Below are 113,296 nucleotides of genomic sequence, written 5' to 3'. Positions count from 1 at the left end.
ACCGTGCCATGAAAGCCGTATTTGCGGGGCGTTTTGGTGATCTGGTCCATCGGCAGATCATAGGGCGGATGAGGGATATCGCATCCCGCCACAGGATCCCACCCAAGCCAACGCTTGCCAAAATCGGCAAAGGCCGACGGTTCGGGGTGGTAGTAGATCGCGTAGCGTTTGAAACCCTGCATTCAGCCTCTCTGACGGTCGTGGTCTGTCATCTACAGATAACAGACCGCGCCGCCATGGGTAGTCTCTGTTTCCCGAAATCGAACGATTGTGAGTCAGGCGGGGGTATTGAGATCCTGTAACAGCCTGCCGTGCTTGCGAGTTTCACGGATCACGTCACCGAATGTGTGCATTCCCTGCGCCTCGAGCATGGGGATCATGGCGCACAAAACTTCGGCAGTGGCGCGGGCGTCCCCCAAAGCTGTGTGGCGCAGCTTTTCAGGAATGGTGATCCCGAGACGGTCGCAGATCGCATCCAGCGTGTGCTTGGCCGAGGCGCCGAACAGCACCGCCGAGACCAGCACCGTGTCCAGAATGGGGTGGTCGAAATTCACGCCCACCTGTTTGCTCTGACGGTGCAGAAAGGCCATGTCGAAGGGCGCGTTGTGGGCCACAATCACCGACCCCTTGCAGAAGGAATGGAACTTGCGCGTCACCACGTCGAAATCGGGGGCCCCGCGCACCATGTTGTCGCTGATCCCGTGAACCTTGGTGCTGGCGGGGGGGATCGGACGCTTGGGATCGACCAGAGTGTCGATCATCTCGCTCTCGACAATGCGGCCCCGCAGGACGCGCATCGCCCCCAGCTGCACCACATCGTCCTTGTGCGGCAGAAGGCCCGTGGTTTCCGTGTCAAAGACCACATAGCTCAGATCCGACAGGGCCATATCCGCGTGGGCATGGTCCACAGGGCGGTTCATCAGCGCGAAATCATAGGTCAGCGGGCGGCTGGCATTGGGCGAGATCAGCGCCTTGGCACTGTCGATCGCGATCATATAGCCGCTGCCATTCCCCAAGGGGCGCAGCTTGGCCTCGTATTCCTGCTGGCGGTGGGCGTCGGGCAGGGTGCACTGAACCTCTTGGCCGGTTTTCACCAGCTTGCAATGGGCGTTCAGCAGGGCCTTTTCATCCAGAAACTCGGTGATCGAGGCCCCCATGCGGGGCGGCGCGATCTGGTTCAGAACCTCGGCGGCCTGCCCATCATAGAGGACGATCTGGTGCGACGGGTTCACAAGGATCATCGCCACGGGAATTTCAGTGAGCAGTGCGGTCAGGTGATCCCGCTCGGCTGCCAGACGGGCCGTGGCATCGGCCACCGCTTCGGCCTTGGAGAAGGTCGAGTTGGTCAGCTCGTGGCTGATCGCTTGGGCGGCGGGGGCCAGATCGCCAAGGTATTTGGCGTCATCGCCGGTCAGCTCGACCTTGGCACCGGAATGGGCGCGGGTGCGCAGATGGGCGGACAGACGCAGGATCGGCTTGGCGACGTTCTCATCGAACAGCAGCCACATGGCGGCGGACGAGCCCAGAATGCCGAACCCCGCGAAAATCCCCGAGGTGATATAGCCATCCGGCGCGGCATAGGATTGCCGCCACCCCAGATAGAGCGCAACCGAAACAACGCCGACCAAAAAGGCAGCAAAGCCCGCGAACATCAGAAATATCCGAAGGCGCAGTCCAAGATGGGTAAACATCACTTGCCCTCCCGTCCCTGACAGGCGGCGGTGATCATCTGGCTGTCACCACCCGCATCAGGAAAATCCTCGGTTGTGACGGTATCATAGTTTTCACCCGGAATCATCGGCAGTGTGCGGCCCGTCGGGCAGTCGAACAGAACCTGCAAATGCTCGGTATTGGCCCAGCGGCCAAAGAGATAGAGGTCCCCCGTCACCCGGCCCGCCCCCGAGGGGTGATCGGTCAGCGTGTTGGTGTCCAGCGCGACAAAGCCTTCGGTCATCGGGTAGACATAGGTCCACGGACGGTAAAAGGCGCTGGTTTCCATGGTGTTCACCACCACAACGCCGGGCTTCAGGTTCGCCTGACTTTGGGCGAACCACGTGTATTCGTTGCTGATGGCGGTCACCAGCATGGCCACAGCGGCAGCGGCGGGCGTCAGCCATTTCGGCGTGCGGCCACGGGTGATCTTGTTCAGAATAACGGCCAGACCTGCGCCACCGAAACCGGCGGCGATTACGGCTACAAATCCCCACAACATGCGCTTTTCCTCCCCAGAAAGCGTGAATTCCTTAGCTCAGCGCACCTTTCCCGTGGCCAAGCGCAGCCTGCATCCCTTTGACGACCACAAAGGCGTCGCGCAGGTGGCTGCGTTCCAGATCCGACAGGCTGCTTGGCGACATGAAATTGTCCGGCGCCTCACCCGCCTTGACCAAACGTGCCTGATGCTGGAGCCGCGTTTCCGCGATCAGATCATAAGCATCCAGCAAATCCTTGCCGCCCGAAGCGGAAATCAGGCCCGCGCCTGCGGCCGCCTCGAGCCGTGCGCGGGTGTTAAAGGCTGTTAGCTGCCCTTGCAATGCATAGACCCGTCCAAGATCGGCGATCGGCACAACCCCGTTGTGCTTCAGGTCGATCTGGTTCTTGTGCTCGCCCGAGCGGATGGTAGCAAAGCCCCGAAGCAGGCCCAAAGGCGGCGTGTGTTTCAGCGAGTTGCTGATCATATGCGCCACGAAGATGCTGTTGGACGCGGCCTTGCGCAGGGTGTCGGCCTGAAGGTCCTTGAACATCGAGGTGTCGCCGCCGATGGGGCGCAGGTCGAACATCACGCTGGCCAGCATTTGCGCTTCGGGGCTGGGTTTGTTCATCCAGTTGTCGAAGTAGCCGCGCCAGACCGAGAGCGGCTGGCACCAACGCTCGGCGGTGGCCATCATATCGCCGGGGCAATAGACGTAGCCGCAGGTGTTCAGCCCATCGCAGACAAAGCGCGCCAGACGGCGGAAATAGTCCATCTGGTCGTGGGTCACCCCGTCAGCGATTATCAGGCAGTTGTCCTGATCCGACACGCCGGTTTGTTCCTGACGCCCTTGGCTGCCGCAGGCGGCCCACAAATAGGGGACGGGCGGGGTGCCAAGCTTTTCCTCGGCAAGTGCAAGCAGGCGGCGGGTGGCTGTGTCAGCCACGTCGGTGATCAGGCGGGTGACAACCTCGTGCCGGTTGCCAGCGGCGACCAGTTGAACCAGCAGCTTGGGAATGCGGGCGGTGACCACGGCCATCGCCTCGGCGTCGGGGGCATGGGCGATCTCGGCCACTAGCTCGGCCGAGCTAACCGCCTGAAAGCGGGTCAGGTCGGTCTGGGTGACGATCCCCACCAGCACACCGTTCTGGGTGATTGGTATGTGGCCAATGCGGCGCTCCATCATCGCGTGCAGCACGTCCGAACCGATAGCCGAAGGCTCCAGCGTAATGGGGTTCTTGGTCATCACATCGACCACGGGGGTCGAGACGGGCATCCCGTCGGCCAACGCTTTGTCGGTCAGATCACGGTTGGTGACGATGCCGACCAGCGCGTCATCTTCGAGGACACAGAGGCAGGACACATGGCGATCGCGCATCTCGCGGGCGGCGTCCTGAACCGTGGTGCCGGGCATGCAGAAGAACGCCGAGTGATGCATGAAGCTTTCGACACGGCTGGTGGCCAGATCGCTGCCACGGGTGGTGGTCGTGCGCGAGCGGTCAAAGAATTTGCGGGCGACCTGATGGTCGTGGACCAGCTCCGCGAACTGCATCTTGGGCAGCATCAGCAGGATGGTCGGCTCGGTCGCGGTGGCAGAGGTCACGGCGACCCCTTCGCGCAAGAGGCCCCGTTCGCCGAACGAATTGCGGGGCCCAAGGATGGACACGGGAATGTCGTTGGCATCAACGACCTCGACCACGCCCGAATAGACGATGTACAGCCCGTCCAGCGGCTGACCATGACGGTAAACGCTGTCACCGGGGTTCAGGTCGATCACTTCGATGGCGGCGGCAAAGGCATTGCGCTCGCCTTCGGTCAGCCCGTCATAGGGGTGAAGCCCCCCGAGATAAGCCGCGATGTCTGCAAAAGGAATCGTCATGGTTGAAATCTGTCTTTAAGTGAAAAGCCCTGCCCAGTTGAAACCGGACAGGGCCAAAGTTCAATCCGTTGCGGGGGCGGCGAACCGCCCCACTGCGGGCCCGACCTTAGTGGTCGATGGCTGCGCTCGAACCACGGGGAACGCGGACGGCCTCGACCAGATCCTTGATTTCCTGCGGGGTGTCTTCGGTTGCGCTCGACACGAAGTAGGCGACGGCGAAGTTGATCAGTGCGCCGATCGAACCGAACGAGGTCGATTTAACCGAAAGCAGCAGAGGATCGCTGTCGCTGAAGCTTGCGGTGTCAGCAATGAAGAACCAGCCCTTGTGCAGGAAGATGTAGACGATGGTCACGATCAGACCTGCCAGCATACCGGCAACCGCGCCCTTGTCGTTGATGCGCTTCGAGAAGATGCCCATCATCAGTGCGGGGAAGATCGATGCAGCGGCCAGACCGAATGCCAGAGCGACGGTTTGTGCAGCAAAGCCCGGAGGGTTCAGACCCAGGTAGGTCGCAACTGCGATAGCAACAGCCATTGCAACACGAGCCGACATCAGTTCGCCCTTTTCCGAGATCGACGGGTTGATCTGCGATTTGATCAGGTCGTGCGATACAGCCGACGAGATTGCCATCAGCAGGCCCGCAGCGGTCGACAGAGCCGCAGCCAGACCACCGGCCGCAACCAGAGCGATAACCCAACCCGGCAGCTGCGCGATTTCGGGGTTCGCCAGAGTGATGATGTCTTTGTTGACGTCAAACTCGTTGGTGTCTTTGCTTGCGGTGTACTGGATCAGGCCATCGCCGTTCTTGTCTTCGAACTTGAGCAGACCGGTCTGTTCCCACTTCTGGACCCACTCGGGGCGCTGGTCATAGGCCAGGGGCGCTTCGGTGGTGCCGTTGGGGTAGATGGTGTTGATCAGGTTCAGACGAGCCATTGCGCCAACCGCAGGAGCGGTCAGGTACAGCAGCGCGATGAACACCAGTGCCCAACCAGCCGACGAACGCGCGTCCTTCACGGTGGGAACGGTGAAGAAGCGAACGATCACGTGGGGCAGGCCCGCGGTACCGATCATCAGCGACACGGTGAACAGGAACATGTTCAGGGTGGTGTCGGACTGCTGGGTATAGCTCGAGAAGCCCAGATCGGCCAGCAGACCGTTCAGGGTGGTCAGCAGGGGCTCGCCGGTCGAGGTTGCGTCTGCGAACAGACCCAGAGCCGGGATCGGGTTGCCGGTCAGCTGCAGCGAGATGAAGATCGCGGGAATGGTGTACGCGATGATCAGAACAACGTACTGCGCCACCTGAGTGTAGGTGATGCCCTTCATGCCGCCGAGAACGGCGTAGAAGAATACGATGGCTGCGCCGATGTAGAGGCCGGTCGCGTTGTCCACTTCGAGGAAGCGCGAGAACGCAACGCCCACACCGGTCATCTGGCCGATAACATAGGTGATCGACGCAATGATAAGGCAGGCAACAGCAACCGAACGGGCGGTCTGGCTGTAGAAGCGGTCACCGATGAATTCGGGAACGGTGAACTTGCCGAACTTGCGCAGGTAGGGCGCCAGCAGCATCGCCAGCAGAACGTAGCCGCCGGTCCAGCCCATCAGGTAGGCCGAGGTGTCGTAGCCACCGAAAGCGATGATACCCGCCATCGAGATGAACGAAGCAGCCGACATCCAGTCAGCGCCGGTTGCCATGCCGTTGACAACGGGGTGAACGCCGCGGCCAGCCGCGTAGAATTCCGAAGTCGAGCCGGCGCGGGCCCAGATCGCAATACCGATGTAGAGAGCGAAAGTCGCGCCCACTACGATCAGGTTCAGAGTAAATTGATCCATGATATCAGGTCCCTAGAGCTTATTCTTCGTCAACGCCGAATTCGACGTCGAGCTTGTTCATACGCCAGGCGTAGAAGAAAATCAGAACGAGGAAGACCAGAATGCTTCCCTGCTGTGCGAACCAGAAACCAAGGTCGGTTCCGCCGACACCGATGCCAGCCAGCATCGGGCGGAACAGAATCGCCATGCCAAAGGATGCAACGAACCAGACGATCAGGCACCCTTTGATAATACTAATATTCTTCGACCAGTAGGCCGAACTATCCTGTTGGCTTGCCATAGGCAATCCTCCCCTTCTCCACAAAAGCTATGGTCTAGTGATATTCCGGGGCGGTTCCTCCTTCGCCCCGGACACTTAGTTTTTGACCTAGCCGATCGCGCTTTCGACCATTTCGGTCATCTTCGCGGTGATCGCGTCGATGTCGCCCATGGCGTCCACACGGCTAAGCTGCCCCTTACCGTCATAGTAAGCGATAAGGGGGGCGGTCTGAGCGTGGTACGCCTCGAGGCGGGCTCCCACGGTTTCAGCCTTGTCGTCGGCGCGGCGTTTGAATTCCGTGCCTCCGCAGTTGTCACAGACACCTTCGGCAGCGGGCTGCTTGAAGCTGTCATGGTATCCTTCGCCGCACTTGGCGCAGGTGTAACGGCCGGAAATACGCTCGACCATTGCAGCATCGTCCACTTCCATGGCGATGGCTGCGTTGACCGACTGGCCGTTTTCGGCCAGCAGCCCCTCAAGGGCTTCGGCCTGAACAGTGGTGCGCGGGAAGCCGTCAAGGATCGCGCCCTTGGCAACGTCGTCCTCTTTCAGACGGTCGCGCAGAATGTTGATGACGATCTCGTCGCTGACCAGTTCGCCCGCATCCATCACGGCCTTGGCCGCTTTGCCTGCGTCGGTGCCAGCGGCGACGGCTGCGCGCAGCATGTCACCGGTCGACAGTTGGACCAGACCGAACTTCTCTTCGAGACGACGGGCTTGGGTGCCTTTGCCGGCCCCGGGGGGGCCAAGCAGGATCAGTACTGCGGGTGTGGTCATCTGGGTCACTCCGTCCATTGTCGATCAGCCGCGGTTCATGCGGTTTTCGATCAGCTCGTCCACGCAGCCGGGTTCGGCCAGGGTCGAGGTGTCACCCAGCGCGCCAAAGTCGTTCTCGGCGATCTTGCGCAGGATGCGGCGCATGATTTTGCCCGAACGGGTTTTCGGCAGGTTGGGCGCCCACTGGATCAGGTCGGGTTTCGCGATCGGACCGATCTCGGTGCGGACCCATTTCTCCAGCTCGGCACGCAGCTCGTCGCTGGGCTCCACGCCGTTCATCAGGGTGACGTAGGCGTAGATGCCCTGACCCTTGAGCGAGTGGGGGTAGCCAACAACCGCAGCTTCGGCGACCTTGGCGTGTGCCACCAGTGCGCTTTCGACTTCGGCGGTGCCCATGCGGTGACCCGATACGTTGATCACGTCGTCCACGCGGCCGGTGATCCAGTAGTAGCCATCCTCGTCACGGCGGCAGCCGTCACCTGAGAAGTAGTAGCCTTTGTACTGCTGGAAGTAGGTCTCCTGGAAGCGCTCGTGGTCACCCCAAACGGTGCGCATCTGGCCGGGCCAGCTGTCAGCGATACACAGAACGCCTTCGGTTGCACCCTCGAGAACTTCGGCAGTGGTGGGCTCCAGTACGACGGGCTTCACGCCAAAGAACGGAGTGGTCGCCGAGCCGGGCTTCAGCGCAGTTGCGCCGGGCAGCGGGGTCAGCAGGTGACCGCCGGTTTCGGTCTGCCACCAGGTGTCAACGATCGGCGCTTTGCCTTTGCCGACAACGTCGTTGTACCAGTTCCATGCTTCGGGGTTGATGGGCTCGCCCACGGTACCCAGAACCTTGATCGAGGACAGGTCGTACTTTTCGACGAACTCGGTGCCTTTGCCCATCAGCGAGCGGATCGCCGTGGGAGCGGTGTAAAACTGGTTGACCTTGTGCTTTTCGCAAACGGCCCAGAAGCGGCCTGCATCGGGGTAGGTCGGAACGCCTTCGAACATCAGAGTGGTCGCGCCGTTCGCCAGCGGGCCGTAAACGATGTACGAGTGGCCGGTCACCCAACCCACGTCAGCGGTGCACCAGTAGACGTCACCCTCGTGGTAGTCGAACACCAGCTCTTGGGTCATCGAGGCGTAGACCAGATAGCCGCCCGAGCAGTGGACAACGCCCTTGGGCTTGCCGGTCGAACCAGAAGTGTAAAGGATGAACAGCGGATCTTCGGCGTTCATTTCCTCGACGGGGCAATCGGGCGAGGCGTGCTCCATCAGTGCTTTGACGTCGATGTCACGGCCGTCGATCCAGGTGGTCTGGCCACCGGTGTGCTTGACCACCAGGCAGCGGACTTTGTCCGAGCAGTGCAGCAGAGCGGCGTCGGTGTTCGACTTCAGCGGGGTCATACGGCCGCCGCGGGGCGCTTCGTCCGAAGTGATAACCACTTTGGCGCCACAGTCGTTGATGCGGTTTGCCAGTGCGTCCGGCGAGAAACCCGCGAACACGATCGAGTGGATCGCGCCGATACGGGCACAGGCCAGCATCGCGTAGGCAGCTTCGGGGATCATCGGCAGGTAGATGATGACGCGGTCGCCCTTGGTCACACCCTGGCTGCGCAGAACGTTCGCCATCCGGCTGACTTTGTCGTGCAGCTGGTTGTAGGTGATGTGCTGAGCAGGGGTCTCGGGGCTATCGGGCTCGAAGATGATCGCGGTCTGGTCACCACGGGTCGCCAGATGGCGGTCGATGCAGTTGTACGCGACGTTCAGAGTGCCGTCGAAGAACCACTTGATGTTCACTTCACCAAAGTTGAAGTTCACATCCTTGACCTGGGTGTAGGGCTTGATCCAGTCGAGACGCTTGCCCTGTTCGGCCCAGAAGCCCTCGGAGTCGTTGATCGACTGGGCATACATCTCTTGGTATTTGGCGGCATCAATATGCGCGGTTTTGGCGAATTCAGCCGGGACCGGATAGACCGGATCGTTGACCTGAGCGGTTTGCGCTTGAGTGGACATTAGGCTCCTCCCTCTGTCGTGATATGAACGCCCCGAAGCGGGGCAAAATGCTGCCACAGAATATGTCGGCGTCTCTCCCTAAGCGAGACATTACCAGAGTTAGAAAACAATGGAATAAGTGCTTATGGCTTATCAATTATTTTGTTAATAACGTTTACTTGATGGGGCAATTTTGTAAATATCGTGTAGTTAAGTTGTAAAAAGTTAATGGTTACCAGAGGGTTGAGTGAAAATGACTTAGGGCGTTAGCGGGTGCCTTTTGCTACCAATGTCTCGGGTTGCTGCGACCTAACGGCGCAACCATGGGGATGGTAGCGCCGGACATTTCCTTTGCACTTTGATTGGGCACTTGGTTGCCACGCGTTACTGGAGGCGCGTCAAACGCCGTCTGGCACCGGTTCGGCGGGGCAGACTCGGGGGCTCGGCCGCCTGAATCAGGAGGCCGTGGAATTGGGCCAGTGCCTCCGAGTCGTTCACGAAACAATGCAGGCGCGCGATGGCCGCGCGGGCGGCGTGGCGCATATCGCTACGGTCCTCGAGCGTCAGGCACCATTGCAGGAAACCGGCGCGGGCCAGTCGGGCAGGATCGGAATGGGAAACGGGAGCAGCCGACAGGCCGACGACAATCAGGTTCAGGTTCATAGCGCCCTCCGCGCGTGGAACGGGAAAGGGCGGAACGGGGGCACATGTAGCCTGCCGCATCCGCCGGAACACCCCGTCCGGGTTTGCATTTACGATGATGGCAGGTCTCCTGACTCGCGTGTCATTGCCTGTTCGGACCTTCCCGGCGCGGGGCCAGTGGTGTTGCCGAAGGGCTCTTCGCTTACAGTTGCGGGGGCAGTCGCGGAATTTCACCGCGTTCCCTTTTCATGCCGTTCCCAAGATGGGGCGGGCAACCATCGACGCCAGATTGGAACGGGGCATCGGCCCCGTCAACTATGGTTTCGACAGGTGGAGGTGCTTTTGCGACAATAATGGTTTTCTGGGTTGTTGAATGATTTCAGTGGCTAAGGTCGGAACCTTAAACCTGATGGGGCGAAATCAAGCCGGACGCGACAGGTGCAAATAAGTCTCGCGGAACCGCTTCTCCAAATGGTCACCGGCCAGCATCGTGCGGCCAGAGCCGATCGGCGCCACGTTGGTATCGTGGTTTGGGTTATAGAACAGAGGCACGGAAATGCGCTCCTGATCCGAGCCGATCACGCGGTGCAGGGTTGCTTTGATCCGGCCGTTGGTCCAGCTTTCCAGCATCTCGCCGAAGTTAATGATGAACGTGCCGGGCTCTGCCTGCACCGGCAGCCAAGAGCCGTCGCGCAGCTGCACCTCTAGTCCCGCCACACCGTCCGTGGCCAGCAAGGTCACGCAGCCATAGTCCGTGTGCGCGGCGATGCCGAAATCGCGGGGACCGGCGGTGTCAGGCCGCTGGGGATAGTAGTTCCCGCGCAGTAAGGCCATCGGCTTGGTAAACGCCTGATCAAAGCTGTCCTCGGGCAGGCCCACGGCGGCGATAATCCCGCGCAGGGTCTGCATGGCCACTCCGATCGCCCGGTGGGCATACCCGTCCACCACACGCTGGAATTCGGCGGGCTGCGCGGGCCAGAGGTTGGGCGCATAGCAGGTCAGACCCGCCATCGGATCGTTCGCGGGCAGCGCAAAGCCACTGTCGAACACCTGCTTATAGTCGGGGTTGGCGTCGGGATCGACCTGTTCGGAATAGGGGGCACCCCAGCCGCGGTTCGATCCGGTATGCGCCATGTTTACCGGCTCTTTGGCGCTGTCGGGCAGGTGGAAGAAGGCGCGATAGGTGGCGATAACCTCCAGCACTTCGGCGGGCGTCAGATCGCTGTTCACCAAGGTCATGAATCCGATGTCCTGAGCCGCGTGGCGCAAGGCCTCCATGCAGGCGGGATCGCGGGCAATCATGGCGCGGGCGTCGATGCGGGGGATCGTGGTCATGGCGGGCCTCTGGCAATCAGCGTCGGCCACGGTCTAGCCGATCCTGCCCGCCAAGGCCATGCGGCGATTGTCGGGGCAGAACGGAAAACCCCCGCGCTGGTTAGGCGCGGGGGCGTGGGGTTATTTCGTGCTGGCGATCGCCTCGCCAAGGATCCCGATCAGGGTGTCGATGTTTTCCTTTTCGAAGATCAGCGGCGGCGACATGGCGATGGTTTCGCCGGTGTAGCGGACCATTGCACCAGCCTTGAAGCACTTGAGGAAAACCTCGTAAGCCCTTGTTCCGAATTCACCTTCCCGGCTTTCCATCTCAACGCCGCCAATCAGGCCAAGGTTGCGGATGTCCTTGATGTTCGGCAACTCGCGCAGGGAATGAACCTTCTCTTCCCAGTAGGGCTCCAGCTCTGCGGCGCGGGTCAGCAGGCCGCCACGCTCGTAGATGTCCAGGGTCGCCAGACCGGCGGCACAGGCCACGGGGTGACCCGAGTAGGTGTAGCCGTGGAACAGTTCAATCATGCCCTCGGGGCCGGTCATGAAGGCGTCATGGATGAAGCCCTGCGCGAACACGGCGCCCATCGGCAGGGTGCCGTTGGTGATGCCCTTGGCGGTGGTGAACATGTCCGGCACAACGCCGAAACGCTGGGACGCAAAGGGGGTGCCCAGACGGCCGAAGCCGGTGATCACTTCGTCGAAAATCAGCAGGATGCCGTATTTCTTGGTGATCTCGCGCAGACGCTCGAGATAGCCTTTGGGCGGGATCAGAACGCCGGTCGAACCTGCGACGGGCTCGACGATCACGGCGGCGATGGTTTCCGCGCCGTGCAGGGCGACGATCCGCTCCAGATCATCGGCCAGATTTGCGCCATGCTCGGGCTGACCCTTGGAGAACGCGTTCTCGGGCAGGTGGGTATGGGGCAGATGATCCACGCCGGTCAGCATGGTGCCAAAGTTCTTGCGGTTGTTGACGATACCGCCAACGGAAATGCCGCCAAAGCCCACGCCGTGGTAGCCACGCTCGCGGCCGATCAGACGGGTGCGCTGGCCCTCGCCGCGGGCGCGGTGGTAGGCCAGAGCGATCTTCAGCGCGGTATCGACGGACTCGGAACCCGAGCCGGTAAAGAACACATGCTTGAATTCCTCGGGGGCCAGTGCGCGCAGGCGGTCCGCGAATTCAAAGGCAATCGGGTGGCCCATCTGGAAGGCGGGCGCGTAGTCCATCTCCATCAGCTGGTTGTAGGCCGCCTTGGCGATTTCTTCATAGCCGTGGCCCGCGTTGCAGCACCACAGACCGGCGGTGCCGTCCAGAATATCGCGGCCATCGTCGCTGGTGTAGTGAACGCCCTTCGCGCTCACCAGCATACGCGGGTCCTGCTTGAACTGGCGGTTCGCGGTAAAGGGCATCCAGAAAGCATCAAGCGGGATGTTGCGCGCAGTTTGATTCATAGTCATCGTCCTGTTGGTCGTTTTGACCAGACTACTCTTTTGATGTGTTCGCAAAAGACTGTTTTTTGATGCGGCTAACGTATTGATATGGCTATATCGGCGAACGAAACGGTGCGGATCGTGAACATGTCCAACAGCTTTGATGACCCCGAGAACGAAGTTGGCCTGCGGTTGCGGGCCTTGCGCCTGTCGCGCGGATTGTCCCAGCGGGCCTTGGCCAAGGCGGCGGGGGTGACCAACTCGACCATTTCCTTGATCGAGAGCGGGCAGATGAACCCTTCGGTCGGGGCGTTGAAGCGGGTTCTAAAGGGGTTTCCCATTGGGATCGCCGAGTTTTTTGCGTTCGAGGCCACGCCCGATGATCAGGTTTTCTTTGCCGCCGAAGAGCTGAAAGAGATCGGCAAAGGCGGGCTATCCTATCGCCAGGTGGGCGGCGGTGCGCCCGGTCGCAGTCTGCAGATTTTGCACGAAACCTACCGGCCGGGGGCCAGCACGGGCTCTGTCCTGCTCAGCCACGAAGGCGAGGAAGGCGGCATCGTGATCAAGGGTCGGATCGAGATTACCGTGGGTGACCAGCGCAAAATCCTTGGGCCCGGAGATGCCTATTTGTTCGACAGCCGGCGGCCCCATTCGTTCCGCGCGGTCGGTAAGGACGAGTGCGTGGTGATAAGCGCCTGCACCCCGCCAACGTTCTGATTTCAATAAAATCCTTTGTTTATTCAGTGATCTGAGGTGGCGTCTTTCACCACTTGTTAGAGGTTGGCGTCCTAGCGTTCCCCCATAACGCGATTTTTTTACGAATGGGGGAACGCCTTGGAGCCTGATAGCCGATCAACACTCCGTTTGACGCCCGATGAATGGCTGGATGATCCAGAGGCGGCACTGGCTGCCTGCCGAGAGGCCGTAGCCACCGGCACGGTGCGTGTGGAAGCGTCAGAGGCGCGGAACCTGCCTGCTCAGATCATCCAATTGCTGATTTCGGTGCGCCGCACGGTCGAGGCGGCTGGCGGCACATTTCTGCTAAGCGCCCCCTCAGAAGGCATTCAGAACAGCCTCAAGGTTCTGGGCCTCTCCGACTATTTCGCGGAGGTCACAGGATGACGCTGAGTGTTCTGGCTATCGACGACTCCCGCACCATGCGGATGCTAGTGTCCCAGACGTTGAAAGGCGCGGGGTTCGACGTGGTGACTGCCGAAGACGGCGTTCAAGGGGTCGAAACCTTTGCGACCCGCCGGTTCGATGCAGTGATCACAGATATCAACATGCCCAAACTTGACGGCTTTGGTGTGATCGAGGCGATCCGCCAAAGCCCGAAGAACCGGCGTGTTCCCATTCTGGTGCTCACCACCGAAAGCAGCGAGGCCTTCAGGAACCGTGCGCGCGGACTTGGCGCAACGGGTTGGCTAGTGAAACCTTTTGAGGAAGAGGGGCTGGTGAATACCGTCCGCCTCGTCACCGGGCAGGGCTAAGCGCATGAGCATGGATACCCTGAAGGCCACATTCTTTGCCGAATGCGAAGAATTGGTCGAAGCGATGGCCGAGGGCCTGAACCAGATTGCCTCCGATGATTGGGACACGGAGACGGTGAATGCCATCTTCCGCGCGGTCCATTCGATCAAAGGCGCTGCGGGCGCTTTCGGACTGGAAAAACTGGTAGCCTTCGCGCATCGGTTCGAAACCGTTCTGGACCGGATCCGGTCGCATGAGCTGAGCATTGAAACCGAAGTGCTGCGGGTTATCACCCGCTCCAGTGACGTGTTGGCAGAGTTGGTCGAACTGGCGCAATCCGATGCTGAGGGAACGCCCTCCGCCTATGATGCACTCCTGCAGGACCTTTCTAAATTCACTGGTGCAGCAGACGTGGCGGTCGCGGAGGAGCCCTTTTTCGCGCCCTTGGCCTTTGCCCCGATGCCGCTATTACTAGACGAAAACCAAACGATTTGCGTCCGCATTTTCCCTGACGCCGCGTTCTACCGCAATGGACACGAGCCGGAGCGCCTGATTGGCGCTTTGGGCGAACAGATCAGTGTTCGCTGTGATTTTGATGCTGTGCCGCTCCTGGATGGCTTCGATTTGGATCTGGGTTACCTGGATTGGAAAGTCGAGGTTTCCGATACGCCACGCGAGCAAATCGAAGCCGCGCTGACCTATGTTCAGGGCCTGGGACAGATCGGCATTCACGAAGAACCGCCGTTTCTGCTTGATTTGTCCTTGGCTCCGCAGATCGTTGCACCCGAAGTTGAACAATCTGCTCCTGAACCTCGACCTACGTCCTCGTCACCTCGTCAGGCTTCGGCGCAGACCTTGCGGGTAGACCCCGAACGGGTCGACCGGCTGATCAACACCGTTGGGGAACTGATCATCAATCAGGCGGTCATCGCGCAAAAGATCGATGCTAGTGGGCGCGGACCCGATGGCGATGTCTCTGCGGCTCTTGATGACTACCGCTATCTTGCTCGCGAGATTCAAGAAGCTGTAATGTCGATCCGTGCGCAACCTGTGAAATCGCTTTTCCAGCGGCTGGCACGCGTTGTCCGCGAGGCCGGTGAAGCGACAGGAAAACAGGTTCAATTTGAAACTGTCGGCGAGAATACCGAAATCGATAAAACCCTTATCGAACGTTTGGCTGATCCCTTGACACACATGCTACGCAACGCGGTGGACCATGGCCTCGAAAACCCGGACCGGAGGGCGAAAACAAGTAAACCGCAAATAGGCACGGTCCGTCTTATGGCAGCACATCGCTCTGGCCATGTCGTGATCGAAGTTGCGGATGACGGAGCTGGTCTAAACCGAACGAAAATTTTAGAAAAGGCGCGGGATAAAGGCCTCGTCCCAGCAGATGCCAAATTGAGCGACAGTGAGGTTGATAACCTTCTGTTCATGCCAGGATTTTCAACAGCTGATCAAGTGACGAACTTGTCTGGCCGCGGCGTCGGAATGGATGTCGTCAAAACCGCTATCACAGCAATTGGTGGACGAATTTCGATTTCCAGCGAACCAGGCAAAGGATCCATCTTCTCGATATCGCTTCCTCTGACCCTCGCAGTTTTGGATGGAATTGTGGTGTCCGTCGCAGATGAAACAATGGTCGTCCCTATTGCTAGCATCATAGAAACCATACGCCCTGCAGTAGGAGACGTTATCCAGGTTGGGCACGATCAATGGGTTCTAAAGGTACGGGGAGCCTACGTGCCGATTGTTGCGCTTGGGCAGCTCTTAGGGCTATCCAAAGCTTTGGCAATACCCCAGAAAGGCCCATTTATTCTAATTGAGGCCGAAGACGCTTCAGTTTTTGCTTTTTCGGTAAATGAAATCTGGGATCAGCGTCAAATTGTGATCAAAAGCCTTGAGGGCAATTACGGCGCTGTCCCCGGGATCTCAGCTGCAACTATTCTTGGAGACGGAAAAATCGCTTTGATTGTTGATCCAGATGCCCTGATATCGCTAGCCGGGCGCCCGCAGTTGGAAACAGATTTGATAGCTGAAAATGGGTGAGTCGATGGATAAGCATCTCAAGGGTGTGGATATGCCTTCGGAATTTGTTTCTTTAACAGCGGGCGGGCAGGGTTACTGCGTCGATATTCACGCTATCCGTGAAATCCGAAGTTGGACACCGGTCACGACGCTACCTCATTCGGAGCCTTCGGTCCTTGGTGTAATGAATCTTCGCGGCTCTGTAATTCCGATCATAGATTTACGTAGAAAACTTGGACTTGGACAAACCCCAGACGCGCATCGGAACGTGATCGTGATCGCGACTATCCATGCAAGGACTATGGGCCTATTAGTGGAAGCTGTTTCTGAAATCATCTCTGTTCCTAAAAGTGCGATACTTCCTAACCCTACGCAGCGCACTGATGGCGAAGTATCTCACATTGTCGGATTGATTTCCCAGGATGAAAAAATGCTCCGTGTATTAGATATTCAAGCACTGATTTCCAAAGAAACTGAGGTTGCGGCATGACCCTGTTATCGAAAGCCGACTTTTCAAATCGCGACATGTCTGGCGCGTGCTTCCAGAAAATAGTACATCTGGCCAAAATAAACTGGGGGCTTAATCTGGAAGAAGGAAAAAGGCCCCTTATTGCGGCAAGATTAAGAAAAAGGGTTTTAGCTACAGGATCCCGAGATTTCTCAGATTACGTTCAGAGGCTTTCCAATGGAGATATTAATGAGTGCGATCATTTCATTTCCGCTTTGTCAACAAATGTGACACAATTTTTTAGAGAATTTCATCATTTTGAAATGCTTGAGAAAGCTGTATTTCCAAAGTTGAAAGGTTCAAGAAATATCAAAATTTGGTCTGCCGGTTGTTCTACAGGGCAAGAGCCATACTCCATCGCAACTGTTGCTGAAAAAATTTTCGGCCGACGAAACGATATTCAGATCCTTGCAACTGACGCCGATCCTGCTGTTCTTAGATTGGCGCAGAATGGGAGATTTGATATTACTGACGTCGATTTTCTTTCTGTTCAGCACAAGAGAGATTTGTTTGAAGTTTACTCAAAATCAGAGTTTTTTGTTCGAGACACGCTTCGCAATATGATCGATTTTCGAAGACTAAACTTGGTGCAACCTTGGCCCATTAATTGCATGTTTGATGTAATATTTTGCAGAAACGTTGCAATTTATTTTGATAAATCCACACAGGATAAGCTTTGGGCCGGATTTTCGGGTAGGCTGAAACCAGGGGGATATCTGTTTATTGGGCATAGTGAACGGATAAATTTTCCAGAAAATATCAAAATGGAACCCGTAGGAATTACTTCTTATAAAAAATTCTCGTCTGAAAGGTGAGCTATGTCAATAAAGAGTAAGTTGAAGGTGATGGTGGTTGATGACATGTCCGTTAGTCGTGGCCTACTAATGCAATCCCTTGAAGAAATCGGCATTCAGAATGTCGAGTATGAAAAGTCTGGGCAAGACGCATTTTTCAAAGTTTGCAGTAGTCCGGTCCATTTAATTATTAGTGATTACAATATGCCGGGAATGAGCGGGCTCGATTTGCTTGAGAGGATAAGGGCCAATAAAGCAACACATCAAGTAGGATTTATTTTAGTTACTGGCACGCCAACTGCCGAAATAGTTAGTCGTGGGCGGAACTCAGGTCTGAATAACCTAATAAAGAAGCCGTTCACTAGCGCGTCTCTGAAATCTAGCATTGAGGCTTTGGTGGGGCCATTATGACCTGTGTACGTCATAGTGCGATATTTGATCTTATTCAAGTTTCGATTGATAGTCTTCTAGAATCGGAACTTCATCTGAACGATGGGGCGAGAAGAAACTTGTGCGGGCAGAAATACGATTTTGCCATTCAAATATTACAGGATTTGAGTGTAGTTTTTAGAGAAACATCCCAATTGAATTTTCATTTTTGCGATGAGTTTGCGGAAAATCTGAAACTGGAATTGGTTTACTCAAAAATTTCCGATCTTCCGTTGCCAACCAAAGGGTCAACAGTTCAATTGTTTTGAATACTGTTTACCCTATCAAATCAATAGTATGAGGAGCAACCTCGATGTTTCGACGTTTTACTGAGGCCAGGATCTCCCTGCGCCTTCCTGCACTTATTGTTGGAACGCTCATTGTGACTGTAATGGTTGCTAGTGAAACTTACTACCTTCAGTTTCGCAAAGAGGCTGAAGTCGCTTCGGAGCTCAAGTCCGAGATCGTCACCGATCAAGTAGCCATTGGTCTGGAAATTTGGTTGCATGCGCTCGATAATCAGTTGACGACCCTCTCTGAAGACCCAAACACGGTCAATACTTTGAAGCGTTTCTCTGATGCAGTTCAGGCCGGATCCGCAGTCGGTTTGCAGGAAATTAGATCGGTCTATCTAGATCATAACTCATTCCCAGTGGGTAATAGAAATCAACTGATTGATGCTGAAGACGGAAGCCTTTATTCCAGCGTCCATTTGCAGGAGCACCAGTTTTTCGACAACCTGGTCGAGCGAAATAACTACTATGATCTGTTCCTGATTAACCCTGCCGGGGACATTGTGTACACCGTTTTTAAGGAGGCGGACTTTGGGACAAACCTTCTCCATGGCGCATATGCAGGATCTGGACTTGGGGAAGTTTTTCGCAAAGCCATAAAGATGGGTGAGGCTGAAACAGCTTTTGCAGATTTTGCTCCATATGCGCCTAGTAATGGCGCGCCAGCTTCATTTGTTGCACGCCCCTTAATCTCGGAAAGTGGTGAAACCCTTGGCGTTGTAGCAATCCAGATGCCTCTGGAAGGAATGGCCAATGTAATTTCAGGAATCTCCGGTCTTCATTCCGAAGACGAGGTCTATCTCCTTGGTCATGATGGATCGGCTCGGACACCCTCGCGTCAAGTGGGGCGGCTAAAGGTTCTCGAGAGCCCAGAAAACAGCTTTGCCCAAGAGATCGCGATGAAAGATGAACAGGGCTATTTCCCTTACCAACAGGGTCTTTCCAACCGTTCGTCCATGATATCCGTTCGCGATATTCCTGTTTTTGACAAGGATTGGGCTGTCGTTGTCGAACTTGACGCCGAAACCCAGTTCAAATCGCTAGAACGCCTCCGGCACACGATGGTTGCTTTCATTGCTGTAGGGCTGGTGTGCTCACTGGTTCTGGGTTGGTTGATGGCCCGTTCTATCACGCGGCCGCTTGCGACCTTTGCTGAAGCTATGCGTGGTGTTTCCGACGCTCGCTACGAAAACAAAATCCCGAATACCGAGCGCCTCGATGAACTTGGCGTGGTGTCTGGTATCCTCGATGACTTCCGCATACGTCTGAAGCAAACAAGCGATGAGGCACGCCTTCGGGAGATAGCGAACCAGGAACAGGAACGTGTGGTCTCGGAAATTTCCAGTGGCCTTCGGCGCCTGTCCGCGGGGGATCTGACCCATACCTTGCAGGAGCCCTTTAGCCAGGATTACGAACAGCTTCGCCTTGACTATAACGCGACCGTCGACACTCTGAGTGGACTGATCCTGTCGATCTCTGACAACGCGACTGAAATCCATTCGCGTGCAGAAGAAATCAGCGCTTCGTCCGATGATTTGTCCCGTCGTACGGAAAACCAAGCGGCTACCTTGGAGGAGACTGCAGCTGCGCTTGACGAATTGACCTCTAGCGTGAAATCCGCTGCTGAAGGGGCGGCAGAGGTTGAGCGTGTGGTAACAGAGGCGCGCTCCGAAGCCGAGCAAAGTGGAAAAGTTGTAAGCGACGCGGTGCATGCAATGTCGCAAATCAAGAAGTCTTCGGACGAAATTGCCCAGATCATCAATGTCATCGACGACATTGCCTTCCAGACCAACCTTCTGGCCCTGAATGCGGGGGTTGAGGCCGCGAGAGCTGGTGACGCAGGCCGTGGCTTTGCAGTCGTCGCTTCCGAAGTGAGAGCGCTGGCGCAACGTTCCTCGGATGCGGCGAAGCAGATCAAGACACTCATCGGATCAAGCACCGAGCAAGTAGAAACCGGCGTGGGTTTGGTCGGTCGAGCAGGGAGTGCTTTGACCTCCATCGTAGATCGGGTTGGGCAGATCGCCCACTTGGTCAGTGGCATTGCCGTGGGATCCCGAGAGCAATCAGCTGGACTAGGGGAAATCAACGTCGGCGTATCGCAACTGGATCAGGTCACACAGCAAAACGCTGCAATGGTACAGGACGCCACAGCTGCTGCTATTACGCTAAAAAGCGAAGCGGCTGGCCTATCCCAGCTTGTTTCCAGGTTTCAGTTTTCCGGTGCGACTCCGGCTATGGCCACCGCAGCGATCGTTCCAGCCCCTGTGAAAATGAATCCACCGTCGTTCGAGAATGCGCGTTCGTTTACAGGCACTTCCACGTTCGCAGCTGCTTCGAACGGGCCTGCCTGGACCGATTTTTAGGAGCCTTGAATGAGAATTATGATTGCTGACGCCAACCGGAAACGGTTGGCGGACATCGAGACAAAATTCAAGACTGATCCTAGGTTGCGAGTTGCAGGGTGCTTTGAAAATTTAACCGCCTGTTATCACGCGGTCGAGCACCGCCCCCCTGCGATTGTTCTAGTGGCCCCATCTCTTGCCTCCCTTCCGGACTTTGAGGTCATGCAGCAGCTTTTTCGGGCTTTGTCCGTACGATGGATGTTGATCGGTAACGCGACTGAATTGCGTTCAAGCGTGCGTTGGGTTGGCGCGTCTGTCCCGATGCTCGACAGCGACAAGGAATCGAGAGAACTCTCTCAGTTGGTACTTTCGTCGCTTGTGAATACGGGAAATTCGGGTGATTTCCGACATGCTCCACGATCGGAAACTTGGGATCGCTTGTTCTTGATTGGCTCGTCGACCGGAGGCGTGGATGCCTTGATGACACTTCTGTCCAATTTTCCGGCCGACTGCCCACCGACGATGATAGTCCAGCATACCGGAGAAGGATTTTCAGCAGGTCTCGCACGCCTTTTGGATAACAATTGCCAAGCAAGCGTTCGAGAGGCGGGAGACGGTGACTTGCTCGAGCGTGGCACGATCTTTCTGGCACCTTCTGGTCGATCCCATTTGCGCTTAGACATGACCCACGGCCCGAAATGCCGGTTGGTCGAAGGGCCTGCAGTTTCCGGACATCGCCCTTCGGTAGACGTAATGTACAAATCCGCGGTGCCGATTGCAAAGCGATGCACGGCGGTCATTTTGACCGGCATGGGGCGCGATGGGGCGGACGGCCTTCTTTCTCTCAGGCAGGCGGGTGCGCGTACAATCGGACAGGATGAGGCAACTTCGATGGTCTACGGCATGCCCAAAGCTGCGTTCGAGGCTGGTGCCGTGGGGGAGCAGTTGCCCTTGGTGTCAATTTGTCTTGCGATGTTACAACCCACAACCGAACGGGCAATCTGATGTCCCGTACGGTCCCTTGGCCTGATGGCATGGAATGCACCCTCAAAACGATCGTGTCGGGCGAGACGTTTGTAAGCGGGAAAGCCAATCTCGTGATTTCCACTGTACTTGGGTCGTGTGTCTCTGTTTGTCTGTACGATGAGGCTGCTGGCCTTGGAGGGGCAAACCACTATTTCCTGTCTTCATCGCAGGGACAAAGTGCAAGCTACGGCGCAGTCGCCATGGAGCACGTGATAAACGGCTTGATGCGTCTAGGGGCCGACAAAAGCCGCTTAAGGGCAAAGGTTTTCGGTGGAGCCCTCATGAAGGAAGGGCTGGCAGACATCGGGAAAAAGAACGCCAGTTTTGCGCTGGAGTATTTGCAGGCCGAACGCTTGCCAATTGTTGCGATGGATCTCGGGGGTTTTTCAGCTAGAAGGCTGCATTTTCATCCAGTGACTGGAAAAGCACGCGTTGTACGAACGGAGGCGGTGCCGGAAACAACTCAAAAACCTGAACGGACCCTAAACAGAGTCGAGCTATTCAATTGATTTTTCGGTATTTTCAGTGGCTCCGGCGGTAGGGATCGAACCTACGACCAATTGATTAACAGTCAACTGCTCTACCGCTGAGCTACGCCGGAACACTGTGGGGCGACCTATAACTATCGGCTGATAGAGGTGCAAGAGGCAAATTTCGGAAAACACAGAAATCTAAAAATTTTCTCTTAAGTGTATGAAGTCGCGGGGTTAGCTTCAGACTGCGAGGCGGAATGGCGCCGTCCTGCGTCCGAAAGCCGATACCTTTGGTTGAATTGTTTGTCAGCACTTCGGGTCCCAATCTAGCACGCAACGTAGCGCAATCTAGGAGATAGCGATGGGGCGGCTCGACACAGAGGCCATGACTGGCTTGGTTCCCGATTTTCTGGCCGTTATTCACCCGGCGATCTCGCACCCTCCGGTACAGATAGAGGGGTTCATGGGTGGTCTGCTAAAATGCCAATGTGACAAAAGTCCGGTCGTTGTGAACGTGGCGTCTCAGACCAGCCACAACCATCTGTGCGGGTGCAGTCGGTGCTGGAAACCCGATGGGGCGCTTTTCTCTCAGGTGGCTGTCGTGCCTCGGGATGCAGTGCGTGTGACAGAGAATGCCGACAAGCTGGGTCTCGTGGATCCCTCGGCAGTGATCCAGAGATACGCGTGCCGCGATTGCGGGGTCCATCTGGTTGGCCGGATCGAGGCGTCGAGCCATCCGTTCTTCGGCCTCGATTTCATCCATACGGAGCTTTCGTCCGATGTGGGGTGGGAGCCCCCGAAGTTTGCGGCGTTTGTTTCCTCGATTATCGAGGCAGGATTCCCTGCGGCAGAGATGCCAAACATGCGGCGGCATTTGCGTTCTTTGGGGCTTGAGCCCTATGATTGTCTGTCGCCCGAACTGATGGATGCGATTTCGTCGCATCTTGTGCTGCAAAAACAATCACGGCCCAGCCAGCGGGTCGAAGTGGCTGCGGAATAAAACCCGCATTGTGACGATTTCATGCATGTGGTGCGTTTTTTTGGTGAAATCCGGAAATCATCGGGTAACCTTCCGCACAGGGAGGAAATTGTCATGATTCAGGAACCAGCGACTTTGTCGTCTGGACAGGTAGGTTCTGTCCTAATTGTTGACGACCATCCATTGTACAGCGACGCCCTTGAGGCGACCCTGCGCAACGAATATCCCGATTGCGAGGTTGCTGCGGCGCGGTCCCTGCGTGCGGCGCTCAAGTCTCTGGATGATGGGTTCGAACCTGATCTGGTGATGTTCGATCTGAAATTGCCTGACGTGCGGGGGATTTCGGGCTTCCAATCCCTGCGCGAGCGCATGCCGGACCTGCCCATTCTGGTGATCTCTTCGCTAACTTCGACCGAGGTTGTGCATGCCCTGATGGACAAAGGGGCTGCGGGCTTTCTGCCCAAGGATGCCTGTTCCGATGTACTGCGTCAGGTGGTCGGGGCGATTGCTGCCGGTGAACGCTATGTGCCCGCGGCCTATAGAAAATCTGATGATATCGAGCATCGTGAGCAAGCCACCGGCACCAAGCTGGACGATTTGACCCCGCAGCAGCAGAAAATCATGCGCCTGATCTGTTCGGGCAAGGCGAACAAGCAGATCGCCTATGAACTCTGTCTGGCCGAAGCCACGGTCAAGGCGCACATCACCGCGCTCTTGCGCCGCCTCGGGGTGCAGAACCGCACGCAGGCCGCAATGATGATGGAAGGATCGCTGTCGACCGAGGCCGCCGATCCCGACGCTTTGGCCTTCTTGACCCATTAACCATGTTGGATGGCGGCAAATCACCGGGCTACATCAAGGTAGCCGTGTCCCGCGCCGCCACCGCGACCGAGGCCGTGACAGAGGCGGTTTCCCAGATCGAGCGCCGCACGACCTGTTTCGTGATGGCCTTTGTTCCGACCGGAATGGATCTGGAAGTTCTGGCCCACGAGTTGGACCGCCAAATGGGCGGGGTGCCAGTGTTCGGATGCACCACGGCGGGGCAGATCACGCCCAATGGGTACGAGACCGGCGCGCTGATGCTGGTGGCGTTTCCGCGCCGGTATTTCCGCTGCGCCAGCCTGTTTATTCCGACTCTTGATCCGCTGCCCATGCAACGGATTTCCGAGGATATCACCCGCCTGAAATCCCAGTTCCAGCGGACCGCCGGTTGGCGCCGTTTCGGCTTGGTGCTGTGCGATGGCGTGTCGAAACAAGAGGACCTTTTGGCCTCGACCCTGCAGGTGTGCTTGGGGGATATCCCGATTTATGGGGGGTCGGCGGGGGACGGGCTGCAGTTCAAAGCGACCTTTGTTTTGCACGGCGGGAAGTTCCATTCCGGCGCGGCATTGGTTTTGTTGGTCGAGACGGCGCTGGACTTCATGGGCCTTGGGTTTGACCACTTCCGGCCTAGCGAAACGTTGCTGGTGGTCACCGACGCGATCCCCGAAGAGCGCCTTGTTCTGGAGTTGAACGGAGCGCCTGCGGCCACCGAATACGCCCGTAAAATCGGTGTGTCCGTTGCTGATCTGTCACCGGAAGTCTTTGCCGAAAACCCCGTGCTGGTGCGCCAGAACAACAACTACCACGTCCGCGCGATCCACTCGGTCGAGGCCGATCAGGGCCTGTCGTTCATGGGGGCGATAGACGATGGCTTGGTCCTGACCCTCGGGACCGGCACCGAAATCATCGAGGCGCTGGAGGCCGGACTTGGCGTGCGCGGGCAGGGCGGTCAGCGCCCCGACTTTATCCTCGCCTTCGATTGCGTGCTCCGGAAACTGGAGTTCGAACAAAAGGGCATGTGCGATGAGGTGTCCGAAGTGTTCCGCCGCCACAACGTCTTGGGCTTCAACACCTATGGTGAGCAGCATTGCGGTGTCCACGTGAACCAAACCTTTGTTGGAATTGCCTTTTTTGACCACACGCCGGAGGATCTGCATTGATCGATCCCGCCGACACGCCCGAAGAGCAAATCCGGAAACAGGGCAAGATCATCGACGCGCTGATCCGCCGGATGAACCGCCAGCACGAACTGGGAAACTCGGCCTATGCCACGTTCCAGTCGGCGATTTCCCTACAGGCGCAGATGTGGGCGCAGTCCCGCGATCTGGAGCGGACGACAAGCGAACTTGCCACCGTCCGGATCGAGCGGGAGCGGTCGCGCAAGAACCTGACCAGTGCTTTGGCGGCGATGGAGGGGGGCTTTGCCCTGTTCAACCGCGGCCTTCTTGAGGTCAGCAACGAACTGTTCCAGACCCTGCTGCCGGACATTTCCCCGCGCATCATGCCGGGCCTCACGATTGACGAATACATCGAGGCGATGCTCAGCAGTGACGATCTGGTGGGCACCGACGGGCGGCTGTTCGGGGCCTTGGCGCAGGCGCGCCGGTCCGTGGTGGGGACAGCGGTGAATGCCGTGGTGGCGGAACTGACGGGCGACCGGTTCTTTCAGGTGAACCTCCAGCGCACCAGCGAAGACAACATGGTGATCCTGCTGACCGACATCAGCCGGATCGTTCTGCAAAACCGCAGCGAGAAAGAGAACCTGATCGACCGGCAGGCCAACTACCTGCAGGCGGTGTTCCAGAACATGACCTCTGGGGTGTGTACGTTCGACGGCCACGGTCGGGTCAAGATGTACAACCAGCGCTTTCGCCAGCTGTTGGGGCTGCCCTACACGCTGCTGCAAACCGGCGCGGAACTGGATCACCTGTTCCAGCACGTCAAAGCCCACGCGGTGTTCGAGGATGAAGACGGCTTTGACGTGGGCTTCTGGATGGAGCGTTTGCACAAGCAGGGTCGGTTCCGCACGCGCCTTCGCCATGCGAACGGGCGGGTGCTGGACATGCACTCGCACGTTCTGCCGGACGGGGGCTTTGTGGTTGATCTGGGGGACGTGTCCGCCGAAATCCGCACCGCCGAGATGCTGGAAAACCGTGTGGCCGAGCGGACTGCCGAACTGACCGAAGCCAATGCGCGCCTGCGTCAACAGTACGAAGAAAAGGCACGGGTCGAGGAAAAACTGCGAGAGGCCAAGGAGGCCGCCGAGGCTGCCGTGTCCTCCAAAACCCGCTTCTTGGCAGCCGCCAGCCACGACCTGTTGCAGCCGATCAACGCGGCAAAACTGCTGATCTCGACGATCAAGGACGCGACGCAGGATGCCCCCGTCGGCCCGATGGTGGAACGGTTGCAGGCGTCTTTTACTTCGACCGAACAACTGCTTCATGCGCTGCTCGATATTTCGCGACTGGATAGCGCTGATGCCAGTGCGTTGCAGCCTTCGGACGTGTGTCTGGGGACGCTGATCCAAGGGGTCTACGAGGATCAGAAACGTGTGGCCGAACAAAAGGGCGTGCAGCTGGACGTGGTGCCGACCATGGTTTTCGTGCGCTCGGACCCTGTGTATCTGCTGCGGTCGATCCAGAATCTGGTGGTGAACGCGATCCAGTACACCCCGTCGGGCGGGCGGGTCTTGGTCGGGTGCCGGCGGCGCGGCGATGATGTCGTGCTCGAGGTTTGGGATACCGGCATCGGCATCACCCTTGCCGACCAGTCGCGGATTTTCGAGGAATTCACCCGTGCAGGCAACGTGCCGATTGGCTCCGGCGTGGGTCTTGGCCTATCGATTGTCGAGCGCACCTGCCGCCACATGGGGCATTCGGTTTCGGTAAAATCCAAGCCGGGGGTGGGGTCCGTCTTCTCGATCCGGATGGAGATGGTGATCGGCCAACTCCCCAAACCCGAAGAGCGCGTTCCCGCAGGGATCGACGAAACCCAGTCGCTGGACCTGATCGTGCTGGTGGTCGAGGATGACCCCTCGGTCCTGTTCGCCATGGTCAAAAAGCTGGAGCAATGGGGCGCTTCGGTTCTTGGAGCCAGTTCCACCGCCGAGGCGATCGGCTTTGTGCAGGATATGGGGATGCCCCCCGACATCATTCTGGCCGATTATCAGCTCGAGGGGGCCGATACCGGCTTTAACGCCATCGGGTCGATCCGGCAGCTGACAGGGATGCGGGTGCCCGCGATCATGATCACCGCCGACCGCGGCGACCACCTGCTGCGCATGGGCGGCGAGAACGGCTTTCCGGTGCTGACCAAGCCCGTGCGCCTACGCAAACTGCGCCCCCTGATCGAATGGCTCACGCGCGAGGAAATGGTTCCCCTGGACACCATCGGCACAGACCAAAGTCGGCAATGACAGGCCTCATGCGCCGGATAGGCTAACCTGAGGGGAGGACGATTATCATGCGGAAAAAACTGGTTTCTTTGGCTTTGCTCTGCGCCTTGGCGGCGCCGGTTCAGGCGGCCATGATCGACGGAAATGCACTCTACGAGACACTGTTCCGGAGCGGCACTTTGGAAGGGGTGACTACCGGATCGCATCTGGTTTACACGCGCACCGTCACCAATGCGGCCAAGCCCGAGACTGCGACTCGCGACACCGGCACCGTGGTTCTGACACTGGAGCAAGGGGATGCGCTGATGGCGAACCTCGAATTCCGGCAGGAAGAAAAGCACCGCAGTCTGGGGTCCTTTCCGGCCAGTGTCGGCAACCCGATGATCATGTACTTTGCCGAGACCGTCGCGCGGGACATGGCCGAAACGGCGGGGGGCAGCCCGTTTTATATCCGCAACCGGCTCAAGGAATCCCTTGTCAGCGCCGCCGACCTGACCGAAGGCCAAGCGCAACTGGATGGCACTGAGATCGCAGTGAAAACTGTGGTGCTGCATCCCTTTGCCAACGACCCGAACCGTGGCCGCATGAACGGGTTCGAGGATCTGGAACTGATCGTCGCCATGTCCGATGCAGTGCCCGGCTACTACCTGTCCCTGACCGCCGCCACGCCCGAGGGCAGCCCCGCCGGCTACCATTCGGAAACCCGATTCACCGCGGTCGAGGCCGCGCGATGAAGCGCCTGATGCTGGGGTTGGCGGTGATGGCCGCCATGCCCGTTCAGGCGCAAACTGTAGCCGAGCGGTTGAACGATTACCCGACGTCGGCGCGGGCGGACTATGTGTTCGCTTGCATGGCCACCAATGGCCAGAGCCGTCTAGTGCTGGAAAAGTGCTCTTGTTCGATCGACGAGATCGCCTCGATCCTGCCCTATGAGAAATACGTTCAGGCCGAGACGGTGCTGTCCATGCGCCGCACCGGCGGCGAACGCATGGCGATTTTCCAGAGCGCGGCGTCGGCCAAAACTCTGGTTGCCGACCTGCGCCGCGCGCAGGCCGAGGCCGAAGTTATCTGCTTTTGATCAGCTGCCCGTCTTGGGCAGCACATTGCGCCAGATGTTCCCTTCGGTGTCCGTCGCGGTCACCGTCAGGGCAGGCGCGCCATTATCCGAGTAAACGAACCGGAAGGCCGGATTTTCGCTGATGGAAATGCCGCCCTCCATGGTGAACAGAACCTCGTCGCCCTGAGCCACTTCGATCTTGTCCAGAAAATGCGCGGGGATGAACAGTTGGGTCAGCTGGTCCCGCTGCAGGCCCGAATAGTTCGGATGGCGGATCATGATCTGCGCTTCCTGCCGGTTGTGGGTCAACGAGGCAAAGGTCCGCAGTTTCATCTGGCCCATATCCACCTTGGCCATCTCGGGGTCCTTGGTCGCGGGGGCCGAGCATCCGCCAGACGCTTTGACGTAACCGCCGTCCATTGCCAGCCCGTTCGGCGTTTCGGCCAGAACGCGGACGTTGGAATACTGGTTCACCCGCACGCGCAGCTCGAAATCCAAGGGAAGCATTTGGGGGCCAAAGCTGAAGGTGCCTGCCACAGGCGCGGGGTTTTCATCGACCACCACAATGGCCTTGGTCACGGCCATGGCCGGATCGCTCTGGATAATGCGGATCGGGACTGTGGCGGCGTCCTGTGCCCGCGCAGGCGTTTCGGCAACAAACAGGCCCGTGGCCGCAATCGGGGTCACATCGCCAATCACATCGGCCTGCAATTCCCCCCAGGTTGGTCCGTCGCGCATCGGGTTATCCTGAGCAAAAGCGGGCAAACCAAGGGCAATCACGGCAGCGGTGATCAGACAACGTGTGAACATGGGCGGTCCTCCTTGGGGGCGAAGTATGCCAGAGGGCGCGATGTTCGCTCATACCGCCCAAAGTATATGTGGCGCGGGCGCGGGGGCAGGCGGACGCTGTTTGGCAAACAGGAGGTCCCATGTTCGAACTGGTTGCCCTGATGTGCGAGGACAGCGAGCCCTGCCAGCCCCACCTGATCCCGGGGTTCGAGGCGGCGACTCTGGCGGAATGTCAAACGCTTGCGCAAGGGTGGACGGGGGACGGGACGCCCGAATGCCGCCCCCTTGGGCCTGCGCTGGAGGTTCGTGAAATCGCCCCCGGCGTCTGGGTTCACATCGGCGCGATCGAGGAGCCGGACCCCGAAAATGAGGGGGATGTGGCCAACCTTGGGTTCATCGTGGGGGGCGACTCGGTCGCTGTGGTTGATTCGGGGGGCACGCGGACCATCGGGGAACAGATGTGGCGGGCGATCCGGCAAGTGACCCCTTTGCCCATTAGCCACGTGATTCTGACCCATATGCATCCGGACCATGTTTTGGGGGCCACCGTACTGGCCGAATCCGGCGCTGAAATCGTGGGGGCAGAGGGGCTGGCCCGCGCCATTTCCGACCGGGAGGACAGCTATCTGCTGCGGATGGCGCAAGAGATTGGCGACGGTTTTGCCGGAACGACGGCCCCAGTCGTGGCACGGGAATTGGCAGAGCCCACGCAGATCGATCTTGGGGGCAGGGTGCTGGAATTAGCGCCTTGGCCGCTGGCCCATACGGCGAATGATCTGACGGTTGTGGACCGTGAAACGCGGATCCTTTTCGCTGGGGATCTGCTGTTCGACCAGCATTGCCCATCTCTCGACGGCTCTGTCGTGGGTTGGCAAGAGGCCCTGACCAAGTTGCGCGCACTGGATGTGGACCGCGCTGTTACCGGCCACGGGCGCGTGTTGGACTGGCCGCCCGATGATCTGCCGCTAGAGCGTTATTTGCAGGCCCTGGAAACCCAGACCCGCGCGGCGCTGGATGCAGGGCAGCGGCTGGCGGATGCGGCGTTAACCGTGGCGCTGGATGTCTCACAAGAATGGGCGCTGTGCGGCACCTATACGCCGCGCAACGTGACCATCACCTTTACCCAGCTTGAGTGGGATTAACCCGCCGCCTCTTGCAGCAGTTGGGCGATCGCGAACAGGCGCTTTTCCAGCAGCACAGGGGATTCGCACAGATAGCTGACGGTCTGCTGACGCTCTCGGTAGATGCGGTCGTCCCAGTCCAGCTGCTCTTCGAGCTTGTCCACTTGGTCGTAATCGGGCTCGGGCAGGGCCATCAGACGGTCCATTTCCGACCGCGCATCGTCGATCCGCTGGGCCAATTCGATCTGTCCGGTCGAGACGCGCCCGATCCCGCCCATGATGCGGGTCCGGCGGGATTCGACGCTGTGAAACACCTGCGCGAACACCTCTTGCAGAACGTCCCGATCCGCCCCGTGACGGGCGGTGAAATCGGTCACCATGCCTTTGGCGGCATCCATATCCACGCGCTGCAGGGTTAATGCGGCGGCCAGATCATGAACCGGCCCCTTCAGATCGTCGCCAAGGGCAACATTTTCTGTGGGGTTCTGCCACATCAGCCCCATGGACAGACCCGCCACCTTGCGCTGGATGCAGGGCCACGTGGGGTCGGAAAAGTCCGCAGCAAGCGCCTGACTCGTCGCAAAGGACATAGCCACGCCCATGAAAAATCTGGTAAAATTGTTCATGCGGTTTCCTCCCTGTCCGCGAACTATGTGCCAGGGGGAACCGGTCTGTCTATGCAGACCTGACACCAACCATCGTATGCATTGAGCGAGAACGAAACACATCAGCATACTTGGACCCAAGCCGTGTGTACCGCGGAATACAGCTACCAATTGATGGAGTATTTGGATGCGAACCCGTGCCGCAGTCGCCCTAGAGGCAGGCAAACCGCTGGAAATCATGGAAGTCGAACTGGAAGGCCCCAAGAAAGGCGAAGTTCTGGTCGAGATTAAAGCAACCGGCATTTGCCACACCGACGAGTTCACCCGTTCCGGCGCAGACCCCGAAGGTCTGTTCCCCAGCATTCTGGGCCACGAGGGCGCAGGCGTTGTGATCGAAGTCGGCGAAGGCGTCACCACCCTGAAGCCCGGTGATCACGTGATCCCGCTCTACACCCCTGAGTGCCGCGAGTGCCCGTCCTGCCTGTCCGGCAAGACCAACCTGTGCACCGCCATTCGCAACACCCAAGGTCAGGGCCTGATGCCCGACGGCACCACCCGCTTCAAGATGCTGGATGGCACGCCGATCTATCACTACATGGGCTGCTCGACCTTTGCGAACCACACCGTCATGCCCGAGATCGCTCTGGCGAAGGTGCGTGATGACGCCCCCTTCGAGAAGATCTGCTATATCGGCTGCGGCGTGACCACCGGCATCGGTGCCGTGATCAACACCGCCGGCGTCGAGATCGGCTCGACCGCGGCTGTGTTCGGTCTGGGTGGCATCGGTCTGAACGTCATTCAGGGCCTGCGTATGGCTGGCGCTGACATGATCATCGGCGTTGACCTGAACGACGACAAAGAGGAAATGGCCCGCAAGTTCGGCATGACCCACTTTGTGAACCCCTCGAAGATCGAAGGGTCGGTCGTGCAAGAGATCGTCAACCTGACCAAGCGCGGCGCAGACCAGATCGGCGGCGTGGACTATTCGTTCGACGCAACCGGCAACGTCAAAGTCATGCGTGATGCGCTGGAATGCTCGCACCGTGGTTGGGGTGTGTCGGTCATCATCGGCGTGGCCCCCGCAGGTGCCGAAATCAGCACCCGTCCGTTCCAGCTGGTCACCGGCCGCGTCTGGAAGGGCACCGCGTTCGGCGGCGCCAAAGGCCGCACCGATGTACCCAAGTTCGTTGACTGGTACATGGACGGCAAGATCGAGATCGACCCCATGATCACCCACGAGCTGTCGCTGGACCAGATCAACGAGGGCTTCGATCTGATGCACGAAGGCAAGTCCATCCGCGCGGTCGTGCGTTACTAAGGCGGAGGGCGGTATGGAGGTCGTTTCGGAAAACAGGAATTTCGGCGGCCGCCAGATCGTCGCCAAACATCCCTCGGAGGCCTGCGGATGCGATATGACCTTTGCGGTCTATCTGCCGCCGCAGGCCGAAGAGAGGGCAGTCCCGGTGCTTTGGTATCTGTCGGGGCTGACCTGCACCCATGAAAACGCCATGACCAAGGGGGGCTTGCAAGAACATGCGGCCCGCCACGGTCTGGCGATCGTCTACCCGGATACCTCGCCGCGCGGTGAAACTGTTGCCAACGACGAGGCGTATGATCTGGGACAAGGGGCGGGTTTCTACGTCAACGCCAGCTGCGATCCATGGAAACCTAACTTTCAGATGTACGATTACGTCACGACTGAGCTCCGTGGGCTGGTCGAACGGACGTTTCCTGTGAACGAGCGCCACGGTATTACTGGTCACTCTATGGGGGGACACGGTGCGCTGACCATCGCGATCCGCAATCCCGATCGGTACCAGTCACTTACGGCCTTTGCGCCGATCACCAATCCGACCCGCTCGGATTGGGGCAGAAAACAGCTCTCGGCCTATCTCGGGGATGACGAGACGGCCTGGGCCAAGTACGACGCGACCCTTTTGATCGAAGAACACGGTTGGAAGGGTGACATTCTGATCGATCAGGGGGCTTCGGACCAGTTTCTGAACCTGCTTATGCCTGAATCGTTCTCGGCGGCCATGGCGCGCCGCAGACAGCCCGGACAGTTCCGCATGCAGCGGGGCTATGACCACTCTTACTACTTCGTCAGCACGTTTGCAGGCGATCACGTTGCTTGGCACGCCGAGCGGCTCGCTTAAGGGAAGGTTTATTATGTTGAACAAGGTTTTCGGTATCGCTCTGGCTCTGATCCTGCCCGCGCATGTGGCGCTGGCCGAAGGGGACGCCGCCAAAGGCGAGCGCGTCTTCAAGAAATGTCAGGCCTGCCACGCCGTGGGCGAGGGCGCCGAAAACAAGACCGGACCGGTGCTGAACGGCCTGATCGGCCGCACCGCCGGAACCCTAGAGGGGTATGACTATTCGCCCGCCATGAAGGCGTTCGGCGAGGGGGGCAAAACCTGGACAGTTGAGGAGCTGGACGCGTTTCTGACCAATCCCCGCCAACACGTGGAGGGCACCAAAATGTCGTTCGCCGGCCTGCGCAAAGAGCAGGAGCGCGAGAACGTCATCGCATATCTGGGAACCTTTACCCAGTAAGGGAACCTGATCTGGGGCCACGCCCCGCAAAAGAGGCCCGCGCCCGGCGGGAGGAGAGGAAGCCGGACGCAGGCAATCAACGGGCGGAGTCCGCCTGTACCATCGAAGCGGGCACTCCGCTTTTCAGGGAGGAAAAACCAATGAAAAGTTTAAAGTACCTAACGTCTGTCATGGCAATTTGCGCTGCGACCGGCGCGCTGGCGAACGACGATTTGCGCGCGCAAATCGACAACCCGGCGCAGTGGGCGATCCAGACAGGCGACTACGAGAACCAGCGCTATTCGGAGCTGGACCAGATCAACGCCGGTAACGTCGCGGATCTGAAGGTGTCCTGGACCTTCTCGACCGGCGTTCTTCGCGGCCACGAAGGCTCGCCGCTGGTAGTTGGCGACACGATGTTCGTCCACACCCCGTTCCCCAACATGGTCTACGCTCTGGACCTGAACGAGGACGGCAAGATCAAGTGGAAGTACGAGCCCAAGCAAGACCCCGAAGTCATCCCCGTGATGTGCTGTGACACCGTGAACCGCGGTGTGGCCTATGCGGATGGCAAGATTTTCCTGCATCAGGCGGATACCACCGTTGTGGCTCTGGACGCCAACTCGGGCGAAGTGCTGTGGTCGGTCAAAAACGGTGATCCGGCCAAAGGCGAGACCAACACCGCGACCGTTATGCCGGTCAAGGACAAGGTTATCGTCGGTATCTCGGGCGGTGAATTCGGCGTCCGTGGTTCGGTGACCGCATACAACATGGCGGACGGCAGCCTTGCGTGGCGCGCCTACTCCATGGGTCCCGACAGCGACATCCTGTTCGACCCCGAAAAGACCACCCATCTGGGCAAGCCCGTTGGCGCAGACTCCGGCACCAACACCTGGGAAGGCGACCAGTGGATGATCGGCGGCGGCACCACTTGGGGCTGGTATTCCTATGATGCCGAGGCTGACCTGATCTACTACGGCTCGGGCAACCCCTCGACCTGGAACCCCGCACAGCGTCCCGGTGACAACCGCTGGTCGATGACCATCTTCGCCCGTGACCCCGATGACGGCACCGCGAAGTGGGTCTACCAGATGACCCCGCACGACGAGTGGGACTATGACGGCATCAACGAAATGATCCTGACCGATCAGAGCATTGATGGCACCCCGCGCAAGCTGCTGACCCACTTTGACCGGAACGGCTTTGGCTACACCCTTGACCGTCTGACCGGCGAGCTGATCACCGCTGAGAAGTATGATCCGCAGGTTAACTGGGCTTCCGAAGTGGTCATGGACCCGAACTCGGACCAGTACGGCCGTCCGCAGGTTTTGGCCCAGTACTCGACCGAGCAGAACGGCGAAGACGTGAACTCGACCGGCATCTGTCCGGCGGCTCTGGGTTCCAAAGACCAGCAGCCCGCGTCCTACAGCCCGAAAACCGAGCTGTTCTACGTGCCGACCAACCACGTCTGCATGGACTACGAACCGTTCCGCGTCAGCTACACCGCAGGTCAGCCCTATGTGGGCGCGACTCTGGCGATGTATCCCGCACCGGACAGCCACGGCGGCATGGGTAACTTCATCGCGTGGGACAACATCAAAGGCGAGATCAAATGGTCGATCCCCGAGCAGTTCTCGGTCTGGTCGGGCGCTCTGGCAACCGCTGGCGACGTGGTGTTCTACGGCACTCTGGAAGGCTACCTGAAGGCCGTGTCCTCGACCACCGGCGAAGAGCTGTATCGCTTCAAGACCCCCTCGGGCATCATCGGCAACGTGATGACCTATGAGCATGGCGGCAAGCAGTATGTCGCGGTTCTGTCGGGTGTTGGCGGTTGGGCCGGTATCGGTCTGGCAGCTGGTCTGACCAACCCGAACGACGGTCTGGGTGCTGTGGGCGGCTATTCGGCGCTCAGCGACTATACCGCACTGGGTGGTCAGCTGACCGTGTTCACCCTGCCGAACTAAGGCGTGACATTGGGGTCGGCCCATACCGGCCGGCCCCGACATACAGGTTTTCAAGGATAAGAACATGATCCGACAGGGTTTTTCGCTGGTCGCTCTGGCCGCCGGACTGATGACTGCACCGGTCGCTTGGGCCGAAGACAAGACGCACTCGATGGACGATCCCAACATCGCCGTCTCCTACGCTGAGGATGGGCGTTACTATACCGCGGATGACGTTCCCACTTTTAACATCGCCGAAGACGGCAGCGTTGATTGGCTGACCTTCTCGGGCTTCCGTCGCTATCATTCGGAATGCCACGTCTGCCACGGCCCCGATGGCGAAGGCTCGACCTATGCGCCCGCACTGAAGAAGTCGGCGCTGACCATGGATTACTACGATTTCGTCGACACCGCGACCAACGGCCGCCAAAAGGTCGGCGCGTCGGAAAACTCGGTGATGCCCGCGTTCGGCACCAACCTGAACGTGATGTGCTATCTGGACGACATCTATGTCTATCTCAAGGCGCGCGGCATGGACGCTATCCCCCGTGGCCGTCCCGCCAAGAAAGAAGCGAAATCCGACGCGATCCGCGATGCTGAAAATGCCTGCATGGGGCTTTAAGCGTTGTATCGCGGCCTGTGCCTTGGCGCTGTGGGGGCTGATCCCTGCGGGCGCCGGGGCGCAGACCTCGGATCTGGTGTCGCACCATGCGTTCCGTGTGTGCGCCGATCCGGCCAACCTGCCCATGTCCGACAAAGAGGGCAACGGCTACGAGAACAAGCTGGCCGATCTGTTCGCCTCGAAGCTGGACTTGCCGGTACAGTATACATGGTACCCGATGGCGACCGGTTTTATCCGCAACACGCTCAAGGCCGCCAAATGTGACGTGGTGATCGGCTATGCCCAAGGGCACGAGCTGGTGCTGAACACCAACCACTATCTGACCTCGGGCTTTGTTCTGATCGTCCCCGAAGGCAGCGATCTGGCCAGCGTCACCGAGCTGTCCGATCCGGCGCTCAAGGACAAGCATATCGGCATCATCGCAGGCACGCCGCCCGCCACCCACATGGCGCGCAACGGTCTGATCGGCAAGGCCAAGCCCTATGCCCTGACGGTGGATCGCCGCTTTGAAAGCCCCGCGATCAACATGCTGGACGACCTGAAGGCAGGCACCATCGACGCCGCCATTCTGTGGGGGCCGATCGGCGGGCCATTGGTGAAAACCGATTATCCGGGCATGACGGTGGTCCCGCTGCTCAAGGAAACCCTGCCTCCCAAGATGTTCTACCGCATCACCATGGGCGTGCGTCAGGGCGAGAAGGTCTGGCAGCGTCAGCTCAATTCGCTGATCCGCCGCCATCAGGATGAAATCAACGCGATCCTGTCCGAAGCGGGCGTTCCGCTACTGGATGCGCAGGGGCAGACTTTGCTGGAGCTCCCCCAGTGAGGTGGTTGTGGGCGGCTGTTATGTCCTGCCTGCCCATGGCTGTCCTCGCGCAGGTGGCCGAGCCCGACGGCTACCGCATCGACGACTATCGGGCACCGGTTCCGTCGGAGCTATCCGGCGGAACCGTTCTGTCTGTAGACCAGGCCGAGGCGATCTGGCGGGCAGGGACCGCCGGTTTCGTCGACGTCCTGCCCCAAGCGCCCAAGCCCCCCAATCTGCCCGCTGGCACGATCTGGCGCGACAAACCCCGCCATTCCATTCCCGGCGCGATCTGGCTGCCGAATACGGGCTACGGGCAGTTGGCAGATGTGAACCTGGACTATTTCAAGCGCGGGCTCGATGTCGCCAGCCAAGGGGACAAAGCGCATCCCTTGGTGTTCTTCTGCCTAGAGGAATGCTGGATGTCCTATAACGCCGCCAAGCGGGCGATCGAACTCGGCTACACGTCGGTCAGCTGGCTGCCCGATGGCACAGACGGGTGGACCTTTATGGATCTGCCAACGGAGCAGATCAAACCGATGCCCGAAAACTAGGGGCGGATGAACCGGCCAAAGGCGCGGGGACCGTCAGCGGTTTCCAGCGTGGCAGTGATGTCTTGTGTGGTTGGGTCGATGATCTGGATGGTGTTGTCGAACCAGTTGGCGATCACAATTTTACCGTCCGAAGTGGTGTCGATCCCCTCGGGATATTCGTTGGTGTCGATCTCTTTGATCGGCTCCAGCGTGGTGGCGTCAAAGACGCTGAGTGTGTTGGCATACTGGTTCGTGGCGAACCCGAGATTGCCGGAAAACCCAACCCCATAGGGGCGTTCACCCACCGGAATGGTGCCAACCACCTGCAAAACGGCTGGGTTAATCACGCTGATGTCGTTGGTGCCCACATTGCCGACGAACAGCCGTCCATCCTTGTGAAACCGCAGGCCGTAGGGCCGTTCGCCCACCGTCACGCGCCCCAGCAACGACAGGGAGTCCGCGTCAAAGAACGACACCTGATTGGCGTCCCGATCCGCGCTGGCCAAGAGACGGCCATCTTCGGACACGTCCAGACCCGCGGGGGCGGACCCGACGCTGAGTTCCTGCAAAACCGTCAGATCGGTGCTGTCCAGCACCCAGATCCGCGCGTTGTACCAGTCGGACACAAAGAGGTGGCCGTGCGTGATATCCAGCGCGATGCCCGTGGGGCCACCGTCCAGCACCGCTTCGGTCAGGACCTCTCCGGTCATGGGGTCGTGGCGCCGCACGGCCTTGGCCATAGGCGCAACGGTGAACACCGCATCATCGGACACGGCAATGCCCGCCGGTTGGCCGGGTAGGCTCCAGCGGGCGACCTCGACGCCCTGATCCAGATCGAAGACGCTCAGCGCATCCCCGTTCTGGCAGGTGACATAAGCCATATCAGCGTGGGCGGGCAGGGCGGCGATCAGCAGCCCCGCCACCAGATCAAGACCCCGGCGCACCGAATTTCGCGACCAAAGCATCCAGACCGGCCTGATACACGCCGGTCACGGCGGCAATCGCGGCTTCGTCGTTCAGTTCGGGCGGCGGATCGTTGTTCGGATAGCCGCGATAGAACGCGCCCTTCCACTCGATCTTGGAGCCGCCGCCATCGCGGGGCGTGACAGTCAGGTGGGACGAATAGTTGGTGACGGGCAGAACCTCGACCGCGACATCAGTGATCCGGTAGGAATAGGTCATCTTGGCCGCGTCGTATTTGTACAGCACTTCGGCGATGGTTGGGCCGCCTTCTTGGCCCAAGACCAGCAGGCGGGTGGCGTCGATATTATTTCCGCCCTCGCCGGTGCTGGAATGGACCGCCGGATGCCAGCTCATATCCTGAAAGTTGCCGATGGTGGCCCAGACCTCTTCGGGGGCGGCTGCGACCTCGGTGGTCAGGGATATTTTCTGGCGACTGGGCCCGTGGGCCAGCGCCATTCCCGGCAGCGCGGCCAAGGCCGCTGCGACCAGAAAACTGCGTCGTTTCATTTCTTTCCTCCCCTGTCTTCCTTGAAGAACGTCGTTTTCAGGATGTAGCGCATACCGCGTTGCCAGCTCTCATCCGTGTTGTTGCGGATATCCACGACGCGGCCCGCAACCATGGTGCCGGTCGCCGCATCGCGCATCTGTAAATTCATGCTCAGGATCAGGTTCGAGACCTTCTGCACCTCGCCGACCAGAGAATAATCGGCGCCCAAAGTGGCGGCCATCCGCGTGTCGCAGCCATAGCATTTGGCGGGGTTTACCACCGTATCAAGCTTGTCCTGAATGGGGGCCAGATCCAGCAGGTCATACCCGCCACCCTCGAACGCATCGCGCACCATCTGGGTCAGCATCTCGATCCGCGCCAGTTCGGCGGGGTCTTGGCCCAGTTCGGTCGTTTGCAGCGAAGTGTCCAGATAGGTGATCCCGAAAAATGCAACCTTTCCAGCGGCTTCGGCGGCGCTGTTAAGGGCGGTCAGGCAGATCAGGGCGAGGGCGGTGTTCCGTAGCATACAGGCATCGTCATCGGGCGCGGGCCATCTGCCAATTGATCCGAAAGTATCGGTATCGGGGCGCTGTAACCCTCTGGCAAGGTTCGATGTATGCGCTGGTATCCAGCGAATGGAACCATAGTCAGGAGAGGGTATGCCAGCACCGTTACGGTCATTGTGGGTAGCAATTACATTGGCTTTTACCGGTGTGGCATCCGCGCAGGCGGTCGAGGTGAAGGCGGCTGTCCTGCGCGTTGATTACCAGAAGATTTTGCCCATCTCGCGGTTCAATCTGCGCCCCTTTGATCTGGGGTTCGCGGGGGCCGCGTTGGCCGACGAAGACAACAGCACCACCGGCCGGTTTCTGGGGCACACCTATGAAACGCAGACCTTTGCCGTGACCGCTGATGAGGCCGAGGCCAAGGCGCGCGAACTGGTGGCGGGCGGGATGCCCTATGTGGTCGTGGTCGCCAATGGTGCCGATACCCTGAAGGTCGCCGATGCGGTGGCCGAGGCGGGCGGGATCACCCTGAACGCCGCCGCCCATGACAATGCCCTGCGTGGTACCGAATGCCGCGCCAACTTGCTGCATATCGCGCCCTCGAACGACATGAACGCCGATGCGGTCGCCCAATTCGCCATGTGGAAGAAGTGGCCCCGCTGGGTGCTGATTCAGGGCTCCAACCCTGCGGATCAGGAGTTGGGTCAAAGCTATGAACGTGCGGCCAAGAAATTCGGGGCCAAGATCGTCGAAAGCCGCACCTTCGAGGATACCGGCGGCACACGCCGCACGGATTCAGGCCATGTGTTGGTGCAGCGGCAACTACCGACCTTTATGCAGGGGCTGTCCCGCCATGATGTGGTGATTGCCGCCGACAATACGGACTATTTCGCCGCCTATCTGCCCTATCACCTGTGGGACCCGCGTCCTGTGATGGGCTCGGCTGGTTTGCGTCCCGTGACCTTCCATGCCGCGCACGAGGCTTGGGGCGCCACCCAGTATCACACCCGCTTTGAGGCGCTTACCGGCCGCTATGTCCACGAAGAGGATTACAACGTTTGGCTAGCCCTGCGCGTCCTCGGAGAGGCCGTGACCCGCACAGGCGGTAACGATGTGCAGACCATCCGCGACTACATCCTGTCCGATAAATTCGAGCTGGCCGCGTTCAAAGGGCAAAAGGTGACCTTCCGCGACTGGGACGGGCAAATGCGCCAGCCGATCCTGCTGTTTGACGATCATATTACGGTGTCGGTCAGCCCTCAGGACGGCTTTCTGCACCAGACCTCGCCGCTGGATACTCTGGGTCTGGACCGGGCCGAGAGCCCTTGCCACGCCTTCAACTGAACCTCTGGGAGAGCCCCTGTGAAAACGTTGTTACTGACCACGGCCCTAGTGATTGCGGCGACCGGCGTTTCGGCCAACCGCGCCTTTGTGACGAACGAGCGGGGCAATACGGTGACGGTGATCGACACCAACACCTGGCAGGTCGAGACCGAATTCTTTGGTGGCAACCGGCCGCGGGGGATCACGATCAGCCCCGATGGCAAGCTGCTCTATGTCTGTGCCTCGGACGACGATCAGGTCAAAGTTTTCAGCACCGAAACCCTAGAGGAACTCTATTCGCTGCCTTCGGGCGCAGACCCGGAACTGTTCGTGCTGCATCCGTCGGGCAACCCCCTCTATATCGCGAACGAGGATGACAATCTGGTCACCGTGACCGACACCGAAAGCCACACGGTGATCGCGGAAATCCCCGTGGGCGTCGAACCTGAGGGGATGGCGATTTCGCCCGACAGCCAGTTCGTGATCAACACTTCCGAAACCACCAACATGGCGCATTTCATTTCCACCGCGGACTACGAGATCAAGCATAACGTCCTGGTGGATCAGCGCCCGCGCTACGTGGAATACACGCCCGATGGCAAGCGGCTGTTCGTCAGCGCCGAGATTGGCGGCACCGTGTCTGTGATCGACGTGGCCGAGGACGGCACCCCGAACTTGGTCAAGAAGATCCACTTCGAGGTTGGCGGTGTGACACCCGAATGGTTGCAACCTGTCGGCATCCGCGTGACGCAGGACGGCAGCCGGATCTTTGTGGCCTTGGGGCCCGCGAACCGCGTGGCGGTGATCGACGGCGCCACGCTGGAGGTCAAGGATTACATTCTGGTTGGCCAGCGCGTCTGGCAGATGGCCTTTACGCCGGACCAGAAATACTTGCTGACCACCAACGGCAACTCCAACGACATCACAGTCATCGACGTGGCCAAGGAAAAGGCGATCCAGTCGATCCCCGTAGGCCAGCAGCCTTGGGGCGTCGTGGTTGCACCGCATTAAGGGGAGAGAAGATGAAACGATTGATTGCAGCGGGGGCGATGGCTCTGATCGGGACCGGCGCGATGGCCCACGACTATGGCTTTGCGGGCGTCCTGTCCAAAACCAACAAAGAGGAAATGCCGGGCATCACCCTGTCTGTCGGCAAACCCATCGCCGAAGGGCCGATCACCCTGAAATCCGGCACGCTCTACGAGCTGGAGATCGAAGCGGACGGATCGGGCGAACTGGGCCTCGAGGGGCCGGGGTTCTTTCGCGCGATCTGGGTGAACGAGGTCGTGGTGAACAGCATCGAAATGCGTCCCTTTGGCATGGAAAGCGTCGAGTTTGACGAGGCCGGCTCGATGGAGATCGAGTTTCTGGCCATCAAACCCGGCCAGTATTTCCTGCGCATTCCGAAGACCACCGGGGAAACCCAGCGGGTCGACATCACGATCCAGTAGGTGCCGCACGCGGACAGCCCCTCCTCTGACGGGCCGCGTGCGAGTGTGATCAGGCGTTCTGTGCGTTCAGGTTCACCGCGCGGCACTTCCAGCCTTGGACGGTGAACTTGGGGTGCTCGGTCTGCCATTTGGCCAGCTCGGGCTGCGCGCCCATCATGCAAGCCATCGGAGTGACATCAACGAAGGTCAGGCTTTTCTCTTCGCAAATGCCGGGGGTCGAAGCCAGACAGGCCGTAAAAAGCAACTCGATCATGGGGCGTCCTTTCAAACAGACGGGAGGGGTACCTTTACTATTGCTGCGATGCAGCGAAAACATGCGCCAAATTTTGCAATTTGGGCGCCGTCTTTTGTGCGATCTAGGGCAGATGCACAATATTTCATCTCATATTTAGAGCGGTGACGTGGTGTCGCAGCCCTGAAAACACAGAAAAACCCCGCTCCGGTGTCGTAGCGGGGTTCGTGATTTTTCCCTGAGTCCCTTGGGTCAGTCCTTGCGAATGGTTTCTTCCCACAGGTCATAGAGGGCCATGATCAGCACGATCGCGACGATGATGGTGACCGGAAGCCCGCCCCAGAACCCCGCAAATCCGGTCGAGATCGAGTGCGCAAGCCCGATCACAAAGGTTGCCATCAATGCGGTCCCGAGGATCGCGACCACGATTTGCATTTGACGAGATAGCATGTGTTGTCTCCTTGGGGTTAATGAGCGTCGAGATGGTGTTCCAGCCACCGCGCGGTACGCAGCAGACGGTCGTCCTGTTGGGCGCTGCCGATCAGTTGGACGCCAATGGGCAGGCCTTTGGCACCGGTCAGCAGGGCCAGGGTCAACGTGGGCAGACCCGCCAAAGTCCAGATCGTGCAGAACACCGGATCGCCAGTGCCGCCCGCGCTGAACAGGGGCGCCTCGCCTGCGGCACTGGGGGCAATCACGGCGTCGAAGTCGTGAAAAAAGCTCTCGAACCACTTCTCGGCCGAGGCTTTGACCCCCAGAGCGTCCTGATACTGGGCCTCGGAAATCTGGCGCCCCCGGGTGATGATCTGCTGCAAGGTTGCGCTGATCCGGTCCCAATGGGCGGTGAAATCCTCGGCCAGATGGTGGACGATTTCGTATTCGTGGATGATCCGCTGGACGTCGATCAACCCCGACAGTTGCGCATCACCGGTCACCCGTTCGACACGGCCATCAAGGGCGGACAGAACCTCGTCCATCCCGTCGCGGGCGTCGGGTGACAGGCGGTCGTGATAGGGCAGGTCGATCCACACCAGATCGGGCGGCACGGGGGCGTCAGCTTCGGCACCGGCGCGGCAGTCGGGGCGGGCATTGGCATAGCTGTTCGGATCGGTCTGGTCATAGCCGCCGATCACATCGACCAAGAGCGCCGCATCGCGGGCGGACCGCGCGAACACCCCGATCTGGTCCAGCGACACCGAGGTTTGCAGCAGCCCCGCGCGGGAGATCACCCCGTTCGTGGGCTTGAACCCGACCACCCCGCAGAAAGAGGCAGGCCGGATCACCGACCCGTTCGTCTGCGTCCCGATCGCCAGCGGCATGTTATAGGCAGCAACCGCCGCCGCCGACCCGCTGGACGACCCGCCGGGAGTGTGCTCGGGGTTGTGGGGGTTGCGCGTGCCGTTCGGGTGCACAAAGGCGTACTCGGTAGTCACGGTTTTGCCCATGATCACCGCGCCGGCCTCTTTCAGGCGCTCGACGATGCGGGCGTCCTGTTCGGGCTGGCGGCCCGCATGGATGGGCGTGCCGCGCTGGGTGGGCATATCGCGGGTGTCGATGATGTCCTTGAGCCCGACGGGCACCCCGTGCAGCGGCCCCAAGGGGCGACCGCGGCGGCGCAGATCGTCCAGTTCGCGGGCACGGGCAATCGCGCCTTCACGGTCCAGATGGGCCCACGCCTGAAGCGTGGGCTCGGTTTCATCAATCCGCCGCAGGCAGGCCTGCACCAGATCTTCGGAGGACAGCCAGCCTTGGCGGATACGCTCGGCTGCGTCAGTGGCGGTCAGCCCGTTGGGCGGTGTGTGCAGCATCATCGTCACTGCACATATTCGCCGAACAGGTAGTCAGGCAGCCACAGCGCAATCCCCGGGAAGATGTAGAGCATCACCATCGAGAAAATCACGATCCCCAGATAGGGCAGGATGCCCTTGAAGATGTCGATCAGTTCGATCTGGTCCCGCAAAACGCCCTTGAGGTAGTAGGCCGACATCGCCATCGGCGGGGTCAGGAACGAGGTTTGCAGGTTCAGCGCCACCAGCATCGCAAAGAAATACGGGTTCACACCGAAATGGTCGAGCATCGGAAGGAAGATCGGCACGAAGATGATCAGGATCTCCGACCACTCCAGCGGCCAGCCCAGAAGGAAGATGATCAGCTGGACCAAAAGCAGGAATTCGACCGGGGTCAGGTCCATGTGCACGAACCAATCCTTGATGATGTCGTGACCACCAAGGTAGCTGAACACCGACGCAAAGGTCCAAGAGCCCACGAACAGCCAGCACACCATGGCGGTAGCTTTGGCGGTCAGAAAGACGCTTTCCTTGACCTTCTGCCAGCTGAGCGAGCGGTAGATCGCCGCCAGAACCAAGCCGCCCAAAGCGCCCATCGCCGCTGCTTCGGCGGGGGTTGCCAGACCACCAAGGATCGACCCCAGCACCAGGAAGATCAGCACGGTCAGCGGCACGAACGAGATGATCAGATCGCGGTAGATTTGCGCTTGCGGGGGCACGTCCTCGGACCGCGGTTTGGGGGCGAGGTTGGGGTTCAGCCAGACCCGCACGATCACGTAAACGATATAGAGGCCCGCCAGCATCAGACCGGGGAACATCGCCGCCGCATAAAGGCGCAGCGGGGACAGTTCCGCGATCGCTGCATAGACGATCAGCATGATCGACGGCGGGATCAGGATACCCAGCGTACCGCCAGCGCAGATCACACCGGCGGCGAATTTCTTGTCATAACCGGCGTTGTTCATCGCCGGAAACGCCAAGAGGCCCATCAGCGTGACCACCGCGCCCACGATCCCCGACGCGGTCGAGAACACGGCGCAGGTCAGCAGCGCCGCAATCGCCATCGAACCGGGCAGGTTCCGCGCCGCCATTTGCAGCGAATAGAACAGGCGGTTCACGATGTTCGCGCGTTCCACCACATAGCCCATGAACAGGAACAGCGGGATGGCGACCAGCGTGTCGTTCTCCATCACCGAATAGGTGTTCTGGTTCAGAAGGTAGAAGATGTTGTTGTTAAAGATGTCCGAGATGCTCTCGGGCGCCCCACTGGAATAGGCATAGTAGCCAAAGCCGACACCCATCGCGACCAGCGTAAAGGCAATCGGAAATCCAAGCAAAACCAGCACGATAAACATGCTGAGCATGAGAATGGCAACCTGTGGATCAGTCATCGTCCTTGTCTCTTTTTCTTTGTCCGAAGTCTGGTCGGATCACGGGTTGGGCGTGTGGCTGGTGTCTTCCATCAGCAGGTCTTCGGTTTCCCGAACGTCTGCCAGACGGGGCATCCATTCACCGCTTTTCATGGCGCGCCAGCAGCGGACCAATTCGGCCAGACCTTGGAGCAGCAGCAGAAAACCGGCCACGGGGATCAGCGTCTTGAAGAAGTAGACCTGAATGCGGGCAGGGCTGTTCCAGCTGACTTCCTTGTACCGCCAGCTGTCTTGGGCGATTTCCCAGCCGTACCAGAACAGCGCCAGCATCCCCGGAAAGAAGAACACGAGGTAGAGCAGGAAATCCACGCGCGCCTGCCAGCGGACGGGGAACAGTCGGTACATCACGTCGCCCCGCACATGGGCATCCTGCGCCAGCGCATAGGGCCCCGCCATCAAAAACAGCGCGCCATACATCTGGACCATGATGTCAAAGGCCCAAACCGTCGGCGCGTTCAAAACGTACCGGACGAAAACCTCGTAAGAGACCGACAGCGTCAGGATCAGGATGCACCAGCCAAAGGCACGTCCCACCCAAAGGCTCAGGCCCTCGATGGTATAGACAAATTTTGTGATCAACTCTCTCTCCCAAGGTGCACGTGTCCAGCGGGGGCCGCGCTAGGCCGCCCCCGACAGACTGTTGCAACTGGTGACCCGGTGGGGATCAGCCGAAGTAGTGGTTGTAGGCCAGCTTGTAGTCGGGCTGGTTCAGGTTCAGATAGTTCATCACCTGCTTGGCATAGGCCTTCTGGCTCTCGACGACCTTGGCAAAGAACGGGTCTTCGGCCGAGATACGGTCAACCACCTTGTCCCATGCGACCAGCTGATCAGCCATGACCGCATCCGGCGTCCGGTGCACGTTCACGCCCGATTCAGACTGGAGTCTGTCCAGATCCTCGGCGTAGCGCTTGGTGTTGTTCCAGTAGAAGTTCGAGTTCTCGGCTTCCGACGCATAGCGCAGGATCGACTGAAGCTCGGTCGGCAGACCTTCGTAGAGTTTCTTGTTGAAGGTCACTTCAAAGAACTCCTGGCTCTGGTGGAACGAGGCCAGCATGTATTCCTTGGCCACGTCCTGCATCCCGAAGTCACGGTCCGAGGTCGGGTTGTTGAACTCGGCCGCGTCGATCAGGCCGGACTTCATCGCAGGCTGGATTTCACCGCCGGGCAGCTGCACAACCGACATTCCCATTTCCAGCATGACGTCTGCGGCCAGACCGACGGTGCGGTACTTCAGGCCCTTCATCTGCGCGGCGTCGGTGATTTCCTTTTTGAACCAACCCAGCGGCTGCGCGGGCATCGGCGAGTTGAAGAACGACACCACGTTCAGGCCAAGGCTGGCCATCAGTTCGTCGAACAGCTCCTGACCGCCGCCATAGTAGACCCAGCCCAGAACCTCTTGCGAGGACCAGCCAAAGCAGGGGCCAGTGCCGAACAGAGATGCGGCCTTGGATTTCGAGTACCAGTAGGCGGGCACATAGTGCGCTGCATCCAGAACCCCGCGGTGAACGGCGTCCTGCATCTGGCTGGTCTTGACCACCGAGTCCACGGCCAGCAGGTCGATCTTCAGCGCGCCGCCAGCCATTTCGTTAACACGGTTCACATAAGACTGTGCGTTTTCAAGAAAAATGCCGCCTCCCCAGGCGGCCTGCATCTTGATCGTTTTGGGTTCAGCGCGGGCAATCGCCGGAGCGGCCAAAGCAGCGGCACCGGTCATCATGGCCCCACTGCGCAGGAACTTGCGACGGTTCATTGTATCTGACATTTTTATCCTCCCCTTTTTTGCGGTAGAGCGCTTCTCCTCCAAGCGCCCAAGACCAATCCTTTGCGTTGGTCTGTGCGGAGTCTACGTGTCGAACGCCAAAACCGACTAATAAAATTTACCAATTTTCCACCTTTCGGAATAAGACACGGGAAAAAGACAGATTTTTCCCGCGCTGCGGTGCCGCTAGGCGAATTCCTGCACGGTAAGGGTGTGCCTGAAAGGCTGATGGCGCAAACTAGATGGCGGATTTTACGAAGGGTCTCGTTACCTATCCCAAGGGCTATGTTCGGGCGGATGGGGTGCGCGCCTGTGCCAAATCGGGACACCGAAAAGGCCCGTAAACCCCGACGCAAAACGACAGGATTTGGCGGCGCAAAAATACGCTTAACCGTTTGACGATGTGGGGATTTTCACAGTGGCTCCGGCGGTAGGGATCGAACCTACGACCAATTGATTAACAGTCAACTGCTCTACCGCTGAGCTACGCCGGAACACTGTGGGGGCGTATATGCCTAAACCGCGGGCCGAGGTCCAGAGGGGAAAAGCAAAAAAATCAAAAAAAATGTCAGGCGATTTCAAAGACTACGTCGGGCGCGATCTTTGCGGCCGGTTGAACCTTGTTTTGTTGGGTCAGGGCAATCAGATGGGCCAGAACATTCCGCGCTGCGGCGGGGATCAGGGCTGGATCGATCTCTGTATAGATGCGTTCCGCCAGTTCTTTGGCGCTGCCTTTTTGCTGGGACAGGGCCGACAGGATCTGGGATTCGCGCTGGCTGCGGTGAGCGAGCAATTCTTCGACGCGCTTCTGGGGGTGGTGCACGGCCTCGCCATGACCGGGGTAATAGACGCGGGCCTTGATCGGTTGCAGTTTGCGCAAAGACGCCATGAAGGCCCCCAGATCCCCATCGGGCGGCGAGATCATGGACGTCGCCCATCCCATCACATGATCGCCCGAGAACATCCGGTCCTTGGTCAGAAAGCACATGTGGTTGCTCAAATGACCCGGCGTCCAGATCGCCCGAATGTCCAGCGCGCCGACCCGCAGCACCTGATCATCGGCCAAGAGGATGTCGGGCACAAAGCTATGGTCGATCCCTTCGCCGCCGCCCAAATCCGCCTCGGCGCGCAGATCGGCCATGACGGGGCTTTCTCCGGCAAAGGCGGTGCCGAACGCATAGACCGGCGCACCGGTCACATCGCGCAGACGGCTGGACAGGGGGGAATGATCCAGATGGGCATGGGTGCACAGGATTGCGGCCACACGCTCGGTCGGTTTCAGGGCGGCCCGAATGGCCTCGAGATGCGCGTCACTGTCAGGGCCGGGATCAATCACACAAACCGCCCCTTGGCCCAGCACATAGGTGTTCGTCCCCACATAGGTCATGGGCGAAGGGTTCGGTGCCAGAATGCGACGGATATCGGGCTCCAGCCGGATGGAACGGCCAGCGATAGACGGGCTGAGTGGATCGGTCATGGGCGACTTTCGGTCGTGCCTGCGTTTTCACCGATTGCAACCGCAGCGGAACAGATTAGCAATAGAAGAATGTTTTTATGGCTCAAAAAATATATGCCGCGCAGCCTTTATGGGCGGGCGGCACTGATCCTGATCCTGCCAGTGCTGACTGTGCAGCTGGTTGTGTCTGTAACTTTTATCCAGCGCCACTTCGAAGACGTGACCCGCCAGCTGACCCAAGGGCTCGGGCTGGACGTGGTATATATCTCTTCGCAACTGCCGGACGAGGACCCCGAAGTGGTGATCCAGTCGGGCCGCGCCCTGTCGCGCCAGTTCGGGCTACAGTTCAGTGTGGTGGATACGGCGGCGACGGGCCCGCTGCCTGCGCGGCGGCGGTTCTATGATTTTTCGGGCAGTGTGGTGATCGACGTGCTGCAAGAGGTCGTGCCCAACCTTCTGTCCGTCGATCTGCCCGATGACAAACGTGTCGCGGTTTATGTGGAGCTACCTGCTGGGACAGGGATGTTCAGCTTTGACCGGACCAAGGTGTCGGCCTCCAACCCCCATCAGCTGCTCGTTTGGACGCTGGTTGCGGGGGCGTTCATGACACTGATCGCCTATTCGTTCCTGCGCAACCAGTTGCGGCCCATCAAACGCATGGCCGCCGCCGCCGAGGCGTTCGGCAAAGGCCGTCATGTGCCTTATAAACCCGGCGGCGCGATCGAGGTTCGCGCGGCAGGGAACGCCTTCCTCGAGATGCGGGCGCGGATTGAACGGCAGATCGAACAGCGCACCTTGATGTTGTCCGGGGTCAGCCACGACCTGCGCACCCCCTTGACCCGTCTGAAACTGGGCCTGTCCATGATCGACGATGACAGCCGCGAGGATCTGGAAAACGACGTCACCGAGATGCAGCACCTGCTGGACGAATTCCTGAGCTTTGCCAAAGGCGACAGTGAGGGCGAGCCGGAACTGATCGACCCCATCCAACTGGCGCAGGACATCGTGTCTGGCTACGAACGCTCGGGAATGCCCGTAAGCCTCGGAGAGGTCGAAGGCACCGGTCCCGCCCGTTTGCGCCCCGTGGCCGTGCGCCGCGCAGTCGAGAACCTGATCGGCAACGGGGTCCGCTATGGCACCGAAGCGCGCCTGTCCGTGCGGGTCGGCGAACGCTCGGTCCGCTTCCGGATCGAGGATAACGGCCCCGGTATTCCCCCCGATCAGCGGGGCGAGGCGGTCAAGCCATTCTCTCGCCTCGACCCGTCGCGCAACCAGAACAAGGGCAGCGGTGTGGGCCTGGGGCTGGCGATTGTGACCGACATCGCTCGGGCCCATGGCGGCAGTCTGCGCCTGGACCAGAGCGATGATCTGGGGGGCCTGATGGCCGATCTGGTGTTGCCGCGCTGATTACAGGGCGGCGCGCACCGCGCGGGCGATCACGATTTCCTCGTCCGTGGGGATGACGCGCACGGTAGCGCGGCCGGTGGAAATAACGCTCAGATGCATGGCGTTGGCGGCAGGGTCCAGCTGGATTCCCAGCCACTCCATCCCGCGGCAAACCTCGGACCGAATGCGGGTCGAATGCTCGCCAATGCCGCCGCAGAATACCAGCGTATCCAGCCCCCCAAGGATTGCCGCCATCGCCCCCAATTCGCGCCGGATGCGGAAGGTATAATAGGCGATGGCTTGCTCGGCTTCAGGCGTGCCAGCCTCTTGGAGGGTGCGCATGTCGTTGCTCAGACCGGACAGACCCAAGAGCCCGCTTTCCTTGTAAAGCAGGTTGGTGATCTGAGTGCTGTCCATTCCTTCGTGGTCCATCAGGTACAGCAGCACGCCGGGATCAAGCTGCCCGCAGCGGGTGCCCATCGGCAACCCGTCCAGCGCCGAGAACCCCATAGTCGAGCCGATGGACTGCCCGTCCAGCACCGCACACATGGAGGCACCGTTCCCCAGATGGGCAATCACCGTGCGTCCGTGGGCGGCGTGGCTGTCGATCTCGGCCAAGCGGCCGGTCACGAAATCATAGCTGAGCCCGTGAAACCCATAACGTCGGACCCCTTGGTCGTAATACTTGCGGGGCAGGGCAAAGGTGTCGTTGACCCATGGGTGATGCCGGTGGAAAGCGGTGTCAAAGCACCCGATCTGTACTGCATCGGGGAACGCCGCGATGGCGGCCCGCACGCCCGCCAGATTGTGCGGCTGATGCAGCGGCGCGAGGGGTTCGAACTCGGCCAGTTTGTCCAGAACCTCGGGGGTCAGGCGTTGGGGCGCGTCAAAATCAGGGCCGCCATGGACGATCCGATGCCCGACCGCCACGATGCGCGACCGCTCCAGACGGGTTTCGATTTCAGACAGGATGTGGCTCAGGGCACCTGCGTGGTCCAGCTGGCCAACATTGCTGCGGAACTGCTGGTTGCCGTGGTTGAATTCCATCCGTGCATCGTCAGAGCCGATCTTTTCGATCTGCCCATGCGCCAGCGCCGGCCCGTCCCCCGTGGGATAGACCGAGAATTTCAGCGAACTGGAGCCCGCATTCAGGGTCAGCAGAACGCTCATACGGTGGCCTTTCGTGCATAAAGGGCGGCGATGGCGCAGGAGGCCAGCCGCGCCTTGTCGTCATCGGAACGCGAGGTCAGGATGATCGGGCATTTGGCCCCCAGAACGATCCCGCCAGCCTCGGCCCCGGCGATAAAGGTCAGTTCCTTGGCCAGCATATTGCCGCTTTCCAGGTTGGGCGCGATCAGGATTTCGGCGCGGCCTGCAACGGCGGATCGGATGCCCTTGGTGCGGGCAGCGGCGATGTCCACGGCGTTGTCCATGGCAAGGGGGCCGTCCACTTCGCCCCCGCGGATTTGCCCGCGATCTGCCATCTTGGACAGGATCGCCGCGTCGAGGGTCGAGGGGATTTTGGGCGTCACGGTTTCCACGGCGGACAGAACGCCGACCTTGGGCACCGCGATGCCAAGGGCGATGGCCAGATCAATGGCGTTCTGGATGATGTCCACTTTGGTTTCCAGATCAGGGGCGATGTTGATCGCCGCGTCGCTGACAAACAGCAGATGGTCCAGCCCCGGCACGTCCATCACGAACACATGGCTCAGGCGGCGACCAACGCGCAGACCGGTGCCGGATTTCAGAACCGCCGACAGCAGGATATCGGTGTGCAGGTGCCCCTTCATCAAGGCATTGGCGCGGCCTTCGTTCACCAGCCGGACGCCGGTTTCGGCAGCGGCCGTGTGCGAGGGTTCGTCAATGATCTCGTAGCCGCTCAGGTCCTTGCCCAGTTCGGCGGCGGCGGCGTGCATCTTGGCCGCGTCACCGATCAGGATCGGGCGGATGATGGTGTGCTCGGCCCCCAGTAGCGCGCCGCCTAGGCTGTTAGCTTCTTCGGGGGCGACGACGGCGGTGGGGATCGGGGGCAGGGGCTCTGCCTCGGCCAGAAGGCGGTCAAAGTGCAGATGGCTCTGGACCCGCAAGCCGGGGATGTCGTGCAGATCAAAGCTGCGCTGGGTGGTGGGAGCGATCACGACCGCCTCGCCCTTCAGGATTTCGGGGCCGTCCTTGATGCTGACCGTGGTGGCGAAACGGGCGCGGTTGCCGTCCAGCTTCTCGGTCAGGGTGACGCGGGTGATCAGGGTATCGCCCGCATGGGCGCGGCCGGTCCATTCCAGCGTCTGGCTTTCATAGAGGGTGCCGGGGCCGGGCAAACGGTTCCCCAGCACGCCCGAGATCAGCGCCCCGATCCACGCAGAGGGCGCGACAGCCTCGGGGCGGCCGTCCCCATCGCCATCCTCGGCGGGCAGGTGCAGGGGGTTCAGGTTGCCCGAACTATGGGCAAAGACAAAGAAGTCATCGGCGACGCACAGGCGCTCTGCCTCGGCGGTCATGCCGACTTCGAGCGCGTCAAAGGGCGTGTTTTTCAATATGGTCATAAGGGGATGCCTTTTGGGCGGAATTTCGGGTTAGCTGACGATGGAATAACCGCCGTCGATCATGTGCACGCCGCCGGTTACGTTGGTCGCCCCGTCGCTGGCCAGAAACGCCGCATAGGCCCCCACATCGTCGATGGTCGCCAGATGATGGGTCGGTGCGCGGTCAGCGGCAGCGTTCAGCAGAGCGTCGAAGTGGTCGATCCCACTGGCCGCACGGGTCGCCAACGGTCCGGGCGACAGTGCGTGAATGCGGATGCCTTTGGGCCCCAGTTCGGCGGCGGTATAGCGCGTCACCGACTCGAGCGCCGATTTTACCGGACCCATGATATTGTAATGGTCAATCACCTTTTCGGCCCCGTAATAGCTGACGGTCATGCAGGTGCCACCATTGGGCATCATGGGCTCGGCCGCTTTGATCAGGCGCAAAAAGGAATGGACCGACACATCCATCGCGGTCAGGAACCCCTCGCGCGAGCAATCGGTGACGCGGCCGTGCAGGTCCTCCATCGGGCAGAAGGCGATCGAATGGACGATAATGTCGATGGTGCCCCACTGGTCGGCGATGGCCGCGAACAGGGCGTCCTGCTGGGCCGAAACCTGCACGTTCAGGGGCATAAAGATCGGGGCCTTCAACTCGGCCGCCAAAGGCTCAACATAGGGGCGGGACTTGGCGTTCAGATAGGTGATCGCGACCTCGGCGCCCTGCGATTTCAGCGCCTTTGCGATGCCGTAAGCGATCGAATGTTCGTTCGCGATCCCGACGACCAGAGCCTTTTTACCTGCAAGTGAAAACATACCGTCCCCCGTTTTGTACGACCTGACAGCAGCTTAGATGAGTTTTGTGAAGGTTGGAGCACAATCGCATGTCATCCCTGCGACCAATCGGACTGCTGCCCGCGCTTTGGGCAATTGCTCTTTTGCAGGGGGCTGGGGATGATCTGGTAGGCCCGGCAGGATTTGAACCCGCAACCAAAGCGTTATGAGCGCTCTGCTCTAACCGTTGAGCTACAGGCCCCCAGTGCGCCGATACCTAGACACAGGCGCGATTGTCGTCAAGGGCTGGGTGCAATCCGCGCAAACCCTGCACGCAGGACGATATTTCGTGTCAGTTTCGCGCTCCAAGGCCCATCTGTGCCATTGCTCTTGGCGCGGCATTTGGGTATCGGCACGCTAACGCGACAAAAGGGGACCGACATGACCGAAGGCAAGAACGGGCTGACCTATGCGGATGCAGGCGTAGACATCGACGCAGGCAACGAGCTGGTCAATCGCATCAAACCGGCAGCTGCACGCACCAAGCGCAGCGGCGTGATGTCTGGTCTGGGTGGCTTTGGCGCCCTGTTCGACCTCAAGGCCGCAGGCTATAACGATCCCATTCTGGTATCGGCCACCGACGGCGTGGGCACCAAACTGCGTATCGCGATCGACACCGGCTACTATGACACCATCGGCATCGATCTGGTCGCCATGTGCGTCAACGATCTGGTCTGCCAAGGCGCAGAGCCGCTGCTGTTCCTCGACTACTTTGCCACCGGCAAGCTGGAACTGGACAGCGCCGTGACCATCATCAACGGCATCGCCGCTGGCTGCGAGGCATCCGGTTGCGCACTGATCGGCGGCGAGACCGCTGAAATGCCTGGCATGTACCACGATGGCGACTTCGATCTGGCGGGCTTTGCCGTTGGCGCAATGGAGCGTGGCGAGGATCTGCCCGCGAACGTCACCGAAGGCGACGTTCTGCTGGGTCTGGCCTCGAACGGTGTGCATTCGAACGGCTATTCGCTGGTGCGCCGCGTGGTCGATCACGCTGGCCTGAAGTGGGACGATGCCGCTCCCTTTGCCGAGGGCAGCACCGTTGGTCAGGCTCTGCTGGCGCCGACCCGTCTTTATGTCAAACAGTGCCTTGCGGCGGTGCGTGAAGGCGGCGTTCACGCGCTGGCCCACATCACCGGCGGCGGTCTGACCGAAAACTTGCCCCGCGTCTTCCCCGAAGGTCTGGGTGCGGAAATCGATCTGGCGTCGTGGGAACTGCCCGCCGTGTTCGCATGGCTGCAGGACGCTGCAGGCATCGAAGAAAAAGAAATGCTCAAGACCTTTAACTGCGGTGTTGGAATGGTTCTGTCCGTGGCCGCCGATCGCGCAGACGCCCTGAAGGCGCTGCTCGAGGAGCAGGGCGAAACCGTCTACACCTTGGGCAAGATCGTCGCGGGCGAGGGCGTCAGCTACAAAGGTAGCCTGCGTTGATCCGGACCGCGATCCTGATTTCGGGCGGCGGATCGAACATGGTCCGCCTTGCCGAGTCTATGACCGGCGATCACCCCGCACGTCCCGTGCTGGTCGTGTCGAACCGCCCCGATGCGGGCGGTTTGCTGAAGGCACGCGACATGGGGATCGACACCGCCATCGTGGACCACAAGGATTTCGCGGATCGCGAGGCGTTCGAGACCAAGCTTCACGAAACCCTGCTGGCCGCGAACCCCGACGTGATCTGTCTGGCGGGCTTTATGCGCGTTCTGAACGGGTCTTTTGTGCAGAAATGGCAGGGCCGGATGCTGAACATCCACCCCTCGCTTCTGCCCAAATACAAGGGTCTGCACACCCACCAGCGCGCGATCGAAGCGGGCGAAACCGAGGCCGGCGTGACCGTCCACATGGTGACCCCTGCGCTGGACGATGGCCCCATTCTGGGTCAGGCCCGCGTGCCGGTTCTGGCCAGCGACACGCCCGATGATCTGGCAGCGCGCGTTCTGAAGGCAGAACATGCCCTCTATCCCGCTGTTTTCCGGCGCTTTGTCGAGCAACTGAACTAATTGCGCCTGCGGTCTTGGCAAGCCGCGCGGTGCGGCTTTAGGCTGCGGCGCAACCCAAGAACAAAAAGATTGCGTTAATGAAAACCATCACCACCACCGAAGAGCTGGCCGCGTTCTGCCAAGAGGCAGCAAAAACGCCCTATGTGACAGTTGATACCGAGTTCCTGCGCGAGCGGACCTATTACTCGAAACTCTGCCTGATCCAGCTGGCCTTTCGTGGCGATGGTGTGAACGACGCCGTTCTGGTGGACCCTCTGGTGGATGGTCTGGACCTGAGCCCGCTGTACACCCTGTTCGAGGATGCTGGCGTGGTCAAAGTTTTTCACGCGGCCCGTCAGGATCTGGAAATCTTCTTTGTGGATCGCGGCGTCATCCCGCACCCGCTGTTCGACACGCAGGTTGCCGCGATGGTCTGCGGCTTTGGCGAGCAGGTGGGCTATGAGACGCTGGTCCGCAAGATCCCCAAGAAATCGCTGGATAAAACCTCGCGCTTTACCGATTGGTCACGCCGTCCGCTGTCGGACGCGCAAAAAACCTATGCACTGGCCGATGTGACCCACCTGCGCGATATCTATGAATACCTCAGCGACCGTCTGGCGAAATCGGGCCGTTCGAAATGGGTGTCCGAGGAACTGGGCACCCTGACCACCCCCGACACCTATATCACCAAGCCCGAAGATGCCTGGCTGAAGGTGAAAACCCGCACCAACTCGGGCCGTTTTCTGGCTGTCGTACGTGAATTGGCCCGCTTCCGCGAGGAATATGCCCAGAAGAACGATATCCCCCGTAGCCGTATCATGAAGGACGACGCCATCCTCGAGCTGGCCTCGACCAAGCCTGCGGACATGAAGGATCTGGGCCGTTCGCGCCTGCTGCTGCGCGAAGCCCGCAAGGGTGACGTGGCCGATGGCATTCTGGCAGCGGTCAAGGCCGGTGTGAATTGCCCCGCCGACCAACTGCCCAAGGTCGAGGACGAGAACGAGAAGCTCAAGGTCAACCCCGCGCTGGCCGACCTGCTGCGCGTTCTGCTTAAGGCCAAAACCGCTGAATCCGACGTGGCCCAGAAGCTGATCGCCTCGGCCAACGAGCTGGACGCGATTGCGGCTGGTGTGCGTGATGTACCCGCCCTGCGCGGCTGGCGCAAAGAGGTCTTTGGCAACGACGCCCTGCGCCTGTGCGATGGCGAAATCGCACTGACCGCCAAGGGCGAACGGGTCCGCATCATCGAACTGTGATCCGGCAATCATCCCACACGAAAAAGGGGCCCACGAGGCCCCTTTGTTTTGCGCGGTTCCAGCCCAGTTAACGGCGAACGGTCAGCACATTGGAGGCGCTGCGGACGCGCAGTTGGTGGATGCCGTCGAGGGCATAGTTGGTCAGCTTGATTGCAACGGTGATTTCTCGGGTCGCTTCGGTGCCAACGGGCGCGCGGACCTCGGGGGGTAGGGCGATGAAGTCGAACTCTTTGACGCCAGCCTCGGCGGTCGGGAATTCGACCAGCTCGGCGCTGTGGTACTGTTGGGTCTGCGCCACGCCAACCGCGCGCAGGATGATGCCGCCGGGGATGGCTTCGGCCTTCAGTTCCTTGATCCCTGCGATCAGGTTTTCGCTGTTGGCGGCTGCGATGATCTCGGTCATCGGGGCCTCGGACGCCACCGCATCAGCGGGGGTTGCGGGTCCGAAATCGAACCAGTTCATCGGGTTGAGGCGGCTGCCACAGCCGGAAACCATCAATACAGCGCAAAGTGCGACAGGCAGGGTACGGATCATCGAACGGCCCTCGAATAATTCTTTGTGCACAGGGCTAACCTATCCCGCCTGCGTTGAAAAGCCTTTGCAGGCTGGACCTTGGGGGCTGCACGGCTTATCTGATCGTCAGGAACGAAAAGGAGCGCCCATGGCCACCGAAGCATTCGAAGCAATTGTCGAGGATTTCGAATTTCTGGATGATTGGGAGGACCGCTATCGCATGGTCATCGAGATGGGCAAGAAGATGCCCGCGATGGACGATGCGCTAAAGGTCCCCGCGACCAAGGTGGACGGCTGTGCCAGTCAGGTCTGGCTGCACCCAGAAGTGACCGCGGACCGCTTTGATTTTCAGGGCGACAGCGATGCGATGATCGTGCGCGGGCTGATCGCGCTGCTCCATACCCTTTATTCCGGTCTGCCGCCCTCCGAGGCCGCCAAGGTTGACGCCAAGGCCGAACTGACCCGACTTGGGCTCGAGGAGAACCTGTCCTCGCAGCGGTCGAACGGTCTGCGGGCGATGATCCAGCGTCTGAAAGAATACAGCGCGGCAGCGGCGGCCTAATCGGCCGCGAACGCCTTCATTTCGGTCTCCAGATCGCCATAGCCGGTAAAGCGCCGCTCGAGCGGCAGGTTCAGGCGATCTGCACATTCCTGCGCCTTGGCGGTCAGGGCAGGGTCGTCGGTTTGGGCCTGATAGACCAGCTTTTCGTAGTTCCCGAAATAAATGTCCCGCAGGGACGGATGCCGGTCCAGCCCCAAGGGCTTCCAGACAAAGGCATCGAACTGCCTGACTAGAAAATCGGTCAGGTAGAAGGCGATGAATTCGTCCCGGGCGGCGAAGGCCTCGTTCCCCTCGAAGAAGCTATAGCAATGGGGGCCGCGCATCATCTGGACCCCAAGGTGTTTGCACTGCGCTTCAAGCAAGCCGCCGGTGCCGCAATCCGCGTAGAGCACGTAAATCCGGTCATAGTCGGCGCGGTGTTTGGTGACGGCCTCGGTGACCGCGTCGGGGATCCGCTCGGGGGTGTTGTGCAGGATGGCGGGCAGGCAAGTGACATCCAGATGGGTCCAGCCATTGGCATCGCGCACAGCCAGAACCTCACGCGCGAGGGCTCCACAGGCCAGCAGCAGCACCTTGCCCGTGTCCCCCAGAGTGGCGCCGTTATAGGTCAGTTCGTTGTCGTCGGGCGTCACAGCCATAGGGCACCTTGCATTGCTATTGGATCAGCACGCTAGGTCAAATTCCGATCGGTTCCAAGACGAGGGCACGACTACATCACGCAGGATTGCGGCAACCTCGTGCTTTTTCATCGCACAGCGTGCGACGCTGCCATAGCTCTCGGGCTGGCTGACCAGTTGCGGGAACAGGGTCAGGATCTCTTCGCGGCAGGCTGCACCGACCGCATCCAACGCGTAATCCCCGGGGTGAAAACTTTCGGACAGAATGCCGTTGGCGCGCACGATCTGGTGGCGGTCGAACATCATGTGCACATAGGTGACCGAGGGCTTCGCGACGCGGCGCACTTCGGCCCCGTTCACCAGATGCTTGGCCATGGCCAGCGCGTCATCACTGCCCGTGTGCAGGGCAACGGCGCCACCCGAGAGGTACATGCGGTGATTGGGGGACACCATGATGTCCCGATCCACCCCCAATGCGCCCGCCTGAAAGAAGACCGGAGCCAGATCACCGATCCCGACAACCTGTTTGCTGCCGATCCAGCGCAGGGGCTGGAAGCCATCATCCAGCGTCCAGACCAGATCACCGGCTTTCAGGGTCTCGATCGCGCGGGGGCCGTCGATGGTGTCGATCAGGGTGCCCTTGGTAAAGCAGGCGACATAGTTCCACGTCTCGCGGCTCTCGTTCATCCCCGAGTAGGTGTCATTCTCGAGCGAAAGCAGCGTGATCGACCGGATCGCCTTGGCCTCGAGCGCGGCCTGATCGGCGTTGGCCGAATATTCGGGCGCAACAAACGTGTAACCGTTGGTGTCCTGAAACACGACGGCGGTGATGGTTGCCGTGGTCCCGTCCGAGTAAGTGATCAGAGCGTTGTAGGTAACCGTCGCATCCAGCTGCAGCGTATAGTTGGTGCCGTTGTAATTGACGTTGAACGTGTCATAGGCATTCCGCCCCGAGTTGTTCATGCGATAGATCGCGTTCGTCGTCCTGTTCTTTGAAAACGTGTAGATATCATCGGACAGGGGGTCGCCCTTGGCACCGAATGTCATCCCGACCAAGGCACCGGCGTTTTCCGCAGTATCGTTCCCCTCGGTGGGGTCGATGCTGGCCAACTGACCCAGAAACAGAACGTTGAACGTGGTTGCCATAGTCCGGAACTCGTACGAAAGGATAACTCGTACGACCCGAAGTATTAACCAATTGTGGCGTAATTTAGGTAAGTTTGAATTAACTTACTGGATGTGGTCAGACCGCCATCTGCAGAACCTGCGCTTCGGGCTCAGTCTGCATCGACCGGACCAGCCGCGCTTCGTGGGCCTTCAGCACGGGGCGGGTCACGCCGCCATAGTAGGGCAGACCAAAGGCCTTGACCCCCGGAAACAGCCCCAGAATTTCCAGCCGCGCGGGTTCACTGAGCATCGACCAAGCCGCTTCACCGGGGTGGAAGCTTTCGCTGGCCAGACCGTCGGCAAAGACAATCTCGTGCCGGTCGAACATCAGGTGATAGTAGGTCACATAGCCCCCGCTTTGCAGGGTGATGTCGCGGCCGTTCACCAGATTGCGGGCGGCGGTCAGGGCTTCAGGCTCTCCGGCGACCAGTTCAACTTGCCAGCCGGTCAGCAGGACGCGGTGCTGTTGGGACAGGCGGATGGGGCGGGTGTTGCCCAGAGTGCCGGCCTGAAGGTGCACAGGCGCAAAGACCCCCTTGGCGGCCACGCGGGCCGCGCCGATCCAGCGGATCGCCTGCATCCCGTGATCCAGCGTCCGCACCATGTCGCCGACCTGCAGCGCCTCGATGGCGCGGGGGCCGCGCGCTGTCTCGATCAGGGCGCCGCTGGTAAAGCACGTCGCGTAGTTCCAAGTCTGGCGGGTCGAGGTCATCCCGAGCCACGTATCGGCCACCAGACTGGTCAGCGTCACCGAGCGGATACCCTGCGCCTCAAGCGCGTCCTGATAGGGGCTGGCCGACGCATAGGGCGCCATAAAGGTATAGCCGTTGGTGTCCTGAAAAATCGCGATGGGCTGCGTGACCGAGGTGCCATCCACATAGGTGATCGTGGCGTTGTACTGCGCGATCGCATCAAAGGTCAGCTGATAGGTATTATTCACCCAGAACTGGTCGTTGTGTAGATTGTTGTCCTGATCGTACTCGGCCTGCGGATCGCCACTGGGAGAGATCGAGACAAAGTTGTTCAAGAGCGGCGCACCTTCGCCGCCAAAGGTCAGCCCGACTAGGGCACCGGCGTTCTCGGCCGACTGGTTGCCTTCGGTCGGATCGATGACCGCATACTGGCCCAGATAGATCGCGTTGAAGGTATTGGCCATAGCCGGATCGTCCTGAAGATTACACTGCCGTTTATCGAAAAAACGGTTGCAAGCATGGACGATTTACCCACCCAAGGCCCAACAATTAGCTTACGGACCAAAGTATTACCGGGTAACTAATTCCCAAAAGAAAACGCCGCACAGCACGGGCTGTACGGCGTTGACGTTGCGGTATCCGAACCGGATTAGCCGTTCATCTGGTTGTGACGGCGGCTGACGAATTCCTTGGCGGTTTCGACAGCAACAGCGGCGTCACGGCAGTAGGCGTCGGCACCGATGGCCTTGCCGAACTCTTCGTTCAGGGGGGCGCCGCCCACCAGAACGATATAGTCGTCACGGATGCCTTTTTCCGACAGGGTGTCGATGACAACCTTCATGTAGGGCATGGTGGTGGTCAGCAGTGCCGACATGCCCAGAATCTCGGGCTTTTCGGTTTCCAGCGCCTCGAGGTATTTCTCGACTGCGTTGTTGATGCCCAGATCGACCACTTCGAAGCCTGCGCCTTCCATCATCATGGCAACCAGGTTCTTGCCGATGTCGTGGATGTCGCCCTTGACGGTGCCGATAACCATTTTGCCCATGCGGGGCGCGCCGGTTTCGGCCAGCAGGGGCTTCAGGATGGCCATGCCGCCCTTCATTGCGTTGGCAGCCAGCAGCACTTCGGGAACGAACAGGATACCGTCGCGGAAGTCGTGGCCCACGATGGTCATGCCGGCAACCAGAGCTTTGGTCAGCACGTCATAGGGGGTCCAGCCACGCTCGAGCAGGATGTTGACGCCCTCTTCGATCTCTTCCTTGAGACCGTCATAGAGGTCGTCCATCATCTGTTCGACCAGTTCCTCGTCATTCAGTTCCGAGAGGATGATGTCGTCTTCTTCCGACATGGCGCGTATCCTTGCAAATTGATGATGCCCGAAGGGCCTGCTTTTTCTGTACTAAAAGTCGGAAATCGGCATTCGGGCTGCGCGGTTTGCGACATTCCCGAATGCGTGACCGACGAATGTGATTTAGCTGCGACGACGGCTGCGGCGCGAACGGGCAGGGGCGTCGGAATCGTCGCCGGTGCCGTCACTTGCCGAAGAGAAACCGCCCATTTTCTCGGCGATATCCTCGAGGGTCGGACGCGGGCCTTTGGGTGTGTTTTCCAGCGCCTCGCGCATCGCTTTCAGGTGCTCGGGCATGGTGCCACAGCAGCCGCCGATGATGCGGGCGCCCATGTCGCGTGCCAGAACGGCGTACTGGCCCATCAGCTCGGGGGTGCCGTCATAGTGGATGTGGCCGTCGTGGTACTTGGGGATGCCCGCGTTGCCCTTGGCGATGACGGGGATCTCGGTGCCTTGGGCGATAAAGCCCGCCACGGTGCGCAGCAGGTCCGACGCGCCGACGCCGCAGTTGGCGCCGAACGCCAGCGGACGGTTGGGCAGGGCCTCGACCATATCGACCATCGACGCGCTGGTGACGCCCATCATGGTGCGGCCGGCGGTGTCAAAGCTCATGGTGCCACACCAGGGCATACCGGCCAGGGCGAACGCCTCAGCGGCGGCTTTGTATTCTTCGGGGGCAGAGATGGTTTCCAGCCACAGCACGTCCGCGCCGCCTTCTTTCAGGCCCTCGGCTTGCTCGTGGAACATCTCGACCGCCAGTTCGTGGGTCAGCGAGCCCATTGGCGCCATGATATCGCCAGTCGGCCCAACCGAGCCCGCCACGATCACGGTGCGGCCCGCGGCATCGGCCACCTCGCGGCCCAGAGCGGCGCCAAGGCGGTTGAGTTCACGTACGCGGTCCTGCGCATTGTGCAGCTTCAGACGCGAGGCGTTGCCGCCAAAGGTGTTGGTCAGGAACAGGTCGCTGCCTGCCTGAACGGCAAGGCTGTAGAGCTTCTTGATGTTTTCAGGCTGGTCTGCGTTCCACAGCTCGGGCGCGTCCCCCGAGGACAGGCCCATGTTGAACAGGTTGGTTCCGGTCGCGCCATCGGCCATCAGCCAGTCGCGTTCGGAAAGCATTTTGGTCAGCGCATCGGTCATAGTCTATTCCTGTCTGTGTCCTGAAACTGCGGGTGCCACGGTCTGGCGGCGGGTTCAAATGCGAAATTGTCATAAACATCATGAGCCCCGCGCCGCCAGACCGGATTTACAGTTTTTTCCATTCAGAAGGAAATTATTCCTGTGACCGGTTCAGTTTCCGCGTTCGATGCGGTCCTGCGCCTCTTTGGTCATCAGGGCCATTTTCTGGTTCAGGGTGGCGGCGCTAATGGCGGCCCCCAGATCCTCGGACAATCGATCCAGTAGAGTGTTGGGATGTTGGGTGTGGTTGCGGTCGGCAATTTCGGCATGGACCACCTGACGGACATAGTCCTCGGCCTCCTGTCCGGTTTTGCCCATGATGTCTGCCGCCCAAGCAGCCATCATGCGGCTTCGCAGGGAAGAGACGAGAAACGTTTTTTCTTGTTCGTGCGCGTGCAGGTTTTCGTAGGCCCGTTCGCGGTCGTCAAAAAGTCCCATGGAATACCTCCTCTACCATGTATTACTTGCGTAGCATGTTAGCGCCCTGATTCCGCCTGACTGCACGGATAGGTTCGACCCCACCTTGCGACATTTGAAGGCATGCTCTATGAGGGCGCATCAAGGCCCCCCTCTCGGGCCCACAGCAGGAGACCGACACAGCTCATGGCACGTCGCACGAAAATCTACGAAGGCAAGGCAAAAATCCTGTACGAGGGCCCCGAGCCGGGCACTCTGGTCCAGTATTTCAAGGACGATGCGACCGCCTTCAACGCCCTGAAAAAAGATGTGATCGATGGCAAAGGCGTTTTGAACAACCGCCTTTCCGAGTTCTTTATGACCGGCCTGAACAACATCGGCATCCCCACCCACTTTATTCGTCGCCTGAACATGCGCGAACAGTTGGTGCGTGCCTGCGAGATCATTCCGCTGGAGATCATCGTTCGCAACTACGCCGCCGGTTCGCTGTCCAAGCGTCTTGGCATCGAAGAAGGCACCCCGCTGCCGCGCCCGATTGTCGAGTACTGCTACAAGGACGACGCTCTGGGTGATCCGCTGGTCACCGAAGAGCACATCGCGGCCTTTGGTTGGGCCAGCCAGCAGGACATGGACGATATCGTCAGCCTCGCGCTGCGCGTAAACGACTTCATGTCGGGTGTGATGATGGCCGTCGGTATCCGTCTGGTGGACTTCAAGATCGAGATCGGCCGCGTCTACGAAGGTGACTTCCAGCGTCTGGTTGTGGCTGACGAAATCAGCCCCGACAGCTGCCGCCTGTGGGACCTGAAGACCGGCCAGAAGCTGGACAAGGACGTGTTCCGCCGCGATCTGGGCAGCCTGACCGACGCTTACGCCGAAGTGGCGCGTCGTCTGGGTATCATGCCCGAGCAAGCTGGCAACGGCACCGGACCGACCCCGATCAACTGACTGCAAGGGGACGCCGGGCAAGGGTCCGGCGTCATTCTTAGTTTTACTGCAAAGAAAAAAGGGGCAGGCGCCCCTTAACGATGATGCCGAGGAGATTGCCATGAAGGCGCGCGTTCATGTGATGCTGAAAGAAGGGGTTCTGGACCCGCAGGGCGAGGCTGTACGCCACGCGCTTGGTGCATTGGGCTTTGACGGTGTAGGCAACGTGCGTCAGGGCAAAGTGATCGATCTGGATCTGCCCGAAGGCACCACCGAAGAGACCGTGACCCAGATGTGCGAACAGCTGCTGGCGAACACCGTGATCGAAAAGTACGAGATCGAGCTGGTCTGATGCGCGCAGCAGTCATCACCTTTCCCGGTTCGAACTGCGACCGCGACCTCGCGGTAGCGTTCGAGAGCGTCGGCGCGGAAGTGACCCGCGTCTGGCACAAGGATGCGGAGCTGCCCGAGAATGTCGATATCATCGGCATCCCCGGCGGTTTCTCGTTCGGTGACTACCTGCGTTGTGGCGCGATTGCGGCGAACTCGCCCGTGTGCCGCGCTGTGATCGACCACGCGAACCGCGGTGGCTACGTTCTGGGTGTCTGCAACGGCTTTCAGGTCCTGACCGAAACCCGTCTGGTTCCCGGCGCCCTGATCCGCAACAAGAACCTCAAGTTCGTGTGCAAGCCCGTCACCCTGAAGGTCGAGAACAACGAAACCGCCTTTACCCGTGGCTACGCCAAGGGTCAGGAGATCGTCGTTCCGGTCGCGCACCATGATGGCAACTTCCGCGCCGATGACGAGCTTCTGGCCCGTCTGCAGGGCGAGGGTCAGATCGCGTTCACCTACACCGACAACCCCAACGGGGCGGCTGGTGATATCGCGGGTGTCTTCTCCGAGAACCGCCGCGTTCTTGGCATGATGCCGCACCCCGAGCGCGCCATGGAACCCCTCCACGGAAGTGCTGACGGACAGGCGCTTTTCCGCGCGTTGGTCGAGGGGCTGGTCGCCGCTTGACTTGAGGGTTTCCGGCCCTTGCCTTAGTGTCTTTCCATGACTCAGGCGGCCCGGAAAAAACCTCGTTCTTTGCGTCATCGCAAGCGCGTGTGGATCACGCGCATTGCGGTGGCGCTTTTGCTTTTGCTGGCTGTCGGGATTGTTTGGGGCACCAAAACCTGGCTGACCGCCCGGTTCATCGAAACCACCCGCAATCGTGCCGAAGTGCGTCTGGCGCTCTATTCCGGCCAGCTCCTGAGCGAGCTTCGCCGCAACGCGATTGTACCCCAGCTTCTGGCCCGTGACCCGTCTTTGATCGGGGCGCTCAATTCCTCGGATTTCTCGCGCAGTTCCCAACGTCTGATTTCGTTCGTGGACGAAATCGGGGCCGCGTCGATCATGCTGCTGGACCGTGATGGTCGCAGTGTGGCCGCAACCGCGCGGGAACGTCTGGGCAGCACCCACCGCAACGCCAACTACTTTGTCGAGGCTCTGCGCTCTAACGGGACCGTGTTTACCAAGACGATGCGTCCTACGGGCGCCTATGTCTTTGCCTATTCTCGCCGCGTCGAAGAGGGCGGCGTGCCCATCGGTGTGATCGTCGTCGAGGCCGATCTTGGTAAATTCGAGAGCGCTTGGGCCGGCATCACCGACGCGGTGATCGTCACCGACAGCGAAGGCCAGATTATTCTGGCCACCGAACCCAAATGGCGCGGCTTGAGCGAGGCGGATGCTCTGAAACGCCAACCCGCCGCCACCGCGATCGAGCGCGCGCTTCAGGCTACCGCTGAATGGACCGGGGATGTGGACGACGTGTATCTGCGGGGCGAGGCCGTGATGCGCCTGTCCGGCCGTATCCCGTTCCGCGGCTGGAACATCGTGACCTACACCAACTACTCCAGCGTTCGCGAGAAAGTGAACGGCGTTCTGGCGCTGGAAATCATGGGGTTTGCGATATTTCTGGCGCTGGGGTTCTACTTCCTAAGCCGCAAGAACGCGACCCGAGTGGCGCTGTTCCAACGGGAAAGCGCCGAGTTGCGCGCCCTGAACATGCGCCTGCAGCGCGAGATTGCCGAACGGGAACGGGTGCAGGAAACGCTGGCCGTGACCGAGCAATCGCTGGCGCAATCGTCGAAACTGGCCGCCTTGGGCGAAATGTCGGCGGCCGTGAGCCATGAATTGAACCAGCCGCTCGCTGCGATGAAAACCTATCTGGCGGGCGCGCGTTTGCTGCTGAGCCGGAACCGCGCCGAAGAGGCTCTGGCCTCAATCCAGCGGATCGACGATCTGATCGAGCGGATGGGCGCAATCACCAAGCAGTTGAAATCCTATGCCCGCAAAGGTTCCGACCAGTTCCAACCCGTTGATATAAAAGAGGCTTTGTCCTCGGCCCTGTCAATGATGGAACCGCAACTGCGTCAGGGGCGGGTACGGCTGGAAAAGGTCGTCCCCGAGAATTCCGTTGTCGTCATGGGCGATCGTGTGCGGATCGAGCAGGTGATGATCAACCTGCTGCGCAACGCGCTGGATGCCGTTGGCGGGCGCAGTGACCCCCGCGTCGATGTTCTGCTGAGTGCGGGCGAAACCGCCACGCTGACCGTGCGGGACAACGGCCACGGGATCGAGGACCTCGATAACCTGTTCGAGCCTTTTTACACCACCAAACAGCCCGGCGAAGGTGTCGGGCTTGGCCTCGCGATCTCTTCGGGGATTGTGTCCGACCTTGGCGGGCGCCTGACTGCGCGCAATGCCGAAGGCGGCGGGGCTGTATTTGAAATGCAATTGCCTATCTTCCTCGAAGATATTGAAGCCGCGGAGTAAGTGATGTCGCAAGTGATGAAGATTGCCATTGTCGATGATGAACAGGATATGCGTCAGTCGATCAGCCAGTGGCTTGCGCTCTCTGGCTTTGACACCGAGACGTTCCCTTCGGCCGAGGATGCCTTGGTCAAGATCGGCACCGACTATCCCGGCATCGTCATCAGCGACATCAAGATGCCCGGTATGGGCGGCATGGGCCTGCTGAAGAAGCTGATGGGCAGCGACAGCAGCTTGCCGGTTATTATGATCACCGGCCATGGTGACGTTCCGATCGCGGTCGAGGCGATGCGTCTTGGGGCGTTTGACTTCCTCGAAAAACCGTTCAACCCCGACAAGATGACCGAGATCGCGCGCAAGGCCCTGAACCAGCGCCGTATGGTTCTGGACAACCGCGCCCTGCGCCGCGAGTTGTCGGACGGGGCAGGGCTGATGAGCAAAATCATCGGCACTGGTCCCGACATGACGCGTCTGAAAGAGGACATTCTGGATCTGGGGCAGGCGGACGGTCACGTGATGATCGACGGCGAAACCGGCACCGGCAAAACCCTGACCGCGCACGCGCTGCACGCCGTGGGCAGCCGCGCGGGCCGCAAGTTCGTGCTGGTCTCGTGCTCGGCCTACGATGAGGATAGCCTGACCAAACGCCTGTTCGGCCCCATGCAGCCCGAGGATATCCAGCTGCCCGCCGTCGAAGAGGCACGCGGTGGCACTTTGGTTCTCGAAGACATCGAAACCCTGAGTGACACGGTCCAAGCGCGCCTGCTGTCGTTCATTAACGAACAGGGCACCCCCGGCGAGACCCGCATCATCGGCATTTGCAACATGCAAGAGCAGGGCAAAACCGTCGAGGACGCCCTGCGCAACGACCTGTTCTATCGCCTTGCTGCGCTGCGCATCACCTTGCCGCCGCTGCGCAATCGCGGCGAAGATATCCTGACCCTGTTCAACCGTCACGCCGAGCAGTTCGCCGACGAATACGGCTGCGATGCCCCCGAACCCAGCGCCCAAGAGGCCGCGCAGCTGCTGCAAGCCCCGTGGCCCGGTAACGTGCGCCAACTGATAAACGTGGCCGAACGGGCCGTTCTGCAGTCGCGCCGCGGGTCGGGCACCATCGCCAGCCTTCTGATGGCGGATAACGATGACCTGCGCCCCGTCGTCACCACCGAAGGCAAACCCCTGAAGGAATACGTCGAGGCATTTGAACGGATGCTGATCGACAACACCATGCGCCGTCACAAAGGCTCTATCGCCAGCGTGATGGAAGAGCTGTGCCTTCCGCGCCGGACCCTTAACGAAAAGATGGCCAAATACGGCCTTCAGCGCGCCGATTATCTGTAAGTGACGCGCCCAAGGGGCATTTTCCGCATTGTCTTTTCGAGAAAATGCCCTTTATGGTGATAGAACGGGACTTATCAACAGTCTCGCGACACAGTTTTCCCGATCTGGACAGAGGCGCGCCATTACGAGCCGCCGTCCCGAAAGGACCGCTTAGGGCCGAACAGGCTCGAAGAAATCAGCCCGGCACGCAAGCGCGACGGGCCATAAACATGGCGCCGCATGGCGTCGGAGAAGAACCGCGATGAAACGCGCAAACGTAAGTTTAGTGAAGTGTAGGGCGCATTCCGCGCCTGCTCTTTGCGCGTTTCCCCTCGCCCTGACAAAACACAGCAGCACCGCGCGCGTCCGGCTTGTTCCGGACCCCGATGACCTGTGCAAAGAGATACCATGGGAAAGAAAATGCTCATCGACGCCACCCACGCGGAAGAGACCCGCGTTGTGGTGGTGGACGGAAACAAGGTTGAGGAATTTGACTTTGAGTCCGAAAACAAACGCCAGCTTGCTGGCAACATCTATCTAGCCAAGGTTACACGGGTCGAACCATCCCTTCAGGCAGCATTTGTTGATTACGGCGGAAACCGCCACGGCTTTCTGGCGTTCTCGGAAATTCACCCCGATTACTACCAGATCCCGGTAGCAGACCGCGAGGCTCTGCTGGCCGAAGAGCGCGCCTATGCCGCCGCTCAGGAAAGCGATGACGAAGAAGAGAACGAGCGCCCCAAGCGGTCCCGTTCGCGTTCGCGCAAGAAAAAGCCCGCCGACAAGCCCAAGGTAGAGGCAGCCCCCGAGGCTGAAGCCCAACCCGAGGTGTTCGAAGCAGCGGCTGACGCGCCTGTTGCCGAAGAACCCGTCGTTGAGGCGGCAGAAGAGGGTGTGACCGAAGTAGCAGCCGAGGCCCCTGTAGAAGTGGCTGACGTTGCAGAGGAAACTACGGCAGAGGTCAGCGAAGAAGCCGCTCCGGTTGCGGAAGAGGCTCCTGTGGCTGAGGCCGAAGAAGACGCCGCGCCTGTGGCCGAGGAAGCTGTGGCTGACGAGGTTGCTCCCGAAGCAATCGAAGAGCCCGTAGTCGAAGCTGCGCCCGAGGAAACCGCACCTGAGGCGGACGCCGAGCAGACCGACGAAGATGGTGATGACCGTCCGCGTCCCGCTCAGGCTGCGCGCAATGACGATAGCGACGATGCAGTGGCCACCCGTGAAATCTCGGGCATGGAGACCATTGATCTTGATGACGAAGACGAGGATCAGGACGCCGATCCCGTTGCCGCCACCGAAGACGATGAAGCGCCCGCTGCCGAAGCTGCCTCGGACGATGAGGATGACAGCGACGACGCGGATGACGTGGACCCCAAAGCGGAAATCGAGTCCGTCTCCGAAGAGGATGACGCCGAGGATATCCGCCCCGTGCGCAAACCCCGCGCGCGCCGCTACAAAATCCAGGAAGTGATCAAGGTACGCCAGATCCTGCTGGTACAGGTCGTTAAGGAAGAGCGTGGCAACAAGGGCGCGGCCCTGACCACTTACCTCAGCCTTGCGGGCCGTTACTGCGTATTGATGCCGAATACTGCCCGTGGTGGTGGCATCAGCCGCAAGATCACTAACGCCGCAGATCGCAAGAAACTCAAAGAGATAGCGGGCGAACTTGATGTGCCGCAGGGCGCAGGTCTGATCATCCGGACCGCTGGCGCACAGCGCACCAAGGCCGAGATCAAGCGCGACTACGAATACCTGCAGCGCATGTGGGAACAGATCCGCGAGAACACGCTGCAGTCCGTGGCCCCTTGCAAGATCTACGAAGAGGGCGATCTGATCAAACGCTCGATCCGCGACCTTTATAACCGCGAGATCGACGAAGTTCTGGTCGAAGGCGAACGCGGCTACCGCAACGCCAAAGACTTCATGAAAATGATCATGCCGTCCCACGCCAAGAACGTGAAGCATTACACCGATCGTATGCCCTTGTTCGCGCGGTATCAGGTGGAAAGCTACCTGAGCAGCATGTTCAACCCGACCGTCCAGCTGAAATCCGGCGGCTACATCGTGATCGGTGTGACCGAGGCGCTGGTGGCGATCGACGTGAACTCTGGCAAGGCGACCAAAGAAGGCTCGATCGAAGAGACCGCGCTGAAGACCAACCTTGAAGCCGCCGAAGAGGTGGCGCGCCAGCTGCGTCTGCGCGACTTGGCCGGTCTGATCGTGATCGACTTCATCGACATGGACGAGCGCAAGAACAACACTGCGGTCGAGAAGCGTCTGAAAGACAAGCTGAAAACCGACCGCGCGCGCATCCAGGTTGGCCGCATCTCGGGCTTTGGCCTCTTGGAGATGAGCCGTCAGCGTCTGCGTCCCGGCATGATCGAGGCGACCACCCAGCCGTGTCCGCACTGCCATGGCACCGGTCTGCTGCGTTCGGACGACAACGTGTCGCTCGCCATTCTGCGCCAGCTCGAGGAAGAGGGCGTTCGTGGCCGCAGCAAGGAAGCCTTGGTCAAGGCGCCCATGCAGATCGTGAACTACCTGATCAACCACAAGCGCGAGCATGTGGCCCAGATTGAGGCACGCTATGGCATGGCCGTTCGCATCGAAGCGGACGCGCACCTGATCAGCCCCGACTTCTCGATCGAGAAGTTCAAGACCGCGGTTCGTGTGATCGGCGGCTATATCCCCGAGGCCGAAGTTCTGGATACTTCGATCATGGACGCTCTGGATGCGGATGCCGCAGCCGAAGAAGTCGAGATCGAAGAAGCCGAAGAAGTGGTCGTTGAGGCGAAAGCGCCCGAGCAGAAGCCCGAAGGTGAAGAAGGTGGTAAGCCCAAGAAGCGCCGTCGTCGTCGTCGTCGTGGTGGCAAGGGCAAAGACTCTGACGACAAGTCGATGGAGAACGGTGAGCAGTCCGACGAGGATGACGCAGAGGGTGAAGAGGCATCGGATGATGCCGCGACCGACGCGCCCGTCGTGGTCGAAGATGCTCCGGCAGAGGTCGAGACCCCTGCGGAAGCACCGGTAGAAGCGCCTGTCGAGACCCCCGCCGAAGTCATCGAGGAACAGCCCACCGAGGCACCGATGCCCGAGGACACTCCGGCAGAGCCCGAGGTTGTCGAGGTTCCCGCCGAGCCCGAAGCACCCGCTGAGGAACCGGCCCCCGAGGAGGTTCCCGCGGTCGAAGAGCCCGCCGTGGCCGAGCCTGCACCGGTAGAGGTTCCTGCGGAACCCGAGCCCGCGCCGCAACCCGAGCCCGAGGCGATCGTCGAGGAAATCTCGAACGAGCCGCCCAAGCCCAAGCGCACCGGCTGGTGGAGCGTATAATTCAACAGGGCGTCCCCAGCGGGCGCCCTGATTGTTTGCGGGCCCGTTTTGCCGCGTTGACCTGACCAACAAATATGTGAAACGCCCCGAGGTGACGGGCGCCAGTCAGATAGGGTAAAAACCAGACATGTTCGGAATCGACCTCTTTGACGCGGGCCTGCTGCCCGCCATGCTTGTGGCACTGACGGCGGGGATCATCAGCTTCCTCAGCCCCTGTGTGCTGCCGATCGTTCCCCCGTATCTGGCCTACATGAGCGGGGTCAGCCTGAACGAGATGAAGGGCAGCGGCAGTGCACGGGCGCGGACCTTGCTGGCGGCGTTGTTCTTTGTGCTGGGGCTGTCGACGGTGTTTCTGCTGTTGGGGTTCGCGGCGTCGGCCGCGGGCAGGGTGCTGCTGGCCTATCAAAGCTATTTCAACACCGTGGCGGGCATTCTTGTCATGGTATTCGGCGCGCATTTCGTGGGTGTCATCCGCATCGGGTTCCTGAGCCGCGAGGCCCGCATTGATGTGGGCGATCAGGGCGGCTCGGCCTTTGGGGCCTATGTGCTGGGGCTGGCCTTTGCTTTTGGCTGGACGCCGTGCATCGGCCCGCAGCTGGGGGCGATCCTGTCGCTTGCCGCGTCCGAGGCCAGCGTGGCCAAAGGCACCATGTTGCTGGCCGTCTATGCGCTGGGTCTTGGGGTGCCGTTCCTGCTGGTCGCGGCGTTCCTGCCGCAGATGAGCGGCGTGATGACCTGGATGAAGCGCCACATGGAGCAGATCGAGCGGATCATGGGCCTCTTGCTATGGACGATAGGTTTGTTGATGCTGACAGGTGGATTTTCGCAATTCTCCTATTGGTTGCTGGAAAATTTCCCCTCTCTCGCCAATCTGGGTTAAAGATTACGTCTATCCTTTTCAGGTCTGAGCGTGTTTAATCCCCTTATTGCAAGGGGTTGGGATGGACGAGCGGTTTGACAGACCTGTAGGGCGGCGCCGGGTGTTTTACATTCCGGGGTTTGATCCCTATCCGCCCCGTCGCTATCGTGAATTTTACAGAAAAGAGGGCGCGGATCAGGCCCGCTACTCTGGCTACCGGATTGATCTGCGCGGCGTCGGTAGCAGCGCGTGGGAGGTCGAGGCCCGCATCGAAGGGCATGACGTTTCCGCCCGTGTGGATGTGCTGGTCTGGTCGGACATCGTGAATTCCTCAATGGATCAGGGGATCGGCGCGACCTATGTGCAGCTGCTGAAAACGGCGTGGATCTATATCTCGACCGGAACTCTGTGGCGGCTGATGCAGCTGCGGCGCGGGCCGGTGATTGCGGCGCTATACCCCGTGGGGTTTCTGCTGCTGCAACTGGTGCTGGCGGTGCTACTGGTCTTCGCGATCTGGACGGTGGTGGAGTTTGTGCTGCCGGGGCCGCTCGGGATGATCGGAGCGGTTCTCGGGTCGATGGCGGGCTATGGGCTGCTTCGGGCGGGCAGGCGGCTCGATAACCGAATTCTGGCCTACTACCTGATGCACGATTACGCCTTTTCTGCCGGTTTGCGCGGGGCCTACCAGCCCGAGCTAGAGGAACGCCTGTCCGAATTCGCCGACCGTATCGCCGAGGCTTTTGCCGATCCGACCGTGGACGAAGTTCTGGTGGTTGGCCATTCCTCGGGCGCCTATCTGGGGGTGTCGGTGCTGGCCGATCTGCTGCGCGATGGGCGTCTGGCGGACAGTCAGGCGGCGGTGGGCTTCCTGAGCCTTGGCCATGTGGTGCCGATGGTGTCTTTCCTGCCTGATGCCAGCCGCCTGCGCCGCGACCTGCATGACCTGAGCCTGACCGAGCAACTGGCGTGGATTGACGTGACCGCGCTGGGGGACGGCTGTGCCTTTGCTATGTGTGATCCAGTAGGGGTCAGCGGCGTGGCGCCCGAAGGGCAGCGCTGGCCCATCGTGATCTCTGCCGCCTTTTCCCGCACTTTGGGGCCCGAGCAGTGGAAACGCCTGCGACGGTCGTGGTTCCGGCTGCACTTCCAGTATATCTTCGCGCTGCCCAATGCCGAGGATTACGACTATTTCCGCGTGACTGCCGGCCCGATGACCCTTGGCGCGCGGTTTGACGGACGGGCCCCGTCGCCCTCGACCAAGCGTGAGGCGCTGTCGAAATACCGGAGTATGACCCCGTGATCCCCCCGAAACCGGCGGCCCGTGCGGACAAGGTGTCCCTGTGGCGCTATATGCAGCTGTTCCGCAAGGATATCCTGTCGGCGCAGCCCCAACGCCTGTACCGCGCGTGGATGGCCGAGTTTCGCACGCCGTTCTTTCGCTCTTATCTTGTGAACCAGCCGGAACTGCTGGATCTGGTGTTGAAAGAGCGCCCGATGGATTTCCCGAAATCGGGCAGGGTGAACGAGGGGCTCCGGCCCTTGCTCGGCCGGTCCGTGTTCGTGACCAACGGCGCGGAATGGCAGCGCCAGCGCCGGATCATCGACCCCGCCTTCGAAGGGGGGCGGCTGCGCGACACCTATCCCGCGATGTGGGCCGCCGCACAGGCCGCTGTTCAGCGGATGGAACGCCATGTCGGCCAGACCATAGATGTGGAGCCAGAGACCAGCCACGTCGCGGCAGATGTTATATTTCGCACGCTTTTCACAATTCCCATCGAGCACGAGATCGCATCGCAGGTTTTCCACGAATTCCGCGCCTATCAACGCAGTCAGCCGATCGTCAATCTGGCCGCCTTTATCCCCATGCCGAAATGGATGCCGCGGTTCTTTAGCCGAGAGACCAAGGACAGCGCGCGCCTGATCCGGTCCCTGATCACGCGGCTGACCTCAGACCGGATGGCGGCGATCCACCAGGGCAACGCGCCCGGCGATCTGGCGACCAAGATCATGACCACCGCCGATCCCGAAACCGGCGAGACCTTTACCACCGAAGAGATGGTCGATCAGGTCGCGATCTTCTTTCTGGCGGGGCACGAAACCAGCGCCTCGGCTTTGGCGTGGACGCTTTATCTAATGGCGCTCTATCCGGAATGGCAGGACCGCGTGGCCTCAGAGGCAATGGCGCTGGAAAGTGGCGACTTTTCAGAGGTTTCGAAGCTAAAGATCAGCCGCGATGTGTTCCGTGAGGCTCTGCGCCTGTACCCCCCAGTGCCCATGATGGTGCGCGAAACCGTGCAGCCCGAATGCCTGCGGGACCGCACTGCGCCCAAGGGATCGCAGATCGTCCTTAGCCCATTCCACCTGCATCGGCACGAGCGGCTGTGGGACAACCCCGACGCCTTTGACCCCGAAAGGTCAAAGACCGAAGAGGGCCGCACCAGTGCGCGCTGCGCCTATATGCCGTTCTCGGCGGGGCCGCGGGTGTGTACCGGCGCGGGCTTTGCAATGGTCGAAGGGGTGCTGATCCTGTCCATGCTACTGCGCCATTTCCGCTTCGAAGCGATTGATTCTGAGGTCCCAATTCCCGTGGCGCACCTGACTTTACGGTCCGCCAACGGCATCCATCTGAAAATCACACGCCGTTAGCGTTAAATGTTAGCGTTAAAGATAACATTGTTTGCGCTAAACATCAGTTAAAAGACTATCCTGATCCCGCGAGATAGGTTAAAAATCGCACGAGATTTTAACGCATCGAAGGGATTCATCATCATGGCCAAGGACACTGTCGTCGAACAGAGCCAAGCCGACCGCATTGCAGCAGGCGCAGGTTTCATCGCAGCTCTGGACCAGAGCGGCGGTTCGACCCCCAAGGCCCTGAAGCAGTACGGCGTTGAAGAAGACGCTTACTCGACCGAAGAAGAGATGTTCGGTCTGATCCACGACATGCGCTGCCGCATCATGACTTCGCCCGCGTTTACCTCGGAAAAAGTCATCGGCGCGATCCTGTTCGAGCGCACCATGCGCGGTGAAGTCAATGGCATGCCCGTTCCCACCTACCTGTGGGAAGAGCGCGGCGTTGTTCCCTTCCTGAAAATCGACAAGGGCATGGAAGACGTCAAAGACGGCGCTCAGATCCTGAAGCCCATCGATGGCCTGACCGAACTGCTGGCAACCGCCCGTGAATTCGGCATCTTCGGCACCAAAGAGCGTTCGGTCATCCACGAAGCCAACGCAACCGGCATCGCAGCGGTTGTCGCGCAGCAGTTCGAACTGGGCAAAGAAGTGATCGCAGCCGGTCTGGTTCCGATCGTCGAGCCCGAAGTTCTGATCGATAGCCCCACCAAAGCCGAAGCAGAAACCATTCTGAAGGCCGAGATCGAAAAGCAGCTGGACCTGCTGGACGAGACCCAGAACGTCGTTCTGAAGCTGACCATCCCCACCGAAGCTGGCCTCTATGACAGCCTGGCGGATCACCCCCGCGTTCTGCGCGTTGTGGCTCTGTCGGGTGGCTACACCACCGATGATGCCTGCGAGAAACTGTCGAAGAACGCCAAGATGATCGCATCGTTCAGCCGCGCCTTGGCCGAAGGCCTGAGCGCACAGCAGTCGGATGACGAGTTCAACGCCGCACTGGGTGCGAACGTGGACAAGATCTACGGCGCGTCGCTGTAAGAAAACTAAGGGCAGGGTCTGATGATCCTGCCCACCCACTGATCCAAAACGGTCAGTCCAAATCCCCCTCGTGGGGATTTTCGCGTTCTTGGTACCAGCGCAACACATAGACACGGATGGCGGAGGCCAGCCCTTCGACCTCGGGGTCGCGGCGGGTGTCGATTTCGGCGGCCAGTTGGTTCAGAGGTTTGTCCTGCGCATCTGCGATGTGGCGAAAGGCCTGCCAGAACGGATCTTCCAAAGAGACCGACGTTCGGTGTCCCCGCAGGGTGAGCGAGCGTTTGATAGGTCCGCCGCTCATTCGTCTTCGCGTTTGTGCTGGTCCAGATGCCGGACGGCCTTGTCGGCGGTCAGGGCATCGCGCTGTTTCTCGGCCTTGGTACGGCCGAATTTTGCAGCGTTTTCGTCAGCACGGGCCTTTTTCTCGGCCCGTGCTTTGTCTTTGCGAAACCGGTTCAGATAAACCGGTGCGGCCATTATTTCGGGCCGATCATGTCTTCGGGGCGCACAACGCGGTCAAAGGTTTCTTCGTCCACGAAACCAAGAGCGATCGCCTCTTCTTTCAGAGTGGTGCCGTTCTTGTGCGCGGTCTTCGCAACCTTGGTGGCGTTGTCGTAGCCGATGGTCGGCGCCAGTGCGGTAACCAGCATCAGCGACTCTTTCATCAGCTTGTCGATACGCGCGACGTTCGCCTGAGTGCCAACAACCATGTTGTCGGTGAACGCAGACGCGGCATCACCCAAGAGCTGGATCGACTGCAGAACGTTGTACGACATCATCGGGTTGTACACGTTCAGTTCAAAGTGACCCTGCGAGCCCGCGAAACCAACCGCTGCGTCGTTGCCCATGACGTGAGCGCACACCATGGTCAGTGCTTCGGCCTGAGTGGGGTTCACTTTGCCGGGCATGATCGACGAGCCGGGCTCGTTTTCCGGCAGGATCAGTTCGCCAAGACCCGAACGGGGGCCCGAACCCAGAAGACGCATGTCGTTCGCGATTTTGAACAGCGAACCGGCCACGGTCTTCAGCGCGCCCGAGAACATGACCATCGCGTCGTGCGCGGCCAGTGCTTCGAACTTGTTGGGGGCGGTGACGAAGGGCAGGCCGGTGATCGCTGCGATTTCGGCGGCAACCTTTTCGGCAAAGCCTTTGCGGGTGTTCAGACCGGTGCCAACGGCGGTGCCGCCCTGCGCCAGTTCATAGATGTCGGGCAGGCACGCTTCGACGCGCTTGATGCCCTGAGCCACCTGATGGGCGTAACCACCGAATTCCTGACCAAGGGTCAGCGGGGTCGCGTCCTGAGTGTGGGTGCGGCCGATCTTGATGATGTCCTTGAACTCTTCCGACTTGGCGGCCAGAGCGGCGTGCAGCTTGCGCAGGCCGGGCAGCAGGACGTCACGGGTGTGCATCCCGATGGCGACGTGCATCGCGGTCGGGAAGGTGTCGTTCGACGACTGGCCCATGTTGCAGTGATCGTTCGGGTGCACGGGCTTTTTGCTGGCCAGTTCACCACCCAGCATTTCGATCGCGCGGTTCGAGATAACCTCGTTCGCGTTCATGTTCGACTGGGTGCCGGAACCGGTCTGCCAAACGACCAGCGGGAAGTTGTCGTCGAACTTGCCTTCGATGACTTCGGTTGCTGCGGCTTGGATGGCCTTCGACAGTTCAGGAGCCAGATCGCCAAAGCCTTCGTTCACGATCGCGGCGGCCTTCTTGACCACACCCAAAGCGCGGATGACGGGCACGGGCTGCTTTTCCCAACCGATGGGGAAGTTCATGATCGAACGCTGGGTCTGAGCGCCCCAATACTTGTCTGCGGGAACCTCTAGCGGACCAAAGCTGTCGGTCTCGGTACGGGTATCGGCCATCTGGCACCTCCTATGGACTTGATTGCCAGCGGTTTAGCGCCTGAAACCCGGTCCCGCAATCGCGTCTGCGCCTCAGATAGCGCAAACGCAGGTAGAAAATCACGCTTGTGATCACAAAATTTGCGGGGTCGTAACAGCTTACTTGCGGAACTTGTCCAAGCTGACGATTTCTGCCTCCACATGAGGCGTTTCTTCCACTTCGGCCAGCTCGACGTCCAGTTCGTCTTCTTCGTCGTCCTCGTCTTCGCCGATGCTTTCAAAGCGCAGACCGAATTCCACCGACGGGTCCACAAAGGTGCGGATCGCATCATAGGGGATATACAGACGCTCGGGGCTGTCGCCAAAGTTCAGAGTGACGCCAAAGCCGTCTTCGTCCACATCCAGCGCGTCGAACCAGTGCTGCAGCACCACAGTCATTTCGGACGGGTACCGCTGAACCAGCCAGTCGGCCAGCTCTACGCCGTGGGCGCGGGTCGAGAAAGTGATGAAGAAATGGTGCTCGCCGGGCAAACCCTCTTGGGCCACGCCCTCCAGAACCTGACGGATCAGGCCCCGCATCGCAGCGTGCATCAAGTTGCCATAGTCGATATCGCCCATTTCATGTGCCTCCGATTTTCACTCAGCATAGACCAACGGAAAACAAACTAAAGAGGGGAATGCAATCAGAATGCATAGACCCCTGATGCAAGACCGAAAATTGCCATTATCAGTAACGTCCGGCCCATACCGATTTTGAGCAGAATAAGCATCACCGCAGCCATCACCGCCAGCGCCACAGGGATCAAATTGACTGACATCCAAAGGGGGGCCAACACGGTAAACGGCCCGAATGCTGCGGTGCCAACAGAGTCAAAGAAAACATGGGCCGCAAACCAGATCGACAGGTTCAGGATGACCCCGACAACGGCCGCTGTAATGGCCGACAAAGCTCCCCTGAGGCGCGGCTGTGCCGCCAGCAGGTCAAGGTACGGCGCCCCCGCAAAGATCCACAGAAAGCACGGCACGAACGTGACCCACAGGCACAGGCCGCCCGCCGCAATCGCCATCCACACGCCGCCTTTGGCAAAGCCCGCCAGCAGGGCCACGAACTCTGTCACCAGAATCAGCGGGCCAGGTGTGGTCTCGGCCAGCCCCAGCGCGTCGATCATCTGGTCGGGGGTGATCCAGCCGTAGGTCTGCACGACCTCTTGGGCCATGTAAGCCAGCACCGCATAGGCCCCGCCAAACGTCACCACCGCAAGTTTCGAGAAAAATAGCGCAATTTCAGTATAGAACGCAGGGGCCATCATCGCGCAGGCTGCCACGGGGGCCAGCCACAGCAGGCCCCAGATCGCCACCGTTGCCAAAGTTCGGGGCTTCATCGGGGCCTCGACCGGCGCATGGGGTTCATCGGCGCTATTCACCGCGCCGATCACTGCCGCAATCGCGATCACCAGCGGAAAAGGCAGCCCCAACGCGAACAGGCCGACAAAACCAAGCGCCGCAATCATCCAGTCCATGGGCCGCTTCAGCGCCTTTTTCGCCACTTTATACAGGGCTTGCAGGACGATAATCGTCACCGCCGCCTTGATCCCGACAAAGGCCGACTGCACCCAAGGCAGCTCTCCGAAATAGGCGTAACCCAAGGCCAGCCCCAAAATCACCAGCGCACCGGGCACCACGAACAAGAGCCCAGCAATCAATCCGCCAAGGGTCCCGCGCATCCGCCAGCCCGCATAGGTGGCCAGCTGCATCGCTTCGGGGCCGGGCAGCAGCATGCAAAAGGAAAGGGCGCGCAGGAATTGCTGCTCGGTCAGCCAGTCGCGATCCTCGACCAGCTCTTTGTGCATCAGGGCGATCTGCGCCGCCGGTCCGCCAAAAGAGAGCACGCCGATGCGCCCGAAGACGCGGACGAGCGTGGAAATATCAGGGGTCATTTGCCTATCCTGTTTGCCCGGGTTTGGCTGTGCGTCCGATCAGATCAAACGCAAAACCCAAGCAAAAACATAACTCTGCACTGTGAACTTCACATGGCGCCGTGATGGGCGCGGCTGTCGGCGGGGGCCTCTTGACGGGCATCCATGCCGTAGTCGCGCATCACACTGGCCACCCGAAGACGGTAGTCCGCAAAGAACCTCTGACGCCCCATTTCCTGCGCCCCGCGATGAGCGGTCAGCTTGCGCCAGCGCTGGACGGATTCCTCGTCCCGCCAGATGGACAGCGACAAGAGTTTGCCCGGCGTCGTCAGGCTCTGGAACCGCTCGACGCTGACAAAGCCGTCGAACCCTTCCAGATGTTCCTTCATTTGCGCGGCCATGTCCAAGTAGGGGCCTTGCATACCTTTTTTGGGGGTTACCTCGAAAATAACGGCGATCATTACGCTCTCCTCCCACATCCCGTGGGGTAGATTGATCGAAGCTTACGAAAAATCAAAGCAAATTGTCAGTCTTGGTTAGTTGCTTGCCAGCCCCCGTTCGCAAGACTGTGACCGACTGTGATCACAGGTTAGACTGCACATCATAGAAACCCGATTATATTCGACCGAATTCACTGACATTCTGGAGGGACGATTGACCCATTCCCCTGACGGGCGCACGCCCGATCACGAAGGTGCCCGCTACGCGCGTGAACTTTCCCGACATCTGCAATGGCTCGACAGCTTTACCGGCGCGGCGCTGGGGGTGCTGTCGGCAGCGTCCGGCATCTATACCTATCTTGGGGTACGCTCCCTGCTGGATGATACCGGTGCGTGGACGACCTTTGCCGCGCTGTCCTATTCCATCGCGGTATCCGTCGGGATTTTTGTGTTCTGGTCCTATATGTTGCGGCTGCTTCCTGCAGTAAGGTCGGCGGCCTCGAAACTGGGTCTTTTCCTGTCTATGGGGCTGGGATGCGTGGCCATTATCGCGATGTCCTCGTGGCTGAACGCGGCGGCCTTGGCGGGGGCCGCAGCGGTCGAGCAGCACTTGGCCCACACGGTCCAGAACTACCAATCCGCGCTGGAACGGACCCACGCCAATGCCATCGCAGGTCAGTCCTTGGCCCGCGACGTGGCCCGCGTGCGCGAGACGTTCGATGGCCTGTCGCAACAAGAGGCTGGCGGCGATCTGTCCGGTATCGCGGGGCGCGGGGCGGTGTTCCGTCTGCTGACCCAGAAATCCGATGAACTTCAGGGGTTAGAAGAGCAAATCGCCGCCCAAGACCGCGCTGTCAGTCAGGCTTTCGATCAGGGGAACGCGATCCTCAGCCGGATGCGCGCCCTGTCTGTTGAACCCGGCGCCATCGAAGGCCGCTCGGTCCGCTTCGCCGAAGAGGCCGTGCGCCTGTCCGGTATCATCGCGGAATTGCGGCAGCTAAACGTGGCCCCTTTGGTGAACCGTGCCGCCGTTGATCTGCGGGATTCCGTGGTGCTACCCGATCTTGACGCGACCTCGGCCGAGGGGCGCACGGCCCAACAAGCGACCATCGCGTCGGTCATGGGCCTGCTGGCGGATCGGGCCGAGACGCTGACCCTGGCCTCGAACGAAGTGCTGGCCCTACCAGAGGCCGAAGAGATCGAATATACCCCGCTGTCTGCCGCCGATGCGGTGATCCGCTATGCGGGGAACTTTGTGCCCTCTTGGGCGGGGGCGATCGCGATTGACCTGTTGCCGGCGGTTCTGGTGTTCATCCTGATGGTGACCCAATCGGCCATTCGCGGAGGCCTTGGCGCGCATTCGGTCGAGGAAACCATGACCGTGTCCGAATTGCGGGCAGCCTTGGCGGCGGCGCGGGCGCTGGACATTCCCGCTGACCCGACGCCAGTGGAACCAGAGCCGAAACCGACGCTCAGGGCGGCGGAGTAGCCCGATGTCGCAGGATGTAGCCGCTCCAAGGGGGATACGCCGCGCGATCACGGGGATGATCGGGGCGCAGGTGCTGATCGGGATTGCTTTGATCGGGATGGACCTGATGCAATCGCTGCCCGCGCGGGATTTGCTGACCATGCCCACGCCCGCGGGCCCCTCGACGCGCCCCTATGCGCCAGACCGGGTGCAGGTGACCTCGCCCGACGGGATGCCCTCGACCGCGCCGATGCCCGAGCGGCTGGAGTTCAGCGGTGATGCCGCAGTGCTGACTCTGACCGGCCAGATCGCCGAAGGGGACGGTGCCCGTTTCACCGCCGAACTCGGGCTAAGGGCGCAAACCGGCCAAGCGATCAAGTCGGTCGCTTTGGACAGCACCGGTGGGTCCGTTTCCGATGCGCTAGAGATTGGCGAAGCGATCCGCGCCGCTGGCCTGACCACACAGATGCAGGGGTTAGCCGTCTGTCTTTCTGCCTGTCCCTATATTCTGGCGGGGGGCACCGAACGGCAGGTGCCGCCAACCGCCAAGGTCGGCGTACACCAGCATTACTTTGGCGAAAGCGGTATCCTGCCGGCCTTCATGGCGGTCGAGGATGTGCAGCGCGGGCAGGCCGAAGTCATGTCCTATCTCATCCGCATGGGCATCTCGCCCGAGGTGATGGCCTTGGCCATGCGCACGCCGCCGGATCAGATTTACCTGCTGTCCCGCGATGAATTGCAGGAGTTCGGGTTCATTCCGGCCGAGTAAGCTAGGTGCGGCGATACCCCGCCGCCGCCGCCGCCAGATGGGCCGAGGCCGCAACCCCGTCGATCAGCAAAACCCCTGTGCGCCGCGCCAAGTCGGCGCGCAGGCCCGCCATTCCGGCGCAGCCCAGAACCACCGCTCCGCTGGTTTTCGCAGCCTCGGTCAGGCAAGCGGCCAGATGGGCGCGGGTGGGCTCGGACCCTTCGTCAATGGTCAGGACGGGTAAGTGGCTGGCATAGACACCGGCGCAGTTCGGGGCATAACCGCCCGCCGCGATATTCTCTGTGATCACAGGAATGGATACGGCCAAAGAGGTCACCACCGAAAACCGCCGCCCCATCAGCCCCGCCATCACATAGGCCGACTGCCCGATCCCCAGAACCGGCAGATCGGTGATCGACTGCGCCTCGGCCAAGCCAGTGTCGTCGAAGCACCCGATCACGATGGCACCGGCACCGTCAGCCTCGGCTTCGGCCACCAGACGCAGAACTCCGGGCAGGGCCGCCGCGCCGTCCTCTGGCCCTTGGATGGCCGAGGGGGCGTCGATGTTGGTGATCCCGATAATCCGCGCTACAGGCAGGGCGGCCGCTGCCACCGCAACAATCCCTTCGGTCATAGCGGCGGTGCTGTTAGGGTTAATATAGGCGATCTTCATCATACACCTTTGCCCGCGTCAGACCCCAGCCGCGCTCGGCGCCGCCCCGCGATCCAGACCGACAGCATGAACGCCCCGATGATCCCGAAGGAAAACAGCGTGGTCAGCGTTCCCAGCGCATAGATCACTGGCGTAGTCACGTTGGTGGTCATCCCGAACACCTCGAGCGGGAGGGTGTTGTAGCTGCCCGACGTCAGCAAGGTCCGCGCGAATTCATCATAGCTCAGGGTGAACCCGAACAGCGCCACCCCGATCAATGACGGCGCAATGATCGGCAGCACCACATGGCGGATCGTCTGCCAATGGGTCGCACCTTGGTCCCGCGCGGCCTCCTCATAGGATTTGTCGAACCGGTTAAAGACCGCGAACATGATCAACAGGCCAAAGGGCAGGGTCCATGTCAGCTGTGATCCGAAGCCCGAGGTCGCCCAATGCACCTTCAGCCCCAGTTGGTTAAAGATCAGACCAACCCCCAGTGAAATCAGGATCGACGGGATCACCAGCGACGTGATCGCCATGTAGAACAGCACCGCCGAGCCCTTGAACCGTTTGCGGAACGCCAGCCCCGCCATGACCGACACGACCACGGTGGTGATCATCACCATCAGCCCCAGCACAAAGGACCGCCGGAACGCGCCCCAGATGTCACCGACAGCTTGCTGCTCGAACAGCTCGCGGAACCAGTGCAGCGACACCCCCTGCATGGGAAAGGTCAGGCCGCCACCGGGCCCCTGAAACGACAGAATGCCAATGGTCAGGGTCGGCCCGTAAAGAAACAGCACAAACAGCCCGAAAAACACCGCAAGCACGTAAAAAGACAAAGGACGCTTTTCCATAACTCACAGCTCCTTGCGAATGTTAACAAAGCGCAGCAGGATCCCGATCACCATCAACACCGTGATCAGCAGCACCACCGAGGTCGCCGCCGCCGAAGGGTACTGAAGCAGCGCAATATCGTTGGAAATCAGGCGGCCCACATTGGCCTTTTGCGATCCCGACATGAAGCGCACGGTGATGAAATCGCCCATCACCAGGGTCACCACGAAAATCGTCCCGATCATGATCCCCGGCTTGGTCAGCGGCAGGATCACATGACGCAGGGTCTGGAACGCGCTCGCGCCATTATCCACCGCCGCCTCGATCAATGACCGGTCAATCCGCATCATGGTGTTGAAAATCGGCACGACCATGAACAGCGTGTAGAGATGCACAAAAGCCAGAATGACCGAGAAATCGGAATAGAGCAGCCACTCCACCGGCTGATCCACCACGCCCCACGAGATCAGCGCCGAATTGGCAATCCCGTTGCGCCCCAGAAACGGAATCCACGAAATCATACGGATGATGTTCGAGGTCCAGAACGGAATGGTGCACAGCAAAAACAGCGCCGTCTGCATCGCCTGGGACCGCACATGAAAGGCCAGAAAATACGCCACGGTAAACCCGATGGCCAAAGTAAACGCCCACGTGATCAGCGCGTATTTGAACGTGGCCAGAAACACTTTCCACACCACAGCCGAGCCGAACAGATAGCTATAATTGTCGAACTGAAAGGCAGGATAGATCGAATACTCGGTCGCGCCCCAGAAACTCACCACGACAATCATGATGATGGGCGCGATCAGAAATCCCCCGAGCACCACGGTCAACGGGGCCGCCTGAAGCCACCCCGAAACATGCCGGCTCATCGCCATAAATCCATCCCCGGGGCCGCAGCCCCTTCTTCTTGCTCAAATACTCTGGGGTGAATGGGCGGGCCCGAAGGCCCGTCCAGAGGGGCAAAGCCCCTTAAAACCACCGCTTAAGCCGCGATGAACTCGTTCCACTTGCGGACCATGTACTGGTTCTCGTCCATGACGGCATTCCAGCAAGCCACATGGCCCATCCGCTCATAGAAGGAACCGCCATCGCGTGTGTCGCCTGCCTTGGCCAGCACGTCGCCGAAGGGGTTGGTGATGTCGCCGCCCGCGGGCTTGCCTTCGAACCAGTAGCCCCACTCGTCCGCGGTCATGAACTCTTTCGAGGTTTCCGGAACCGCCGAGTAATAGCCCTGACGCATCAAGAAGCCGCCGACCCAGCCCGACAGATACCAGTTGATGTATTCATAGGCCGCGTCCAGCTCCATGCCGGTCAGCGATTTCGACAGGCCGATACCGCCGCCCCACGAACGATAGCCCTCTTTCAGGGGCTGATAGACGCAGGGAATGCCGCGCGATTTCACGGCGGTGATGGCGGGCGACCACATGGACTGGATCACCACTTCGCCCGAGGCCATCAGGTTCACGCTCTCGTCAAAGGTCTTCCAGAAGGCGCGGAACTGGCCGTTTTTCTTGGCTTCGGTAAAGATCGCAAAGGTCTTGTCGATCTCTTCCTTGGTCATGTTGCCTTTGTCGGCGTACTGGATTTCACCCATCGCCTCGCAGACCATCGCCATATCCATGATCCCGATCGACGAAATGTCGAGGATCGAGGCTTTGCCCTTGAACTCGGGGTTCAAGAGTTCGGTCCAGCTTTCGATGGGGCGGCCGATCAGGTCGGGACGGATGCCCAGAGTGTCCGCGTTATAGATGGTCGGGATCAGGGTCATCCAACCGGTCTCTTCCTTGGCAAAGGTGGTCGAGCCGGGGCCTTCGACGAAACCGACCGAATGGGGCGCGGTGCCTTGGGCGATGACGCTCTCGGGGGTCAGTTTGCCGGATTTGAAGATGCCAACGATCTTGTCGTAGTTCTTGATTTTGCTGGTATCCATGGCCTGAAGGTTGCCGGTGGGCCAAACCTTCTTACAGATCCAGTATTCGATATCCGCGATGTCAAAGCTGTCGGGCTGGGTGGCCGCGCGCTGGGTGACGCTGTCGGAATCCAGCGCGGTCATTTCCAGAGTGAAACCCAGATCCTCTTTCACCTTCTGGCCGACCTCGTTCAGGTTCGACACGCCGGTGCCGAACTGGCGCAGGGTGATATCCTTGATTTCCTGAGCCCAGATCATGGGCGCGGGCAGGGTCGAGGCGGCCACAGCGGCTGCACCGCTTTTCAGAATGGACCGACGGGAATAACGCATTTTCGACATGGTACTAAATCCCTGTTGTTGGATTGGTTGATTAAGCAAGGAGGCGGTGAACCCGCCCTTCGTCCCAGACAAAGCTGACGGCTTCGCCGGTTTGTTTCGGCATGGCAAAGAAGTCCGCTTCGGGGACCAATGCCACGATCTCTTCTCCGCCGGGGGTCATGGCGGTCAGCGCCACATGGGCGCCCTGATATTCCACAGCCGTCACGGTGGCGGGCAGGCCGGTGTCCGCGATACGGACCTGATCGGCGCGCAGGGCGATCTTGTGCCCCTCGAGCGAGATCACGTTGTGACCGCCCATGAACTTGGCGACGAACTCGGTGCGGGGGGCCATCCAGACATCGCGGGCAGGTCCGGCCTGTTCGATCACCGCGTTGTTCATGACGACGATCTCGTCGGCCAACGCCAAGGCTTCGTCCTGTCCGTGGGTGACGTGGATAAAGGTGATGCCAAGCTCGCGTTGCAGACGCTTCAGTTCCGCCCGCATCCGGATGCGCAGGAACGGGTCCAGCGCAGACAGGGGTTCGTCCAGCAACAGAACGCGAGGCTTCGTCACCAGCGCGCGAGCCAAAGCAACGCGCTGCTGCTGGCCGCCGGACAGTTGGGCGGGCAGGCGGTCGGCAAGGTGGCTCATGTCCACCAGCTCCAGCAGCTCATTGGCGGCTTTGTGGCGGGTGGGTTTGTCCACGCCCTTCATGTGCAGGGAAAAGGCGACGTTGTCGCGCACGCTCAGGTGCGGGAACAGGGCGTAGTTCTGGAACATCATGGCGGTCCCGCGCTGCGCGGGCGGCAGGGCGCTGATGTCGCTGCCATCCAGCACGATAGAGCCTTCGGACACGCTCTCGTGGCCCGCGATCATCCGCAGGGTCGAGGATTTGCCACAGCCCGACGGCCCAAGCAGACACACATAGCTGCCGTTCAGGAACACATGGTTGATGTCGTTTACGGCGACGGTGTCCCCGTAACGTTTCACCAGATGTACCAGCTCCAGATCCTGACCCGACCGCATGTTGTGCCCCTTTTCGGTTCCGCGTTGGGTTTGACCGTGCAGTCAGAAATCGTAAGTCAGGAACATTTTTCGCTCAGCTTTAGGGTGTGAAACACGGAACGGCGCGGATTTGGGCAGGTGCCACACGGCCGTGCACAAATTGTGATCCAGAATCGTATACAATCACGTCCACACATCGGATCGGAAACCCCGACCTTGCGATTCGCGCCGCCGCGGCGGAAGACAGAGGAAAAGACATAGGGGCGCAGGGCTTCATGGCACCAAAGGAAAAACCGGCAGATACCGCCAGCACGCACGTGGCCGAGGCCTTGGCCGAAGCGATTCACGAACACCGCATCGCCCCCGGCACCAAGCTGAACGAGGACGAGGTCGGCGAGGTGTACGGCGTCAGCCGCACCGTGGTCCGCGCGGCGCTCCAGCAACTGGCGCATATGCGTCTGGTTGAGTTGAAGCGCAATCGCGGGGCCTTTGTTGCCAAGCCCACGGTGAAAGAAGCGCGCGAGGTGTTCGAGGCCCGCGCCATGCTGGAGCCCACCATGACCCGCTATGCCGCCGAGCGGATGACGATTGAGGACATCGCCATCCTTCAGGCCCATATCGACGCGGAACATGCGGCGCTTCGGGCGGGGGAAACGGGCAGGGCTCTGCAACTCTCTGGTCAGTTCCACATCGAGGTTGCCCGCATCGCCAATCAGGTGACGATCGCGGAATTCATCTCGCAGCTTGTGGCGCGGTCATCGCTAATCATCGCTCTCTATTGGCAGCGCCGCGCCGCCCTGTGCGAGAGCCACGCCCACCATGCCCTGATCAAGGCCTTGGCCGCCAAAGATGGCCCCTTGGCCGAGGAATTGATGAAAAACCACCTGCTGGATCTGCTGACCTCGCTGGATTTGCGGGAACAGACATCGGCCCCGCAATCCCTTTCAGAGGCGCTGAAGCAATAAAAAAGCGCCCCTCGGGGCGCTGGTGCAAAGTGGAGGTTTCTGTTGCCAGGTACCTCCGAACCCCGCCTTAAGCTGCTAGGCCCAAGGACTTAGATTTCGGTTTCGCCGACTGCTTACGCAGCCATTGCTACCGGAGCACGATTGTCGTTTGCAATTGTACTTTTTGAACCGATAACGGCGGTATCACACCGGGACAAAGCAAAACCCCTTTAGACGTTCGTCGATCCTATTTCGGCCCCAGAATCCCAAACGATAGGATTTATGGTGGAGCCGCCGGGTACCGCCCCCGGGTCCGATCCGCTTATTACGAGCGCGTTTATGTCCATAGTCGGTTGCCCGACGTGCCTAACCTACGAACTTTGCGGCGGAATTCAAGAGCCTGTCATGAAAATCCTGCATCACGTGCTTGCCTGTTTCGGTACGCTCGGTTTTCATGGTTGGGGCGAAAATTTTGCAAAACGACATTTGGAGACGGGAGCCGCAGATGCTGACCCGAGATTATTGTATAACGATGGCCCGGTATAATGCGTGGCAGAACAGGAACTTGCGCAAGCTCTTGCAGGACATGCCCCCTGAAGAACTGACGAAGGATCGCGGGGCGTTCTTTGGTTCGATCCTTGCCACGGTCAACCATATCCTGTGGGCGGACACCACGTGGATGGCGCGTTTTCAGGACAAGCCCTTGCCCGGTGGCACCGCCCAAACCAGCCGCGACTTCCAGCCCACCATCGCCGCCTGGAGCGGCGAGCGGTTTCGCATGGATGGCCACATCATCCTTTGGGCCGAGAAGGTGAAATCCCTCGATATGATTTCGGACCTGACGTGGTATTCGGGCACCCTGAACACGACTGTCTCGAAAAACCTGGGCGAATGCGTAATGCATTTCTTTAACCACCAGACCCACCACCGCGGTCAGGTTCATGCGATGCTGACCCAGATGGGGCTGAAACCTGAAGAGACCGATCTGTTTCTGATGCCGCAGTCGGGGCCTTGGCTGTAGCATTCGGATTTTTCTGACAAATTAGTGAACCAATCGGTGATCCAAAGCGTTCTGCCAATCGTAACAATCCATAATTACGACCCAAGAGGCATTACGTGGCAGAGCACTCTCCGATCATCGTTTGGTTCCGCAGGGATTTGCGCCTGTCCGATCACCCTGCGCTTTGGGCGGCCATGTCCAGCGGTCGTCCGGTGGTGCCGGTCTTTATCCGCGATGGACTGGTCGATGGCTTGGGCGCCGCGCCGAAATGGCGGTTGGGGCTGGGGGTCGGTCATCTGACCGAGTCGCTAGAGGCGATCGGCAGCAGGTTGGTGCTGCGGTCGGGCGATGCGCTGACCGTTCTGAAGGCGCTGATCGAGGAAACCGGTGCGGATACGGTGCTTTGGTCGCGGGCCTATGATCCTGACAGCGTCAAACGGGACAAAGACATCAAATCCGCGCTGAAAGAGGCGGGGATTGATGCGCAAAGCCACCTTGGCCACCTGATGTTCGAGCCTTGGACGGTCGAAACGGGTCAGGGCGGGTTCTACAAGGTTTTCACGCCGTTCTGGAAATCGGTCCGTGGGCGGGACGTGCCACAGCCTTTGGGGCGGATTTCGTCGCTGACCGCACCGCCGGAGTGGCCGGAAACCGAAAACTTAGAGGATTGGGGTTTAGGTGCCGCGATGCGCCGTGGGGCGGATGTGGTTCGGCCCTTCGTGCGCCTTGGCGAGGATGCCGCGCAGGACCGGCTTTCCCATTTCATCGAGAATATCGTCGACGACTACGACACCAAGCGGGATTTGCCGTCCGAAGACGGCACCAGCTGTCTGTCCGAAAATCTGGCACTGGGAGAGATCAGCCCCCGCCAATGCTGGCACGCCGCCATGCGCCGCATGAACGAGGGCAGCAAAGGCGCCGAAACCTTTATGAAGGAACTGGCGTGGCGCGAGTTTGCCTATCACCTGATCTGGCACACCCCCCGTATCGCGACCGACAACTGGCGCGAGGAATGGTCCGCATTCCCTTGGAACGAAAAGGAAAACGCCGAAGTCACCGCTTGGAAACAGGGCCGCACCGGCATTCAATTCGTGGATGCGGCTATGCGAGAGCTTTATGTGACGGGCCGGATGCACAACCGAGCGCGAATGATCGTCGCCAGCTACCTGACCAAGCACCTGCTGACCCATTGGAAGATCGGTCTGGAGTGGTTTGAGGATTGCCTGATCGACTGGGACCCCGCCGCCAATGCGATGGGGTGGCAGTGGTCGGCGGGCTCTGGCCCTGATGCGACCCCGTATTTCCGCGTGTTTAATCCGGTGACCCAACTCGACAAGTTCGACAAGCAGCGCAGCTACGTCAGCCGCTGGATCGCGGAGGGGCGCAGCAACCCCCACAAGCACGCTCTGAAATACTTCGACGCGATTCCCCGTAGCTGGGATCTGTCGCCCAAAGATGACTACCCCAAGCCCATTGTGACCGCAGATGCGGGTCGCAAACGGGCATTGGACGCCTATGAGGCACGGGATTTCTGACCCCGTCTTAAGATTTATTGCCCGCCTGTGGCTGACAGGACTAGCCTGAAACGACCCCTAGGGAGACCCGCCATGACGCTTGCCGAAACCACGCTGCCGACCGATCTGCCCCGCTACATGGGCGCTGTCCTGTCGATGATGAAAGGGATGCGGGCAGGGCGGCTGGATATTCGGCTGGAAGACGGCCGTGTCTTTCGCTGCGAAGGGCAAAATCCCGGCCCCGTGGCAGAGATCGTGATTCACCATCCGGATACCTTTGCCCGACTTATTCGCGAAGGTGACCTAGGTTTTTGCGATTCATATCTGGACGGTTGGTGGAGCAGTCCGGACCTTCAGGCCTTCATGGATTTGATCCACGACCAGCAAGAAGCGGTCTACGACGGGTTTCCCGGCAAGTCACTTGTTCGGGCGCTGGAAAAATTCCGTTTCTGGCTGCAGTCAAATACCAAAAAACAGGCAAGAAAGAATATCTCTTACCACTACGATCTGGGGAACGACTTCTACAATCTGTGGCTGGACGACACGATGACCTACTCGTCTGCGTTGTTTAAGTCTGGGCAAGAGAGTCTGGAGGCCGCGCAGATCCAGAAATACGCCAGCATGGTCGACCGGATGGGCGTGAAGCCCGGCGACCACGTGCTGGAAATCGGCTGCGGTTGGGGCGGGTTCGCCGAATACGCCGCCAAAGAGCGGGGTCTCAAAGTAACAGGTCTGACGATCAGCCGCGAACAGCTGGCCTTTGCCCAGAAACGTATTGCGGACGCGGGCCTGTCCGATCAAGTAACGTTGAAATTGCAGGACTATCGCGACGAAAAAGGCACCTATGACGGCATCGCCAGCATCGAGATGTTCGAGGCCGTCGGCGAGAAATACTGGCCAACCTATTTCCAGACCGTCCGCAATTGCCTCAAGCCTGGAGCCTCGGCAGTACTTCAGATCATTTTGATAGAAGATAAGCGCTGGGACACCTACAGGAATGGTGTGGATTTCATACAGAAATACATCTTTCCGGGTGGGATGCTGCCAAGCCCCCGCACCCTGAGGCAAGAGGTCCAGCGCGCCGGTCTGCGCGTCACCGACCATCTGGATTTCGGCGAAAGCTACAGCCAAACCCTGCGCCGCTGGTACGAAATGTTCAACGACAACTGGGACCGGATTGCGCCCATGGGCTTTGATGACCGCTTCCGCCGGATGTGGAACTTTTATCTGACGTCTTGCGCGGGGGCCTTCAGAGGGGGTATCTGCGATGTAACGCAGTTGACAATCGAAAGACCTTCTTAAGGATGCCCACAGCCGCCCGTCTGATCGCCGCAATTTTTATGGCCCTGACGGGTGTCATTCTGGCACTCAAACTGCGAGAGGTGCGTCCCGCCCTCCAGTACTACCAATTCTTTATCGAGTATAACATGTTCCTAGGCGCGGTGATCGGCTGGCAGTTGGTCGGCCCGCGCGTCGGTAACGGCTGGGCCCGTGCTGCGGTTGCCGGAATTAACGGTGGATTTGTAACTGTGCTGCTGGTCTTTATGTCTCTTGCAACACGGGAGATGCTTATTCGGGCGTTTCGAAAACTTTACGATCATGCTTTAGAAGCGGTTCTAGCCGCTGTAAAAATCGGAATTTCAGACTTTATGGCGATTGCGGTGACAATGACGATCGCTCCCGTATTCATGGGGGCCGTCTTGTCCGGTTTGGGGGCCGAGGCTGCACATCGTCGTTGGAGATAAAAATTATGAACGACGTGTTCGTTTATGGCACACTCTGCCATAAGCCACTGCTTGATCTGGTGGCTGGTGGGCCCGTGGAAACGGTTCCTGCCACCATGCCCGGATTTTCTGTCTGTTGGGCGCAAGGCGCCAGTTATCCCCTGATTTGCGCGACCGACGGGTCCGAAGCCCGCGGCCTGCTGCTGCGCAACCTGACCGGCCGCCAGCGCGACCGTCTGGATTTCTACGAGGCCTGCTTTAATTATTCGGTCGCTGACATTGCCGTCATGACCTCCGAAGGGACCGAACCTGCGGCCTGCTATGTGGCCTCCAAGCGCGATCATACCTGCGGTGATGTCTGGAACCTAGACGACTGGGTTGCCAAGTGGTCGGTCATGACCATGCGCGCCGCCGAAGAAGTCATGATGTCCTTCACCCACGAGGCACCTGCCGAAGTGGGCGCGCGTTTCCCGACCATCCGCATGCGGGCCTCGGCCTATGCCGCCGCACAGGCCAATCCCAGCGCGCTGACGCCCTCTGGCCTGAGTGCGAGCGATGTGGTCAGCCACAAGCGCACCGTGCCCTACGCGAACTATTTCGCGGTGGACGAGCATGACCTGTCCTTTACCCGCCACAACGGTGCCCCGTCCGAGGTCGTGAACCGCGCGACCTTTATGGCGGCCGATGCAGTGGTTGTGCTTCCCTATGATCCGGTGCGCGACCGCGTGCTGCTGGTGGAGCAGTTCCGTGCGGGGCCTTACTTCCGTGGCGACACCCATTGTTGGGCGCTGGAGCCTGTCGCAGGCCGCATTGATCCGGGTGAAACCGCCATCGACGCCGCCATGCGAGAGGCCAAAGAAGAAGCCCGCCTGAAGATCACCAAGTTGATTCCCGTCAACCGTGGCTATCCCTCGCCGGGTTGCTCGAGCGAGTATTACCACCTGTTCGTCGGTATCTGCGATCTGCCCGACCACATCGCCGGTATCGCTGGCGAAGAGGCCGAGGCCGAGGATATCCGAAGCCATCTCTTCAGCTTTGACCGGCTGATGGACATGGTGGACAACGACCAGATTAGCACTCAACCGACCTGTCTTTTGGCACTTTGGTTGTCACGTGCACGCGAAGGATTGCGCACTACGGGTTGATGTCCTGCGCGGACCTACATATTCATGTCTGTGCAACACGAGAAAGGGCGCATGATGCGAATTGCACAGGATCTGGCCGGAGCCATCGGGAACACCCCTCTGATCAAGCTGCGTAAGGCCAGCGAAGAGACAGGGTGCACCATTCTGGGCAAATGTGAATTCATGAACCCCGGTCAGTCGGTCAAGGACCGCGCGGCGCTGTACATCATCAAGGACGCGCTGGAGCGTGGCCAGCTGGAGCCCGGAGGCACCATTGTCGAGGGCACCGCTGGCAACACCGGCATCGGTCTGGCACTGGTCGGCGCGTCCATGGGCTTCCGCACTGTGATCGTGATCCCCGAGACCCAGTCTCAGGAAAAGAAAGACATGATCCGTCTGGCGGGCGCAGAGCTGGTGCAGGTGCCGGCCGCGCCCTACCGGAACCCGAACAACTATGTCCGCTACTCGGGCCGTCTGGCCGAGGAGCTGGCGAAATCCGAACAGCACGGCGCGATCTGGGCCAACCAGTTCGACAACGTGGCGAACAAGCGTGCCCACGTGGAAACCACTGGCCCCGAGATTTGGGAACAGACCGGCGGCAAAGTGGACGGCTTCATCTGTGCGGTTGGTTCGGGCGGCACTCTGGCCGGTGTGGCCGAGGCTCTGCAGCCCAAAGGCGTCAAGATCGGTCTGGCCGATCCCTTGGGCGCGGCGCTGCACAGCTTCTACACCACGGGCGAACTGAAGGCCGAAGGCTCTTCGATCACTGAAGGGATCGGGCAGGGGCGCATCACCGCCAACCTCGAGGGCTTTACCCCCGACATGTCCTACCAGATCCCCGACGAAGAGGCGCTGCCGATCGTCTTTGATACCCTTGCCGAAGAGGGCCTGTGCCTTGGCGGCAGCTCGGGGATCAACATTGCGGGCGCGATCCGTATGGCCCGCGAAATGGGCCCAGGCCACACCATCGTCACCATCCTGTGCGACTATGGCACCCGCTATCAGTCGAAACTCTTCAACCCCCGCTTCCTCAAGGAAAAGGGTCTGCCGGTTCCCGATTGGCTGACCACCGGACCCAAGAGCATCCCGGGAGTCTTTGTTGACGACTAATCCCTGGACGGTGTTGCGGCGGCTCCTCTGGGCCGCCGTTTTCAGTCTGCTTGCACCGCTGGCCGTGTTGGCTCAAGCGGACAAGGTGGACTACGACGCATGGAAGGCGCTGGCCTCCAAGGTCGAAAAGCAAATCGACAGTCCGGACCGGGACGCTGCCGCGCTGGATGCGCTGCGGGCGCAGGTTTCCGATTTCCGCACGACGTTCCAATCGGCGCAGGACGCCAACAGCGAACGCATCGACACCCTGACCGCGCAGATCAGCGCCTTGGGCGAAAAACCAGCCGAGGGCGAGACAGAGCCCCAGACCATCGCCAAGCGCCGCGCGGACTTGAACAAACAGCTGCAAGAGGCTGAAGTTCCACGACTTCAGGCCGAAGAGGCCTATCGCCAAGCGGACGGATTGATCACCGAAATCGACCGCGTTGTGCGCCGCCAGCAAGCCGAGCAGCTGTTCTCGTTGGGGCCGACGCCCCTGAACCCCGCGCTTTGGACCGAGGCGGGCGGAACCGCGATCACCTATGGTCTGGCGCTGGTCCAAGAGGTGCGCGACACCTTTGCCGATGGCGCGCGCCTGTCCAGCATCCGAGAGGACGTGCTGCCCGCGATCCTTTTCATCATCATTGGCGTGCTGCTGCTGACCCGCGCGCCCGACTGGATCGAGGCGCTGGTCAATCAGGTCTGGCATCGCATCAAACGGGGCCCCGGCGTCTGGAGCCTGCTGATTTCGGTGGGCAAAGTCATCCTGCCGGTCCTTGGCGTGGTGATGATGGTGTCGGGCCTTCAGGTCCTGCAATTGACCGGCGACAGGGGCAAGGCGCTGCTGTCGGACATGCGGATCTATGTAGGTCTGGCGATGTTCGCGGGCTGGCTGTCGGGGCTGCTGTTCCCCTCCGGTGACTTCCGCGCCATCGCGGCGATCCCCCAGCACAAGCGGGCCAAAGCGCGGCGCGGCGGGGTGATCCTTGGCCTTTGTGTGGCCATGTACCTGTTGCTGAACGATGTCGCCACCCGAGAGGATTTCTCGACCGGTGTGACGGCGGTTCTGATGTTCCCGATGATCATCCTGACCGCCTTTGCGCTGCTGCATCTGGTGAACACCCTGCGCCGCAGCCTGATCCGTAACGCCGAGGCCGCCGGGAACGCCGCGCCCAATCTGGCGATGATCGTGCTGCGCCTGATGGCATTCGGTGCGCTGCTGTCGCCGGTGATCGCAGCGATCGGCTATCGCAACGCCGCCGAGGGGCTGCTTTACCCGATGGTCGGCTCGCTGGCCCTGTATGGTGTTTACGCGGTCCTGCAACAGTTCATCCGCGACCTTTATGCGATGTTCTCCAGCAACCCCGACAAGGCTGACGATGCCTTGCTGCCAGTTCTGCTGGGATACCTTCTGGCGCTGGTGCTGTTGCCTGCGCTGGCCCTGATCTGGGGCGCGCGGATTTCCGACCTGACCGAGCTTTGGGCCCGTTTCCGTGCGGGCTACACCATTGGCGACACGAACATTTCGCCCACGGACTTCATCAGCTTTGCTCTGGTGTTCGTGATCGGCTACGGCATCACGCGCTTGCTGCAACGGGCGCTGCAAACCTCGATCCTGCCCAAGACCCGTCTGGATCTTGGGGGCCGGAACGCGATGGTTTCGGGCATGGGCTATGTGGGCATCTTTATCGCTGCCATGGCCGCTGTCGGGGCCGCGGGGATCGACCTGTCCAATCTGGCCATCGTCGCGGGTGCGCTGTCCGTGGGGATCGGTTTCGGTCTGCAAAACATCGTGTCGAACTTTGTCTCGGGCATCATTCTGCTGATCGAACGGCCCATCTCCGAAGGGGACTGGATCGAGGTCGGCGGCGAGATGGGCTATGTCCGCGCCATTTCCGTGCGTTCGACCCGGATCGAGACGTTCGACCGTACCGATGTGATCGTCCCGAACTCTGACCTCGTCAGTGGCAAGGTGACGAACTGGACTCGTGGCAACACCATCGGCCGCGTGATCGTGTCTGTGGGTGTGGCCTATGGGACCGACTCCCGCAGGGTCGAGAAGATCCTGATGGAGATCGCCAAAGAGCACCCGATGGTCTTGCTGCAACCGCCGCCCTTTATCTATTTCAAAGGGTTCGGCGACAGTTCGCTGGATTTTGAGGTTCGCGCGATCATCCGTGATGTGAACTGGGTCTTGAATGTCAGTTCGGATTTCAACCACTCTATCGTGAAGCGCTTTGCCGAAGAGGGGATCGAGATTCCCTTCCCGCAGCGCGATGTCTGGGTGCATGGGTCGGCTATCCATCCGACACCTGTTCCCACCGCCGAACCCGCCCGGCAGGCCGCTGCCGGTTTGCCCGATGTTTCTGCTGATGGAGCCGATGAATGACCGACCCTCTGTTCCGCGATGACGCTTACCTACGCAATGCCGACGCCAACGTGGTTCGCATCACGGACGAAGGCGGGATCGTATTGGACCAGACGGTGTTCTACCCGACCGGCGGCGGTCAGCCCGGCGACTGCGGCGTCCTGACATGGGAGGGCGGACGGATCGAGATCGCCACCACCATCAAGGGCGACGGGGGCGAGATCATCCTTTTGCCCGGTGAAATGTCGCGCCTACCGGCGGTTGGGACCGTGGTCCGGCAGGATCTGGATTGGGAGCGCCGCCACCACCTGATGCGCGTGCACACCGCGCTGCACCTTTTGTCGGTCGTAGTGCCACTGCCCGTGACCGGCGGCTCCATCGCCGAGGATAAGGGCAGGCTGGACTTCGATATGGAAGACGCCCCCGAGGATAAACAAGCGATCGAGGACGCCCTGAACGCCCTGATCGCGCGGGATCTGGAGGTGACAACCCAATGGATCACCGATGCCGAACTCGACGCGAATCCCGGTCTGGTCAAAACCATGTCCGTCAAACCGCCACGCGGCACGGGGCAGGTGAGGCTGGTCCGCATCGGCACCGAGGACGAACAAATCGACCTTCAGCCTTGCGGCGGCACCCATGTCCGCTCCACCGCCGAGATCGGCCCCGTCCGCATCGGCAAGATCGAGAAAAAAGGTCGGCAAAACCGTCGGATAAACCTTCACATCGATTGAATTCCTGCTTGCAGCCGCCGAATGTGTGGATATAAGGGACCGCACTGGACAGTTGGCCGAGTGGTCGAAGGCGCACGCCTGGAAAGTGTGTAGGCGGGGAACCGTCTCGAGGGTTCGAATCCCTCACTGTCCGCCATTTCTTCTTGGAAATGCTCAAAAAATCAATGCCTTAAGATTTTACACTGGCGCCCAACCCCACGCTAAGCCCCACAGATTCCTGAGCTTTTGTGATCCTATAAGAGCACTTGTGAGACAAAAAACTATTGATTGGCTTCTGAACTTTTTCTGCTTCTGAAGCCCCACTAGGTCCGCGCAGACAGTTCCCTAGGCATTTAACTCTAAGGGAGCTGGCGTATTCCGCGAATTTGGGCGCTATCAGTTGAGAGGTCTTAGGGCTTCATTCTCCGCTCAACTTCAAGATCAAGCAGTGTAGACCATCGACTCCGAGGCATATTGGTTTGGCTTAGATAGCATCTCTTCCTAAGGCGTTTAGATGTCAGCCACGTTCTTAGCTGCCTCTGAGGTTTCCAAATGTTGCGCTGCGAAGTCTCTGGCTTGGCGCCCGCATCGATATTTGCGCATTGGTCCCAGTTGGTTTCAGCAAGCCATGTTTTTGTCTTACCAAAACTCGCGGGCTTTGGATTTCAGGCCTGGGTTTGCAGGTGGTCGTTCCCCAAAGCTGAAGCAGACAAAATGACTGAGAAGAGATGAAAACTCCACAAGTATATTGCAAGCCATTGATACTACACAATAATATTATTTCTTAACCAAACTTTAACTGTTTTTTTCTTATATTTAGTAGTGCGAGCTTCCTTTCTGCGCCTCCCGTGCGCGGCAGGGTTTGCTCTGCATATCGTGGATAGAAATAATGAGGAAAATTCAGGCGGGTGGGCGTCCACCTAAGACAAACAAACGAAGCAAGCAAATTTCGGTCAAATTGACCGAGGCCGAATACGAACGGCTTTGCAGCCAAGCCGCTAATGCTTGCCTCTCGACATTCGTTCGGCACCAATTACTGGGATCAGCGGCCCCCAAGAACATCCCTGAAGTAAATCGGTCGATCTGGCTTCAGCACGTTGAGACAACGGCAAACCTTAATCGGATGTTGAAAGGCAATGAGCCTGTATCTGACGAGGCATTACGATCTGTACTTAAGACCTTGATGCAAGAGCTGACCTCAATCCGCAGTCTGTTGATCGGAGGTCATCATGGCCATCGGTAAGATCAACAAAGGCAGCAAGGCCTCTGGCCTGATGGATTACCTGCTTGGCCCGTTCGATAATCTTGGCAACCCTCGTCCCCGCGCAGAGATTGTCGGTGGCACGCTCGGCTTTGATCCTGAAATGATCAAGGAACAGTTTGCCTCCCTGAGCAAGCTGAGGCCGAACCTAAAAAAGAGCGTGCTGCATGGGTCGATCGCCCTCGCACCTAAGGACGCAGCCATCAGTGATGACACCTTCGCGGAAATTGGTGACCTCTGGGCAGAGGGCATGGGGTTCGAGGCCTATACGATTGTCTGCCATGGCGATCACATTCACATCGCAGCCAGCCGGATCAATCTGGACGGGCGCGTGGTTTGCGACAGCCACGATTTCCGCCGCAGTGAGACCCTGATCCGCCGGATAGAAACGCAGTTCGGATTGATGGCAACCGAACCGTCTCTTTTGCTCCTGCCGAACAATGCCGCACATCACGTGGCGGCTCCGACGCAGGCAGAGCTGGAGATGGCACAGAGGGACGTTCTTTCCGCAAAAGGCCACCTCCAACGCCAATTAGCGACGTTCACCAGCCAGCCTATCATTGCCACAGATTTCGTGGCGACGCTTGAGGGATGCGGGGTCGATGTCCGCCCGCATTTTGATGACACGGGCGATACCCTCTTAGGCTTTTCATTCAGCCACGCGGGCCGCGTTTTTTCAGCCTCAAGTTTGGGGCGCAGTTTTTCCATCAGACATTTAGAGCAAAAAGGATTTTCATATGTCAAAGAAAGAGACTTTCAGGCGCTTAGCGCAGCAAGGGACAGAAGCATCGCAAGCGCCGCTGTTGACCACCCTGACCGAGAACACACAAGCGAGCCAAGACCTGCAGAAAGCACTTGGGGCACTTCAGGCCCATATCCGAGCAGACATACAGCCGCTGATTGTAGCCATCGAAGCATTGGCCGAAGAGAACAAGCAGACCAGAACGACCCTCACAACGCGAGATCAGGAGTTGCAGCAGCTAAGGGCAGAATTGAAAATCATCCAAGAACGCCAGAAAGAAGCAGAGCGCCGAGCGATTGCGCGCCAACGTCAACTCGAAGAATTGTTGACACCCAAAATCCAGATTGGACTAATCGGGTCCTTGAAGTGCCTCTTAAACACAGTGATGTCGGCGATCACAAGCCAACCGACAAAATCGCAGATAACGCCAGCAAAACGACCGAAACCAACCTCGACGCAAAAAACCTCAGTGAAGCGCAGCCATTGACGCGCGAGAATGGGTCAAAAACACAGAACAGACAGCCGACGAGTTTCGACAGCACGGAAAGTGCAGAAAACGAGTTCCTCCTCCTGCGTTCACGGGAACCTTGGCAGCCAACGACTGATTTCCCAGATGTGCATCAGACACCTACGGCGAAGAAGGATAAAGTGAAGTACATTCGGAAGCGTCCTGATCTATCAGAACTCAGAGCGATATTGAACAATCAAAGAGGCTTAAGCAAAAAGCGTTAGGCACCTGAGAGCTTAAGTTATGTAAGGGCGTACCAATGAGCCGGATTATCTGATTAGCCTCATCTAAATATTAGGAAAATTTCCAAGTACGCAGTAGGTGATAAATTGGCCTTCAGCCTGTAATCGTCGTTCTGGTGTCTGAAACTCATGTTTTGGGTGGTCCTGATTTGGTAGCAGGGCAAAACCCTTTAGGCTCATATCGCCCCAGGGTGAGTGTTCAACGGCGGGTAAGATTATAGTTTCGAGTTACTGTTTTGTGACGCCGGTTGCCTTCAGCGTTTTTGCTGATGAAATATTGACGTTCGAAATTCAAAACCGGAGAGAATAACTTGTTATCTGCAGATATTATCGCACGCTGGCCTGGGAAAAGCTCCAAAGATGGAGGTCCGGAACATCCCGCTATTTACCATATGCTTGATGTCGCAGCGGTTGCAGAGTGCCTATTGAGTGATGTGGATTTGGCGCCCGAAGAGCGGCATGCCTTGGCATTTCTTACGGCAGTGCATGACCTCGGAAAAATTTCCGATAGTTTTCGGGATTGGTTGAGATATGGGCATAAGCAAGGCTATAAGCATTGGGAGCTTACAGAAGTACATCTGGAAGCGAATAGGGGTGCGTTGGATGCGTACTTGAAACCCTATCGCCCCAAGCGTTTGATGCCACTATTTGGTGCCACTGCAGGTCATCATGGGCGTCCGTCAAAAATAGATTTAAGTGAGTTGAAATTCGTCGGAGCGCAGTTAGGGGCGCAAGCAAAAGACGATGCTCGTTTGGTAATCAAGGCGTTTTCAGAGCTTTGGCCAGATGCGTCTCTTCTTCATCTGGAAGGTCGCGATCTAAAACGTCTCTCATGGTGGTTGTCTGGTCTGATTACTACGGCGGACTGGATCGGGTCGAACACCCAGTGGTTTGACCCCATGTCTGCGGGACCGTCCGTTCCCGAGTATATGGAAATCGCACGTCAAAAGGCTCTGCGCGCGGTGAAGGAGGCAGGCTTAACAGTACCTGCGCTTTCGGGTGTCTCGGTCTTTGATTGGCCAGAGCTGCGACCGATGCAGGCGGCTTGTCAGTCTGTTGTCCTTCAGGAGGGGCCCGTTCTCGCATTGATCGAGGATGAAACAGGCGCGGGTAAGACTGAAGCTGCACTAATGCTCGCTCAGCGTATGCTTGAAATGCAGAAGGGAGCGGGACTCTTTTTTGCGCTGCCGACTATGGCGACTGCGGATGCGATGTTCACCAGAGTGTCTAAGGAAATTGGCCGTATTTTCGGGTCAGCCCCCACGATAACCTTGGCACATGGCCGTGCTTCGTTGTCGGCTGATTATAGAGATATTGTCCTCGGTGCTCCGAATGCGCCCGAGGATATCGGATGTACCGAGTGGCTTAGTGACAGCCGGCGTAGGGCGCTCCTTGCGACTGTCGGGGTTGGCACGATTGATCAGGCTCTGCTGTCTGTCCTGCCGGTCAAGTTCCAAACGTTGCGGCACTATGGTTTGTCATCGAAAATCTTGATCGTGGATGAGGTTCACGAGATGGGCGAGGCCTATGTTGCCGAGACCCTCGTTCGGTTGTTGCATGCCCATCGGGCGGCTGGCGGCTCGGCTATTCTATTGACAGCGACCTTGCCATTGCATTTGCGTCGGAAGTTGCTGGCCACATATGATGGCATAGACGATGGCAATCCGGCCTATCCTGCGTTGACGATCGCTGGGGGCGCGGAGTGTTGTGATTTCCCTCAGGATACCAGCGCCAAGGGGCCTGTTCGGGTCGAACGTCTGGCTAGCTCAGATGCGGCTCTCGATCTAATCGCTCAGTCTGCACAGAGCGGCGCGGCCTGCGTTTGGGTGCGCAATGCTGTTGACGATGCCATTGCGGCAGTAGAGGCACTGCGTGCGCGGGGGGTAGACGCAGAGCTACTTCATGCGCGTTACGCCCTTGGTGATCGCAAACGGATCGAGGCTGATATTCGCAAGCGTTACGGCAAAACCGGCGAGGGCCGCGCAGGCGGGGTTCTGGTTGGCACTCAGGTGCTGGAATCCTCTTTGGATCTGGATTTCGATGTGATGGTGTCGGACCTCGCGCCAATGGCGGGCCTTGTTCAAAGGGTGGGGCGGTTGTGGCGACACATGGATTTGCGTCCTGCTAAGGGACGTCCTGTGCCTGAACCGGTTCTTTATGTGGTGTCCCCTGATCCGAATGAAGTCCGCTCGGACCGTTGGCTACATGATGTGCTGGACCGTGGGGCTTGGGTCTATTCCGCCGATGTCATGTGGCGAACCGCGTTGCACTTGTTCGAAGTCGGTCAGATTGTTGCGCCGTCGGGCATCCGTGGTCTGATCGAAGCAAGCGAGAATGAAGAAATCGCGGTGCCTAAGGTGCTGGAGCAGTTCGAGTTGGAACGTTTGGGCAAAAGCGCCAGCCATGCTTCCTTGGCTTCGCAAAACGGCGTTGACCTGAAGGAAGGTTATCGTGCCGGGGGGCAGGCGAACGACGATGCCAGTTACCCGACCCGATTGGGGCCAGAGCAAGTGACGCTGGTCTTGTGCAAGGCGCGGGGCAATCGATTGGTGCCGCTGTTCGATGGGCCAGATGGTTGGGCATTGTCAGAGGTGAGTGTTGCTCGCTCGCGTATCGATAAAGTTGGGCTCACGAACAGTCCTGAAAGTCTAGCTGCTGCGGGGCTCAGTGATTGGCCTGAGTGGAAATTGAATAGCCATATTTTGTGTCCATCCTCTGACGGCGAAATCGCAGAAGGGCTTCGGTATGAGGCTGCGGTGGGGTTAATATTCTGTTAAGCAGCAGTGGTTTAGGTTGGGTAGGGTTTTCCGTACTGATGCGCAAAGCCCTTGCGAACACCCTTAGATTGGGGTGTTCTCGCGAGTATAATTTCAATTTGAGATTGTTTCGACGTGACTTTGAACCTCATTACCGATGCGTGGATTCCTGTCGTCGATACCACTGGTGCGCGCCGCGTTATTGCGCCGTGGCAAATGGCTGACACAAATATTCTGCGCCCGGATTGGCCGCGGGCTGATCTGAATATCGCTTGTCTAGAACTGTTGATCGGCTTGGTCTTTCTGGCGGACCCGCCAGAAGACATCGATGACTGGGGGGATCGGCAAGTCCCTGATCCCGAGCGGCTGCGTGAGCGACTAGAAGTTTTTGCGCCTGCATTCAACTTGGTCGGGGACGGCCCATTGTTCCTTCAGGATTTCGAAGATCTGGGGAGCGATGCGAAATCGCCTGATATGTTGTTCATTGATAGCTCTGGCGGAAATACGGCAAAGAACAATGCCGATTTGATGGTGCACAGGGATCGATATCAGGGATTGGACCTGCCGCTTGCGGCAATGGCTCTGTTCACGTTCCAAGCACATGCACCTGCCGGAGGCGCGGGGAACCGTACTTCGATGCGTGGTGGCGGTCCGATGGTGACCCTCGTCGATCCCAAAGAGGGATTGTGGTCTCTGGTTTGGGCGAATGTGCCATACGGCGAGGCAGGTGAACTGAATGATCTGCCGTGGATGAAGCCCACCCGTGTTTCTGATCACCCGAGCAAAACGGTAGAGCCGCCCCAAGGTGGCAAATTCGATGTAGAGGCCTTCTTCGGGATGCCGCGTCGGCTGCGACTGATTTGTGAAGAGAATCTCGTCACCGGAGTTGTCCAGAAGAAAAATGGCAACAACTACGGCATCTGGATGCACCCTCTGAGCCCATATTATCGTGTCAAAGCAGGGGAACAGGCCTTGCCGGTCCATCCCCGTGCCGGATCGTTTGGCTATCGGCAGTTTTTGGGAATTTTGGCGAAATCGAAAGACTCGGAACTCGCGATGCGGGCGGCATGTGTCGCTGGTTGGGAGGAGCGTGGGTACAGTTTGGAGAAGAAGGCCGATGTGATCGTTGCCGGTTGGTCCATGGACAACATGAAGCCTCGGGATTTCATTCACTCGGTGCACCCTTTCCTGAAATTGTCGGAAGAAGGAGCGCTTATCCTCTCTGGCATGGTTGAGGCTGCCGATAAGGTCGCGGTTTCTCTTCGAAGTTCGCTTGCGACCTTGCTGTCTGAAGGCGAAGCCAGAGAGGCCGAGCGAGAAGTGTTCTTCCGCGAAACTGAGCCTGCATTTCTGGATTTGGTCCAACAATTGATCGCCGATGAAAATGCTGCGGTGGGACCTCAATGGATTAAAATTCTACGAACCCAGGCTTTAGGCCAGTTCGACCGCCACGCTTTGCCCGGAATGGACCAGCGGAGCGCTCAGGACATCCAAGCTATTGTCGGGGCACGAAAGTCACTTGGGCTGACGCTCTCGGGCTACGGGAAAATGGGGGCAGATGCATTCACCGCTTTGGGGTTGCCCCTGCCAGCGAAGTCCAAAAAACAAGGAAAAGCCGCATGAGTGATCATGGACTGAAAATTCGTGCCTGGTGGAAACGGTCTCTGGATCGGGAAACCGCCAGAGGGCGCGCACTGGCTGCAAAGTTACGCCGTGGTGATGCGGTTTCGGTTCTCTGCGAACCCGAAGTGCATGAATTGGCGAAAGATCTGGATATCCACGATGCTGAAAGGCTGGTGCGCCTCGTTCAGGTTTTGGCTGAGGTGCGTGGTGACGATGGTGCAACCTTGGCAAAGGCTCTGGGTGGCAATGACCCCGCGCTGTCTCACCTGCGGTTTCAGAAGTTAATGCGAGCCTCCAACGACGAGATCGCCACAGGTCTACGCAGGGCGCTGCCCTTGGTTGGCTATCGCTGCAACGTCGCTGCTCTTGGACAGGATTTGCTGTTCTGGGGCGAGAAAACCCGCACCAGTTGGTGCTTTGATTATTTCGGTGCCGAGGCACCCCGCTCGATTTCCGAGGAGACGACAGAATGACCACCTTTGTACAACTTCACCTGCTGACTAAATACGGCCCCTCGAACCCCAACCGTGACGATCAGGGGCGCCCCAAGCAGGCGAATGTGGGCGGCGCACCGCGTCTGCGTCTTTCGTCTCAATCGATCAAACGCGCCATTCGCGAGAGCGCATTTTTTGCCTTGGATCTGAAGGATCATAAGGGCACACGCACCAAACGTCTGTTCGAAAACCTTCGCGACAAACTTGTCGAAAACGGTGCAGAGATGGAAGCGGCGGTCGCAGCGGGGGAGGAAGTAGCGAAGATCTTCGGCAAAATCGAGACGCCTGACAAGAAGATCCCAGAAGAAAAGCGGGGAACGACTCTGGCATTTATTTCCCCCGAAGAGTGGGCATTGGCGGAGGATCTTGCATTGAAGGTCTTGAACGGAGAGGACCTACCTAAAGACAAAGACCTAAAGAAACTGGTTCTTCGGAAAGCCGACGGGGCCATTGATATCGCAATGTTCGGACGCATGCTGGCCGACGATGCCGATTTCAATCGTGATGCGGCAGTTCAGGTGGCGCATGCCATTACCACGCATCAGGCCGTTACAGAAGATGACTGGTATTCCGCGGTGGATGACCTGAACAAAGCCGAAGATAGCGGCGCGGGTCACTTGGGCGAAAGTGGTTTTGGGTCAGGCATTTATTATCAGTATATTTGCGTTAACGTTGATCTTCTGATCGAGAACCTTAAGGGAGATCGAGAGCTGGCCGCAAAAGGTATCGAAGCCTTGGTTCGCGCTGCTGCGACCGCAACACCGACTGGTAAACAGAACAGCTTCGCACATCGCCCGCGGGCATATTACATCCGCGCAGAGAAGGGCAGCCAGCAACCCCGTGATCTGACCGGCGCATTCTTTGCTCCGGTAAAGGCGCAGCCGTGGGAAGAGACCTCGGTCAAGGCGTTGGAAGATGCGGTTGAGAAGATCGATCGCGCTTACGGTGCTGCGTATGCAGCTCAGGAAACAATGAATGTCCCTGCTGGCGAAGGGACGCTTGACGAGATTGCCGCGTTTGCTGGTGCGGCAGCGGTAAAATGACGGACTATCTGGTCTTTACTCTGTCGGCCACTATCGGTGCGATGGGAGATCTAGCCGGGCACGAGCGGCGTGGAACGCAGCTCTGGCCCGGACGATCAGCTGTGACAGGGCTTCTTGGGGCCGCACTTGGAATGCGCCGCGATGGCGACTTTTCCAGCCTGGACAGCTTGGGTATGGCTGTCGCTGCTTTCTCCTCTGATGCCGGAAACCAAGAAGCCGATTTTCGTGACTATCACACCGTAGAAACGGTCCCCTCTGCAAAGGCTAAGAAGCCGAACTCACGCCCGGAGGCACTGCGCACTGCTGGGCGAGAGACGAACACAACGATCACTCTCCGAGACTATCGGACTGGCCCGCTGTTCGGTGTGGCAGTCTGGGGAGACGACCTGGAAAAGCTTGAGAAGGCTCTCCTTGCTCCAGTGTTCACGCTGTATTTTGGGCGAAAGTCTTGTCCTCTGTCTGCTCCGGTGTGCCCACGCATCGTCGTCGCGCAAACACCGGAAGAGGCGTTGGCTATGGTCCAGATCCCGTATTGGCGTGGCAAATGTACGGCTCGTAGATTGATTACCGATGCCGAGGGCGGAGACACCCATGTCGAAACCAGACATGACCGTCCGCTGGATCGAAACTTATGGCATTTTGCGCCTCGGAACGTGGCATTCCGCACGGTCGAAATCCGCGCAGGAGGTGAGTGATGTATCTAACCAAAGCCTCCCTATCGCGCGCTCCCTCGGTCAAGGCGCTGGATAAACTTCTAATGCCGTCAGAGGCGGGAAATCGCACAGATACACATCACCGCCTGCTTTGGACATTATTCGCGGATAGTGCCGATAGGACGCGGGATTTCCTTTGGCGCGAAGAGGGCAAAGGCACCTTCCTGATTTTGTCTGAACGCCCTCCGGTGCCGACCGAACTATTTGCCAATGTGGACAGCAAGCCCTTTGCTCCGGATCTGGGGCAGGGGGATAGGCTGCGTTTTGCATTGCGGGCGAATGCAACACGCTCCAAGGACAAGAAGCGTGTCGATGTGGTGATGGACGCTCTTTATGCCTTGCCCTCTGAGGAACGTGCGGAACAGCGAATGGATGTCGCCACAGCCGAAGGGTCCGCGTGGATGGAACGACAGGGTGCAGCCCACGGGTTCAGGGTGCTAGATTGTGTGGCTAGCGACTATACCGTGCATGCCTTGCCAGCCTACCGCGGGCCCAGAGACAAGCAGCCACAGTTTGGCATTTTGGATCTCGAAGGTGAACTTCAGATCACCGAACCTGCCGCTTTTGTTGCAGCGGTGGGTAAGGGGTTCGGCAGAGCCAAGGCCTTTGGCTGCGGCTTGATGTTGCTTCGACGCGCATCATGAGCAACCTGCCGGGTATGGCACCTCCGCGCCCGATCCCGCTGAAGGATCGGGCGCAGCTCGTCTTTGTCGAGCGTGCCCAACTGGATGTTTCAGACGGTGCATTCGTTGCAGTAAACGCGGACGGGACTAGGACCCAAATCCCGATTGGTGGTTTGGCTGGTCTGATGTTGGAACCCGGTGCCCGAATTTCCCACGCCGCCATCGCATTGGCCGCACGCGTGGGAACGCTGGTCACATGGGTCGGGGAGGGCGGCGTCAGGCTTTATTCGGCAGGGCAACCGGGAGGGGCACGATCTGACAAATTGCTCTGGCAAGCCTCGATCGCGCTAGATGACGCTGCGCGCCTGCGTGTTGTACGTAAAATGTACGCAATGCGCTTTAACGAGGACGCGCCCTCACGACGCTCTATCAACCAGCTACGCGGCATCGAAGGCGTGCGCGTGCGTGAAACCTATGGGCTACTTGCGCAGCAATACGGTGTGAATTGGAAGCGTAGAAATTACGATGTCAGCGACTGGGACGCGGGAGATATTCCTAACCGGTGCCTATCGGCTGCCACAGCATGTCTGCATGGCTTGGCCGAGGCTGCTGTGCTGGCTGCGGGTTATGCACCAGCCATTGGATTCCTGCACACGGGAAAACCGCTGTCTTTCGTCTACGATGTTGCTGATCTCTACAAACTGACCACTGTTGTACCCGAAGCTTTTCGCATCGCCGGTCAAGCTGCAAGGGGCAAGCTGGACATGTCGCCGGACCGTGCAGTTCGTTTGGCTTGTCGCGACATGTTTCGCAAAACCGGATTACTTTCAGACATCATCCCCAGGATCGAGGAAGTCTTGTCAGCCGGAGAGATGCCGAAACCGGATGTGGCTCCCGAAGCGTTGGGTCCCGCATTCGATGATCCGGCGCAGAGTGGGGACGATGGGCACAGATGATGGTCGTGGTGATTTCCAATGCGCCACCACGGCTCAGGGGGCGGTTGGCGGCGTGGCTGCTTGAGGTCAGAGCAGGTGTCTACGTCGGTGACTATAGTGCTAGAACACGGCAAATGATCTGGGAACAAGTCGAGCTCGGCATCGAGGATGGCGACGGAGTGATGATCTGGAAGGCCCCCACAGATCAGGGCTACGACTTTCTGACAATTGGTCGAAACCGCCGCATGCCAGTCGATTTTGACGGCCTACAACTGGTCAGCTTTCTTCCGAAATAGGAGGCGTTGCCGAGCGCGCCACCGTTGAAATTCGGGATGGAGCAAAGCACTTGATTTTCCGGTACGTTCTTTGACAATTGAAAAACTATTGTGTTTCAGCCATCTACAGGAAGCCTGTTCCCCGCATGCGCGGGGATGAACCGGGGTGCGAGTACAACCGCAGGCAAGAGCGGAACTGTTCCCCGCATGCGCGGGGATGAACCGATTAGGCGCATCGCTCGCGATAGCCTGGCGCTCTGTTCCCCGCATGCGCGGGGATGAACCGCGGCATCGAGAGTTCGATTGTCTTCGCCGTCACTGTTCCCCGCATGCGCGGGGATGAACCGAATGACCACGTTGTTGATAGGATTTCTGCGGCCTGTTCCCCGCATGCGCGGGGATGAACCGAGATGGAGATGTTCTTTGTTCATCTCGAGGTACTGTTCCCCGCATGCGCGGGGATGAACCGCGCACCGTTAATGCATGGGTAAACGCGAACGCCTGTTCCCCGCATGCGCGGGGATGAACCGAGACCGTCGCCGTGCTGCTTGAGCGGATTGAGCTGTTCCCCGCATGCGCGGGGATGAACCGGTCAGTTATATTTAGCTGGCGGAAGCGATCTCCTGTTCCCCGCATGCGCGGGGATGAACCGTTGACCCGCCGGGACGGTCAAATCTTGGCGTTCTGTTCCCCGCATGCGCGGGGATGAACCGTGGCAGCAATCCGTTCATGGGAGGAGGGCGCACTGTTCCCCGCATGCGCGGGGATGAACCGGCAATCACAACTGAACAGTGGGGCTTCCTCGCCTGTTCCCCGCATGCGCGGGGATGAACCGCAATCCAGCGGATTGGGGCCAGGTGGTGGCCGCTGTTCCCCGCATGCGCGGGGATGAACCGATGCAGGTTGCGGCAGACCCTGACCGCGATGCCTGTTCCCCGCATGCGCGGGGATGAACCGAGTGGAAGCGGGCGCGGGTGGCAGAATGATCCCTGTTCCCCGCATGCGCGGGGATGAACCGCTCTGGCAGCGCCGGGCGGACGGCGAGGACCTGTTCCCCGCATGCGCGGGGATGAACCGAAAACCGCCACGGAACTGGAGGCCATGCGCAGCTGTTCCCCGCATGCGCGGGGATGAACCGCGTGAGCGCATATTGCTGCTGCAAGAGCAGGTCTGTTCCCCGCATGCGCGGGGATGAACCGAGGATGCGTTTACCGAGCCCGGCAAGCGCGGACTGTTCCCCGCATGCGCGGGGATGAACCGCCCCTTGCGTATCAAGAATGGCTCGATGGAAACTGTTCCCCGCATGCGCGGGGATGAACCGGCCAGCGGGCGAGGAAAGACAATGGTGGACAACTGTTCCCCGCATGCGCGGGGATGAACCGTCCGTAAAGAACTGGCTGAACATCTCAAAGACCTGTTCCCCGCTTGCGCGGGGATGAACCGCGATGATGAAGCTGATCCCCCTGATCGTGCAACTGTTCCCCGCATGCGCGGGGATGAACCGTCCGCCGTTTCCACCCACCTATCCAGGTGTTCCTGTTCCCCGCATGCGCGGGGATGAACCGTGATAGGTGTGGATTCATCACCTTGGACTTCACTGTTCTCCGCATGCGCGGGGCTGCTTCGATAACACGTCTCACTGATTGGAATGTAAGGCAGGCCAGCGCAATGTTGACGCCCTACACCGCCACCGCTTTTACGGCCAACTCCCGGCCTTGAGTTGGCCGACTCGTGTGTCCCAGCGTTTCCTTGAGTAGATCGTTCTGCATGTTGACGTGCGCGAACGTGCGCTTTAGGCGCCTATTCTCTTCGGCCATCTCCTTCAGCTCTGAAATTAGGCTTGCATCCATACCGCCATAATTCGTTCGCCATTTGTACAGTGTAGCGCTGCTAATCCCATGCTCGCGGCAGGAAGACCGCCCTCAATGGCGCAGGAAGTCCATGTTCCGGGTCTCTGTGAAACGTGTCTTATTCATCGGAATCTCTTCGTTCATCCTGCCAAGAAAATTCTAATTCTGTATCCCCCAAAATCTGGGAGAAATTACCCAAAGATCCCTGACAAATCGCGTTGGGGAAGGTTTCCACATGGGTCAGTTCTCTGTGACATCCAACATCTCGAGAGCTAGAAGTCGGGCCTCTAAGCTATTGCCCGTTTTACGCTTGCGTAGCTTCAGGTCAAAAACTCCATCTTCTTTCCGAAGGATAACTGACTGCGGTTGATAGGAATTGCTCTTCCACATCCGCGGATGTCCCAGAGCGATCGCTGATGTCTTGGCAGATCAGGGGCGGGCAGTTGTGTTTGCGAAATGCGCGCTGCGAAGGTTTCTCGGTAAGGGAAGCCAAGACAGGTCACAAGAGATGGTTTACCTCTGTTAAGAGTTCGAATGAATGTGACTTTTCATACAGAGAGCTACCCGCTATGTGTTCTCGGCAATTGCCCGAGCCACATTTCAATTTCGTCTGCATACCAGCCCACACATCGTGTGCTGAGCTTAACGGAAGACGGGAACTCGCCAGCCACCTGCTTCCTGTAAATTGTTGCGCGACTGAGTTGTGTCATCTCACAGACAGCGCGGATTTTTATAATTTTCGTAGTCTCCATTTTGGACTGATCCTTCTATGAGGACAGTTTTACATGAAAATGTTTGCGCTCAGATTAACGAATGCAAAATTAGGAATGCATTGACTGCAGATAGCCATCGCGCGTTGGCGCGATGCTAAGTAACTTTGAGAACATCCCATTTTGAGAACACATGGTCGCCCCACGCGTTCATCATGTCCTTCCGTTGTTCAAGATGGCGGGTGCGATAATATGGCCTGACAGCGCCCCCTTTGACCGTATGAGCAAGGGCTGCCTCGGCAACCTCAAAGGGATACCCGTTTTCCGCAGCCCAGTCGCGGAACGTCGAACGGAAACCATGGGTCGTGGCTGTGCGTCCCGGAACGTCTCCAACAATGTTGTTGTCACGCAGAACTTTCGTGAGGGTCATGTCGCTGAGCGGACCGCGTGCGCTTGCACGAAAGACTTCTTTATAGTCGCCATCATAGGAACCACGCTGATAGTTCAGAATTCTAAGCGCTTGCTCGCTTAGCGGGACTTCATGGGAGGCACCTGTTTTGGTGTTCTCAGCAGGAATGTGCCACATCCGCTCGGCGAAATCGATTTGATCCCAAGTCAATTTGCGGACCTCTCCAGAACGGGTGGCCGTCAAGATCACAAACGTGAGCGCACTACGGCCTGCAGAGACCTTTTGCGGATCGGGATAGATCAGCCGAATGACATCGGGCAGGTCAAGATAAGGAACCGCACAGTGATGTGCATTGGACGCCTTCTTTTGCTGTGGCAGCAGTTTCTTAACAGATTGAAGCGGATTGGTTTGGATGAGCTGTTCCGCAATACAGTGCTCCATAACCGCATGGCAGCGCTGCCTCACGCGATCCGCAGTTTCCGGGGTCTTCAGCCAAATTGGCTTCAGGACTTCGGCAAAGTCAGATGTGGTCAGGCCCTCAACTGGCAGGTTTCCGACACGTGGATATGCATGCTGCCGCAGAGTATTGATCCATTGCGCACTGTGCTTCTGATTTTTGAAGCCATCCTTCTTTTGCGCGTAGGCTTTCTCGGCGGCTTCCTTGAATGTCATCTTTGCAGAGGCGCGATGGATTGCTCGCTTTTCTTCATCGCGCACCATGATCGGATCGCGGCCCTCATCAATCACCTGCCAGTGCTGGATAGCAATCGTTCGGATTTTTCCAAGAGAGATATCTGGGTAATTTCCAAGCCCCATATCCCTTCGTTTTCCTGTCACAGGAGAGGTGAACCTGAGTTCGTACTTTCCGCGTCCATCGAGCTTACCAGGGATCAAGCGAAGCCCTTTGACGCCCCCAACTGGAACAGCTTTTCCGCCTGCCTTTAGAGCACGTGCTTGTGTGTCGGTTAGCTGCTTTACCATCTCTCAGCCCCACTTCTGGCCCCACATTTGAGTGGGGCTACCTGCAACGCTGTGAGACTTCCGGAAATCGAACTATCCGTCAAGTATCTAAATATAATTATAAAAGCAGTATATTAGAACGCGCATGAGCCCCACAGAGATACTATAATGGCGGTCTCACTGTCCGCCATTACCCACAAACGTACTCACACTCAATCGTTCCGAAATTTTTAGGACCCCGAGCTCCTAGTTATCTTGAGATTATTTGGCTCCACAAAGAGCACTTGTAAGGCGAAAGCCCACAGAAAGGCTGCCGACTTTTCTCCGCTTCAGCGACCAGCGTGGCCGCCTGTTGAACGCTCAGCCCCAATCAAATCAAATCAAATCCACCAACTCTTTCTGGTTCTTCGCGTGACGCGCAATCAGACGTTGCACCGAGCGACCTTTGGACAGGATATGTCGGGCGGCCACGCGCTCTGTCGTTGCTTCGATGTCGGGGAACAGCGCAAGTAGTTCGGCGCGGGTGTCCTCGGACACGGATTTCAGCGCTTCGGGGCCGGTGAACAAACTCTCGGTGGCTGCGCCGTTGGAAAAGATGATTTCGTGACGGTCAAAGAGAATGTGGAAGTATTTCACACTCTGCACATCCATCGCGACTTCGATCCCGGGAACGCCGAGCAATTTGACCGCAGCAACCAGAACCTCACTGACTCCGATCATCCGAGCGGCAATCGCCGAGCGCAGCAGAACGCGGTGCTGCCTCGACACCAGCAGATCCCGAGACGGGGTGCCACGTCCAAGCGCGCCGGCAGCGATGCGGATCGGTCGTAATTTCGAAGAGGCTTGCAGGTCAGCCGGGGACAGCGCCTTG

At 59.4% G+C, this 113,296-nt stretch carries 110 protein-coding genes, 4 tRNA genes, 1 other RNA gene, 1 pseudogene, 1 CRISPR repeat array and 1 riboswitch (2 of these 118 cut by a window edge); of the genes and pseudogenes, 64 read left to right on the top strand and 52 right to left on the bottom strand.

Annotated features, from left to right (window positions below; translation table 11 throughout):
* The 11 genes from HJ536_RS07260 to aptA form a co-directional block, all read right to left on the bottom strand.
* On the bottom strand, positions 1-182 hold the 5' end (the start) of the coding sequence (locus HJ536_RS07260) for a DUF1045 domain-containing protein (protein WP_177157194.1). Its footprint begins 499 nt before the window's first position; the window shows 182 of its 681 coding nt (coding positions 1-182); it begins with the start codon at positions 180-182; its stop codon lies beyond the left edge, outside the window.
* Positions 183-275: 93 nt separating this feature from the next.
* Positions 276-1,691 (bottom strand): 3'-5' exonuclease, encoded by a 1,416-nt coding sequence (locus HJ536_RS07255; RefSeq protein WP_176855215.1) that lies wholly within the window; start codon positions 1,689-1,691, stop codon positions 276-278.
* Positions 1,691-2,212 (bottom strand): hypothetical protein, encoded by a 522-nt coding sequence (locus HJ536_RS07250; RefSeq protein WP_177157193.1) that lies wholly within the window; start codon positions 2,210-2,212, stop codon positions 1,691-1,693. Before HJ536_RS07250 ends, HJ536_RS07255 begins: the two co-directional genes overlap by 1 nt.
* Positions 2,213-2,243: 31 nt before the next feature.
* Positions 2,244-4,067, bottom strand: a complete 1,824-nt coding sequence (locus tag HJ536_RS07245) for a DUF294 nucleotidyltransferase-like domain-containing protein (protein ID WP_177157192.1) — start codon at positions 4,065-4,067, stop codon at positions 2,244-2,246.
* A 106-nt stretch (positions 4,068-4,173) separates the two neighbouring features.
* Positions 4,174-5,901, bottom strand: coding sequence for a sodium:solute symporter family protein (locus HJ536_RS07240; RefSeq protein ID WP_177157191.1), 1,728 nt, complete (start codon positions 5,899-5,901; stop codon positions 4,174-4,176).
* A 19-nt stretch (positions 5,902-5,920) separates the two neighbouring features.
* Positions 5,921-6,181: a DUF4212 domain-containing protein gene (locus HJ536_RS07235; RefSeq protein WP_176855211.1), complete on the bottom strand. Its 261-nt coding sequence runs from the start codon at positions 6,179-6,181 to the stop codon at positions 5,921-5,923.
* An 87-nt stretch (positions 6,182-6,268) separates the two neighbouring features.
* Positions 6,269-6,937 (bottom strand): adenylate kinase, encoded by a 669-nt coding sequence (locus tag HJ536_RS07230; protein ID WP_265575595.1) that lies wholly within the window; start codon positions 6,935-6,937, stop codon positions 6,269-6,271.
* 24 nt (positions 6,938-6,961) lie between these two features.
* Positions 6,962-8,935: an acetate--CoA ligase gene (acs, locus tag HJ536_RS07225; RefSeq protein WP_177157190.1), complete on the bottom strand. Its 1,974-nt coding sequence runs from the start codon at positions 8,933-8,935 to the stop codon at positions 6,962-6,964.
* A gap of 363 nt (positions 8,936-9,298) precedes the next feature.
* Entirely contained in the window at positions 9,299-9,577 is a 279-nt protein-coding gene (locus HJ536_RS07220; protein WP_177157189.1) for a hypothetical protein, read from the bottom strand.
* An 82-nt stretch (positions 9,578-9,659) separates the two neighbouring features.
* A riboswitch (cobalamin riboswitch) is annotated at positions 9,660-9,851 on the bottom strand.
* Between the two features lie 125 nt (positions 9,852-9,976).
* Entirely contained in the window at positions 9,977-10,891 is a 915-nt protein-coding gene (locus HJ536_RS07215) for an isopenicillin N synthase family dioxygenase (RefSeq protein ID WP_177157188.1), read from the bottom strand.
* A gap of 120 nt (positions 10,892-11,011) precedes the next feature.
* The gene (gene aptA, locus HJ536_RS07210) at positions 11,012-12,337 is read right to left on the bottom strand and encodes an omega-aminotransferase AptA (protein WP_420811087.1); all 1,326 of its coding nucleotides are present in this window, start codon (positions 12,335-12,337) and stop codon (positions 11,012-11,014) included.
* Between the two features lie 120 nt (positions 12,338-12,457).
* Between aptA and HJ536_RS07205 the strand changes: the two genes are divergently transcribed.
* From HJ536_RS07205 to HJ536_RS07155, 11 genes are all read left to right on the top strand, one after another.
* On the top strand, positions 12,458-13,027 hold the full coding sequence (locus HJ536_RS07205) for a cupin domain-containing protein (protein WP_176855362.1): 570 nt from the start codon (positions 12,458-12,460) through the stop codon (positions 13,025-13,027).
* Between the two features lie 117 nt (positions 13,028-13,144).
* Positions 13,145-13,432, top strand: a complete 288-nt coding sequence (locus tag HJ536_RS07200) for an STAS domain-containing protein (RefSeq protein WP_177157187.1) — start codon at positions 13,145-13,147, stop codon at positions 13,430-13,432.
* On the top strand, positions 13,429-13,800 hold the full coding sequence (locus HJ536_RS07195) for a response regulator (RefSeq protein ID WP_177157186.1): 372 nt from the start codon (positions 13,429-13,431) through the stop codon (positions 13,798-13,800). Before HJ536_RS07200 ends, HJ536_RS07195 begins: the two co-directional genes overlap by 4 nt.
* 4 nt (positions 13,801-13,804) lie before the next feature.
* Complete coding sequence (locus HJ536_RS07190; protein WP_228028659.1) at positions 13,805-15,829, top strand: chemotaxis protein CheA; 2,025 nt, start codon at positions 13,805-13,807, stop codon at positions 15,827-15,829.
* Between the two features lie 4 nt (positions 15,830-15,833).
* Positions 15,834-16,298: a chemotaxis protein CheW gene (locus tag HJ536_RS07185; protein ID WP_177157185.1), complete on the top strand. Its 465-nt coding sequence runs from the start codon at positions 15,834-15,836 to the stop codon at positions 16,296-16,298.
* Positions 16,295-17,131 carry a CheR family methyltransferase gene (locus tag HJ536_RS07180; protein WP_177157184.1) on the top strand — a complete coding sequence of 279 codons (837 nt, stop codon included), beginning with the start codon at positions 16,295-16,297 and terminating at the stop codon, positions 17,129-17,131. Before HJ536_RS07185 ends, HJ536_RS07180 begins: the two co-directional genes overlap by 4 nt.
* Positions 17,132-17,134: 3 nt before the next feature.
* Positions 17,135-17,521, top strand: coding sequence for a response regulator (locus HJ536_RS07175; RefSeq protein WP_177157183.1), 387 nt, complete (start codon positions 17,135-17,137; stop codon positions 17,519-17,521).
* Positions 17,518-17,808, top strand: coding sequence for a hypothetical protein (locus tag HJ536_RS07170; protein WP_177157182.1), 291 nt, complete (start codon positions 17,518-17,520; stop codon positions 17,806-17,808). The genes HJ536_RS07175 and HJ536_RS07170 overlap by 4 nt, the downstream gene beginning before the upstream one ends.
* 44 nt (positions 17,809-17,852) lie before the next feature.
* Positions 17,853-20,195 (top strand): methyl-accepting chemotaxis protein, encoded by a 2,343-nt coding sequence (locus tag HJ536_RS07165; RefSeq protein WP_177157181.1) that lies wholly within the window; start codon positions 17,853-17,855, stop codon positions 20,193-20,195.
* 9 nt (positions 20,196-20,204) lie between these two features.
* On the top strand, positions 20,205-21,179 hold the full coding sequence (locus HJ536_RS07160; protein WP_177157180.1) for a CheB methylesterase domain-containing protein: 975 nt from the start codon (positions 20,205-20,207) through the stop codon (positions 21,177-21,179).
* Complete coding sequence (locus HJ536_RS07155) at positions 21,179-21,709, top strand: chemotaxis protein CheD (RefSeq protein ID WP_228028658.1); 531 nt, start codon at positions 21,179-21,181, stop codon at positions 21,707-21,709. Before HJ536_RS07160 ends, HJ536_RS07155 begins: the two co-directional genes overlap by 1 nt.
* Before the next feature lie 17 nt (positions 21,710-21,726).
* Here the strand turns inward: HJ536_RS07155 and HJ536_RS07150 are convergent.
* Positions 21,727-21,801, bottom strand: a tRNA-Asn gene (locus tag HJ536_RS07150).
* Positions 21,802-22,034: 233 nt separating this feature from the next.
* On the opposite strand from HJ536_RS07150, the gene gfa reads away from it, so the two are divergent.
* From gfa to HJ536_RS07120, 6 genes are all read left to right on the top strand, one after another.
* Entirely contained in the window at positions 22,035-22,673 is a 639-nt protein-coding gene (gene gfa, locus HJ536_RS07145) for an S-(hydroxymethyl)glutathione synthase (RefSeq protein WP_177157179.1), read from the top strand.
* 93 nt (positions 22,674-22,766) lie between these two features.
* Positions 22,767-23,474 carry a response regulator gene (locus tag HJ536_RS07140; protein WP_176855196.1) on the top strand — a complete coding sequence of 236 codons (708 nt, stop codon included), beginning with the start codon at positions 22,767-22,769 and terminating at the stop codon, positions 23,472-23,474.
* A 2-nt stretch (positions 23,475-23,476) separates the two neighbouring features.
* Positions 23,477-24,634 carry an FIST N-terminal domain-containing protein gene (locus tag HJ536_RS07135; protein ID WP_176855195.1) on the top strand — a complete coding sequence of 386 codons (1,158 nt, stop codon included), beginning with the start codon at positions 23,477-23,479 and terminating at the stop codon, positions 24,632-24,634.
* A complete protein-coding gene (locus HJ536_RS07130; RefSeq protein WP_177157178.1) occupies positions 24,631-26,889 on the top strand; it encodes a hybrid sensor histidine kinase/response regulator in 2,259 nt (752 codons plus the stop codon). Before HJ536_RS07135 ends, HJ536_RS07130 begins: the two co-directional genes overlap by 4 nt.
* Before the next feature lie 47 nt (positions 26,890-26,936).
* Positions 26,937-27,602 carry a hypothetical protein gene (locus HJ536_RS07125; protein ID WP_177157177.1) on the top strand — a complete coding sequence of 222 codons (666 nt, stop codon included), beginning with the start codon at positions 26,937-26,939 and terminating at the stop codon, positions 27,600-27,602.
* The gene (locus HJ536_RS07120) at positions 27,599-27,946 is read left to right on the top strand and encodes a hypothetical protein (protein WP_177157176.1); all 348 of its coding nucleotides are present in this window, start codon (positions 27,599-27,601) and stop codon (positions 27,944-27,946) included. Before HJ536_RS07125 ends, HJ536_RS07120 begins: the two co-directional genes overlap by 4 nt.
* Here HJ536_RS07120 and HJ536_RS07115 read toward each other — a convergent pair whose 3' ends face one another.
* Positions 27,947-28,735 (bottom strand): quinoprotein dehydrogenase-associated SoxYZ-like carrier, encoded by a 789-nt coding sequence (locus HJ536_RS07115; protein ID WP_177157175.1) that lies wholly within the window; start codon positions 28,733-28,735, stop codon positions 27,947-27,949. It lies immediately after the preceding gene.
* Positions 28,736-28,854: 119 nt separating this feature from the next.
* Between HJ536_RS07115 and HJ536_RS07110 the strand changes: the two genes are divergently transcribed.
* A complete protein-coding gene (locus tag HJ536_RS07110) occupies positions 28,855-29,856 on the top strand; it encodes a quinoprotein relay system zinc metallohydrolase 2 (protein ID WP_177157174.1) in 1,002 nt (333 codons plus the stop codon).
* On the opposite strand, the gene HJ536_RS07105 is transcribed toward HJ536_RS07110, so the two are convergent.
* Positions 29,853-30,461 (bottom strand): hypothetical protein, encoded by a 609-nt coding sequence (locus tag HJ536_RS07105; RefSeq protein WP_228028657.1) that lies wholly within the window; start codon positions 30,459-30,461, stop codon positions 29,853-29,855. The two genes, HJ536_RS07110 and HJ536_RS07105, sit on opposite strands and share 4 nt — an antisense overlap.
* Positions 30,462-30,627: 166 nt before the next feature.
* Here HJ536_RS07105 and HJ536_RS07100 point away from each other — a divergent pair, with 166 nt between their 5' ends.
* The 7 genes from HJ536_RS07100 to HJ536_RS07070 all read left to right on the top strand — a co-directional run bounded on the left by HJ536_RS07100 (position 30,628) and on the right by HJ536_RS07070 (position 36,896).
* Positions 30,628-31,758, top strand: a complete 1,131-nt coding sequence (locus HJ536_RS07100) for an S-(hydroxymethyl)glutathione dehydrogenase/class III alcohol dehydrogenase (RefSeq protein ID WP_176855189.1) — start codon at positions 30,628-30,630, stop codon at positions 31,756-31,758.
* 13 nt (positions 31,759-31,771) lie between these two features.
* Positions 31,772-32,596, top strand: coding sequence for an S-formylglutathione hydrolase (gene fghA, locus HJ536_RS07095; protein ID WP_177157173.1), 825 nt, complete (start codon positions 31,772-31,774; stop codon positions 32,594-32,596).
* Positions 32,597-32,609: 13 nt separating this feature from the next.
* On the top strand, positions 32,610-32,993 hold the full coding sequence (locus HJ536_RS07090; protein ID WP_177157172.1) for a c-type cytochrome: 384 nt from the start codon (positions 32,610-32,612) through the stop codon (positions 32,991-32,993).
* A 140-nt stretch (positions 32,994-33,133) separates the two neighbouring features.
* Positions 33,134-34,936 (top strand): lanthanide-dependent methanol dehydrogenase XoxF5, encoded by a 1,803-nt coding sequence (gene xoxF5 / locus HJ536_RS07085; protein ID WP_176855186.1) that lies wholly within the window; start codon positions 33,134-33,136, stop codon positions 34,934-34,936.
* A 64-nt stretch (positions 34,937-35,000) separates the two neighbouring features.
* On the top strand, positions 35,001-35,537 hold the full coding sequence (locus HJ536_RS07080) for a c-type cytochrome, methanol metabolism-related (protein ID WP_176855185.1): 537 nt from the start codon (positions 35,001-35,003) through the stop codon (positions 35,535-35,537).
* Entirely contained in the window at positions 35,518-36,363 is an 846-nt protein-coding gene (locus HJ536_RS07075) for a substrate-binding domain-containing protein (RefSeq protein WP_177157331.1), read from the top strand. Before HJ536_RS07080 ends, HJ536_RS07075 begins: the two co-directional genes overlap by 20 nt.
* A 20-nt stretch (positions 36,364-36,383) precedes the next feature.
* On the top strand, positions 36,384-36,896 hold the full coding sequence (locus HJ536_RS07070; RefSeq protein WP_177157171.1) for a PQQ-dependent catabolism-associated CXXCW motif protein: 513 nt from the start codon (positions 36,384-36,386) through the stop codon (positions 36,894-36,896).
* Here the strand turns inward: HJ536_RS07070 and HJ536_RS07065 are convergent.
* Genes HJ536_RS07065 through HJ536_RS07055 form a run of 3 tightly spaced genes read right to left on the bottom strand, consistent with a single transcriptional unit; the run spans position 36,893 to position 38,851 of the window.
* Complete coding sequence (locus HJ536_RS07065; protein ID WP_338082413.1) at positions 36,893-37,819, bottom strand: YncE family protein; 927 nt, start codon at positions 37,817-37,819, stop codon at positions 36,893-36,895. The two genes, HJ536_RS07070 and HJ536_RS07065, sit on opposite strands and share 4 nt — an antisense overlap.
* Complete coding sequence (locus HJ536_RS07060) at positions 37,803-38,345, bottom strand: SRPBCC family protein (RefSeq protein WP_177157169.1); 543 nt, start codon at positions 38,343-38,345, stop codon at positions 37,803-37,805. The genes HJ536_RS07065 and HJ536_RS07060 overlap by 17 nt, the downstream gene beginning before the upstream one ends.
* Positions 38,342-38,851, bottom strand: coding sequence for a DUF3280 domain-containing protein (locus tag HJ536_RS07055; RefSeq protein ID WP_177157168.1), 510 nt, complete (start codon positions 38,849-38,851; stop codon positions 38,342-38,344). The genes HJ536_RS07060 and HJ536_RS07055 overlap by 4 nt, the downstream gene beginning before the upstream one ends.
* A 133-nt stretch (positions 38,852-38,984) precedes the next feature.
* Here HJ536_RS07055 and HJ536_RS07050 point away from each other — a divergent pair, with 133 nt between their 5' ends.
* From HJ536_RS07050 to HJ536_RS07040, 3 genes are read left to right on the top strand one after another with little or no spacing between them, the layout of a single operon-like run.
* Positions 38,985-40,175: an ABC transporter substrate-binding protein gene (locus HJ536_RS07050; RefSeq protein ID WP_177157167.1), complete on the top strand. Its 1,191-nt coding sequence runs from the start codon at positions 38,985-38,987 to the stop codon at positions 40,173-40,175.
* 18 nt (positions 40,176-40,193) lie between these two features.
* On the top strand, positions 40,194-41,165 hold the full coding sequence (locus HJ536_RS07045) for a PQQ-dependent catabolism-associated beta-propeller protein (RefSeq protein ID WP_177157166.1): 972 nt from the start codon (positions 40,194-40,196) through the stop codon (positions 41,163-41,165).
* An 11-nt stretch (positions 41,166-41,176) separates the two neighbouring features.
* A complete protein-coding gene (locus HJ536_RS07040) occupies positions 41,177-41,605 on the top strand; it encodes a hypothetical protein (protein ID WP_177157165.1) in 429 nt (142 codons plus the stop codon).
* A 49-nt stretch (positions 41,606-41,654) separates the two neighbouring features.
* On the opposite strand, the gene HJ536_RS07035 is transcribed toward HJ536_RS07040, so the two are convergent.
* The 8 genes from HJ536_RS07035 to HJ536_RS07000 all read right to left on the bottom strand — a co-directional run bounded on the left by HJ536_RS07035 (position 41,655) and on the right by HJ536_RS07000 (position 48,290).
* Complete coding sequence (locus HJ536_RS07035) at positions 41,655-41,858, bottom strand: hypothetical protein (protein ID WP_176855177.1); 204 nt, start codon at positions 41,856-41,858, stop codon at positions 41,655-41,657.
* Positions 41,859-42,089: 231 nt separating this feature from the next.
* A complete protein-coding gene (locus tag HJ536_RS07030) occupies positions 42,090-42,287 on the bottom strand; it encodes a hypothetical protein (RefSeq protein ID WP_177157164.1) in 198 nt (65 codons plus the stop codon).
* Between the two features lie 17 nt (positions 42,288-42,304).
* Complete coding sequence (locus HJ536_RS07025) at positions 42,305-43,645, bottom strand: amidase (protein ID WP_177157163.1); 1,341 nt, start codon at positions 43,643-43,645, stop codon at positions 42,305-42,307.
* A 5-nt stretch (positions 43,646-43,650) separates the two neighbouring features.
* Positions 43,651-45,015, bottom strand: a complete 1,365-nt coding sequence (locus HJ536_RS07020; RefSeq protein ID WP_176855175.1) for a TRAP transporter large permease — start codon at positions 45,013-45,015, stop codon at positions 43,651-43,653.
* A gap of 39 nt (positions 45,016-45,054) precedes the next feature.
* Positions 45,055-45,630, bottom strand: a complete 576-nt coding sequence (locus HJ536_RS07015; RefSeq protein WP_176855357.1) for a TRAP transporter small permease subunit — start codon at positions 45,628-45,630, stop codon at positions 45,055-45,057.
* 88 nt (positions 45,631-45,718) lie between these two features.
* Entirely contained in the window at positions 45,719-46,816 is a 1,098-nt protein-coding gene (locus HJ536_RS07010) for a TRAP transporter substrate-binding protein (protein WP_176855174.1), read from the bottom strand.
* A gap of 416 nt (positions 46,817-47,232) precedes the next feature.
* Positions 47,233-47,307, bottom strand: a tRNA-Asn gene (locus HJ536_RS07005).
* Positions 47,308-47,381: 74 nt separating this feature from the next.
* Entirely contained in the window at positions 47,382-48,290 is a 909-nt protein-coding gene (locus HJ536_RS07000) for an MBL fold metallo-hydrolase (protein WP_177157162.1), read from the bottom strand.
* A 69-nt stretch (positions 48,291-48,359) separates the two neighbouring features.
* On the opposite strand from HJ536_RS07000, the gene HJ536_RS06995 reads away from it, so the two are divergent.
* A complete protein-coding gene (locus tag HJ536_RS06995) occupies positions 48,360-49,676 on the top strand; it encodes an ATP-binding protein (protein WP_228028656.1) in 1,317 nt (438 codons plus the stop codon).
* Here the strand turns inward: HJ536_RS06995 and HJ536_RS06990 are convergent, their stop codons facing one another.
* The 4 genes from HJ536_RS06990 to HJ536_RS06975 form a co-directional block, all read right to left on the bottom strand.
* Positions 49,677-50,825 carry an acetate/propionate family kinase gene (locus HJ536_RS06990; RefSeq protein WP_176855171.1) on the bottom strand — a complete coding sequence of 383 codons (1,149 nt, stop codon included), beginning with the start codon at positions 50,823-50,825 and terminating at the stop codon, positions 49,677-49,679.
* The gene (locus HJ536_RS06985) at positions 50,822-52,201 is read right to left on the bottom strand and encodes a bifunctional enoyl-CoA hydratase/phosphate acetyltransferase (protein WP_177157161.1); all 1,380 of its coding nucleotides are present in this window, start codon (positions 52,199-52,201) and stop codon (positions 50,822-50,824) included. Before HJ536_RS06985 ends, HJ536_RS06990 begins: the two co-directional genes overlap by 4 nt.
* A 30-nt stretch (positions 52,202-52,231) precedes the next feature.
* Complete coding sequence (gene fabI / locus HJ536_RS06980; RefSeq protein WP_176855169.1) at positions 52,232-52,996, bottom strand: enoyl-ACP reductase FabI; 765 nt, start codon at positions 52,994-52,996, stop codon at positions 52,232-52,234.
* 144 nt (positions 52,997-53,140) lie between these two features.
* A tRNA-Ile gene (locus HJ536_RS06975) sits at positions 53,141-53,216 on the bottom strand.
* Between the two features lie 179 nt (positions 53,217-53,395).
* Here HJ536_RS06975 and purM point away from each other — a divergent pair.
* The 3 genes from purM to rnd all read left to right on the top strand — a co-directional run bounded on the left by purM (position 53,396) and on the right by rnd (position 56,246).
* Positions 53,396-54,445 carry a phosphoribosylformylglycinamidine cyclo-ligase gene (gene purM, locus HJ536_RS06970; protein ID WP_177157160.1) on the top strand — a complete coding sequence of 350 codons (1,050 nt, stop codon included), beginning with the start codon at positions 53,396-53,398 and terminating at the stop codon, positions 54,443-54,445.
* Positions 54,442-55,011: a phosphoribosylglycinamide formyltransferase gene (gene purN / locus HJ536_RS06965; protein ID WP_177157159.1), complete on the top strand. Its 570-nt coding sequence runs from the start codon at positions 54,442-54,444 to the stop codon at positions 55,009-55,011. The genes purM and purN overlap by 4 nt, the downstream gene beginning before the upstream one ends.
* A gap of 77 nt (positions 55,012-55,088) precedes the next feature.
* On the top strand, positions 55,089-56,246 hold the full coding sequence (gene rnd / locus HJ536_RS06960; protein WP_176855166.1) for a ribonuclease D: 1,158 nt from the start codon (positions 55,089-55,091) through the stop codon (positions 56,244-56,246).
* Between the two features lie 67 nt (positions 56,247-56,313).
* Here the strand turns inward: rnd and HJ536_RS06955 are convergent, their stop codons facing one another.
* Positions 56,314-56,781 (bottom strand): hypothetical protein, encoded by a 468-nt coding sequence (locus HJ536_RS06955; RefSeq protein WP_177157158.1) that lies wholly within the window; start codon positions 56,779-56,781, stop codon positions 56,314-56,316.
* Between the two features lie 127 nt (positions 56,782-56,908).
* On the opposite strand from HJ536_RS06955, the gene HJ536_RS06950 reads away from it, so the two are divergent.
* A complete protein-coding gene (locus tag HJ536_RS06950; RefSeq protein WP_177157157.1) occupies positions 56,909-57,322 on the top strand; it encodes a SufE family protein in 414 nt (137 codons plus the stop codon).
* On the opposite strand, the gene HJ536_RS06945 is transcribed toward HJ536_RS06950, so the two are convergent.
* From HJ536_RS06945 to HJ536_RS06920, 6 genes are all read right to left on the bottom strand, one after another.
* Positions 57,319-57,960: a DUF1638 domain-containing protein gene (locus HJ536_RS06945; RefSeq protein ID WP_177157156.1), complete on the bottom strand. Its 642-nt coding sequence runs from the start codon at positions 57,958-57,960 to the stop codon at positions 57,319-57,321. The two genes, HJ536_RS06950 and HJ536_RS06945, sit on opposite strands and share 4 nt — an antisense overlap.
* A 24-nt stretch (positions 57,961-57,984) precedes the next feature.
* Complete coding sequence (locus tag HJ536_RS06940; protein WP_177157155.1) at positions 57,985-59,085, bottom strand: Hint domain-containing protein; 1,101 nt, start codon at positions 59,083-59,085, stop codon at positions 57,985-57,987.
* 97 nt (positions 59,086-59,182) lie between these two features.
* A complete protein-coding gene (locus tag HJ536_RS06935; protein ID WP_177157154.1) occupies positions 59,183-60,262 on the bottom strand; it encodes a Hint domain-containing protein in 1,080 nt (359 codons plus the stop codon).
* Positions 60,263-60,447: 185 nt separating this feature from the next.
* Positions 60,448-61,146 (bottom strand): corrinoid protein, encoded by a 699-nt coding sequence (locus tag HJ536_RS06930; RefSeq protein ID WP_176855159.1) that lies wholly within the window; start codon positions 61,144-61,146, stop codon positions 60,448-60,450.
* A 123-nt stretch (positions 61,147-61,269) separates the two neighbouring features.
* Complete coding sequence (gene bmt / locus HJ536_RS06925) at positions 61,270-62,286, bottom strand: betaine--homocysteine S-methyltransferase (protein ID WP_176855158.1); 1,017 nt, start codon at positions 62,284-62,286, stop codon at positions 61,270-61,272.
* A 150-nt stretch (positions 62,287-62,436) separates the two neighbouring features.
* Positions 62,437-62,763 carry an ATPase inhibitor subunit zeta gene (locus HJ536_RS06920; protein WP_177157153.1) on the bottom strand — a complete coding sequence of 109 codons (327 nt, stop codon included), beginning with the start codon at positions 62,761-62,763 and terminating at the stop codon, positions 62,437-62,439.
* Positions 62,764-62,928: 165 nt separating this feature from the next.
* On the opposite strand from HJ536_RS06920, the gene purC reads away from it, so the two are divergent.
* The 10 genes from purC (at position 62,929) to HJ536_RS06870 (ending at position 75,661) form a co-directional block, all read left to right on the top strand.
* The gene (purC, locus tag HJ536_RS06915) at positions 62,929-63,690 is read left to right on the top strand and encodes a phosphoribosylaminoimidazolesuccinocarboxamide synthase (RefSeq protein ID WP_176855156.1); all 762 of its coding nucleotides are present in this window, start codon (positions 62,929-62,931) and stop codon (positions 63,688-63,690) included.
* Positions 63,691-63,790: 100 nt separating this feature from the next.
* The gene (gene purS, locus HJ536_RS06910; RefSeq protein WP_176855155.1) at positions 63,791-64,021 is read left to right on the top strand and encodes a phosphoribosylformylglycinamidine synthase subunit PurS; all 231 of its coding nucleotides are present in this window, start codon (positions 63,791-63,793) and stop codon (positions 64,019-64,021) included.
* Entirely contained in the window at positions 64,021-64,689 is a 669-nt protein-coding gene (purQ, locus tag HJ536_RS06905; protein WP_177157152.1) for a phosphoribosylformylglycinamidine synthase subunit PurQ, read from the top strand. Before purS ends, purQ begins: the two co-directional genes overlap by 1 nt.
* A 36-nt stretch (positions 64,690-64,725) precedes the next feature.
* Positions 64,726-66,489, top strand: a complete 1,764-nt coding sequence (locus tag HJ536_RS06900) for a sensor histidine kinase (RefSeq protein WP_177157151.1) — start codon at positions 64,726-64,728, stop codon at positions 66,487-66,489.
* A 3-nt stretch (positions 66,490-66,492) separates the two neighbouring features.
* Positions 66,493-67,827 carry a sigma-54-dependent transcriptional regulator gene (locus HJ536_RS06895; protein WP_177157150.1) on the top strand — a complete coding sequence of 445 codons (1,335 nt, stop codon included), beginning with the start codon at positions 66,493-66,495 and terminating at the stop codon, positions 67,825-67,827.
* 387 nt (positions 67,828-68,214) lie between these two features.
* Complete coding sequence (locus HJ536_RS06890) at positions 68,215-71,130, top strand: Rne/Rng family ribonuclease (protein WP_177157149.1); 2,916 nt, start codon at positions 68,215-68,217, stop codon at positions 71,128-71,130.
* A gap of 127 nt (positions 71,131-71,257) precedes the next feature.
* Complete coding sequence (locus HJ536_RS06885) at positions 71,258-72,010, top strand: cytochrome c biogenesis CcdA family protein (RefSeq protein ID WP_176855150.1); 753 nt, start codon at positions 71,258-71,260, stop codon at positions 72,008-72,010.
* A gap of 100 nt (positions 72,011-72,110) precedes the next feature.
* A complete protein-coding gene (locus tag HJ536_RS06880; protein ID WP_338082412.1) occupies positions 72,111-73,289 on the top strand; it encodes a hypothetical protein in 1,179 nt (392 codons plus the stop codon).
* Positions 73,286-74,635 (top strand): cytochrome P450, encoded by a 1,350-nt coding sequence (locus tag HJ536_RS06875; protein WP_177157147.1) that lies wholly within the window; start codon positions 73,286-73,288, stop codon positions 74,633-74,635. The genes HJ536_RS06880 and HJ536_RS06875 overlap by 4 nt, the downstream gene beginning before the upstream one ends.
* A gap of 123 nt (positions 74,636-74,758) precedes the next feature.
* On the top strand, positions 74,759-75,661 hold the full coding sequence (locus tag HJ536_RS06870; protein WP_176855147.1) for a fructose bisphosphate aldolase: 903 nt from the start codon (positions 74,759-74,761) through the stop codon (positions 75,659-75,661).
* Between the two features lie 52 nt (positions 75,662-75,713).
* On the opposite strand, the gene HJ536_RS06865 is transcribed toward HJ536_RS06870, so the two are convergent.
* From HJ536_RS06865 to HJ536_RS06840, 6 genes are all read right to left on the bottom strand, one after another.
* Positions 75,714-75,962 (bottom strand): ribbon-helix-helix domain-containing protein, encoded by a 249-nt coding sequence (locus HJ536_RS06865; RefSeq protein ID WP_176855146.1) that lies wholly within the window; start codon positions 75,960-75,962, stop codon positions 75,714-75,716.
* Positions 75,959-76,138, bottom strand: a complete 180-nt coding sequence (locus HJ536_RS06860) for a DUF4169 family protein (RefSeq protein ID WP_177157146.1) — start codon at positions 76,136-76,138, stop codon at positions 75,959-75,961. Before HJ536_RS06860 ends, HJ536_RS06865 begins: the two co-directional genes overlap by 4 nt.
* On the bottom strand, positions 76,138-77,529 hold the full coding sequence (gene fumC / locus HJ536_RS06855; RefSeq protein ID WP_176855144.1) for a class II fumarate hydratase: 1,392 nt from the start codon (positions 77,527-77,529) through the stop codon (positions 76,138-76,140). Before fumC ends, HJ536_RS06860 begins: the two co-directional genes overlap by 1 nt.
* 138 nt (positions 77,530-77,667) lie before the next feature.
* Complete coding sequence (locus HJ536_RS06850; RefSeq protein WP_176855143.1) at positions 77,668-78,126, bottom strand: SspB family protein; 459 nt, start codon at positions 78,124-78,126, stop codon at positions 77,668-77,670.
* A 65-nt stretch (positions 78,127-78,191) separates the two neighbouring features.
* Positions 78,192-79,445, bottom strand: a complete 1,254-nt coding sequence (gene chrA, locus HJ536_RS06845; RefSeq protein WP_177157145.1) for a chromate efflux transporter — start codon at positions 79,443-79,445, stop codon at positions 78,192-78,194.
* Between the two features lie 89 nt (positions 79,446-79,534).
* Positions 79,535-79,885, bottom strand: coding sequence for an antibiotic biosynthesis monooxygenase family protein (locus tag HJ536_RS06840; protein ID WP_177157144.1), 351 nt, complete (start codon positions 79,883-79,885; stop codon positions 79,535-79,537).
* A gap of 193 nt (positions 79,886-80,078) precedes the next feature.
* Between HJ536_RS06840 and HJ536_RS06835 the strand changes: the two genes are divergently transcribed.
* Together HJ536_RS06835 and HJ536_RS06830 are read left to right on the top strand one after the other, a co-directional pair.
* Complete coding sequence (locus tag HJ536_RS06835) at positions 80,079-81,353, top strand: hypothetical protein (protein WP_194245109.1); 1,275 nt, start codon at positions 80,079-80,081, stop codon at positions 81,351-81,353.
* Positions 81,354-81,357: 4 nt separating this feature from the next.
* Positions 81,358-82,101 carry a COG3904 family protein gene (locus HJ536_RS06830; protein ID WP_177157143.1) on the top strand — a complete coding sequence of 248 codons (744 nt, stop codon included), beginning with the start codon at positions 81,358-81,360 and terminating at the stop codon, positions 82,099-82,101.
* Position 82,102: 1 nt separating this feature from the next.
* Here HJ536_RS06830 and HJ536_RS06825 read toward each other — a convergent pair whose 3' ends face one another.
* The 5 genes from HJ536_RS06825 to HJ536_RS06805 form a co-directional block, all read right to left on the bottom strand.
* Positions 82,103-82,753: an aspartate/glutamate racemase family protein gene (locus tag HJ536_RS06825; RefSeq protein WP_177157328.1), complete on the bottom strand. Its 651-nt coding sequence runs from the start codon at positions 82,751-82,753 to the stop codon at positions 82,103-82,105.
* The gene (locus HJ536_RS06820; RefSeq protein WP_177157142.1) at positions 82,753-83,589 is read right to left on the bottom strand and encodes an ABC transporter permease; all 837 of its coding nucleotides are present in this window, start codon (positions 83,587-83,589) and stop codon (positions 82,753-82,755) included. The genes HJ536_RS06825 and HJ536_RS06820 overlap by 1 nt, the downstream gene beginning before the upstream one ends.
* 3 nt (positions 83,590-83,592) lie before the next feature.
* Positions 83,593-84,441: an ABC transporter permease gene (locus tag HJ536_RS06815; RefSeq protein ID WP_420811086.1), complete on the bottom strand. Its 849-nt coding sequence runs from the start codon at positions 84,439-84,441 to the stop codon at positions 83,593-83,595.
* Between the two features lie 113 nt (positions 84,442-84,554).
* Complete coding sequence (locus HJ536_RS06810; protein ID WP_177157140.1) at positions 84,555-85,820, bottom strand: ABC transporter substrate-binding protein; 1,266 nt, start codon at positions 85,818-85,820, stop codon at positions 84,555-84,557.
* Positions 85,821-85,851: 31 nt separating this feature from the next.
* Complete coding sequence (locus HJ536_RS06805; protein ID WP_176855135.1) at positions 85,852-86,826, bottom strand: ABC transporter ATP-binding protein; 975 nt, start codon at positions 86,824-86,826, stop codon at positions 85,852-85,854.
* A 254-nt stretch (positions 86,827-87,080) separates the two neighbouring features.
* Here HJ536_RS06805 and HJ536_RS06800 point away from each other — a divergent pair, with 254 nt between their 5' ends.
* Positions 87,081-87,770 (top strand): GntR family transcriptional regulator, encoded by a 690-nt coding sequence (locus HJ536_RS06800; protein WP_176855134.1) that lies wholly within the window; start codon positions 87,081-87,083, stop codon positions 87,768-87,770.
* A gap of 28 nt (positions 87,771-87,798) precedes the next feature.
* Here the strand turns inward: HJ536_RS06800 and ssrA are convergent.
* Positions 87,799-88,149, bottom strand: a transfer-messenger RNA (tmRNA) gene (gene ssrA / locus HJ536_RS06795).
* Between the two features lie 54 nt (positions 88,150-88,203).
* On the opposite strand from ssrA, the gene HJ536_RS06790 reads away from it, so the two are divergent.
* The 18 genes from HJ536_RS06790 to cas2e all read left to right on the top strand — a co-directional run bounded on the left by HJ536_RS06790 (position 88,204) and on the right by cas2e (position 108,517).
* Entirely contained in the window at positions 88,204-88,770 is a 567-nt protein-coding gene (locus HJ536_RS06790) for a DinB family protein (RefSeq protein ID WP_338082411.1), read from the top strand.
* 95 nt (positions 88,771-88,865) lie between these two features.
* Positions 88,866-90,284, top strand: a complete 1,419-nt coding sequence (locus HJ536_RS06785; RefSeq protein WP_177157138.1) for an FAD-binding domain-containing protein — start codon at positions 88,866-88,868, stop codon at positions 90,282-90,284.
* Between the two features lie 72 nt (positions 90,285-90,356).
* The gene (locus HJ536_RS06780; protein WP_177157137.1) at positions 90,357-91,565 is read left to right on the top strand and encodes an SAM-dependent methyltransferase; all 1,209 of its coding nucleotides are present in this window, start codon (positions 90,357-90,359) and stop codon (positions 91,563-91,565) included.
* A gap of 2 nt (positions 91,566-91,567) precedes the next feature.
* Complete coding sequence (locus tag HJ536_RS06775) at positions 91,568-92,008, top strand: TrgA family protein (protein WP_176855130.1); 441 nt, start codon at positions 91,568-91,570, stop codon at positions 92,006-92,008.
* A 5-nt stretch (positions 92,009-92,013) separates the two neighbouring features.
* Entirely contained in the window at positions 92,014-93,132 is a 1,119-nt protein-coding gene (locus HJ536_RS06770; protein WP_177157136.1) for an NUDIX domain-containing protein, read from the top strand.
* 54 nt (positions 93,133-93,186) lie between these two features.
* A complete protein-coding gene (locus tag HJ536_RS06765) occupies positions 93,187-94,221 on the top strand; it encodes a cysteine synthase A (RefSeq protein WP_176855355.1) in 1,035 nt (344 codons plus the stop codon).
* Positions 94,211-96,589, top strand: coding sequence for a DUF3772 domain-containing protein (locus tag HJ536_RS06760; RefSeq protein ID WP_177157135.1), 2,379 nt, complete (start codon positions 94,211-94,213; stop codon positions 96,587-96,589). Before HJ536_RS06765 ends, HJ536_RS06760 begins: the two co-directional genes overlap by 11 nt.
* Positions 96,586-97,302, top strand: coding sequence for an alanyl-tRNA editing protein (locus HJ536_RS06755; protein WP_177157134.1), 717 nt, complete (start codon positions 96,586-96,588; stop codon positions 97,300-97,302). Before HJ536_RS06760 ends, HJ536_RS06755 begins: the two co-directional genes overlap by 4 nt.
* A 46-nt stretch (positions 97,303-97,348) precedes the next feature.
* A tRNA-Ser gene (locus HJ536_RS06750) sits at positions 97,349-97,438 on the top strand.
* A 1,072-nt stretch (positions 97,439-98,510) separates the two neighbouring features.
* Positions 98,511-100,016, top strand: coding sequence for a relaxase/mobilization nuclease domain-containing protein (locus tag HJ536_RS06745; RefSeq protein ID WP_177157133.1), 1,506 nt, complete (start codon positions 98,511-98,513; stop codon positions 100,014-100,016).
* 329 nt (positions 100,017-100,345) lie between these two features.
* Positions 100,346-102,811, top strand: coding sequence for a CRISPR-associated helicase Cas3' (gene cas3 / locus HJ536_RS06740; RefSeq protein WP_228028654.1), 2,466 nt, complete (start codon positions 100,346-100,348; stop codon positions 102,809-102,811).
* 120 nt (positions 102,812-102,931) lie between these two features.
* A complete protein-coding gene (gene casA / locus HJ536_RS06735; RefSeq protein WP_177157132.1) occupies positions 102,932-104,413 on the top strand; it encodes a type I-E CRISPR-associated protein Cse1/CasA in 1,482 nt (493 codons plus the stop codon).
* On the top strand, positions 104,410-104,886 hold the full coding sequence (gene casB / locus HJ536_RS06730; protein ID WP_177157131.1) for a type I-E CRISPR-associated protein Cse2/CasB: 477 nt from the start codon (positions 104,410-104,412) through the stop codon (positions 104,884-104,886). Before casA ends, casB begins: the two co-directional genes overlap by 4 nt.
* Entirely contained in the window at positions 104,883-105,950 is a 1,068-nt protein-coding gene (cas7e, locus tag HJ536_RS06725; RefSeq protein WP_177157130.1) for a type I-E CRISPR-associated protein Cas7/Cse4/CasC, read from the top strand. Before casB ends, cas7e begins: the two co-directional genes overlap by 4 nt.
* Entirely contained in the window at positions 105,947-106,645 is a 699-nt protein-coding gene (cas5e, locus tag HJ536_RS06720; protein ID WP_177157129.1) for a type I-E CRISPR-associated protein Cas5/CasD, read from the top strand. Before cas7e ends, cas5e begins: the two co-directional genes overlap by 4 nt.
* Positions 106,645-107,307: a type I-E CRISPR-associated protein Cas6/Cse3/CasE gene (gene cas6e / locus HJ536_RS06715; protein WP_177157128.1), complete on the top strand. Its 663-nt coding sequence runs from the start codon at positions 106,645-106,647 to the stop codon at positions 107,305-107,307. The genes cas5e and cas6e overlap by 1 nt, the downstream gene beginning before the upstream one ends.
* Positions 107,304-108,242, top strand: coding sequence for a type I-E CRISPR-associated endonuclease Cas1e (gene cas1e / locus HJ536_RS06710; protein ID WP_177157127.1), 939 nt, complete (start codon positions 107,304-107,306; stop codon positions 108,240-108,242). The genes cas6e and cas1e overlap by 4 nt, the downstream gene beginning before the upstream one ends.
* Entirely contained in the window at positions 108,239-108,517 is a 279-nt protein-coding gene (gene cas2e, locus HJ536_RS06705) for a type I-E CRISPR-associated endoribonuclease Cas2e (protein ID WP_177157126.1), read from the top strand. Before cas1e ends, cas2e begins: the two co-directional genes overlap by 4 nt.
* 114 nt (positions 108,518-108,631) lie before the next feature.
* A CRISPR array of direct repeats spans positions 108,632-110,122; the repeat unit is 29 nt; unit sequence CTGTTCCCCGCATGCGCGGGGATGAACCG.
* Positions 110,123-110,279: 157 nt separating this feature from the next.
* Here the strand turns inward: cas2e and HJ536_RS21255 are convergent.
* From HJ536_RS21255 to HJ536_RS06685, 4 genes and pseudogenes are all read right to left on the bottom strand, one after another.
* Positions 110,280-110,406: pseudogene (locus tag HJ536_RS21255) on the bottom strand (transposase); the annotation flags it as partial.
* A 500-nt stretch (positions 110,407-110,906) separates the two neighbouring features.
* Positions 110,907-111,098, bottom strand: coding sequence for a helix-turn-helix transcriptional regulator (locus tag HJ536_RS21250; RefSeq protein WP_177157125.1), 192 nt, complete (start codon positions 111,096-111,098; stop codon positions 110,907-110,909).
* Between the two features lie 115 nt (positions 111,099-111,213).
* Positions 111,214-112,446 (bottom strand): tyrosine-type recombinase/integrase, encoded by a 1,233-nt coding sequence (locus tag HJ536_RS06690; protein ID WP_177157124.1) that lies wholly within the window; start codon positions 112,444-112,446, stop codon positions 111,214-111,216.
* Between the two features lie 354 nt (positions 112,447-112,800).
* A protein-coding gene (locus tag HJ536_RS06685; RefSeq protein WP_177157123.1) for a Hint domain-containing protein crosses the window boundary here: on the bottom strand, positions 112,801-113,296 show its 3' end. The gene runs 1,565 nt beyond the window's last position; the window shows 496 of its 2,061 coding nt (coding positions 1,566-2,061); its start codon lies beyond the right edge, outside the window; the stop codon is at positions 112,801-112,803.

The sequence above is a fragment of the Donghicola mangrovi genome (genome assembly GCF_013377535.1).
GTDB classification, from domain to species: domain Bacteria; phylum Pseudomonadota; class Alphaproteobacteria; order Rhodobacterales; family Rhodobacteraceae; genus Donghicola; species Donghicola mangrovi.
This window is presented reverse-complemented; position numbering and strand designations above follow the sequence as displayed.

Excerpts from the sequence above, each read along its gene's own strand:
- HJ536_RS07255 (WP_176855215.1), bottom strand. The coding sequence starts at position 1,691 with ATGTTTACCCATCTTGGACTGCGCCTTCGGATATTTCTGATGTTCGCG.
- HJ536_RS07250 (WP_177157193.1), bottom strand. The coding sequence starts at position 2,212 with ATGTTGTGGGGATTTGTAGCCGTAATCGCCGCCGGTTTCGGTGGCGCA.
- HJ536_RS07245 (WP_177157192.1), bottom strand. The coding sequence starts at position 4,067 with ATGACGATTCCTTTTGCAGACATCGCGGCTTATCTCGGGGGGCTTCAC.
- HJ536_RS07240 (WP_177157191.1), bottom strand. The coding sequence starts at position 5,901 with ATGGATCAATTTACTCTGAACCTGATCGTAGTGGGCGCGACTTTCGCT.
- HJ536_RS07235 (WP_176855211.1), bottom strand. The coding sequence starts at position 6,181 with ATGGCAAGCCAACAGGATAGTTCGGCCTACTGGTCGAAGAATATTAGT.
- HJ536_RS07230 (WP_265575595.1), bottom strand. The coding sequence starts at position 6,937 with ATGACCACACCCGCAGTACTGATCCTGCTTGGCCCCCCCGGGGCCGGC.
- acs (WP_177157190.1), bottom strand. The coding sequence starts at position 8,935 with ATGTCCACTCAAGCGCAAACCGCTCAGGTCAACGATCCGGTCTATCCG.
- HJ536_RS07220 (WP_177157189.1), bottom strand. The coding sequence starts at position 9,577 with ATGAACCTGAACCTGATTGTCGTCGGCCTGTCGGCTGCTCCCGTTTCC.
- HJ536_RS07215 (WP_177157188.1), bottom strand. The coding sequence starts at position 10,891 with ATGACCACGATCCCCCGCATCGACGCCCGCGCCATGATTGCCCGCGAT.
- aptA (WP_420811087.1), bottom strand. The coding sequence starts at position 12,337 with ATGACTATGAATCAAACTGCGCGCAACATCCCGCTTGATGCTTTCTGG.
- HJ536_RS07205 (WP_176855362.1), top strand. The coding sequence starts at position 12,458 with ATGTCCAACAGCTTTGATGACCCCGAGAACGAAGTTGGCCTGCGGTTG.
- HJ536_RS07195 (WP_177157186.1), top strand. The coding sequence starts at position 13,429 with ATGACGCTGAGTGTTCTGGCTATCGACGACTCCCGCACCATGCGGATG.
- HJ536_RS07190 (WP_228028659.1), top strand. The coding sequence starts at position 13,805 with ATGAGCATGGATACCCTGAAGGCCACATTCTTTGCCGAATGCGAAGAA.
- HJ536_RS07185 (WP_177157185.1), top strand. The coding sequence starts at position 15,834 with ATGGATAAGCATCTCAAGGGTGTGGATATGCCTTCGGAATTTGTTTCT.
- HJ536_RS07180 (WP_177157184.1), top strand. The coding sequence starts at position 16,295 with ATGACCCTGTTATCGAAAGCCGACTTTTCAAATCGCGACATGTCTGGC.
- HJ536_RS07175 (WP_177157183.1), top strand. The coding sequence starts at position 17,135 with ATGTCAATAAAGAGTAAGTTGAAGGTGATGGTGGTTGATGACATGTCC.
- HJ536_RS07170 (WP_177157182.1), top strand. The coding sequence starts at position 17,518 with ATGACCTGTGTACGTCATAGTGCGATATTTGATCTTATTCAAGTTTCG.
- HJ536_RS07165 (WP_177157181.1), top strand. The coding sequence starts at position 17,853 with ATGTTTCGACGTTTTACTGAGGCCAGGATCTCCCTGCGCCTTCCTGCA.
- HJ536_RS07160 (WP_177157180.1), top strand. The coding sequence starts at position 20,205 with ATGAGAATTATGATTGCTGACGCCAACCGGAAACGGTTGGCGGACATC.
- HJ536_RS07155 (WP_228028658.1), top strand. The coding sequence starts at position 21,179 with ATGTCCCGTACGGTCCCTTGGCCTGATGGCATGGAATGCACCCTCAAA.
- gfa (WP_177157179.1), top strand. The coding sequence starts at position 22,035 with ATGGGGCGGCTCGACACAGAGGCCATGACTGGCTTGGTTCCCGATTTT.
- HJ536_RS07140 (WP_176855196.1), top strand. The coding sequence starts at position 22,767 with ATGATTCAGGAACCAGCGACTTTGTCGTCTGGACAGGTAGGTTCTGTC.
- HJ536_RS07135 (WP_176855195.1), top strand. The coding sequence starts at position 23,477 with ATGTTGGATGGCGGCAAATCACCGGGCTACATCAAGGTAGCCGTGTCC.
- HJ536_RS07125 (WP_177157177.1), top strand. The coding sequence starts at position 26,937 with ATGCGGAAAAAACTGGTTTCTTTGGCTTTGCTCTGCGCCTTGGCGGCG.
- HJ536_RS07120 (WP_177157176.1), top strand. The coding sequence starts at position 27,599 with ATGAAGCGCCTGATGCTGGGGTTGGCGGTGATGGCCGCCATGCCCGTT.
- HJ536_RS07115 (WP_177157175.1), bottom strand. The coding sequence starts at position 28,735 with ATGTTCACACGTTGTCTGATCACCGCTGCCGTGATTGCCCTTGGTTTG.
- HJ536_RS07110 (WP_177157174.1), top strand. The coding sequence starts at position 28,855 with ATGTTCGAACTGGTTGCCCTGATGTGCGAGGACAGCGAGCCCTGCCAG.
- HJ536_RS07105 (WP_228028657.1), bottom strand. The coding sequence starts at position 30,461 with ATGAACAATTTTACCAGATTTTTCATGGGCGTGGCTATGTCCTTTGCG.
- HJ536_RS07100 (WP_176855189.1), top strand. The coding sequence starts at position 30,628 with ATGCGAACCCGTGCCGCAGTCGCCCTAGAGGCAGGCAAACCGCTGGAA.
- fghA (WP_177157173.1), top strand. The coding sequence starts at position 31,772 with ATGGAGGTCGTTTCGGAAAACAGGAATTTCGGCGGCCGCCAGATCGTC.
- HJ536_RS07090 (WP_177157172.1), top strand. The coding sequence starts at position 32,610 with ATGTTGAACAAGGTTTTCGGTATCGCTCTGGCTCTGATCCTGCCCGCG.
- xoxF5 (WP_176855186.1), top strand. The coding sequence starts at position 33,134 with ATGAAAAGTTTAAAGTACCTAACGTCTGTCATGGCAATTTGCGCTGCG.
- HJ536_RS07080 (WP_176855185.1), top strand. The coding sequence starts at position 35,001 with ATGATCCGACAGGGTTTTTCGCTGGTCGCTCTGGCCGCCGGACTGATG.
- HJ536_RS07075 (WP_177157331.1), top strand. The coding sequence starts at position 35,518 with ATGCCTGCATGGGGCTTTAAGCGTTGTATCGCGGCCTGTGCCTTGGCG.
- HJ536_RS07070 (WP_177157171.1), top strand. The coding sequence starts at position 36,384 with ATGTCCTGCCTGCCCATGGCTGTCCTCGCGCAGGTGGCCGAGCCCGAC.
- HJ536_RS07060 (WP_177157169.1), bottom strand. The coding sequence starts at position 38,345 with ATGAAACGACGCAGTTTTCTGGTCGCAGCGGCCTTGGCCGCGCTGCCG.
- HJ536_RS07055 (WP_177157168.1), bottom strand. The coding sequence starts at position 38,851 with ATGCTACGGAACACCGCCCTCGCCCTGATCTGCCTGACCGCCCTTAAC.
- HJ536_RS07050 (WP_177157167.1), top strand. The coding sequence starts at position 38,985 with ATGCCAGCACCGTTACGGTCATTGTGGGTAGCAATTACATTGGCTTTT.
- HJ536_RS07040 (WP_177157165.1), top strand. The coding sequence starts at position 41,177 with ATGAAACGATTGATTGCAGCGGGGGCGATGGCTCTGATCGGGACCGGC.
- HJ536_RS07035 (WP_176855177.1), bottom strand. The coding sequence starts at position 41,858 with ATGATCGAGTTGCTTTTTACGGCCTGTCTGGCTTCGACCCCCGGCATT.
- HJ536_RS07030 (WP_177157164.1), bottom strand. The coding sequence starts at position 42,287 with ATGCTATCTCGTCAAATGCAAATCGTGGTCGCGATCCTCGGGACCGCA.
- HJ536_RS07025 (WP_177157163.1), bottom strand. The coding sequence starts at position 43,645 with ATGCTGCACACACCGCCCAACGGGCTGACCGCCACTGACGCAGCCGAG.
- HJ536_RS07020 (WP_176855175.1), bottom strand. The coding sequence starts at position 45,015 with ATGACTGATCCACAGGTTGCCATTCTCATGCTCAGCATGTTTATCGTG.
- HJ536_RS07010 (WP_176855174.1), bottom strand. The coding sequence starts at position 46,816 with ATGTCAGATACAATGAACCGTCGCAAGTTCCTGCGCAGTGGGGCCATG.
- HJ536_RS07000 (WP_177157162.1), bottom strand. The coding sequence starts at position 48,290 with ATGACCGATCCACTCAGCCCGTCTATCGCTGGCCGTTCCATCCGGCTG.
- HJ536_RS06995 (WP_228028656.1), top strand. The coding sequence starts at position 48,360 with ATGTTTTTATGGCTCAAAAAATATATGCCGCGCAGCCTTTATGGGCGG.
- HJ536_RS06990 (WP_176855171.1), bottom strand. The coding sequence starts at position 50,825 with ATGAGCGTTCTGCTGACCCTGAATGCGGGCTCCAGTTCGCTGAAATTC.
- HJ536_RS06985 (WP_177157161.1), bottom strand. The coding sequence starts at position 52,201 with ATGACCATATTGAAAAACACGCCCTTTGACGCGCTCGAAGTCGGCATG.
- fabI (WP_176855169.1), bottom strand. The coding sequence starts at position 52,996 with ATGTTTTCACTTGCAGGTAAAAAGGCTCTGGTCGTCGGGATCGCGAAC.
- purM (WP_177157160.1), top strand. The coding sequence starts at position 53,396 with ATGACCGAAGGCAAGAACGGGCTGACCTATGCGGATGCAGGCGTAGAC.
- rnd (WP_176855166.1), top strand. The coding sequence starts at position 55,089 with ATGAAAACCATCACCACCACCGAAGAGCTGGCCGCGTTCTGCCAAGAG.
- HJ536_RS06955 (WP_177157158.1), bottom strand. The coding sequence starts at position 56,781 with ATGATCCGTACCCTGCCTGTCGCACTTTGCGCTGTATTGATGGTTTCC.
- HJ536_RS06950 (WP_177157157.1), top strand. The coding sequence starts at position 56,909 with ATGGCCACCGAAGCATTCGAAGCAATTGTCGAGGATTTCGAATTTCTG.
- HJ536_RS06945 (WP_177157156.1), bottom strand. The coding sequence starts at position 57,960 with ATGGCTGTGACGCCCGACGACAACGAACTGACCTATAACGGCGCCACT.
- HJ536_RS06940 (WP_177157155.1), bottom strand. The coding sequence starts at position 59,085 with ATGGCAACCACGTTCAACGTTCTGTTTCTGGGTCAGTTGGCCAGCATC.
- HJ536_RS06935 (WP_177157154.1), bottom strand. The coding sequence starts at position 60,262 with ATGGCCAATACCTTCAACGCGATCTATCTGGGCCAGTATGCGGTCATC.
- HJ536_RS06930 (WP_176855159.1), bottom strand. The coding sequence starts at position 61,146 with ATGTCGGAAGAAGACGACATCATCCTCTCGGAACTGAATGACGAGGAA.
- bmt (WP_176855158.1), bottom strand. The coding sequence starts at position 62,286 with ATGACCGATGCGCTGACCAAAATGCTTTCCGAACGCGACTGGCTGATG.
- HJ536_RS06920 (WP_177157153.1), bottom strand. The coding sequence starts at position 62,763 with ATGGGACTTTTTGACGACCGCGAACGGGCCTACGAAAACCTGCACGCG.
- purC (WP_176855156.1), top strand. The coding sequence starts at position 62,929 with ATGGCACGTCGCACGAAAATCTACGAAGGCAAGGCAAAAATCCTGTAC.
- purS (WP_176855155.1), top strand. The coding sequence starts at position 63,791 with ATGAAGGCGCGCGTTCATGTGATGCTGAAAGAAGGGGTTCTGGACCCG.
- purQ (WP_177157152.1), top strand. The coding sequence starts at position 64,021 with ATGCGCGCAGCAGTCATCACCTTTCCCGGTTCGAACTGCGACCGCGAC.
- HJ536_RS06900 (WP_177157151.1), top strand. The coding sequence starts at position 64,726 with ATGACTCAGGCGGCCCGGAAAAAACCTCGTTCTTTGCGTCATCGCAAG.
- HJ536_RS06895 (WP_177157150.1), top strand. The coding sequence starts at position 66,493 with ATGTCGCAAGTGATGAAGATTGCCATTGTCGATGATGAACAGGATATG.
- HJ536_RS06890 (WP_177157149.1), top strand. The coding sequence starts at position 68,215 with ATGGGAAAGAAAATGCTCATCGACGCCACCCACGCGGAAGAGACCCGC.
- HJ536_RS06885 (WP_176855150.1), top strand. The coding sequence starts at position 71,258 with ATGTTCGGAATCGACCTCTTTGACGCGGGCCTGCTGCCCGCCATGCTT.
- HJ536_RS06870 (WP_176855147.1), top strand. The coding sequence starts at position 74,759 with ATGGCCAAGGACACTGTCGTCGAACAGAGCCAAGCCGACCGCATTGCA.
- HJ536_RS06865 (WP_176855146.1), bottom strand. The coding sequence starts at position 75,962 with ATGAGCGGCGGACCTATCAAACGCTCGCTCACCCTGCGGGGACACCGA.
- HJ536_RS06860 (WP_177157146.1), bottom strand. The coding sequence starts at position 76,138 with ATGGCCGCACCGGTTTATCTGAACCGGTTTCGCAAAGACAAAGCACGG.
- fumC (WP_176855144.1), bottom strand. The coding sequence starts at position 77,529 with ATGGCCGATACCCGTACCGAGACCGACAGCTTTGGTCCGCTAGAGGTT.
- HJ536_RS06850 (WP_176855143.1), bottom strand. The coding sequence starts at position 78,126 with ATGGGCGATATCGACTATGGCAACTTGATGCACGCTGCGATGCGGGGC.
- chrA (WP_177157145.1), bottom strand. The coding sequence starts at position 79,445 with ATGACCCCTGATATTTCCACGCTCGTCCGCGTCTTCGGGCGCATCGGC.
- HJ536_RS06840 (WP_177157144.1), bottom strand. The coding sequence starts at position 79,885 with ATGATCGCCGTTATTTTCGAGGTAACCCCCAAAAAAGGTATGCAAGGC.
- HJ536_RS06830 (WP_177157143.1), top strand. The coding sequence starts at position 81,358 with ATGTCGCAGGATGTAGCCGCTCCAAGGGGGATACGCCGCGCGATCACG.
- HJ536_RS06825 (WP_177157328.1), bottom strand. The coding sequence starts at position 82,753 with ATGAAGATCGCCTATATTAACCCTAACAGCACCGCCGCTATGACCGAA.
- HJ536_RS06820 (WP_177157142.1), bottom strand. The coding sequence starts at position 83,589 with ATGGAAAAGCGTCCTTTGTCTTTTTACGTGCTTGCGGTGTTTTTCGGG.
- HJ536_RS06815 (WP_420811086.1), bottom strand. The coding sequence starts at position 84,441 with ATGAGCCGGCATGTTTCGGGGTGGCTTCAGGCGGCCCCGTTGACCGTG.
- HJ536_RS06810 (WP_177157140.1), bottom strand. The coding sequence starts at position 85,820 with ATGTCGAAAATGCGTTATTCCCGTCGGTCCATTCTGAAAAGCGGTGCA.
- HJ536_RS06805 (WP_176855135.1), bottom strand. The coding sequence starts at position 86,826 with ATGCGGTCGGGTCAGGATCTGGAGCTGGTACATCTGGTGAAACGTTAC.
- HJ536_RS06800 (WP_176855134.1), top strand. The coding sequence starts at position 87,081 with ATGGCACCAAAGGAAAAACCGGCAGATACCGCCAGCACGCACGTGGCC.
- HJ536_RS06790 (WP_338082411.1), top strand. The coding sequence starts at position 88,204 with ATGGTTGGGGCGAAAATTTTGCAAAACGACATTTGGAGACGGGAGCCG.
- HJ536_RS06780 (WP_177157137.1), top strand. The coding sequence starts at position 90,357 with ATGACGCTTGCCGAAACCACGCTGCCGACCGATCTGCCCCGCTACATG.
- HJ536_RS06775 (WP_176855130.1), top strand. The coding sequence starts at position 91,568 with ATGCCCACAGCCGCCCGTCTGATCGCCGCAATTTTTATGGCCCTGACG.
- HJ536_RS06770 (WP_177157136.1), top strand. The coding sequence starts at position 92,014 with ATGAACGACGTGTTCGTTTATGGCACACTCTGCCATAAGCCACTGCTT.
- HJ536_RS06765 (WP_176855355.1), top strand. The coding sequence starts at position 93,187 with ATGCGAATTGCACAGGATCTGGCCGGAGCCATCGGGAACACCCCTCTG.
- HJ536_RS06755 (WP_177157134.1), top strand. The coding sequence starts at position 96,586 with ATGACCGACCCTCTGTTCCGCGATGACGCTTACCTACGCAATGCCGAC.
- HJ536_RS06745 (WP_177157133.1), top strand. The coding sequence starts at position 98,511 with ATGGCCATCGGTAAGATCAACAAAGGCAGCAAGGCCTCTGGCCTGATG.
- casB (WP_177157131.1), top strand. The coding sequence starts at position 104,410 with ATGAGTGATCATGGACTGAAAATTCGTGCCTGGTGGAAACGGTCTCTG.
- cas7e (WP_177157130.1), top strand. The coding sequence starts at position 104,883 with ATGACCACCTTTGTACAACTTCACCTGCTGACTAAATACGGCCCCTCG.
- cas5e (WP_177157129.1), top strand. The coding sequence starts at position 105,947 with ATGACGGACTATCTGGTCTTTACTCTGTCGGCCACTATCGGTGCGATG.
- cas6e (WP_177157128.1), top strand. The coding sequence starts at position 106,645 with ATGTATCTAACCAAAGCCTCCCTATCGCGCGCTCCCTCGGTCAAGGCG.
- cas1e (WP_177157127.1), top strand. The coding sequence starts at position 107,304 with ATGAGCAACCTGCCGGGTATGGCACCTCCGCGCCCGATCCCGCTGAAG.
- cas2e (WP_177157126.1), top strand. The coding sequence starts at position 108,239 with ATGATGGTCGTGGTGATTTCCAATGCGCCACCACGGCTCAGGGGGCGG.
- HJ536_RS21250 (WP_177157125.1), bottom strand. The coding sequence starts at position 111,098 with ATGGAGACTACGAAAATTATAAAAATCCGCGCTGTCTGTGAGATGACA.
- HJ536_RS06690 (WP_177157124.1), bottom strand. The coding sequence starts at position 112,446 with ATGGTAAAGCAGCTAACCGACACACAAGCACGTGCTCTAAAGGCAGGC.